The 115,343-nt window shown below is 41.8% G+C and carries 88 protein-coding genes and 1 riboswitch (1 of these 89 running past the window's edge); of the genes, 49 read left to right on the top strand and 39 right to left on the bottom strand.

The window, feature by feature from the left end; genetic code table 11:
• The 7 genes from MLE17_RS14710 to MLE17_RS14680 all read left to right on the top strand — a co-directional run.
• Positions 1–98: the final stretch of a hypothetical protein gene (locus MLE17_RS14710; protein WP_243349475.1), read on the top strand. Its footprint begins 595 nt before the window's first position; 98 of the gene's 693 nt are visible here — the last part of the coding sequence; its start codon lies beyond the left edge, outside the window; the stop codon is at positions 96–98.
• 359 nt (positions 99–457) lie between these two features.
• Positions 458–1,195 (top strand): DUF6261 family protein, encoded by a 738-nt coding sequence (locus MLE17_RS14705; protein WP_243349474.1) that lies wholly within the window; start codon positions 458–460, stop codon positions 1,193–1,195.
• 59 nt (positions 1,196–1,254) lie between these two features.
• Positions 1,255–1,419: a hypothetical protein gene (locus MLE17_RS14700; protein ID WP_243349473.1), complete on the top strand. Its 165-nt coding sequence runs from the start codon at positions 1,255–1,257 to the stop codon at positions 1,417–1,419.
• A 4-nt stretch (positions 1,420–1,423) separates the two neighbouring features.
• Positions 1,424–1,897 (top strand): DUF6141 family protein, encoded by a 474-nt coding sequence (locus tag MLE17_RS14695; protein ID WP_243349472.1) that lies wholly within the window; start codon positions 1,424–1,426, stop codon positions 1,895–1,897.
• A gap of 246 nt (positions 1,898–2,143) precedes the next feature.
• On the top strand, positions 2,144–4,603 hold the full coding sequence (locus MLE17_RS14690) for an SLBB domain-containing protein (RefSeq protein WP_243349471.1): 2,460 nt from the start codon (positions 2,144–2,146) through the stop codon (positions 4,601–4,603).
• A 40-nt stretch (positions 4,604–4,643) separates the two neighbouring features.
• On the top strand, positions 4,644–5,720 hold the full coding sequence (locus MLE17_RS14685) for a Wzz/FepE/Etk N-terminal domain-containing protein (RefSeq protein WP_243349470.1): 1,077 nt from the start codon (positions 4,644–4,646) through the stop codon (positions 5,718–5,720).
• A 240-nt stretch (positions 5,721–5,960) separates the two neighbouring features.
• Positions 5,961–7,592: an OmpA family protein gene (locus MLE17_RS14680; RefSeq protein WP_243349469.1), complete on the top strand. Its 1,632-nt coding sequence runs from the start codon at positions 5,961–5,963 to the stop codon at positions 7,590–7,592.
• 46 nt (positions 7,593–7,638) lie between these two features.
• On the opposite strand, the gene MLE17_RS14675 is transcribed toward MLE17_RS14680, so the two are convergent.
• The 4 genes from MLE17_RS14675 to MLE17_RS14660 form a co-directional block, all read right to left on the bottom strand.
• Positions 7,639–8,367 (bottom strand): nucleotidyltransferase family protein, encoded by a 729-nt coding sequence (locus MLE17_RS14675; RefSeq protein WP_243349468.1) that lies wholly within the window; start codon positions 8,365–8,367, stop codon positions 7,639–7,641.
• A 103-nt stretch (positions 8,368–8,470) separates the two neighbouring features.
• Positions 8,471–9,454 carry an aminoglycoside phosphotransferase family protein gene (locus MLE17_RS14670; RefSeq protein WP_243349467.1) on the bottom strand — a complete coding sequence of 328 codons (984 nt, stop codon included), beginning with the start codon at positions 9,452–9,454 and terminating at the stop codon, positions 8,471–8,473.
• Positions 9,455–9,560: 106 nt separating this feature from the next.
• Positions 9,561–10,835: an MFS transporter gene (locus MLE17_RS14665; RefSeq protein ID WP_243349466.1), complete on the bottom strand. Its 1,275-nt coding sequence runs from the start codon at positions 10,833–10,835 to the stop codon at positions 9,561–9,563.
• Between the two features lie 110 nt (positions 10,836–10,945).
• Complete coding sequence (locus MLE17_RS14660) at positions 10,946–12,268, bottom strand: SpoIID/LytB domain-containing protein (protein ID WP_243349465.1); 1,323 nt, start codon at positions 12,266–12,268, stop codon at positions 10,946–10,948.
• A 621-nt stretch (positions 12,269–12,889) separates the two neighbouring features.
• Positions 12,890–13,086: riboswitch (cobalamin riboswitch) on the top strand.
• A 126-nt stretch (positions 13,087–13,212) separates the two neighbouring features.
• Here MLE17_RS14660 and MLE17_RS14655 point away from each other — a divergent pair.
• From MLE17_RS14655 to MLE17_RS14620, 8 genes are all read left to right on the top strand, one after another.
• The gene (locus tag MLE17_RS14655; RefSeq protein ID WP_243349464.1) at positions 13,213–15,252 is read left to right on the top strand and encodes a TonB-dependent receptor plug domain-containing protein; all 2,040 of its coding nucleotides are present in this window, start codon (positions 13,213–13,215) and stop codon (positions 15,250–15,252) included.
• Between the two features lie 27 nt (positions 15,253–15,279).
• Entirely contained in the window at positions 15,280–16,386 is a 1,107-nt protein-coding gene (locus MLE17_RS14650; RefSeq protein WP_243349463.1) for a YncE family protein, read from the top strand.
• A gap of 101 nt (positions 16,387–16,487) precedes the next feature.
• Entirely contained in the window at positions 16,488–17,966 is a 1,479-nt protein-coding gene (locus MLE17_RS14645) for a cobyric acid synthase (RefSeq protein WP_243349462.1), read from the top strand.
• A gap of 264 nt (positions 17,967–18,230) precedes the next feature.
• A complete protein-coding gene (locus MLE17_RS14640; protein ID WP_243349461.1) occupies positions 18,231–19,256 on the top strand; it encodes an aminotransferase class I/II-fold pyridoxal phosphate-dependent enzyme in 1,026 nt (341 codons plus the stop codon).
• The gene (gene cbiB, locus MLE17_RS14635) at positions 19,235–20,173 is read left to right on the top strand and encodes an adenosylcobinamide-phosphate synthase CbiB (RefSeq protein ID WP_243349460.1); all 939 of its coding nucleotides are present in this window, start codon (positions 19,235–19,237) and stop codon (positions 20,171–20,173) included. Before MLE17_RS14640 ends, cbiB begins: the two co-directional genes overlap by 22 nt.
• 87 nt (positions 20,174–20,260) lie before the next feature.
• Positions 20,261–21,001 carry a DUF6882 domain-containing protein gene (locus MLE17_RS14630; RefSeq protein ID WP_243349459.1) on the top strand — a complete coding sequence of 247 codons (741 nt, stop codon included), beginning with the start codon at positions 20,261–20,263 and terminating at the stop codon, positions 20,999–21,001.
• A gap of 69 nt (positions 21,002–21,070) precedes the next feature.
• A complete protein-coding gene (locus MLE17_RS14625; protein WP_243349458.1) occupies positions 21,071–22,210 on the top strand; it encodes an ABC transporter substrate-binding protein in 1,140 nt (379 codons plus the stop codon).
• A 60-nt stretch (positions 22,211–22,270) separates the two neighbouring features.
• On the top strand, positions 22,271–22,780 hold the full coding sequence (locus tag MLE17_RS14620) for a bifunctional adenosylcobinamide kinase/adenosylcobinamide-phosphate guanylyltransferase (protein ID WP_243349457.1): 510 nt from the start codon (positions 22,271–22,273) through the stop codon (positions 22,778–22,780).
• A 7-nt stretch (positions 22,781–22,787) separates the two neighbouring features.
• On the opposite strand, the gene MLE17_RS14615 is transcribed toward MLE17_RS14620, so the two are convergent.
• Complete coding sequence (locus MLE17_RS14615; RefSeq protein WP_243349456.1) at positions 22,788–23,147, bottom strand: hypothetical protein; 360 nt, start codon at positions 23,145–23,147, stop codon at positions 22,788–22,790.
• A 7-nt stretch (positions 23,148–23,154) separates the two neighbouring features.
• On the opposite strand from MLE17_RS14615, the gene cobT reads away from it, so the two are divergent.
• Genes cobT through MLE17_RS14600 form a run of 3 tightly spaced genes read left to right on the top strand, consistent with a single transcriptional unit; the run spans position 23,155 to position 26,226 of the window.
• A complete protein-coding gene (cobT, locus tag MLE17_RS14610) occupies positions 23,155–24,198 on the top strand; it encodes a nicotinate-nucleotide--dimethylbenzimidazole phosphoribosyltransferase (protein WP_243349455.1) in 1,044 nt (347 codons plus the stop codon).
• Positions 24,199–24,256: 58 nt separating this feature from the next.
• On the top strand, positions 24,257–25,465 hold the full coding sequence (locus tag MLE17_RS14605) for a hypothetical protein (RefSeq protein ID WP_243349454.1): 1,209 nt from the start codon (positions 24,257–24,259) through the stop codon (positions 25,463–25,465).
• A gap of 5 nt (positions 25,466–25,470) precedes the next feature.
• Positions 25,471–26,226 (top strand): adenosylcobinamide-GDP ribazoletransferase, encoded by a 756-nt coding sequence (locus MLE17_RS14600; protein ID WP_243349453.1) that lies wholly within the window; start codon positions 25,471–25,473, stop codon positions 26,224–26,226.
• On the opposite strand, the gene lipB is transcribed toward MLE17_RS14600, so the two are convergent.
• The 4 genes from lipB to MLE17_RS14580 all read right to left on the bottom strand — a co-directional run bounded on the left by lipB (position 26,221) and on the right by MLE17_RS14580 (position 29,221).
• Positions 26,221–26,916: a lipoyl(octanoyl) transferase LipB gene (gene lipB / locus MLE17_RS14595; RefSeq protein ID WP_243349452.1), complete on the bottom strand. Its 696-nt coding sequence runs from the start codon at positions 26,914–26,916 to the stop codon at positions 26,221–26,223. The two genes, MLE17_RS14600 and lipB, sit on opposite strands and share 6 nt — an antisense overlap.
• Positions 26,917–26,930: 14 nt before the next feature.
• Positions 26,931–27,635 carry a monofunctional biosynthetic peptidoglycan transglycosylase gene (gene mtgA / locus MLE17_RS14590; RefSeq protein WP_243349451.1) on the bottom strand — a complete coding sequence of 235 codons (705 nt, stop codon included), beginning with the start codon at positions 27,633–27,635 and terminating at the stop codon, positions 26,931–26,933.
• A 90-nt stretch (positions 27,636–27,725) separates the two neighbouring features.
• Positions 27,726–28,292, bottom strand: coding sequence for a guanylate kinase (gene gmk, locus MLE17_RS14585; RefSeq protein ID WP_243349450.1), 567 nt, complete (start codon positions 28,290–28,292; stop codon positions 27,726–27,728).
• Between the two features lie 56 nt (positions 28,293–28,348).
• Complete coding sequence (locus MLE17_RS14580; protein WP_243349449.1) at positions 28,349–29,221, bottom strand: YicC/YloC family endoribonuclease; 873 nt, start codon at positions 29,219–29,221, stop codon at positions 28,349–28,351.
• A 183-nt stretch (positions 29,222–29,404) separates the two neighbouring features.
• On the opposite strand from MLE17_RS14580, the gene tsaB reads away from it, so the two are divergent.
• The 3 genes from tsaB to murA all read left to right on the top strand — a co-directional run bounded on the left by tsaB (position 29,405) and on the right by murA (position 32,140).
• Complete coding sequence (gene tsaB / locus MLE17_RS14575) at positions 29,405–30,097, top strand: tRNA (adenosine(37)-N6)-threonylcarbamoyltransferase complex dimerization subunit type 1 TsaB (protein ID WP_243349448.1); 693 nt, start codon at positions 29,405–29,407, stop codon at positions 30,095–30,097.
• A gap of 48 nt (positions 30,098–30,145) precedes the next feature.
• Positions 30,146–30,742 carry a DUF4290 domain-containing protein gene (locus MLE17_RS14570; protein ID WP_243349447.1) on the top strand — a complete coding sequence of 199 codons (597 nt, stop codon included), beginning with the start codon at positions 30,146–30,148 and terminating at the stop codon, positions 30,740–30,742.
• A 93-nt stretch (positions 30,743–30,835) separates the two neighbouring features.
• Positions 30,836–32,140 carry a UDP-N-acetylglucosamine 1-carboxyvinyltransferase gene (gene murA, locus MLE17_RS14565; RefSeq protein ID WP_243349446.1) on the top strand — a complete coding sequence of 435 codons (1,305 nt, stop codon included), beginning with the start codon at positions 30,836–30,838 and terminating at the stop codon, positions 32,138–32,140.
• 439 nt (positions 32,141–32,579) lie between these two features.
• Here murA and MLE17_RS14560 read toward each other — a convergent pair whose 3' ends face one another.
• The 14 genes from MLE17_RS14560 to MLE17_RS14495 all read right to left on the bottom strand — a co-directional run bounded on the left by MLE17_RS14560 (position 32,580) and on the right by MLE17_RS14495 (position 68,552).
• The gene (locus MLE17_RS14560) at positions 32,580–34,544 is read right to left on the bottom strand and encodes an alpha-L-arabinofuranosidase C-terminal domain-containing protein (protein WP_243349445.1); all 1,965 of its coding nucleotides are present in this window, start codon (positions 34,542–34,544) and stop codon (positions 32,580–32,582) included.
• A 110-nt stretch (positions 34,545–34,654) separates the two neighbouring features.
• The gene (locus MLE17_RS14555) at positions 34,655–38,962 is read right to left on the bottom strand and encodes a two-component regulator propeller domain-containing protein (protein WP_243349444.1); all 4,308 of its coding nucleotides are present in this window, start codon (positions 38,960–38,962) and stop codon (positions 34,655–34,657) included.
• A 257-nt stretch (positions 38,963–39,219) separates the two neighbouring features.
• Positions 39,220–40,881: a glycoside hydrolase family 43 protein gene (locus MLE17_RS14550; protein ID WP_243349443.1), complete on the bottom strand. Its 1,662-nt coding sequence runs from the start codon at positions 40,879–40,881 to the stop codon at positions 39,220–39,222.
• A 98-nt stretch (positions 40,882–40,979) separates the two neighbouring features.
• The gene (locus tag MLE17_RS14545) at positions 40,980–42,734 is read right to left on the bottom strand and encodes a RagB/SusD family nutrient uptake outer membrane protein (protein ID WP_243349442.1); all 1,755 of its coding nucleotides are present in this window, start codon (positions 42,732–42,734) and stop codon (positions 40,980–40,982) included.
• A gap of 27 nt (positions 42,735–42,761) precedes the next feature.
• Positions 42,762–45,980, bottom strand: a complete 3,219-nt coding sequence (locus MLE17_RS14540) for a SusC/RagA family TonB-linked outer membrane protein (RefSeq protein ID WP_243349441.1) — start codon at positions 45,978–45,980, stop codon at positions 42,762–42,764.
• 24 nt (positions 45,981–46,004) lie between these two features.
• The gene (locus MLE17_RS14535) at positions 46,005–47,708 is read right to left on the bottom strand and encodes a hypothetical protein (RefSeq protein WP_243349440.1); all 1,704 of its coding nucleotides are present in this window, start codon (positions 47,706–47,708) and stop codon (positions 46,005–46,007) included.
• A 796-nt stretch (positions 47,709–48,504) separates the two neighbouring features.
• Entirely contained in the window at positions 48,505–50,181 is a 1,677-nt protein-coding gene (locus tag MLE17_RS14530; protein WP_243349439.1) for a RagB/SusD family nutrient uptake outer membrane protein, read from the bottom strand.
• A gap of 43 nt (positions 50,182–50,224) precedes the next feature.
• Positions 50,225–53,416 carry a SusC/RagA family TonB-linked outer membrane protein gene (locus MLE17_RS14525; protein ID WP_243349438.1) on the bottom strand — a complete coding sequence of 1,064 codons (3,192 nt, stop codon included), beginning with the start codon at positions 53,414–53,416 and terminating at the stop codon, positions 50,225–50,227.
• 25 nt (positions 53,417–53,441) lie between these two features.
• Complete coding sequence (locus MLE17_RS14520; protein WP_243349437.1) at positions 53,442–54,995, bottom strand: fasciclin domain-containing protein; 1,554 nt, start codon at positions 54,993–54,995, stop codon at positions 53,442–53,444.
• Positions 54,996–55,033: 38 nt separating this feature from the next.
• On the bottom strand, positions 55,034–56,944 hold the full coding sequence (locus tag MLE17_RS14515; protein ID WP_243349436.1) for a fasciclin domain-containing protein: 1,911 nt from the start codon (positions 56,942–56,944) through the stop codon (positions 55,034–55,036).
• 241 nt (positions 56,945–57,185) lie between these two features.
• Positions 57,186–58,754 carry a RagB/SusD family nutrient uptake outer membrane protein gene (locus MLE17_RS14510; protein WP_243349435.1) on the bottom strand — a complete coding sequence of 523 codons (1,569 nt, stop codon included), beginning with the start codon at positions 58,752–58,754 and terminating at the stop codon, positions 57,186–57,188.
• An 11-nt stretch (positions 58,755–58,765) separates the two neighbouring features.
• Positions 58,766–62,104, bottom strand: a complete 3,339-nt coding sequence (locus MLE17_RS14505) for a SusC/RagA family TonB-linked outer membrane protein (protein WP_243349434.1) — start codon at positions 62,102–62,104, stop codon at positions 58,766–58,768.
• Positions 62,105–62,175: 71 nt separating this feature from the next.
• Complete coding sequence (locus tag MLE17_RS14500; RefSeq protein ID WP_243349433.1) at positions 62,176–64,698, bottom strand: fasciclin domain-containing protein; 2,523 nt, start codon at positions 64,696–64,698, stop codon at positions 62,176–62,178.
• Between the two features lie 857 nt (positions 64,699–65,555).
• On the bottom strand, positions 65,556–68,552 hold the full coding sequence (locus MLE17_RS14495; RefSeq protein ID WP_243349432.1) for a LamG-like jellyroll fold domain-containing protein: 2,997 nt from the start codon (positions 68,550–68,552) through the stop codon (positions 65,556–65,558).
• Positions 68,553–69,393: 841 nt separating this feature from the next.
• Here MLE17_RS14495 and MLE17_RS14490 point away from each other — a divergent pair.
• Both MLE17_RS14490 and MLE17_RS14485 read left to right on the top strand, forming a co-directional pair.
• On the top strand, positions 69,394–69,879 hold the full coding sequence (locus MLE17_RS14490) for a T9SS type A sorting domain-containing protein (RefSeq protein WP_243349431.1): 486 nt from the start codon (positions 69,394–69,396) through the stop codon (positions 69,877–69,879).
• Positions 69,876–71,615, top strand: coding sequence for an arabinan endo-1,5-alpha-L-arabinosidase (locus MLE17_RS14485; RefSeq protein WP_243349430.1), 1,740 nt, complete (start codon positions 69,876–69,878; stop codon positions 71,613–71,615). The genes MLE17_RS14490 and MLE17_RS14485 overlap by 4 nt, the downstream gene beginning before the upstream one ends.
• A gap of 127 nt (positions 71,616–71,742) precedes the next feature.
• On the opposite strand, the gene MLE17_RS14480 is transcribed toward MLE17_RS14485, so the two are convergent.
• The 4 genes from MLE17_RS14480 to MLE17_RS14465 all read right to left on the bottom strand — a co-directional run bounded on the left by MLE17_RS14480 (position 71,743) and on the right by MLE17_RS14465 (position 77,362).
• Positions 71,743–73,209 (bottom strand): tryptophanase, encoded by a 1,467-nt coding sequence (locus MLE17_RS14480; RefSeq protein ID WP_243349429.1) that lies wholly within the window; start codon positions 73,207–73,209, stop codon positions 71,743–71,745.
• 191 nt (positions 73,210–73,400) lie between these two features.
• On the bottom strand, positions 73,401–74,684 hold the full coding sequence (locus MLE17_RS14475; RefSeq protein WP_243349428.1) for a UDP-N-acetylmuramoyl-tripeptide--D-alanyl-D-alanine ligase: 1,284 nt from the start codon (positions 74,682–74,684) through the stop codon (positions 73,401–73,403).
• Positions 74,685–74,745: 61 nt separating this feature from the next.
• The gene (locus MLE17_RS14470; protein ID WP_243349427.1) at positions 74,746–75,534 is read right to left on the bottom strand and encodes a M48 family metallopeptidase; all 789 of its coding nucleotides are present in this window, start codon (positions 75,532–75,534) and stop codon (positions 74,746–74,748) included.
• Between the two features lie 34 nt (positions 75,535–75,568).
• A complete protein-coding gene (locus MLE17_RS14465; protein WP_243349426.1) occupies positions 75,569–77,362 on the bottom strand; it encodes a DNA polymerase III subunit gamma/tau in 1,794 nt (597 codons plus the stop codon).
• A 197-nt stretch (positions 77,363–77,559) separates the two neighbouring features.
• On the opposite strand from MLE17_RS14465, the gene MLE17_RS14460 reads away from it, so the two are divergent.
• On the top strand, positions 77,560–77,880 hold the full coding sequence (locus MLE17_RS14460) for an FtsB family cell division protein (RefSeq protein ID WP_243349425.1): 321 nt from the start codon (positions 77,560–77,562) through the stop codon (positions 77,878–77,880).
• Positions 77,877–78,227, top strand: a complete 351-nt coding sequence (locus MLE17_RS14455; RefSeq protein ID WP_243349424.1) for a hypothetical protein — start codon at positions 77,877–77,879, stop codon at positions 78,225–78,227. The genes MLE17_RS14460 and MLE17_RS14455 overlap by 4 nt, the downstream gene beginning before the upstream one ends.
• 75 nt (positions 78,228–78,302) lie before the next feature.
• Here the strand turns inward: MLE17_RS14455 and MLE17_RS14450 are convergent, their stop codons facing one another.
• Positions 78,303–79,184 (bottom strand): 1,4-dihydroxy-2-naphthoate polyprenyltransferase, encoded by an 882-nt coding sequence (locus MLE17_RS14450; protein WP_243349423.1) that lies wholly within the window; start codon positions 79,182–79,184, stop codon positions 78,303–78,305.
• A gap of 252 nt (positions 79,185–79,436) precedes the next feature.
• Here MLE17_RS14450 and MLE17_RS14445 point away from each other — a divergent pair, with 252 nt between their 5' ends.
• Positions 79,437–79,676, top strand: coding sequence for a CDGSH iron-sulfur domain-containing protein (locus MLE17_RS14445; protein ID WP_243349422.1), 240 nt, complete (start codon positions 79,437–79,439; stop codon positions 79,674–79,676).
• A 189-nt stretch (positions 79,677–79,865) separates the two neighbouring features.
• Here MLE17_RS14445 and MLE17_RS14440 read toward each other — a convergent pair whose 3' ends face one another.
• The 3 genes from MLE17_RS14440 to panC form a co-directional block, all read right to left on the bottom strand.
• Entirely contained in the window at positions 79,866–81,188 is a 1,323-nt protein-coding gene (locus MLE17_RS14440; protein ID WP_243349421.1) for an MATE family efflux transporter, read from the bottom strand.
• 144 nt (positions 81,189–81,332) lie between these two features.
• Positions 81,333–81,683: an aspartate 1-decarboxylase gene (panD, locus tag MLE17_RS14435; protein WP_243349420.1), complete on the bottom strand. Its 351-nt coding sequence runs from the start codon at positions 81,681–81,683 to the stop codon at positions 81,333–81,335.
• A gap of 26 nt (positions 81,684–81,709) precedes the next feature.
• Entirely contained in the window at positions 81,710–82,564 is an 855-nt protein-coding gene (gene panC / locus MLE17_RS14430) for a pantoate--beta-alanine ligase (protein ID WP_243349419.1), read from the bottom strand.
• Between the two features lie 296 nt (positions 82,565–82,860).
• Between panC and MLE17_RS14425 the strand changes: the two genes are divergently transcribed.
• The 3 genes from MLE17_RS14425 to MLE17_RS14415 all read left to right on the top strand — a co-directional run bounded on the left by MLE17_RS14425 (position 82,861) and on the right by MLE17_RS14415 (position 85,290).
• Complete coding sequence (locus MLE17_RS14425) at positions 82,861–83,829, top strand: diacylglycerol/lipid kinase family protein (protein ID WP_243349418.1); 969 nt, start codon at positions 82,861–82,863, stop codon at positions 83,827–83,829.
• A gap of 89 nt (positions 83,830–83,918) precedes the next feature.
• Positions 83,919–84,221 (top strand): chorismate mutase, encoded by a 303-nt coding sequence (locus MLE17_RS14420; protein WP_243349417.1) that lies wholly within the window; start codon positions 83,919–83,921, stop codon positions 84,219–84,221.
• 100 nt (positions 84,222–84,321) lie between these two features.
• Positions 84,322–85,290: an aldolase catalytic domain-containing protein gene (locus MLE17_RS14415; protein ID WP_243349416.1), complete on the top strand. Its 969-nt coding sequence runs from the start codon at positions 84,322–84,324 to the stop codon at positions 85,288–85,290.
• Between the two features lie 55 nt (positions 85,291–85,345).
• On the opposite strand, the gene MLE17_RS14410 is transcribed toward MLE17_RS14415, so the two are convergent.
• Together MLE17_RS14410 and MLE17_RS14405 are read right to left on the bottom strand one after the other, a co-directional pair.
• On the bottom strand, positions 85,346–86,038 hold the full coding sequence (locus MLE17_RS14410; protein ID WP_243349415.1) for a hypothetical protein: 693 nt from the start codon (positions 86,036–86,038) through the stop codon (positions 85,346–85,348).
• Positions 86,039–86,169: 131 nt separating this feature from the next.
• Positions 86,170–86,874, bottom strand: coding sequence for a tRNA1(Val) (adenine(37)-N6)-methyltransferase (locus tag MLE17_RS14405; protein ID WP_243349414.1), 705 nt, complete (start codon positions 86,872–86,874; stop codon positions 86,170–86,172).
• A gap of 1,011 nt (positions 86,875–87,885) precedes the next feature.
• Here MLE17_RS14405 and MLE17_RS14400 point away from each other — a divergent pair.
• From MLE17_RS14400 to MLE17_RS14390, 3 genes are all read left to right on the top strand, one after another.
• A complete protein-coding gene (locus MLE17_RS14400) occupies positions 87,886–88,503 on the top strand; it encodes a fibronectin type III domain-containing protein (protein WP_243349413.1) in 618 nt (205 codons plus the stop codon).
• A gap of 266 nt (positions 88,504–88,769) precedes the next feature.
• Positions 88,770–89,381 carry a hypothetical protein gene (locus MLE17_RS14395; protein WP_243349412.1) on the top strand — a complete coding sequence of 204 codons (612 nt, stop codon included), beginning with the start codon at positions 88,770–88,772 and terminating at the stop codon, positions 89,379–89,381.
• A 178-nt stretch (positions 89,382–89,559) separates the two neighbouring features.
• Entirely contained in the window at positions 89,560–90,324 is a 765-nt protein-coding gene (locus MLE17_RS14390) for a hypothetical protein (protein ID WP_243349411.1), read from the top strand.
• A gap of 193 nt (positions 90,325–90,517) precedes the next feature.
• On the opposite strand, the gene MLE17_RS14385 is transcribed toward MLE17_RS14390, so the two are convergent.
• Positions 90,518–91,177, bottom strand: coding sequence for an HAD family hydrolase (locus MLE17_RS14385; RefSeq protein ID WP_243349410.1), 660 nt, complete (start codon positions 91,175–91,177; stop codon positions 90,518–90,520).
• 315 nt (positions 91,178–91,492) lie between these two features.
• Between MLE17_RS14385 and recJ the strand changes: the two genes are divergently transcribed.
• The 6 genes from recJ (at position 91,493) to MLE17_RS14355 (ending at position 100,192) form a co-directional block, all read left to right on the top strand.
• Positions 91,493–93,217 carry a single-stranded-DNA-specific exonuclease RecJ gene (recJ, locus tag MLE17_RS14380; protein ID WP_243349409.1) on the top strand — a complete coding sequence of 575 codons (1,725 nt, stop codon included), beginning with the start codon at positions 91,493–91,495 and terminating at the stop codon, positions 93,215–93,217.
• A 30-nt stretch (positions 93,218–93,247) separates the two neighbouring features.
• Positions 93,248–94,348, top strand: coding sequence for an AccI family restriction endonuclease (locus MLE17_RS14375; RefSeq protein ID WP_243349408.1), 1,101 nt, complete (start codon positions 93,248–93,250; stop codon positions 94,346–94,348).
• Entirely contained in the window at positions 94,348–95,961 is a 1,614-nt protein-coding gene (locus tag MLE17_RS14370) for a class I SAM-dependent DNA methyltransferase (RefSeq protein WP_243349407.1), read from the top strand. Before MLE17_RS14375 ends, MLE17_RS14370 begins: the two co-directional genes overlap by 1 nt.
• Positions 95,962–96,020: 59 nt before the next feature.
• Positions 96,021–96,782, top strand: coding sequence for a Fic family protein (locus tag MLE17_RS14365; protein ID WP_243349406.1), 762 nt, complete (start codon positions 96,021–96,023; stop codon positions 96,780–96,782).
• Between the two features lie 9 nt (positions 96,783–96,791).
• Positions 96,792–98,156 carry an MFS transporter gene (locus MLE17_RS14360; protein WP_243349405.1) on the top strand — a complete coding sequence of 455 codons (1,365 nt, stop codon included), beginning with the start codon at positions 96,792–96,794 and terminating at the stop codon, positions 98,154–98,156.
• A gap of 137 nt (positions 98,157–98,293) precedes the next feature.
• Positions 98,294–100,192, top strand: coding sequence for an ATP-dependent DNA helicase RecQ (locus MLE17_RS14355; protein WP_243349404.1), 1,899 nt, complete (start codon positions 98,294–98,296; stop codon positions 100,190–100,192).
• Here the strand turns inward: MLE17_RS14355 and MLE17_RS14350 are convergent.
• The 4 genes from MLE17_RS14350 to MLE17_RS14335 form a co-directional block, all read right to left on the bottom strand.
• A complete protein-coding gene (locus MLE17_RS14350) occupies positions 100,189–100,878 on the bottom strand; it encodes an NUDIX hydrolase (protein ID WP_243349403.1) in 690 nt (229 codons plus the stop codon). The genes MLE17_RS14355 and MLE17_RS14350 overlap by 4 nt on opposite strands.
• A gap of 78 nt (positions 100,879–100,956) precedes the next feature.
• Complete coding sequence (locus MLE17_RS14345; protein ID WP_243349402.1) at positions 100,957–102,702, bottom strand: sodium:solute symporter; 1,746 nt, start codon at positions 102,700–102,702, stop codon at positions 100,957–100,959.
• Between the two features lie 39 nt (positions 102,703–102,741).
• Positions 102,742–103,878 (bottom strand): aldose epimerase family protein, encoded by a 1,137-nt coding sequence (locus MLE17_RS14340; RefSeq protein ID WP_243349401.1) that lies wholly within the window; start codon positions 103,876–103,878, stop codon positions 102,742–102,744.
• Between the two features lie 388 nt (positions 103,879–104,266).
• Entirely contained in the window at positions 104,267–104,773 is a 507-nt protein-coding gene (locus tag MLE17_RS14335) for a hypothetical protein (RefSeq protein ID WP_243349400.1), read from the bottom strand.
• A 278-nt stretch (positions 104,774–105,051) separates the two neighbouring features.
• On the opposite strand from MLE17_RS14335, the gene MLE17_RS14330 reads away from it, so the two are divergent.
• The 9 genes from MLE17_RS14330 (at position 105,052) to MLE17_RS14290 (ending at position 112,060) form a co-directional block, all read left to right on the top strand.
• Entirely contained in the window at positions 105,052–105,429 is a 378-nt protein-coding gene (locus tag MLE17_RS14330; RefSeq protein WP_243349399.1) for a DUF2784 domain-containing protein, read from the top strand.
• 15 nt (positions 105,430–105,444) lie between these two features.
• On the top strand, positions 105,445–105,858 hold the full coding sequence (locus MLE17_RS14325; protein WP_243349398.1) for a DUF2784 domain-containing protein: 414 nt from the start codon (positions 105,445–105,447) through the stop codon (positions 105,856–105,858).
• Positions 105,815–106,591: a Mut7-C ubiquitin/RNAse domain-containing protein gene (locus MLE17_RS14320; protein WP_243349397.1), complete on the top strand. Its 777-nt coding sequence runs from the start codon at positions 105,815–105,817 to the stop codon at positions 106,589–106,591. Before MLE17_RS14325 ends, MLE17_RS14320 begins: the two co-directional genes overlap by 44 nt.
• Before the next feature lie 79 nt (positions 106,592–106,670).
• A complete protein-coding gene (locus MLE17_RS14315; protein ID WP_262920330.1) occupies positions 106,671–107,564 on the top strand; it encodes a bile acid:sodium symporter family protein in 894 nt (297 codons plus the stop codon).
• A gap of 493 nt (positions 107,565–108,057) precedes the next feature.
• On the top strand, positions 108,058–108,492 hold the full coding sequence (locus tag MLE17_RS14310) for a VOC family protein (RefSeq protein ID WP_243349396.1): 435 nt from the start codon (positions 108,058–108,060) through the stop codon (positions 108,490–108,492).
• Between the two features lie 6 nt (positions 108,493–108,498).
• Positions 108,499–108,927 carry an SRPBCC domain-containing protein gene (locus MLE17_RS14305; RefSeq protein WP_243349395.1) on the top strand — a complete coding sequence of 143 codons (429 nt, stop codon included), beginning with the start codon at positions 108,499–108,501 and terminating at the stop codon, positions 108,925–108,927.
• A gap of 270 nt (positions 108,928–109,197) precedes the next feature.
• Positions 109,198–110,727, top strand: coding sequence for an acyl-CoA dehydrogenase family protein (locus MLE17_RS14300; RefSeq protein WP_243349394.1), 1,530 nt, complete (start codon positions 109,198–109,200; stop codon positions 110,725–110,727).
• 158 nt (positions 110,728–110,885) lie between these two features.
• Positions 110,886–111,278 carry an iron chaperone gene (locus MLE17_RS14295; protein WP_243349393.1) on the top strand — a complete coding sequence of 131 codons (393 nt, stop codon included), beginning with the start codon at positions 110,886–110,888 and terminating at the stop codon, positions 111,276–111,278.
• The gene (locus MLE17_RS14290; protein ID WP_243349392.1) at positions 111,278–112,060 is read left to right on the top strand and encodes a nitrilase-related carbon-nitrogen hydrolase; all 783 of its coding nucleotides are present in this window, start codon (positions 111,278–111,280) and stop codon (positions 112,058–112,060) included. Before MLE17_RS14295 ends, MLE17_RS14290 begins: the two co-directional genes overlap by 1 nt.
• A gap of 123 nt (positions 112,061–112,183) precedes the next feature.
• Here the strand turns inward: MLE17_RS14290 and MLE17_RS14285 are convergent, their stop codons facing one another.
• Positions 112,184–113,113, bottom strand: a complete 930-nt coding sequence (locus MLE17_RS14285; RefSeq protein ID WP_243349391.1) for a YeiH family protein — start codon at positions 113,111–113,113, stop codon at positions 112,184–112,186.
• 215 nt (positions 113,114–113,328) lie between these two features.
• Between MLE17_RS14285 and MLE17_RS14280 the strand changes: the two genes are divergently transcribed.
• Together MLE17_RS14280 and MLE17_RS14275 are read left to right on the top strand one after the other, a co-directional pair.
• Positions 113,329–114,822 carry a DUF3843 family protein gene (locus MLE17_RS14280; protein ID WP_243349390.1) on the top strand — a complete coding sequence of 498 codons (1,494 nt, stop codon included), beginning with the start codon at positions 113,329–113,331 and terminating at the stop codon, positions 114,820–114,822.
• A 427-nt stretch (positions 114,823–115,249) separates the two neighbouring features.
• The coding region (locus MLE17_RS14275) for a DUF4372 domain-containing protein (protein ID WP_243348999.1) at positions 115,250–115,343 on the top strand (94 nt) is incomplete at its 3' end.

The following is a 115,343-nucleotide window of genomic DNA, read 5'->3' as shown; positions in this document are numbered from 1 at the left end:
AATGGGAAAATGATTCTTGTCTTGTCATCAAACGAGCAAAAGTCGATAAAACTGAGAATTTGCAGTTTGATTATGTGAGATTGAGGTTAAAGATCTGACAAACTGGGATAGATTTGAGGAATTTTCCCGTAAATTTTGCCCCTGGGAAATTCCGAAGTCAAAATAAACCGTCAATTTCCACTCTGGCTGGATTCCGGGTCTCAAAAAACAGTTTTTTTTGAGGCTGGCGCGCGCCAGAGGCAAAAAAAACTCTTTTTTCCGACTTTGGAATTTCCCGGACACGAAAAAAAACGTTTGGGGAGACAACTGAATCAGCCAGGCACGAAAAAAACGAAAAATTCCGACATCCGGATTTGCCAGAGATAAATTTTACTGTTTCGATTTAGCCTAAACCCGTCCCAAGAGGATGATAATGATTGAAATTCTCATTTTTGTTTAACTGATAAAGAAAAAAACTATGATTGAGACATTTAATTATTCATTGTTGCCCAACGACGAATTATACACGTTGACGCAACGGGTTATGACTGCCTGCAACGGATTAAATCTGACAGATGCTTCGCCGGTGAAGCCTTTGATCAATGTAGCAGGACAGGCTTTTGAGAAATTCGACCTTGCTTTTAAGCGGGAAAGTAAAAACAGTGCCACCCCGATTCTTCGGAATCTGGATGAAATCCGGGACGAAGGTTTTCTGGCATTCCGATTCTGTACGGAGGCCTGGAGCCACCGAGCCAACGTTGAAAAACGGGAAGCTGCCCTGAAGATTCTATCCGTGATCCGACGCTATGACTGGAGTGCACACGCGTTGGGCGACAAAGCCGAAACAGCGGCTTTGGCTAATCTGATGAATGATCTCCGCAACAATTATGCTGCCGAAATGACGCTTCTGAATCTTTCGGAATGGTTCGGGGAGATGGAGGCTGCTCAGGTGGCGTATGAAAAGGGAGTTGCCGAAAGCGCTGCCAACGCGCCAACCGACTTGCCAACTCTGACGATTACCCGACCAGATCTGATCAAGGCATTGAAGAATCTCTTCTCTCTGATCTCCCTGCTCGAACCTTCGATGCCGGAATTCACACCTCTTATCGCCACCATCAACAATCTCATCACCCAATCCCTCTCTTCCGCCAAGGCCGCCGCTACCCGTGCTGCCAACCAGAAAGCGGAGGAGGCGAAAAAGAGTGAGGGGCAGTAAATTTATAATCCATTCAGAGGGTGACTTCGGGTCACCCTCTGAATAAAAGCATTCAAACCATGTCAAGAAGCATTCATATCACAATAAAGAATTTTAGAGGGTTAACAAAAAAAGAAATGGACGAACAAATGATCGACCCTAATTCAGATTTAGCCACTTGGGGCCAAAAACTGGGAATAAAAAAATCGGTTATAAAAGCCAGAAAACAAAAAAGACAATTATAATCCTATGCGCTACAAAGAAACTCAGGAAATCAAGTACGTCTGGCTTTGGATCGGACTGCTCGTCGCTTTCCTATTCGTTTTTATTGTCCTTATAGAGTTGGCTACAACTAAGGCATTACGTCCGGAAACCATCGCAATATTCTCATCCCTCTCCGCGCTGATGACCCTCTTCTTCAAAACCATGAAGCTGACGACCATCATTGACGAATTCAACATCTCGTACAAACTCTTTCCGTTTCATCTGACTTTCCGCAAAATCCCGTGGATGCTGATTGAGCGTTGCGAAGTCCGCACCTACAACCCAATGGGTGAATACAGCGGCTGGGGACTCAAATACGGACGCAAAAGCGGCAAGGCCATCAACCTCTCCGGCAACAAAGGTCTGCAACTCTATCTCAAAACGGGAAAGAAAATCCTTATCGGCACGCAACAGCCGGAAAGACTGGAGCAATATCTGAAGATGATGGGGAAAGTTTGAATAAAAAATTGACATTTCATTCAACGATAAATCTCAGGCAACTGTCTGTTATCTTTCAGATTAAAAAACCATTGGAAACTAATCTCATCAATTCATAGAACTAAGAGACTCAACTTCCCGTTCCTTTTTGGAATAATTGTATTAATTTTGACGTGGAAAAATTACCACAATAGATTATTTTCATCAAAACACAATTAGATCAGTAGTTTTACCGTTCTAATATCTCAAAAGTTTATAATAGTTCCTATGAAGAAAATCGTATGTTTACTCTTTGCTCTGATTTGTTTTAATGTCATACAAGCGCAATCCTTAGATCTTTTAAAGAATTTGAACACCGACGATTTGAGTGAGCAACAGGTTCAGGATATTGTCTCTAAAATGCAATCGGAAGGTGTCTCTATGAATCAACTGGACCAATATGCCACTGCTAAAGGTGCATCCAAAGAAGAGATCGCCAAACTCAAAAAAAGAATCGTCAAATACAATGACAAATTAGGCGGAGCAAAAAAACGAATTTCTACATCTGACGAAAACCAAATGCCGGAAGAATTCCGGTTCGATCCTGAAAAAGCAAAATATTACGAAGCTTATTTAGCAAAACAGGATTCCATCAAAGCTGCTAAACCCAAAATCTTCGGAGCCTCTATCTTCAAAGACGTTAATCTATCATTTGAGCCCAACCTGAGATTAGCGACTCCTCAAAACTACATATTAGGTCCTGATGACGAATTACTCATTGATGTCTATGGGGTATCGGAAGTCAGTCATAAAGTAAATGTCAGCCCGGAAGGAAATATCAGAATCCCCAATGTCGGTGTAATCTCTGTTGGAGGATTAACTATTGAAGAGGCTAAGAAAATAATTAAATCACGACTTGCCAGAGTTTATGGAGGAATTTCTGCAGGAAATACATTTGTTAGTATCGCATTAGGAGATATCCGCAGTATCACGGTAAATGTTATTGGTGAAATTGTTTATCCCGGCTCATATACAATACCATCATTAGCTACTGTATTCAATGCTCTTTATCAGTCGGGCGGTCCCAAGGAAAGTGGGTCATTCCGTGACATCCAGGTGATTCGTAACAGTAAAGTGATTGCAACCATTGACTTATATGATTTCCTGGTTTACGGCAAACAAAGTAATCTTCGCCTTCATGATCAGGACGCTATCAAAGTACTCCCTTATCGCAATCGTGTAACAATCACCGGTGAGGTTAAAAATCCGGCTATTTTTGAAATGAAACCCGGAGAAACGCTCAAAGAACTTATCGAATTTGCCGGTGGATTTACAGAAAAAGCTTACCGCGAACGCATTACAGCTAACAGAAACACATTGAAAGAAAAGTCTGTTATTGATATCGCTTATGATGAATTCAAGATATTTAAAACCGAACCCGGAGATGAATACAAGGTAGGTGAGATTTTGAATCGTTACACCAACCGTGTTCAAATAGCCGGAGCTGTTTATCGTCCGGGAGCCTATGCTCTTACCAAAGACATGAATCTTAGAACTCTGCTTGAAAAGGCTGACGGACTGAAAGAAGATGCATTCGTAAATAGTGCCACCATCTTCAGAAAGAATGCAACCGGACTACCCGAAATGACCACTTTCTGTCCTAAAGATATATTAGAAGGAAAAAGTACAATTCTTCTACAAAGAGAAGATAGTATATTCATCTCTTCTGTTCTTGATCTGAAAGAAAAAGAGTTTGTTTATATTTCAGGGGAAGTGATGAACCCTGGAAGATTTCCTTTTGCTGAAGGTATGAGCCTAAAGGATATTATCCTGATGTCAAATGGATTTAAGAATACGGCTAACGTAGGTGAAATTGAAATATATCGCCAAATTACGGATGAAAATATTCTGAATAAAAATATCAACAAAGCGGAATCATTTAAAATCCGGATGGACAAAAACCTGTCACTTGAGCAGACTGCTTCTTTCAAATTAAAAAGAGAAGACCGCGTCATGATTCGTCCAATTTTTGGATTTGAGAATATGAAAGATGTTAAGATCGAGGGTGAAGTCAGATCTGCAGGTAGTTATGTAATAACCTCAAAGAACCAGCGAATTTCAGATCTGATTAAATTAGCCGGAGGTTTAACAAACTACGCTTACCCAGAAGGCGCTTTCTTAATTCGCAAGTTAGAGAGTAATGAATCCCAGAAGAAATTACTGGAAGACATCTCCGGTAGTATATCTTCAAAAGTGATAAAAAAAGGAAATGAAATTGACAGCCTAAGAGTTAAGAAAGAAATTCTCAATGAAACTCAAACCGTTGCGATTAACCTTGAAAAGATATTGAAAAAACCGGGTTCGGACTACGATCTTAAACTTGAAGCCGGTGATGTATTATCTATTCCTAAATCCCTTGAAACAGTCACAATAAACGGAGAAGTGCTGCGTCCAAATACCGTTCGTTATCAAAAAGGAAAATCTTTTGGCTTTTATGTCAACAATGCAGGTGGGTATAGTACAAATGCTAAAACGAGTAAATCTTACATTATACATGCCAATGGTTCAGTAGAGGTTACGACCTGCTTTTTAGGACTTAAATTTTACCCGAAAGTAAAACCGGGATCACGCATTATTGTACCAGAGAAACCAGTTAGAAAATCAATGACTACTGCAGAGACAGTTGCTATTTCAACAAGTTTGGTTTCTGTATTAGCTATATTATTAAGCGTAATAAAATCGTTTTAAACGCCTCTAAAAGATTAATACAAAAGAGATACTGGAATATATGGAAGAAAATATTATAAACGAAGACGGCGAAATATCCATTAAGGATTTAATCAAACACTTTAAAGACGTAAAAAGGTTGATTCGAAAGAAATCAATCACAATTTCAATAATAATAGCGCTGTCTGCAGCAATTGGACTTACAATCTCTTTAACCACTAAGCCCAAATACACAGCTTCTCTCTCTTTTGCAGTTGAAGATGATGAAAAAGCAAGTGGAATATCAAATCTGGCCAGTCAGTTTGGATTCTCATTAGGAGGTTCTTCAAGTGGAGCCTTTGGAGGAGATAATCTTTTTGAACTATTTACCTCTCATTACCTCATTGAAAAAACACTTTTATCTCCAATTACGATTGACAACCAAAAAACCAATCTTCTCAATCTATATATTAAGACGTATGAGTTGGATGAAAAATGGAAAAAAAGCAAATTCAAAGAGATAAGAGAATTAAACTTTCCAATTGATCAAAAACAGGAAACGTTTAGCAGACCTCAGGATAGCATTATCAAATTAATCTACGGACAGATCTTAAAAAAGCCATTGCTAACTGTTAGTAGAAGAAGTAAAAAGCTAAGCATCGGAGATATTTCTTTTGTTTCTGAGAATGAAGCTTTATCAAAATATTTCGTAGAGAACTTAACTCAAGTAACAACACAATTTTACGTTGATACAAAAACAAAAATTACCCGTCAAAACTACGAAACGTTAAAGCACCAAACTGATTCTATCAAAGCTGAACTTGACAGAGCCGTTTCTCAACGAGCATTTATGGCAGACAATCTACTTAATGCAGTTAAGCCTTCTGCAGGCATAGGTCTTGCAAAAAAACAAACAGATATACAGGTTTCCGCTAATGCTTATATTGAAATGAAGAAAAACCTGGAAATGCTAAAAATCAGCTTAGGAAGAGAAACCCCTCTCATACAAATAATTGATGCCCCTATTTTCCCATTAGAAAAAATACGAATTGGTAAAATAAAAGGCACTGCAATAGGGTTTACAGTTGGGTGTTTCATCTCATTTATATATATAATAGGACTCTTAATAATAGAAAAGTTACGTAGTCAAATAGTATAAGCTATTCTGCTACAAATAAGCTACCCTATAAGTCGCCTTCTTTCTATATTGTTTTAGAATGAATCGATTTATAGGGTAGCTTTTATTCAAACTTTTAATAAAACAGCAATGTTGTATCTTATAAACCGACTATCCCTTTGCAGCATATTATAACTTAGCAAACATACTCTTCAAATTTTTAGAGATTTGTTAGCTGACAGATGTGAAATCTTTTATATTTGCAATATTAAAGTCTGGATTATGAAGAAACAACATTTTCTCTTTCTTCTTTTTACTGTTTGTCTACCATTTACCCAAGCACAAGTAAGTGATTCAAACAATTTCCCAAAGCTTACCACAAGTAAATCGTCAGATAACTGGTTCATCGGGGCTGGGATTGGAGCTGGGATCAGTAACCACTCCCTTGAAAAAGGATTCGGTAGCTCGGGTAACTCTTCTATAAAACTTGCCCCCCCGGTAATAAATATCTTTGGAGGAAAATGGCTGACACCAGGAGTGGGTCTGCGACTAGAAACCGGAATATGGGATATCAATACATGGATTCCTCACACCACTATTTCTGGAAGTATTATTCCTCCCGGAATAATATCGGTAAACACGACTACCACAAAAATCAAACAGGATATTCTTGGATTTGACTTACACGGAGAAGCACTTTTTAATTTGAATAATCTCATAGCCGGATACAATCCTGAAAGAAAAAATTCATTCTCGATTTATCTAGGACCTGGATTTACAGCCATGAAGATCAAAGATTCATCTGAAGTGTATAAAAACCTCATCGTTAATTCGGGATTGATTTTCGAGCATAAATTCAACAGTTCACTCGCATTCTTTGCAGATGTCAAAGAATCAATAATTCCGTTGTATTTCAAATTCAATTCCAGTTTCAATTCGTCAAATATCAAATATGAAGGCTTTGCATCGTTGACCCTCGGTGTAACTTATACATTTCCAGGAACATACCGAGGTTTCCGTACTGCATTTTTACAGGAAGAGAAGGATAAACTCAACAAAAAAATCAACGAACTAACCGATGACAAGAGCAAACTCAATGCTGAAAATGAAAAACTCGTAAAAGCCTATGATGAACTGAAATCAGACTATGAGAAAGCGGCTCAGAGCGCCACTGAGCTCAAGCAGTTGATCAAAAAATATGACTTACCGGAGCGTAGTAAAATTTTACTTTGTGACTTCGTAAGTTTTGACATAGACAAGAGCGTGTATCAACCCAATGAAGAAGATAATATCCGTAAAGCGGCTGATGAGTTTGCCAAAAGTAAAGACTGTGTTATTGAGATCTACGGGTATGCAGATCCAAGCACGGGAACCCGCTCTTACAACCTCAACTTAAGTAAACGAAGAGCCGAATATGTAGCAAACATATTGAAAACGAAATATAATATTCCGGCAAACAGAATTGTGATCAAACATTTTGGTGGCAATCAGGCTCCGATCGAAAATCGTGCTACGAATAAGATTGCCTTGTTCTTCTTATCTAAATCACCATCGACAGACACTCTGGCAGAGTCGACAACAGAGCCAAAGACTGAAGCTGCAACCAACAACCAGGAAACCGCCAAACCGAAAATTGAAGCAGAACAGCCTACTCAAGCAAATTCGACTGATACCATTGCAACAGAAGTCATGCAACCCGGTTCCAGACTGACGTTACTGGCATTAAAATATTATGACGATAAGATTTTCTGGGTCTATATCTACGAATATAATAAGAAGAAAATCCGAAATCCGAATACTGTTCCTGTAGGAACCGTGATTGATATTCCTTCTAAAGAGAAATACGGAATTGATTCCTCCAATCCCGAGTCAATCGCTAAAGCCAAAAGGCTATTCGGAAAAATAATGTATTAACCAAAAAGACCCGCTGTCAAATGATTCTGACAGCGGGTCTTTTTTATTATCGAAGAAAGGCTTCTGCCTTTTCTATCGCTTCCGGTTTTCCCACATCGAGCAAATAACAATCGTTCTGCAAATAAGCCTGTAATTTGGCTTTCTCGGCAATAGAAAGATAATAGTCAATAATAGAGAACTTTCCCTCCCATTTATCCATATCGTTCAATACTGAAGGCGAAAGAATATGAATTCCTCCAAAGGAATATTTCCGGTAATCAGCCGGATTAAAGCCCGCAATAGGTGATTTCACCTCGCCGGTGACACTGTTGGTCCAGCCTTTCATCATTCCGGCATCATCGAACAACAATGAGCGGTCAGCATCGACCTCTTTTACCAAAAGCGTTGCATCGGATTCTGAGTCAAGATGGTACTGATACATCCTTGCCAAATCCACATCGGAAAGAATATCGACATTATGTACCAGAAAAGGCTTTCCGTCATCGAAAAACCAGGAGGCTTTTTTGATGCCCCCACCGGTTTCAAGGAGCAAGTCCTGTTCGTCCGAAATCTCGACACGAATACCAAAACGGTCGTTTTCATCTAAAAAACGAATTACCTGATTGGCAAAATGATGAACATTGACAATGATTTCATCAAATCCAGCTGCTTTGAGCTTTTCAATAGAGATTTGGAGCAGCGGTTTACCATTGACCGGAATCAAGGCCTTTGGCATCGAGTGTGTAAAAGGCTTCATGCGGGTACCGAGTCCCGCGGCAAATATGAGGGCTTTCATAATTCAAAGTGACCTCCCCAAACCCCTCCGAAGGAGGGGAGAAAGACGCAATCGCAGTTTCTTCCTACCTTCCCTAGCGAGAATTGGAGTGAGATCGTTATGTTTAGTTTAGTTCTTTCAATAGGTTAGTCAGGTAAGGATATTCCTTGAAACCCTCCTCACCCAGCAGCGAATTAATATTGCGGATGGCTTTCGGAATCATGTCGATGAAATATTGCTTCTTCTCAATCAAGCCACGGAAGCCACCGGCACCCAACACCTGCAACAGGCGAAACAGGGCAAAGTGTCTCAATCGCTCACGGAAAGCAGCATCATCCACCGGACGATATTTGCGTAAAGAAGTCAGATAAGAATCAATCAGCAAATCAGTCATTTCAGCTGAATAGTGAGCCTCAACCTGCCAAATAAATGACGCCACATCGTAATAGACCTGTCCACGGCGACCGCCTTGAAAATCGATAAACCACGGTTTTCCGTCTTTAACAATCACATTGCGCGATTGGAAATCACGATACAGGAAAACATCGTTTTCTTCAGCTTCAAGCAGATCCGCCATGATTTCGAACTCATCTTCCAGGGCATTTTCACTAAATGCGACACCGTAAGGGCGCAGGAAACAATATTTGAAATAATTCAAATCCCAGAAGATGCAACGACGGTCAAACTCCGCCCGGGGAAAACAAACTGAATAATCGAGTCCTTCGGCTCCTTTCACCTGAACATCTGCAAGAGCAGCCATTGTTTTGCAGAGAATATCTTTTTCATTTGCCGAATAATGATTTGTATCACGACCTTTAGCGACGTAATCAAACAAGGCAAGGTCACCTAAATCTTGCTGAATGTAGTGCATCTGGTCTTCCGACACAGCATACAATTGAGGTATAGGCAGCCCTTTCCCATTGAAATGCTGAGCCAGATAAATAAAGGCTTCGTTTTCTGCACTCGATTCGCCACGGGTACCAATGCAAGAATTGTGCTCTCCAATCAGACGAATATAGAAGCGATTCGAACCAGAACCGGGTATTGCTTCAGTTGTTTTTAGTGGTTCGCCAAAGTAATCTTCAAATAGTTTTTTCAACGTCTCCATTCTGTTTTATTTTTTGCACACAGATGACTCAGATGCTTCGCAACACGGATTCTCACAGATTACCAGTGTCAATCGATTTAAATCAGTGTCATCTGTGTACTATTTCTTAAATCTTTTTCTTTCCAAAATCCTTATCCACTTTAACCACAGCCACCCCAATAAAGGTGAACACAGTACAAAACATTACCCAAAGGAAGAAATGAGGATAACCCAACCATTTCTGCACTTTTCCGGCGACCATAGTCGGCAGCATCATACCCAATGCCATAATTCCGGTACAAATGGCGTAATGCGCCGTTTTGTATTTACCTTCGGAAAAATACATCAGATAAACCATAAACGCGACAAATCCGAATCCGTATCCGAATTGCTCAATAGCCACACAAGTCGAAACCGCCCACAGACTGGTTGGATAAAACTGCGATAGATAGACATAGGTCAGATGCGGAACGTTGATCATCAATCCCATTGGCCACAACCAATATTTCAGTCCGTTTCGGGATATAAAAACACCGCCGAGAATCCCGCCTAAAAGCAGAAAAACAACAGATACGACTCCATACAGGAAGCCAACCTCTTCCGTACTCAGACCAAGTCCGCCTGCCGATCTCTGGTCCAGCATAAACAGCTTACTGATCACCGTGATCTGAGCTTCTCCGAAACGGTAAAACAAAATAAACAGCAGAGTTCCCCATACTTGTTTTTTCTGGAAAAAACTAACGAATGTTCCTCCGAACTCTCTCAGGATATGGCTTACCGAATTTGCCTCAAGAGAGTGATCGCCGTCCGGTCTTGGCAAGGAAAACTTATGCAAAGCCAGCAGCAGTATAAAAAGTGCGGTAAAAATACCATACACAATCATCCACGCCACTTTGAGATTTTGTGTCATTTGCTCAATGTATCCGGCCAACATCACCAACAATCCCTGTCCGGTGATCATCGCAATGCGGTAAGAGGTATTTCGAATGCCCATAAAAGCGGCCTGATTATGCGCCGGAAGCGCCAGCATATAAAAGCCATCACAGGCGATGTCATGTGTGGCCGAAGAAAAGGCCACCAAAAACAGGAAGGCAAAAGTCAATTGCACCCAATGTGTAGCATGTAAAGAGAAGGCAACTCCGGCCAATCCTACGCCAAGCACAAGCTGCATCAGAACAATCCACCAGCGCTTGGTTTTGAATATTTCCACAAAAGGACTCCACAAAGGTTTGATCACCCAGGGTAGATTGAGCCAACCGGTGTACATTGCGATTGTATCGTTGGCGAGTCCCAGACGTTTGTACATGATTCCGGCTACGACCATTACCGCCACATAAGGCAACCCTTCGGCAAAGTAGAGCGAAGGAATCCAACTCCACGGATTTTTAGATTTTTGTTCCATTTCTTGTTTTAATGGCACACAGATGACACAGATGCAGGCAACACAGATTTACACGGATTTTCTTATCTGTGAAAACCGATTTAAATCTGTGTCATCTGTGTGCTTTGTATTCAATATTTTTTTTCCAAAGTCACATCTCGGTAATAGTGCAATAAAATATCACGGTACGAATAACCCTTATCCCCCATCACGGCAGCTCCAATCTGGCAAAGGCCTACGCCATGCCCCCACCCTGCTCCGGTGAGGGTAAAAGTGGCTGGAATATTGTTTTCGCCCATCACTTTATCCACAACAAATGCGGAACTGTATAAGTGAGACTCAGAAAGTGATTTGCGAATGAGTAATTCTTTGCCGATTACTAATGTCTTTTTCATACCGACAATGCGTAGTTTTATTAATCGGCCTGAAACGCCCCGCTCCATCGGTTGCAAATCTATAATTTCTCCGAAATCAATACCCGTGCGACGACGAATCAAATCGGATATTTCTGCTTGGCTATAGGTCACTTTCCAACGGTAAAAATCAGCAGTCTCCTGGTCATAGTTATTTAGCACCTGGCTCAGTACATTTGCATCTTCAGTGTTACAGAAAGCTTCGGGAGAAGTTCGAATCCATTTCTCCGCCTCAGCTTCGATAGTCAGGTCGGGTGTTTCAGAGATGGAATTTTCGGCACGGTCAAACACCTTTTGCAGATAGGGATGTGAAGCCGGTTCCCAGCAATTATCAAATTTCTCAAGTACTCCGCCGCAACATTTCGAGAAACGTGCATCGCAAATATTTTCATCATACATCAAAAGTTCTCCACGTGTTGCCTCCACGGCCTCCACTACCTTTTCAGTCGAAGCACGGGTAATGCCCTGATAGCGTTGGCAATGGTCGTCGGCACAGACATCGTACAGCAGATGATCCTCGCGGTCCCACCACTTGATCCATTCGGTTTCTGTCTGCGTATCCGAAACATACGTGACTGATTTTGCCGCCAGATCATTCTTCTTAGCCAATTGCGACAGCAGCCAACTACGCGAAATGACGGCATGAGCCTTCAACAATTCAGGTGAACTGGTCGCACTCATTTCCGACGAAATCACGCTTTTCAGGTATTCTTCTACCGGAATCAGGTTGACCGCCGTAATTTTATGATTTTCCTGAATCAGTTTTAGTGAGCCAAGAAACGATTGCACTTCCTTCCGTTCCCAATGGAAACCGATACCAATCACCACCTCTTTTAGCGTAAAAGAAGCATCATCGGAAGCGGGCTGAAAAGCCACTTCATCGTAAAATTTACCATTGAAAATGATTTTGGCATCAATCAAATAGGCAGTATAATCACCGGGATGAAGCTCTTCAGCTCCATTCAGCAGGTATTTTCCCTGAAAAGAAAACGGAATCTCAAGGTCGGATACAATTCCGACGGAAAGTATGGGTTCTTGCATGGATTAATGTTATATCGGCAATGGGCAAAACGGATAGTAAATTCACATTTCCATAATCCATCTATTGCTTATACCTAATTTAGGATGCAAAGATAGCTAAACAAGGGGTGATTTTAAGATTAAAAACAGGAAGTTGAAGGAATAATGCGGCTCTAAATAATTGGAATGTAATTTTCAACCATCGAATGGCAGTCTGTAAATTCTGAGAGATAAACTTTGCGGTTAAAAACCATCTTATAAAATTATAGAGCCATTTTCTGTCGTTTGAAGGGCCTCTATAATTTTCCAGACTCAAAATATACCGTCAGAAAGTCGCCTATAAAATTACAGGAGCATTTCCAACGGAATTATTTAAGCCTATAAAATTATAGCGTTAAATTCAACGGTCAATTTTAACGCTATAATTTTATAGGACAAATTTCAATCGCCGAAATCCGGTCTATAATTTTATAGGATGATTTTCGACGGTCAAAAATCACTTTCTAAAGGATAAAAACCTGTTTCAACCCAGTCATTTCACTAAAATCATTTGCTGCTAATGATTTAGAAGCCAAATAATACTTCACAATCCGATTCATTTCCAAATTAAAACCATCAAATTTGATTTCCGAAAATAATCCTTACCTTTGCAACCGCTTTGGTTCCGAAGCCGCATTCGCGGTCGAGGATGAAAAGGGAATCAGGTGAGAATCCTGAACAGTCCCGCTGCTGTAAGCTTCACCAAACGTTTGGGCAAAACTTTCGCCACTGTCATGCGACGGGAAGGCCGCCCCAAACGGAAGTAAGTCAGAAGACCTGCCACGGCAACGTTAGTTCAAAAGCTTTCGAGGATAAAGCTGAGAAACATCTGCAAACTGATTTACCTCTTTTGCCCTTGTTGCAATCATTTATTCCGAAAGCTGTCATTGTGACTAGTCATTACTTGTTACCAAAACACAGCTATTTTGAATCAGAAACGCCCATATTACATTTCATGCCGCAACCTGACACTTGCGTTGTTTAGCGTCATCCCTTTTTCTGCCTTTTGTGCGACAGAAAAGGATTCCGTGAAGACTCAGGTTAAGTTGCAGGAGGTACTTGTAAATGGGCACAATTCGCAGGTTGTCAGAGCTGCCATGCCTGTGCAGGTATTTGCTAAGGAAGATATCAACCGACTCAATGCTGCTTCCGTTTCAGACGTGGCCAAGCATTTTGCCGGAGTGACCGTGAAAGATTACGGCGGCATCGGCGGATTGAAAACGGTTTCATTGCGGGGACTCGGGGCGCAACATACAGGGGTAAGCTACGACGGAATTATGCTGAGCGATATTCAATCAGGACAGATTGACCTGAGCCGCTTTTCACTGGATAACATCTCTGATATTTCTTTGAATAACGGTCAGCCCAACGATATTTTCCAGACTGCACGCATGTTTGCTTCAGCCGGAGTGCTTTGCCTCAATACGAAATTGCCGGAGTATGATGGTAAGAATCAACTGAAAGGAAATGCAACTGTAAAAACGGGGTCGTTCGGGTTATTTAATCCGTCATTGTTCATGAATCGGACATTTGGTAAGAAATGGGCGATGAATGTATCGGCTGATGGAATTTTAGCGGATGGGAAATACAAGTTTATCCAATATTACGGTTCCAGTTCCAATGTTGGCGAAATTCTTTCCCGTAAAAACAGTGATGTCAAAAGTATCAGAACAGAACTCAATACACGTTTTGCTCTACACTCCAACGAAAACATTTTACTAAAGCTCAATTATTACAATTCAGAAAGAGGATTGCCCGGCCCTGTTGTATTTTATAATTCATATAGTGCCAAAAGACTTTCCGAAAATAATTTCATCTCACAACTTCATTACGAAAACAGGGAATCGAATAAAATACAATACCAGGCATCGGCCAAATACAATCGTAACTTTAATTCCTTCCTGGATAAAGATTCAACGTATAAAGATCCGGGGGTACATGCAGGAGAACGGCATGAAAAATATACTCAGAACGAGATATATCTGACCTCAACTGTAAAATACATCTATAATGATAATTTAGCTTCAGCTCTTGCTGTTGACTGGTGGTATAATAACCTCTTCAAATATGCCAGCAATCCTTTTGCTAAGTTTAATTACCCAACCAGACATAACGGACAGGCTAACTTTTCGACTAAATACGTTACGGAATTCTGGAGTATTAACGGGAATCTTCTTTATACTTTAACCCGTGAGCAGGTTAAAACCGGCGTAGCGGCTAAAAATCAAAACAAATTAAGTCCTACTATCGGGCTTTCATACAAACCATTTAAAAGCAAAGAGTTCAGAATCAGATCATATTACAAGGAGGAGTTTAGAGTCCCTACATTTAATGACCTCTATTATCAGGACTTTGGAAATACATCTTTACGGCCGGAACAAACCCGACAGTACGATGCTGGAGTTACCTTCTCTTCAAACACATTGTTAAGGGAATCTGAGTTGTCCATCACATCAGACTTTTATTACAATAATATCACTGACAAAATCATTGCCATCCCCAAAGATCTGTTTCACTGGACAATGATCAATAAAGGAAAAGTTGATATCCTTGGCTGTGACGTAACGCTAGATTTCAGGAAAAAGGTTAGTCAGAAGCAAGTATACATCATCTTTAAGGGGAATTATACCTTTCAGGATATAAAAGATGTGACTCCACGGAGCTCAACGTATGGCAAACAGCTGATATACTCGCCCAAACATACCGGAGGTTGCTCGCTAGCGTTGTCCGGACCGGGATATGAAGCAGGTTATAATCTCTGTGTTGTAAGTAGTCGCCAAACTGACAACTATCCGTTTAACTCACTGAAAGGATATCAGGATCATTCCCTTTTTGCCCAAAAGAAATTCAACAAACTGAATATAAAATGTGAAGTAAATAATCTGTTAAACAAGCAATTTGAAGTAGTGCAATACTACCCAATGCCAAGACGAAATTACAGATTATTGCTCTCGTATTCTTTTTAAACTTCAAACACAAATCAAAAACAAGTTATGAAAAAACAAAAACTCTCATTGTTTTTATCGTTAATCGCTTTGAGCAGCATGGTTTTCACTTCATGTGAAAAGACAGACGATGCGGCATATACATTATCCAATGTTGAAAGCACTTCTACTATTAAGTCAATTTCTTCTATTTCGAATGGAGTCATGGTACTTAATAGTGGAAAGATGAATGGAAACAATGCTTCACTTACATTTTGCAATCTGACTACTAAAACCTCTTATAATGATTTCTTTAGTGGAATAAACGACCGGGGATTGGGTGATACCGGACAGGATATGATTCAGTATGGATCCAAAATTTATGTAGGTGTTTCAACATCGAGCCTTGTTGAAGTTCTAAATGCAACAACCGGAAAGTCAATCAAATCTATTTCTTTTGTCAATGACGCTAATGCGCCAAGGAAAGTAAGAAGTCTTGCTGCATATAACGGTAAAATTTATCTGTCACTTTATGACGGACATGTTGCACGCATTGACACAACATCTCTGAGTGTAGAGAAAATGATTGAAGTTGGATCAAGTCCCGAACAAATTATTGCAGCTAACAATAAGCTTTATGTGGTGAACTCGATGCCTGATAGTACTATATCAGTAATTGATCCGGTAACATTTACAGAAACTAAAAAAATCACTGTAGCATATAATCCAACGATGATTCAGGCTGACAGCTATGGCGATCTCTATGTCGTATCAATGGGAAATTACTATGATGTGCCAATTACATTACAAAGAGTAGCAACAATCACAGACAAAGTAACTACTATTTCCGGAGTAACCCCATTCAATATCAAACTGGATGGAGATAATCTATACATGTATTCCTACGAATACGACAGCAATTGGAGCATTGTAAATAAGAAGTACATGATTTACAACGTAAAAAGTGAATCGTTCAGTAACAGCAGTTTTATCAATACTGCAGACATAACAGGTGTTCCATATAGTTTGGATATCAATCCGACAACGAAAGAAATTTTCATTGGGGAAACAGATTATATCAATCCAGGTAAAATGTATTGCTTTGACGCAAACGGTAAACTGAAATACACATTCTCAACCGGAGTAAATCCGATGAAGACCCTGTTTATCAAGTAATAAATAAGATAAGTCCTTTTTCTGCCATAAACCAACCGGCAAACCCGAACCGATGCTGAAATAGCACCGGATTCGGGCAGCCGGTTAAGTTGTTTAAAGTCATGACACAGATGAAACTCCGCCCCCTCATGTTAGCCGGAACCGGCAGCGACGTTGGTAAAAGCGTGATAGCCGCAGCATTCTGCCGCATCTTCAAACAAGACGGATACACGCCCGCCCCCTTCAAAGCACAAAACATGGCGTTGAACTCCTTTGCCACGCCCGAAGGTCTCGAAATCGGTCGTGCCCAGGCAGTACAGGCTGAAGCGGCTGGCGTGCCTTGTCACACCGACATGAATCCGTTACTATTAAAGCCCGTAGCCGACAGTGTGGCGCAGGTAGTGCTGCACGGCAAAGCCATCGGCAACCAACAGGCGGTGGACTATTTCAAAGCCGACAACAAAGCCAGACTACGGGTAGAGGTCAACGCAGCCTTCGACCGTCTGACAACGAGGTTTCATCCCATCGTGATGGAAGGTGCGGGCAGTATCTCGGAGATTAACCTGCGCAACCTCGACCTGGTAAACATGCCAATGGCGATGCATGCCGGAGCATCTGTGATTCTGGTCGCAGATATTGACCGCGGCGGGGTGTTTGCATCGGTGTATGGCACCATCATGCTATTAACAGAGGAAGAACGCATGCATGTCAAAGGCATTCTGATCAATAAATTCCGCGGGGATATCCGCCTCTTTGAATCGGGAATCACGATGATTGAGGAACTTTGCGGCATACCTGTGGTGGGAGTTGTCCCTTACTACAAAGACATCTACATCGAAGAGGAAGATTCGGTGATGCTGCAAACCAAACAGCGGGAAGCGATGCACGGAAAGGTGAACGTCGCCGTGGTTTTGTTGCAACACCTCTCCAACTTTACCGACTTCAACGCACTGGAACGCGACCCGCGTGTGCATCTCTTTTATACAAACAATCCCAAAGAGCTTTCGAAAGCAGATATCATCATTCTGCCGGGCTCGAAAAGCACCATCCACGACCTCGCAGTACTGCGTAATGAAGGTCTGGCCAAAGCCATCGTGACCGAAGCGAAGAATGGCAAAACCATTCTCGGAATTTGTGGAGGTTACCAGATGATGGGCGAATCCATCGAAGACCCGCTCGGCGTAGAAAGCAACATGCGACGCATCCCGGGATTGGGGCTACTGCCTATTGCAACCACGATGGACGGCGATAAGATTACCCGTCAATCCAAATTCTATTTCGGAGAAAGCAAAGAGTTGTGCGAGGGTTATGAAATCCATAACGGTCGCTCAACGCTTACCGAACCGGATGCCGAAACCATTAACCGTTTCGAAAACGGAGAACCGGAAGGTTGCCGAAAAGGCAATTGCCAAGGGACTTATCTGCACGGTATTCTCGATAACCGCGAGTTTACCGATGCATTGATAGCGCCGTGGCTCTCGGAAAAAGAGCAGGAGACGGAATTTGACTATAAAGCTTTCAAGGAAAAGCAATACGACAAGCTGGCCGACCATGTGCGCAAGCATGTGAATATGGAGCTGGTGTATGAGATGATGAAATAGTTCTATTTTTAACGCTGACAGGTACAAGCACGCTGTCAGGTTGGATCAAATGTTAGTGATGTCATCCCGCACTTGATGCGGGATCTCTCAATCTGACAACATTTCAGGTTATACTTATCTGCAATTTGAGATCCCGTGTCAAGCACGGGATGACAATGCGAATTTTCGCTCACTCTTTAGCGATATAAAACACAGATATTTGCCTTGAACACTTAATTTTGAACCTTGATATATAAGGAGTCAATCAACAACACAATCGACACTATGATCTACGGACACGGAGACGACAATTACACATCAAATGAGGAGATAATCTCCAATTTCAGTTCCAACGTATGGTTTGGAGCAGATATGACAGAGCTGTACGAGCATCTGTCAAAGGCATTACCTACCACCGTCAGCTATCCTGAGCCTAATGCAGACTCGCTGGTGAAAGCGTTAAGCAAAAAACTCAACGTTGCGGCAAACCGGTTATTGGTGACCAACGGATCGACCGAAGCTTTTTATCTGATAGCACAGGCTTTCCGTTCGCATAATTCACTGATAGCCACACCTTCATTTTCGGAGTATGAAGATGCTTGCCGCATCCACTCGCACAGGCTTTATTTCACCTCCAGGCAAGACATTCAGGACGCATTGAGGCGATTCCAACCCGACTTGATGTGGCTATGTTTGCCTAATAATCCTGACGGGTACTTCTATTCGAAAAATAACATCTTAGACTGGGTAAATAAATATCCCAAAACCACCTTTGTCATTGATCAGGCTTATGCCAATTTCACATTGCAACGTACTCTTGCTCCTACAGCGGTCCATCAACACGATAATCTGATCCTTGTCCACTCATTGACTAAAAGCTATAAAATACCGGGGCTACGATTAGGTTATATGATCGGTTCTAAACGGCTCATTGATAAATTCACTTCTCTGAGAATGCCCTGGAGCGTCAATACCCTGGCTATCGAAGCTGGAAAGTTCATATTAGAACATGACGAAAAAAATATGCCAACAGCCCAATGGCTCGTTGATTCAAGAAACCTACAGAACCAGCTTTGTGAAATCGGGCAACTTGAAGTGCATGCTTCTATTACTCCGTTCTTTTTAGTCGGACTACGGCATGGGAAAGCCGCCGACCTGAAGAAATACCTCCTGGGTAAAGGCATACTGGTGCGTGACGCCACCAACTTCCGCGGTCTGGAGGGTGAATACATCCGTCTCTGCACCCAGACGCCCGAAGAAAACGAAACATTGATCCAATACATCAAAGCGTGGTACTCTCAACCGAACTGATTCTGCCCTTGCTGGCGGGAATTGTACTCGATGCCCTGATAGGCGACCCCGAGCACTGGCCACATCCGGTCATTGCTTTCGGGAAAGTGATCTCGTGGGGAGAAAAGTTTCTCAACAACGGCAAAAAACGATTTCTCAAAGGCGCAATCCTGACACTGCTTTGCGTGGGAAGCGTATTTGCCGGAAGTTATGCATTGTTACAGGGAATAGGGAACCTCAACCATACTGTTTATCTGATTGCAAACGCCATCATCGTCTTCTTCTGCCTCGCAGCACACACCTTAATCAAAGAGGTACGCAACGTCAACCGCGCATTGGCACAAAGTCTGGAGCAGGGACGCACACAGGTGGCACGGATAGTGGGGCGCAACACCTCAAACCTCAACGCCCACCAAATCCGGACCGCCGCCCTCGAAACATTGGCCGAAAACCTCAGCGATGGCGTGATTGCACCGCTGTTTTGGTTTGCGCTACTGGGAGCACCGGGCATGCTCGCCTACAAGATGGTGAACACGCTCGATTCGATGATTGGTTACAAGAACGAGCGATACCAGCTTTTCGGGAGATTCGCCGCTAAACTGGACGATGCCGCCAATTGGATTCCCGCAAGATTGACCGGCTGGATCATGTTGATGGTTTCGGGAAAATGGAAAGGATTTACCTTTGTGCAGAAATACGGGCGATGCCACAGCAGTCCCAATTCAGGCTACCCGGAAGCGGCGCTGGCAGCCATTCTCGATTGTCGTTTCGGCGGGCCGAATGTCTATTTCGGCAAAATCGTGGAGAAACCCTACATCGGCACCACGGCACGGGAACTGACCTACGATGATTTTGCCAAAGCGATTAAGGTAAATGTGTGGACGCAGGTTGCATTCGTGGGGATGGTGATGGCGGTGATGTTGTTGGCACACGGATAACGATGTAGAAACGTGATGCATCACTTCTTCCAGAATCAATTAAAAGTGACATATACGAATAAAGTGTAAGTGTAAAAAAGAAAAGTCATGAAATATACAGAGTTTCTATCCGATTGCTTTGATGAATTGACAAAGAAGCAAGATGAGTTCAAAAAAAGATTTGATTTGAATTCATACTCAAATTGGTTTTATGACCAAGCGAGTGGCCTCTTGACATTTTCAACTGAAACAACCGAAATAAACTTCAGATATATCGCTGTCGGAACATTCTCTACAAAATCAAATACATGGAAATGGTCATGGGATAATGATAACACATTACCTAAAGTAAAGAAGAAAATGGAACTTGTACTCGAATTTGGCAAACAACATGGTTTTGAAAAACTTACAACTGGGCTCATTGACAGCGAAGAGAATGAAGGCTGGGAGTTTACGGCAATTGCATGCAAATTGCTTAATGGTATAGGAGCATATAGACCTGTCAGTAATAACCTACAGATTTTTATGGTTATTTCTGAACTTGTTGACAATCTTCAAGCTAAGGAAGAAAAAGACAAGTATGTTGATTGTGAAAATCATGAACGAAAAAGGAGAGCATTCGTTTGCAAGCATTTGAATAAAAGAAAGAAAACTGGATTCCATGAATCATTTGAAACTCTCGAAAACATGGAATTTGAATACGAAGATGATGATTTTCAAGCTTGGTGTGATGCTTGTGAGAAAGTTAGACTAAAGAACGATGGCTGGAATGCTAAAGCCATGAAATTTGCAGGGATAAAAATCGTTTGTGAGAAGTGCTATTTTGAGATTAAAGAAGCAAATAGATAAACACTCGCCTCAATTGACTTAAAGCATTGCTTCCCTACAGATGGTAAAACAATTTTCATTTTCCTAAATATGAAAACAAAACACATATTCCCCCTCCTTCTCGCCCTATTGATTGCAACATTTACCTCCTGCAACCCGGCGAAAACAAATAAAACGGCTGATAAAAGCGAAAAAACGCGCACTCACCTGCGCTATGCCCGCGGTTTCACGGTGCAATATTTCGATAACTATACCGAGGTGAAGGTGCGCAACCCGTGGGATACCACGAAAATCCTCCAAACCTACATTCTGGTGGACAGGGATGCAGAGAAACCCGCCCATCTGCCCGAAGGCGTGGTGGTAAAGACCCCGATCCAGACCATAGCTGTATGTACCGCCGTGCATGCGGGCATTCTTAAGCAACTGGGCAAGGTGGATAACATCGTGGCAGTGTGCGAACCGGAATTTATCGACCTGCAAGAGATCAAAGACGGTCTTGCTAAAGGAAGTATCATTAACCTCGGACTGGCTACGGCCATTGACCTGGAACAATTGATCGCGGCATCGCCCGAAGCGCTGATTGTTTCACCGTTTGAAAACAGCAGCTACGGACGGTTTGAGAAGACGGGCGTGCCGGTGGTGATTGATGCGTCATATATGGAGGAATCGCCGCTCGGTCGCGCGGAATGGATTAAGTTTGAAGCCCTTTTCACCGGTGAAGAGAAGCGTGCGGAAGAGATTTTCTCCAAAATAGAGGCCAAATACAACAAACTTGCGGCGTTGGCCCGACAGGAAAAAGACAAACCGACGGTATTCACCGAAAAGAAATACGGTCAGGTGTGGTATGTACCGGGAGGAAACAGCTACATGGGACGCTTCCTTGCGGATGCAGGGGCTGATTACCTCTGGGCGGATTCTCGTAACGCGGGTTCGACACCCCTCTCCTTCGAAACAGTCTATGCCAAAGCGGAAAAAGCGCAATACTGGCTCATCAAATACAACGATGCGAAGGGTGAACTCACCTACCCGCTCCTGCAAAAGGATTACGAACTGTACAAACAGTTTGATGCATTCAGAAATAAAAATGTCTTTGCCTGCAACAGTGCCAAAACACCTTTCTACGAAGAGGGACCGATGGAACCGGACGTGATACTGGCAGATCTGGTGAAGATATTCCACCCGGAACTGTTGCCGGATTACCAACCGAAATATTATTTCAAAATAAAATAACGATTATCCCAAAACCTCCAAGGTTTTAAAAACCTTGGAGGTTTAACCGAATAACAACCAATGAAAAAAATCATCCTCGTCACAGGCGGACAGCGTTCCGGTAAAAGCAGTTACGCGCAAAACCTGGCCCTGTCTTTATCGGAAAATCCCGTCTATCTCGCGACCTCGGCCATCTGGGACGACGAACACCGCGAACGCATCGAGCGTCATAAGCGCGACCGCGGCCCCGAATGGACCAACATCGAAGAAGAGAAAGAGCTGCAAAACATCAATGTAACCGGCCGCGTGGTCGTGATAGACTGCGTAACGCTCTGGTGTACCAACTTCTTCACAGAGACAAATGGCGACGTGGAACAATCTTTATCTTCCGTCAAAAAAAACTTCGAAGCCTTTATCAATCAGGAAGCTGTCTTTATCTTTGTAACCAACGAAATCGGGCTGGGAGGCACTTCTCCTAATGATTTGCAACGTCGCTTTACAGATTTAATCGGTTGGACCAACCAGTTTATAGCCAAACATTGTGATGAAGTGGTGATGCTGGTATCTGGGATTCCATTAATGGTAAAATAGAGAGCTTTCACCACACCTGATTAAAGACTGCAACACCTCGGACGACGACTGCATGAGTAAGGACGACGACTGCAAGAGCAAGAATGACGACTGCAAGAGCAAGGATGACGACTGCAAGAGCAAGGACGACGACTGCAAGAGCAAGGATGACGACTGCAAGAGCAAGGATGACAACTGCAAGAGCAAGGATGACGACTGCAAGAGCAAGGATGACGACTGCAAGAGCAAGGACGACGACTGCAAGAGCAAGGACGACGACTGCAAGAGCAAGAATGACGACTGCAAGAGCAAGGATGACGACTGAAGGAAATATCTTCAGAATAAAACAACACCGAAACAACGCATTGCCAGAAAGCAATAAAAACATAACGCGTATGAACAAGCATTCATTCAAAATCGAAAAACCCTGCAAAGAGATTGCGACTCAGTTGCAGGACAAAATTGACAACCTAACCAAACCGAAAGGTTCGCTGGGTCGTCTGGAAGAGATGGCCGTACAGATCGGAACCATCCAGCAAACCCTCACTCCCACCATTACCAACCCGCAAAATATCATCTACGGGGGTGACCACGGCATCGCCGCCGAAGGAATCAGCTTCTCCCCGCCCGAAATCACACCGCAAATGGTCTTCAACTTCATCGAAGGGGGCGCGGGAATCAACTTCTTTGCCCGTCAGCACGGCATCGGAATGAAAGTGGTGGACTCGGGGATTAATTACGATTTTGAACCCATGTCTGAACTGATTGACCTCAAGGTACGAAAAGGTACGCGCAACTATTTGCACGAAGCGGCCATGACCGAAGAGGAGTTTAATCTCTGCCTGGAACGGGGTGCCAGCGTCATAGAGATGTGTCACCGCGAAGGGACGAACCTCGTCAGCTTCGGGGAGATGGGTATCGGCAACACATCATCATCTTCCATGTGGATGGCTTGCCTGACAGGTATCGAACTGGAGAAATGCGTGGGCGCGGGAAGCGGCTTCGACAGCGAAGGGGTGAAACGCAAATACCGCATCCTCAAAGCAGCGCTCGATAACTACAAAGGTGATGGTTCAGACCTCGACTACATCCGCTATTTCGGCGGTTACGAGATGGTGATGGCGGTGGGCGGCATGCTCAAAGCGGCTGAACTAAAAATGGTGATCCTCATCGACGGATTTATCATGACCAACTGCATCCTGGCGGCATCGCGCATCTGTCCGGAGGTGCTGGAATACGCTATCTTCACCCACCAGGGCGACGAAGCGGGCCACAAAATGCTTCTGGACTTCCTCGGTGCCAAACCGTTGATTAACTTCGGCCTCCGACTGGGTGAAGGTTCGGGTGCGCTCTGCGCCTATCCGTTGATAGAATCGGCTGTGCGCATGATTAACGAGATGAGCTCGTGGCAAAAGGCTAGTGTGACTAAGTATTTTTAAGGGGAGGCCTTCCTTCAATATATATGCATTTAAATCAATAACTTATCATTACACAAAAATGGCATCAGTTAAAATAAGAATCGATTATTATGACCAAGAACAAAAAGGTCTAATACAAAACAATTTCCCAAAAGACTTTGATGTCATTGAAAAAATAGCTGGGAAAACAATTAGCATTCCACTTGAAGACTTTAAAACATATGCTTTCTTTAGACATAAGCACTCTTTAAATGGGAAAGAAAGCTCTTTTATTGATTTGAAAGAAATGGCCCAGAATTGGGGACATTATGATCTATATTTGGAACTTGATGAAAGAGGTGCTTTAATAAACAAATTTCCTGGTGAAATCATTGAAGCAAACGATGTATCTGAAATGATAGGAATTGCAGGTGGCTTATCTGTAGCAAGTACACTGTATGGCTTCACGCAAGCAGATTGGACCAAAATACCAATTAGTAAACACAAAGATTTTGACTTTAATAGAATCTCTTCATTAGAAGAACGCTTCATTAATATTGAAACAAAGGGAAGTATAATTCCTGACAACTCAAAAAAAAGTAGTTCAGTTTCAAATCACAAGAATAGTATTATTGGAAAAAAACTAGATCCCAAATTCATCAATAGACGTCCTATCTCAAATAATACCAATATTGGTATTATAACTGTTGCTGACAGAAATCATAACTTACAAGCATGGTTAGTTGATCCTCCTATCAGAAGTTTTGATATTTCTCCTAAAAAAACGAGGTTATTGAAAAGACTATATTTCTATCATTCAATAATTCGATATATTACAGAAAGATCTCATTTAACCATTGCGTTAGCTGATAGAATAAAAGCGATTGAAAATACGAATGACTATATGCATTTAAATAAAGTACCTCTTGTCAATGGGGGGTTTAATAAAATTGAATTATCGGAAAGCTTTGTCAACTTTAAAGCGTATAATCTCGAAAAAGAAATATTAGGTAACACATACTCCTATGATTCTCATATATTCTTTTTGGGAATATCAAAAGATATTGTAGATATAATCATCAGTCAAGATTTTAATAGAATCTTGGAAATTAAAACCGTACCATTTACTCAGAGTTTGATCTTGGACTGCAAAAAATCAAAAAATGAATGGAGAAAGTCTGATATGAAGGATTCTTTAAACATTACATTATCTTCAAACTTAAAAGACACTCAGTATATTCATTTTAAAATGAAAACTGACATACTTCAAAGTACTTCTGGATTATGCATTGGAAGACAAAAATTATAAATCGCATGTATCCCTTCTCTCTCCTCGCCGCCATCACCTTCTTTACCCGCATTCCCTTATGGAAACTCGTGGAAATCCCCGGAGAAGCCTTCCGCAAAATCATCGGATACTGGCCATTGACCGGATGGATTACAGGAGGAATCACGGGACTGACATTGTGGGGATCCTCTTTTCTGGTCCCACCGGTGGTAGCCGTGATACTGGCATTCGTTGTTCGACTGTTACTGACGGGAGCTTTCCACGAAGACGGACTGGGAGATTTCTTCGATGGTTTCGGTGGCGGGCGGACCAAAGACGACATCCTGCGCATCATGAAAGATTCGCACGTGGGCAGCTACGCCCTGATCGGGATTGTGGTCTATTACCTGTTGCTGGTCAATCTGCTGGCCTCCGTCCCGGCAAAGACTGCCATGCTATTAATCTTCTCCGCCGATCCATTATCCAAGATGCTCACGGCACTGATGATCAACTACCTCCCCTACGCCCGCAAAGAGAGCGAAAGCAAGGCAAAAACCATTTACGATAAACTGACATTTATCGGGATAATTGGAGTATTGGTATTCGGATTATTACCGATGGTATTGTTTCTACCGGTGAAGCTTTGGTGTGCCGGAATATTGTCACTGGCGATGATGGCATTTATCTATCTCTACATCAAAAAGAAGATACAGGGTTATACGGGAGACATCTGCGGAGCAACAACGCTGCTTTGCGAGGTGATGTTTTATCTGGGGGCGGTAGGATTGCTGAATAGCTTATAAAGGAATCACAAACAACTCCTGCATAATTGCGAGAAGCTGCGTTTTTACCATCTCCATATCGAGGGGGAGCCCCAGTTCGTTTTGCAGGGAGGTCACCCCTTTATCGATAAAGCCACAAGGATGAATGAGAGAGAAATAGGAAAGGTCGGTATTGACATTCAACGCAAAACCATGCATGGTCACATAACGGCTACTGCGTACTCCAATGGCACAAATCTTGCGCGTGCGTTGGGGATTGTCGGTGTCAAGCCAGACTCCGGTAGCCGACTCCAACCGCTCGCCTTTTAATCCGTACAGAGCAAGCAGACGGATAATAGACTCTTCAAGTAACATGATGTATTGTTTCAGCCCGAGATGGAACTGTTCGAGGTCGAAGATGGGATAACCGACTATCTGGCCGGGACCGTGGAAGGTCACATCGCCTCCCCGATCAATCTCGTAGAAAGCGACACCCCGTTGCGCCAACCGTTCACCGGTAAAGAGCAGATTGGCTTTGTCCCCGCTTTTACCGATAGTAATCACCGGAGGATGTTCGCAAAATATCAGAGTGTTCTGTGCTTTTCCAGCCGCAAGTTTAGCTGAGACGGCAGCATCGAAGATCTCTTTCTGCCTGTCCCACGCTTCCCGGTAATCGGTCGTTCTCCAATCCCGGAAGTCGAATGCTTCACTATGCTGAATATCTGATGACACGGTTAAATATCGGATTAATCGTTTTTCTTCCTTTTGTGTTTATCCAGAAAATCAATCTTACCCATGTGCGGCATCTGGCGAACAATCTGTTCCCGACGCTTCCGGATATAAGCAGAAGGATGTGCTGAATTGAATCGAATAGGATTAGGTAAAGTGGCGGCAATAGTAGCAGCTTCTGATGAGGTTAAATCCTTAGCTGACTTATCAAAATGAAGTTGGGCCACGCTCTCTGCACCATAGATTCCATCCCCCATCTCGATAGAGTTGAGATAAACCTCCATGATGCGCTCTTTCCCCCACACAAATTCAATCAATACGGTAAAATATACCTCAAAGCCTTTGCGGATAAAGGAGCTGGTCGGCCAAAGGAAGACGTTTTTAGCTGTCTGTTGGGAAATGGTACTGGCTCCACGAGCTTTCTTGCGACGTTTATTCTCAGCAACGGCTTTCTCAATCTGGTTGAAGTCAAAACCGTGGTGTTTCATAAAAAGATTATCTTCGGATGCAATCACTGCACGGGGCAGTTTCGGAGAAATATCTTCGAGCGGCACCCATTTGTGATGCAGTTTCGGAGCCTCACCATCGGCCATCTGCTGAAATACACGGATAAACATCAACGGTGTAAAATATACCGGCACCACCCGATAGACCAAAACCATCAGGATTGATGAAGCGAAGAAAAGGATAATCAGATTTCTGATCCAACGAAAAATAAACATAGCAGTTAAAGGAACCACGCCCTATTTTCAAGGGAAAACGTGTTTATTTATAAGGTTATACATAAATAGCCTTTGAAAGAAAAGGCTATCTTATTTTTCAAAAAAGTTTTTCAAAACCGTCAACGTTTCGGCTTTTGCCTTTTCCAGATCGTCATTGACAATCACCACATCAAACTGAGAAGCAAAACCCAGCTCAAACTCAGCGCGGTCAATACGTGAATCAATCACCTCTGCGGCATCAGTGTTACGAAATACCAACCGATTACGCAGCTCCTCAATGCTTGGAGGTTGAATGAATACAGATAAAGCACGCTCACCGTAATACTTCTTGATATTGACTCCACCCAATACATCCACATCGAAAACGACATGATGTCCGTCATTCAGGATGCGATCCACTTCTGACTTTAACGTACCGTAATAGCGGTCGGTATATACCTCTTCATATTCGAGAAATTCACCGGCAGCAATCTTTGTACGAAACTCTTCGGGAGAAAGGAAATAGTATTCTACGCCGTGCTGCTCCGTACCCCGCGGCTCACGGCTGGTTGCCGAAATGGAGAACGCAAGATTCAGGTTCTGCGTGAGTAGATAGTTGATTATGGTTGATTTCCCGGAACCGGATGGTGCGGAAAAGATGACGATTTTTGAATTCATATTATATTACCACTAAGACACTAAGGGCACAAAGTTTCACTAAGAAATGAAGATCATTAAAGCACATTCAATACTTGTTCCTTGATTTGTTCCAATTCATCCTTCATACGAACAACAATCTTCTGCATCTCAGCATGATTGGATTTGGAACCCAAGGTATTAATCTCGCGGCCAATCTCCTGGCTGATAAAGCCCAGTTTCTTACCCTGACCGTGAGTGTGATCCATAGTCTCGAGGAAATATTTCAGGTGATGAGCAAGACGGTGCTTCTCTTCGTTGACATCCAGCTTTTCGATGTAGAAAATCAGCTCCTGCTCAAAACGGTTGCGGTCATAATCTACATTCTCCAACTTGGCAAGACCTTCTGCAAGACGGGTTTTAACGCGTTCGATGCGCTCCCCTTCGTAGTTATCCACCTCTTTGAGCAAAGAAGAGATAGCTTCGATCTTTTGTCCCAACAAGGTTTGGAGTCCAGCTCCTTCTTGCTTGCGGAAATCAATCAACTGCTTCGCGGCTCTGACAATTGCATCATGCACGCCTTTCCATTCCTCTTCATCCAGCTCCTGAATCTCGGTCTTAAGCGCTTCAGGCAGGCGAAGTACCACTGAAAACCAATCAGCAGGCAGGGCAACACCGCTGTTTTCAGCAATATTCGATATCTGTTTGATATAGCTATCCACAACCGACGCATTGATTTGAGTCGAACTCTCTTTGCCCAGATTTTCAATGTAAATGGAGAAATCTACCTTTCCCCGCTCGATCAACTGCGAAAGCTCGTTGCGGATTTCCATCTCTTTCTCCCGATAGAGACCGGGAATACGGGTTGACAAATCCAATTGTTTACTGTTTAAAGACTTAACCTCAACGGTAACACGTTTTGTGGGAAACTCGGCAACCGCTTTGCCGAAACCAGTCATGGATAGAATCATTGTGCTATCATAATTTGTTTAAAAGTAGGTGCAAAAGTAGTTTTTATAGTTCACTAAACCGATACTAACGGCAAAAAAATATATCTTTGCAATCCGTTCGACTAAAGAATGCCGGACAATAACTTCCCGTCATCCCTTTTGGGAACAAAACTAAAGTAACTTATCACGTTGTAAGAAAGCCCCATGGCAGTTATATTGAATATTGAAACTTCTACGCCAGTCTGCTCGGTAGCATTATCCAAAGACGGCGCCGTTATTTTCAACCAACAGGACAACGAAGGTCCTTCACATACCGAAAAGTTGGGCGTATTTGTACAGGAAGCCCTTGATTTTGCCAAAGCTCACGAGCTGAAGCTCGATGCAGTGGCAGTCAGTTGCGGACCGGGTTCCTATACCGGATTGCGCATCGGTGTTTCCACCGCTAAAGGTCTTTGCTACGGGCTGAACATCCCGCTGATTGCCATTCCTACGCTGAAGGTGATGGCTTGTGCATTGTTGTTTGACCCGTCAACCGATGAAGAAGCCTTGCTTTGCCCGATGATTGACGCCCGCCGGATGGAAGTATTTGCAACCATCTATGACCGTTCTTTGGCCGAAGTTAAACCAACTTCAGCAGATATCATTGATGAAAATTCATACCTTGAATATCTTGAAAAGGGAAAAGTAATTTTCTTCGGAAATGGCGCTGATAAATGCCGTTCGACCATTACGCATCCGAATGCCATCTTTGTCAGCGGCATCGATCCATTAGCTAGCAACATGATGGCACTGGCCGAGATTGATTTTCGGAAAGAAAACTTTGTAGATGTCGCCTATTTCGAGCCATTTTACCTGAAAGAATTTGTGGCTACAACTCCAAAGAATAAAGTGTTTTAAAAAGGGAAACATATCCCTCAATCCTTCACCCCCTCATTCCCTAATAAAATGGAATACTTCACTCAACTCAAAAAACTGGTATTGCCCGAATACGGACGTAATATCCAAAACATGGTGGATCATGCCCTGACTATCGAAGACAGAGCAGAACGCACCCGTTGTGCCAATACCATCATTAACCTGATGGGAAATATGTTTCCACACCTGCGCAATGTTGAGGACTTCAAATACAAACTCTGGGACCACCTTGCCATTATGGCCGATTTCAAACTGGACATTGACTATCCGTACGAAATCGTAAAAAAGGAAAACCTTTATACACACCCTGATAACGCTCCATACAAAACCAGCCGCATCAGATACCGCCATTACGGATTGGTTATTGAAACCATGATCAAAAAGATTGATGATTATCCGGAAGGTTCACGCGAGCGCGAGGAGCTGATCAAACTAATCGTCAACCACATGAAGAAATCTTTCATTGCCTGGAATAAAGACAATGTGGAAGACCAGAAAATTCTGGAGGATTTCTGCGATTATACCGGTGGAAAAATACAGGTTACTCCTGAACTCATGAAATTGATGGAATCGAAAGAAGCTTTCGTACGCCGTAACAAAGTCAACATCAAACGTCAGGGAAAATAGATTTGAAAATGTGAGGATTTGAGAATCTGAAATTAAATTCCCCACCTTAAGCAAAATACAAGCTAATAACATAATAGTCACTCAACGATAAACATGGGATCATTTATTATTGAAGGCGGACACCGTCTGCACGGCTCCATTACTCCTCAGGGAGCTAAAAACGAAGCATTACAGATTATTTGTGCAACCCTTCTGACACCGGAAGAGGTGATCGTCCATAACATTCCGAACATTCTCGATATCAACAATCTGATTCAGCTGTTACGCGAAATGGGGGTCAAAGTCTCCAAAATGGGAGAAAACACCTACAGTTTCAAAGCAGACAACGTTGACCTCAACTACCTGAAATCAGATGAATTCCTAAAAAAAAGTGCCTCATTGCGCGGTTCGGTCATGATTATCGGACCATTGGTTGCCCGCTTCGGCTCAGCACTTATCCCCAAACCGGGTGGTGACAAGATTGGCCGTCGCCGTCTGGACACCCACTTCATTGGTATCCAGAAACTGGGAGCTGATTTTAACTACGATTCTACCCGCCAGATATACGAAATCAAAGCCGATAAGCTGAAAGGAACTTACATGTTGCTCGATGAGGCTTCTGTAACCGGTACTGCCAACATCGTGATGGCAGCTGTATTGGCCGAAGGTAAAACCACTATCTACAATGCAGCCTGTGAGCCTTACCTGCAACAGCTTTGCAAAATGCTGAATGCTATGGGTGCCAATATCGAAGGTATCGGCTCAAATCTGCTGACCATCGAAGGTGTAGAATCGTTGTGGGGATGTGAACATACGATTCTTCCTGATATGATTGAGATCGGTAGCTTCATCGGTATGGCTGCCATGACCGGCTCTGAACTGACTATCAAAAACGTCTCCTACCCTGATTTGGGCATGATTCCGGACAGCTTCCGCCGTCTGGGTATTCAAATGGAACTGCAAGGTGACGATATCCATATTCCTCAGCAGGACTGTTATACGATTGATACCTTTATCGACGGTTCTATCCTGACGGTTGCCGATGCACCCTGGCCGGGATTAACACCGGACTTGTTGAGCGTATTTCTGGTCGTAGCTACCCAGGCTAAAGGCAGCGTGCTGATTCACCAGAAGATGTTCGAAAGCCGTCTCTTCTTCGTAGATAAATTAATCGACATGGGCGCTCAGATTATCCTTTGCGATCCGCACCGTGCTACCGTAATCGGAAATGCTAAAACGAATCCTCTTCGTGCAGCCACCATGTCCTCACCGGATATCCGTGCAGGAATTGCACTGTTGATTGCTGCCATGTCTGCTGAAGGCATCAGCACCATCCATAACATTGACCAGATTGACCGTGGTTACCAGGATATTGACAAACGATTAAATGCATTGGGTGCTAAGATTACCCGATTGTAATACTCAAGTGCCACATAAAAAAGAAACCGCCTATCGGACTTGCTTGTCTGATAGGCGGTTTTTCTTTTATATAATCACATTCACATGCGAAACTTAAACAATGGACTGCGTAACCTGTACAATGCATTCCGACAGTCGCACAGTGACTAAAGTCATCGATACAGTCCCATGCAACGGTTGCACATTGACCTCCGTCACTGACACAATGGCAAAAATCAATTACACAGTGGGCTTCGCACATGACACAATGGCATACGACACCTAAACAATAGCATCCGACGGTCAAACAATGACTTCCGTCAGTGAAACATTGGCATCCGTCACTCAAACAATGACTTCCGTCAGGCAAACAATGACATCCGAAGGTTAAGCAATGGGAGTGAAAAAAGCCCGACTGCATTCACAAATCGGGCAAAAATATTGATAGCTACCTATTGAATTAAAGCTTGATTGTATAAAGGTTGAATGACTGAGGAGCCAATTCCACCTGCAAAGCATTTCCTGAAACAGAAATCTCTTTGGTAGCCGGAACTACAGTGTTTGGTTTATCCAAAGTATTCTCAGCATCTATATTATCAGATGTAAGAATGGTGTGCGTACCTTTTCTTTCAGCTGCTTTCAGACCATTAAGCGTGAATTTCACTTTACGAACCTCTTTCGACGTATTGGCTATTTTCACAATGATCTCCATTTTGTTTTTATCCAAAGCTGTAGAAGCGTAAAGACCGTCCTGACCAGCCAAAGGTCCATTGTTGTATGTAGTGGTCAATACGTTGGTACCAACATTCATACCGTAAAGCTGCTGTACGTAGTAGTTTACACTCTTAACGCTCTTCAGGTTATCGAACCAGATAAGGTCCGGGCGCCATTGCCATGCATCAACATGAGCAAACAACGGTGCATAAGTACACATTTTTACCACATCAGCATTACGCTCAAATCCGGTCATGAAAGCTGATTCGCACAAAGCTCCCTCGAAGTCGTTCTTTTTGTTTTTCGGATGGCAAGCGTATTCTCCTGCAAAAACTTTTGGAGCTTTGCGATCGTAATTATCATAGCGTTTAGCATTATCGAGGAACCACTGCGGATCTTTGTAGTAATGTTCATCTACCAAATCAGCTTTCAGTCGTTTCATCTCTTTCCAGCCAAAATCAAAGTCTTTACCGTCAGGACTTGGACCGGCAGTTCCGATGACATTGATGTTCGGGTATTTAGCACGAATCGCTTTGAGGAATGGCTCCAGACGTTCCGGATAAAGTGGCCCCCACTGTTCGTTACCGATTGCGATGAATTTCAGGTTAAATGGCGCCGGGTGTCCCATATCGGTACGCACTTTTCCCCATTTAGAAGTTGAAGGACCATTAGCAAACTCGATCAAATCCAATGCATCCTGGATGAAAGGTTGCAGCTTATCTACTGCACAGTTTTCGTTAGGATCGTGGTTTTCAAACTGGCAGGAAAGTCCGCAGCTCAAAACCGGAAGCGGTTCTGCACCAATATCTTCACTTAACTGGAAATATTCGTAGAAACCAAGACCGTATGACTGATAGTAATCGAAGTATTTTTTATCTCCGAAAGTATAATTCCAACGGTTGATGTTGGTTGGGCGATTTTCAACGGCTCCGATGGTGTTTTTCCACTGATAACGGGTAGCCAAGTTAGTGCCCTCTACGATACAACCGCCAGGGAAACGGAAGATTCCGGGATGCAGGTCAGCCAACGCCTGAGCAAGGTCTTCACGCATACCATTTTCACGTCCTTTGAATGTTTTGGAAGGGAAAAGCGAGATATGATCCAAATCAACCACTCCTTTGTTCACCAAAGTCAAACGCAGTTTGCTGTGCGCATCAGTTGATCTTGATTTCAGCTCTACAGAATACTTTTTCCATTCCTTACCGGAAAATTCCACCTCTGTAGATGCCATTATGTCACTATGCGAATTAACCAATTGAACTCTCAGCTTAACCGGCGCTTCGACACAACGGGCATATACAGAGAATTTGTAAGTCTCATCGGCTTTAATCCCCATACCTTTGGCAAAGCCTTCATTTTCCAAGCCACTTCCGGTAAGCTCTTTGTCGTAGCTGATCTGTACATAGTTCGGATTTTTGTCAAAGCAAGGATTGGTATTCATCACTTTTACGTTTCCGAAAGGCAACCAACCGACCAGGTTGTGATCGAATTCAAACGAACGGTTTTTCACCAACTCGGCGTACAAACCACCATCAGCTCCGAAGTTGATGTCTTCGAAGAAGATACCGTACATTGTTTTCTGAATCGGCGAACCCACTTTTTTGGTATCGACCTGTACATTGTACTCCTGAGCATTTACCTGCTGGAAACCCAGCAATGTAGAGAATGCAAGCGATGCCGTGAGGCACGTCTTTTTGAGATTGTGTTTCATGTGTGTCTATTTTAAATCAGATTTATCTGTAAAACGTGTTCGCAAATTTAACATAAAAGATTTTACCCTGAACAACTATTCGTTCAGATTGCATTGAAAATCATTCAACATTAGGCTTCCGCACCCTCATCAAGGAAGGAACTTGGCGTAACGCCAAAGTGCTTGGTAAAGCAACGTGTAAAATATTTGGGGTCGTTGAATCCTACTTCATAGGCAATTTCCGAAATATTAAGCGTATGATTAATCCGGTTTTTCACGATCAATTCACGAGCGACATTCAAACGATATGTCCGGATAAAACGACTGGCTGACTGTCCGGCAAGATTCTGGAGTTTCTTATGCAACAGGCTTCGGCTGATTCCCATTGCTTCGATAAACTCGCTTACATCAAAATTTGAGTCAGTGTAATTCTCTTTAATTACTTTCAGCGCTTTATCCATAAACTTCTTATCCTGCGACTCCTCGGCGATATTCAACGCTCCGGTGTCCATGCTGTCGGCAAATCGCATCTGCACCCGTTGGCGACGATCATTCAGATTCTGAATCATTGCCTTAAGCAGGTCTTCATTGAAAGGTTTCACCAAAAAAGCGTCTGCACCCTGATTAAAACTTTCTATTTGCGTATCTGTTGCTGATTTAGCCGTAAGCAATATCACAGGAATATGTGAAGTCACAAAGTTGGATTTTACCTTTTTGCAAAATTCAAGCCCGTCCATGACCGGCATCATGATATCACTGATAATCAAATCAGGTTGATAACGGTTTGTTAGTTCCAGGCCAATAGCTCCGTTGGCAGCCTCAAGCACATTGTAATCAGCGTCGAGAATAGATTTCACGTATTGTCGCATATCGGCGTTATCCTCAACAATGAGCAATACCGGCTTCCCTTTGGAAATCTCAAATTGCGGTTGCTCTTTTTCTATATTGGGGTTGGCCACTAACATTTGCATTGGCTTCCCATCGGCTGAAACTACGGTTGTTAGTCCTCGTTCGATCGGGATAAAGAAACGGAAACAGGCTCCTCCGTTACGATTGTTTCGAGCTTCAATCTTACCGTTGTGAAGTTGTACCAATCGTTTACATAGGTAAAGCCCGATACCGGTACCGCTTTGTCCGTAACCGGCATACGCTTCACTTTGTTTGGACTGGTAAAAACGGTCGAAAACCTTCTCTATGTCTTCTTCCGGAATCCCTTTTCCATTATCTTTAATCGCCACATACAGGCGTTCTTTCTTGTCCAGTTTATCCAGATAGGTGCTGGCGATCACCGTTATTATTCCCTTGTCCGGAGTAAACTTAATCGCATTTGACAGCAGATTACCTATCACCTTTTGCATATTATTGGGATCAAAAGGGAATTCCGGTTGTTCAATCCGATACTGTTTGCGAATCACAATTCCCCTGTCTTTTACCAATTCTTCAAAAGGCAAAATCAGATTATCGAGAAAATCAAGAAAATTATTCTGGGTCTTGACAATCTCCATTTTGCCGGAATCCACTTTCCGGAAATCCATCAACTGGTTAATCAGCGACAACAACAACTTTGAATTGCGTTGTACAATCTGGAGTTGTTCCTGTACTGCCGGATTCTGGCTCAATTTCAGAGCACGTTCTACCGGTCCCATGATCAGGGTGATCGGAGTACGAAACTCATGGGTGATATTGGTAAAAAAGGCAATTTTATCCAAGGTTGCCTCTTGTACCTTTTTAGCCATATCCACAAGTTGTTCTTTCTGACGGGTAATCTTCTCATTTTGCTGAGTCAGCACCTCATTCTGACGCGAAATTTCATCCTGATGTTCAATCAACTCTTTGAGTGTAAACTGCAACTCTTTGGCCTGATTCTCAAGCACCTCTTTTTGATACTCAATCTCACGGGTACGTTCATCGATCATCTGTTTCAGGTGAATCTTTTGTTTTTTCAGCTGTTGAATACGATATACGTAATATTTATAGGCTGAATAGATGAGGAGTCCAAACACGAATATCAGGAACCACCAGGTTTTATAAAACGGAGGAACAACACTAATCTTTAGAGAAGTGATATCCGTTGACCAGGTTCCGTCAGGATTGGTGCATTTAACTTCAAAAGAATATTTTCCGGCCTTTAAGTTTGTATAACTGGCAAAACGGCGATCCGAAGAGACCTCAGTCCATTCGTTATCAAACCCTTTGAGTCGATAGGCATATTTGATTTTCTCAGGAAAAATATAAGACAAGGCTGAAAACTCGAAGCTAAAAGCCTTATCCGCTTCTCTAAGCTCGATGTGTGATAAAAAGTTGCCTTCAAAAAAGAGATGCTCTCCCGATTGTTTCAGATTGGCAGGGAAGATATCGTCATTCAAAACCTTAATACGGGTAATAGAAGCTCTATTCTGGGCTGCAACCGGAGTCGTCTTAAGCGGATCAAACTCAGTCAATCCACTCACATGTCCGAAATACATTTTACCATCATGCCCCTTGCAATAAGCATTCCAGTAAAACTGGTTTGAACGCAATCCATCCGAAGTATTGAAACTACGGAAACTGTTTTTATCAGGATTGTATGCACACAATCCTTTATCAGTACTTAACCAGAAAGTCCCGGTTTCATCTTCCAGGATTCCATAAATCACATTATCAGATAAGCCCATTAGCTCATCTATATTATGAAAAGTGAGCCGACCCTCTGATTCATCCAAACGGTACAAACCATTACCGTTACTACCAAACCACAGCTCTCCGTTTTTACATTGATGAATGCAGTTGATCTTTTCAATACGATGGGAGGACGGATTCGATAAAAGATAGTGGAAATGACGGTAAGTTATTTTATTGTGCTTAATATCTGTCTTATTCAGGTAAATGCAAAACAATCCGTTTCCGGTACCAATCCACAACCGGTTTTTGCTATCAATAAACATTCCAGTACTATAGCGAATCTTTTTACTGTCAGGCAGATAACTCAGTACATGAACAAACCGATTCGATTCAATATCCATAAAGTCGAGACCTTCACGCGTACCGACCCAAAGTCCCCGATTCTTAGAATCAGAGATCATTGTAGCAACAAAATCATTCTGAATTCCGGTCTTAATAGCCGGATTGTACATAAATCGTTGAAATCTGGGATTTTCCTTATCAGACAACTTCATACGGTTAATCCCCCCACCCCATGTAGCAAACCAATAATCGCCTTTGAAGTCCCGGCAAATATAACTGACAGTGTTATGACTCAACGTACCCGGATTTCCGGCCTGTGCAGAATAGTGAATAAAACCAGTCGACCCTTTTTTTCTCACATTTAAACCACCTTCCACGGTTCCTACCCATAGGGTTCCGGCTTCATCTTCATAAATGGCATTCACCGGATTTTTGGAAACGCTTCCCGGGTCTGATGGGGAATGAACGTAATTGGTGAATATCTTTTGATCCGGTACCAGAAGATTTATTCCTCCTTTTTCCGTACCAACCCATACGGCCTGATGGTCAAGAAAAATGCAATTGACGAAGTTGTTATTAAGCGAGACACCATCCTGATTACTTTCAGAAAGAATATGAGAGAAAGAATCTGTCCTGTAATCATAAATATTCAACCCTATGAGGGTACCGATTAATAATTGGCCATCTTTATTTTTCTTGATATCGGTTATAAAATTGGAGGATAATGAATTCGAGTCACCTGATTTAGCTACGTAAGCAATGAGGTTTTCAGTTGTCGGATCATATTTGTAAAGACCTAAAGTGGTACCGATCCAGATCACTCCATTATCATAAAAAAAAGTATTTACAATGCGTTGAAGCTGCCGGAGTGACTCACCTGCATTCACCCGGTTATATTTACCGTTGGAGCCTTTGACTAATCGGAATACTCCATTGTTGTATCCGATGTATAGACTACCGTTTTGAATTAGCAATGCATTGATTGAGGATTCACTCCTATAAACTTCTTCTGCATTAATTTTTCCGTCTTTGGTAAAATGAATACAAGCTAGTCCGGAATCATATCCAATCCATAAATCACCATTCTCATCTTTCTGGATAAAAGTAACTGACTTATTGTCAAAAGGCATTTTCTTACCTAACTTCTGCTCTGAATGGATAATCTTACCGGAATGATATTCAAGAAAATCAACCCCGGTTTCTGTAGCAATCCAAAGATTTCCCTGAGGGTCTTCTTCCACACAATGCACATTATCATTTCGTAATGAGTTTATTGCATTCCGGCTGTTAAAATGGACAAATTCATAACCGTCATACCGATCCAGTCCATTCCAGGTTGATACCCACATAAAACCACGGCTATCCCTGAAGATATGGTCAATCATATTCTGGGACAATCCATTGTCGGCTGTTATATAATTTATCTTGTAGGGGAGCGCTTTTACCGATAGCAAACCGGTAATGGCGAAAAGGATTAAAATTATTCTGAACTTCATCTTCATATCATCAGACCTAAGGTAGATACAAATTTAGACAAATAAATGCGCAATATAGTGGATTTATAGTTATTTGGTGAGGATATTTTTGTAACAGATTATGATACCTGACTTATGTATAGCACCAATTGCTTCTGATTTGAAACAACCTACATATAAAAAGGAAAAGAGAGCGTCCCAATCCTCTCATGGACACCCTCTTTAACCCTTCTTATCAGCTTAATGATCGTCGTTTTGATAAAAGTTGGGGGTTAGAATTATCTATTCTTTTTGCCCCAATAAGTCGCATTCAGATTCTTTTCAGTTCCGGCATACACAAATGTTACCCGGCGTGGAGTAGCTTCCCAATCCACCTCTCGTTCAACGCAAACAATCACATTTCCCAATGTTAGTTGTTTTTTTGTCGCATCATAACTCCAGCTACCGGTCAGTGCTCCCGACATAGTCCCGTCGGCATTAAGGGTTAAAGCAGTGGCAACATCCTGTGTGGCATAGCTGTATTTGAGGTTTATGTGTTGCCAGGTTCCTACCAGTGAGTCTTTGGTTATCGTACCGTAATCGGGTACAGCAGCGTAACGCTCGGGCAATGCGATTGGCCAAAGGTTATTAGGTTCAGTGGTAGAAGCCGGACACCACACCAGACGACGAACATGTCCCATCATAAGAGCATTGGAGTATGCATTGCCATTAACGCCGGCAGGCAATCGTCCTTGCGACATGTAGAACCATTCGTTGGTATTATTCTTTTGAAATACGCAACAATGCGATATCCCCACCCAACCGTTACTGAGGTTAAATTTGTAAGGATGTGTTACGATCGGGTAACAGTCACCTTCTCCGGCGGTAAAGTTGCGTCCGGTAATGTCGTAGTACGGACCCTCAATATTGGTACTTCTCACCACGCGTGTGTTGTAAGGTACATCGAGGCCATCGTAGGCCATAAACAAATAGTAATAACCATCTTTGTAGATTACTTCGGGAGCTTCGCTGCCCTGCCAGCGCGAAGAAGCTGTTCGTGTACCAACCCTGACGCCATATCGGCTTGTAAGCTCAGTGGTACTACTTGCCCATGGGTTACCTAGTATATTGAGGGGCTTTCCTGTTGTTGAATTAAGTTGCAACAATGCAAAGCCGCTATGCCATGAACCATGTATCAGGTAATGTTTACCTTCCGGTGTTACTATATAGGTTGGGTCGATGGCATTGTAGTAGAAATACGCACTCCAATCCGATGTACTGGCCCGACTGTAATTTAAGCCACGATCGGATGACGAACAGGTAACAAAACCCTTATCAGTCCACACAGCTCCTGCAGGATCAGTCGATTCGCACATGCCTATAAAAGCACGCTCAGTCCAGCTACCATCAAAACTGGCTGAACTGGAGTTCCCGGTTTTAATATAGTTAAAGATAACTATGCTGTAGTACATCCGCAAGATGACTTTTCCTCCGACGGTGACCTTGCGTACCACCGGTGCCCAGTAGCCGTATTCTATTTTATCTTTAGCAATGGCAGCCAGTCCCATACGCGAACGAATAGCGTTGAGCGAATCAGCTACCCAGGAGGGCGGGTTATAAAAAGGCCCGCCTACCCAATCCCAGTTAACTAAATCTTTTGAACGTTTGCCTTGAAAATGTCCGTGTCCATCAGCAGCATTACCATATGAAGCATCAGTGCCATACATATAGTAATAGCCATTATAATAGGCTACTGATGGATCATGAACATTAGCCAGATTCCACTTGTTCCGGTTTGACCAAGAGGATATGGAGGAATAATCATCAGCGTAGGTAGGAATGCTGAATACGGTATCGGTTCCGTCTGTACCACCGTTTGTCGTTGGTTCTTCTTTTTTGCATCCTACAAATAATAGAGCTGATATACCGACTAATAAAATCGGGAAATACTTTAGTTTCATGATAAGAAAATAATAAGTAAATGACAGATACCAGAACTTCCTTATCAACATATAAAGAATACGTTGATAAGGTAGCCTCTATTTATAGAAAATGATTCCTATTTTACAACAGGGTGAACAGTCCATTTAGCTAAGAATGCAGGTCCGTTATCTTCATTCTTGTTTGCCGAGTTTCCTACAAGATTCGGATCTCCATCTAGTGTTGCTTGTAATATTGGGAAATACTCATGTCCTTTGTTGAAGGACTGGAACGATGAAGCGCTGGCTGTTGCGGCTGTAAGCTCATCAGTATTGGCAGTACCATCGAGCTTATAATAACCATGTTCCACCAACTGATTCAACCGATCTGTAGTGTAGAAGAATCCCCAACGAAGTAAGTCGATACCACGTCCGTTTTCGCAACCAAATTCTTTCGGACGCTCCACATTTGCTATTTGTTCAAAAAGAGCATCTTTAGTTGGAAAGTCAGACAGTTTGAGGTCTGCCAGAGCAACACGACGACGTACGAGGTTGATATAATCGATCGCAGCCTGGGTTGGACCATTGATTTCATTTTCACACTCAGCAGCTCGCAACAACACATCACTATAACGCATCAGGCGCAGGTTGATTCCACAATGCAAACCGGTAGTAATCGCATTGTAAATATTAGTTCTGGCATTTGTGAACTTAGCAATGGATATACCACCTTGTGAGGTGTTCGAAAGTGGAGTTGTGGTGATGTCTTGTTGATAAACGGTGTTGCAACGAGGGTCACCATTCGGATAGGCCGCAGTTTTTGCACCTTTGTAATTGTTATAATCACTTTCGTAGGTAACCAATGTCCAATATAAACGAGGATCGAGACGGCCATCCGTACAATTTTCTTTTTTGAACAGATTATATAACCAGGGGGATCCTGCAAGGTCGCCCCAGCTGCCCAATTGTTGCGAAGCGTAGTTGCTCTCTACTGCATGCCCCTGAGTAGCTTGCGAACTGATGTTTACCGGAGTCCATTCCTGGTCGGTACCACCTGTTCCATAGTCCATAAATTGTACTTCGAAAAGGCTCTCTTTGTTGTTTTCGTAAGCCGCACCTTCTTTGAAGTTGTCACCATAGTCAGCCATCAGTCCATAAGATCCGTATTTACCGGCAATGATGTCTTTCAGTACGGCATAAGCTTCGGTATATTTGTGACGGAACATCATTGCCCGGGCCAGATATCCGGCTGCAGAACCACATGTAGCACGACCTTTAGCCCATTCGCCACCTTTACTGCGCGATGGCAAGATTTGCATTGCTGTTGTCAGATCTTTTTCGATTTGGTCAAACACTTCATCTTGTGTATTACTCGCAGCATACATGGTATTAATGTTCGAATAAGAGGCATAGTCTGTGATCAATGGAACTGTCTGGTAATAGGTTGCCAGTTCATAATATGCCAATGAACGTAAGAAAAGAGCCTGACCTTTTATCTGATTATAAGAGTCAGTTGACATCTTAACAACATCTATTTTAGACAATACATAATTTGTGCGGTTTACCACATGATAGCAGTCGCGCCAAGGCCATAAATTACCAATCTCATCAGTAGCCGCTGCACTTAGGTTGTCATATCCAATGTACCACTGCTGAGATGAGTTCCAGACTTCATCACCACGTACAGCATCCAATGTATAACCAACGCGTGCAAATGTACCTTCTAGACGAATACGGTTATAACATGCAATAACCGCATCCTGAAGATCCGCCTCTGTTTTACCAAAATCTGCAGTTGTCTGACTATTCGGATTCGTAATATCCAGGTTTTCGTTACAAGCAGTCAAGCTTGCAGCCAACACCAATATAGTAAGAATTTTATTTATATTTTTCATAAGATACTTTCATTTAAGATGATATAATTAGAAAGAAGCACGTAGTCCAAACATCACTGTTCGAGGTGTCGGGTACGAACAATAGTTGAAACCCGGAGTGAATGTTCCACCAGCGAAGTCCACATTGTAACCTTTATACTTAGTCAAAGTAGTCAGGTTTTGACCTGATGCGTAAACACGAACCCCGTGAATGTAATTACCAAACAATTTGTCAGAGAAATTGTAGCCCAATTCAACATTAGCGATTTTCAGATATGATGCGTTCTGAAGGAATCGCTGGCTGAATGCATCGTTGGTGATCGAAGCTCCAGGAGTCACTTTGTATGCTACACGGGGAATGTTTGTATTTGTATTATCAGGTGTCCAGGCATTTAACATATCGACGCTTTTATTGAGTGCGCCATATGAGCTATGTAGAGTCATATCAACAAAATCTAACGCTTTGAAACCGGCAGCACCATAAGTCGAGATGCTCAGATCGAAACCTCGCCATTCTCCACGGAAATTTAAACCGAAATTTACCTTTGGCATACCACTACCCAGATATGTACGGTCAGCATCTGAGATTGTTCCATCATTATTGAGATCGGCGTATTTTATATCACCTGCCACTGCTCCATTTTGAGTAATATGCGCACCTTTCGAGTTAACCCGGTTGTCAACTTCCGATTGAGACTGATAAATACCTTCTGAAACATAACCATAGAATGACCCCACTTCCCGACCTACCTCTGTACGGCAGTATCCATCAGTTTGAGGTTCATTTAAAACCCCAAGACTTGTCACTTTATTTTTAAGGGTAGAGAAGTTTGCCGAGATGTCATATTTAAAATCATTCTTGTGATTATGGTATGCTAACGCGAATTCAAGACCCGAATTTATCATAGTTGCTGCGTTCATATTAACAGTTGTATTATCAACACCTGCACTTGGTGGAACTCTAACTCCATAATGAAGATCTTCCGAAGTTGACTTATAATAGTCAAAATTAAATTCCAATTGACTGTTGAAGAAAGAAATATCACTACCAAAATCCATTGTTTTCTTCTTTTCCCATCTGATAGCTGTGTTAGCATATGTAGAAATGGAAGAACCGGTAACTTTATTATTTCCAAAACTATAAGTATAGTTATTTCTCAACATCGTTAGCATGTAATCATAGTTACCAAGGTTAGTTGTATTCCCCAATACCCCATAGCTACCCCTGATTTTGAAGAGATTGATAGATGATTTCGCAAATTCCGGGAAAAAGTTTTCGCGTTCAAAGCGCCAACCTCCTGATATAGCCGGGAACCATTCCCAACGTCTTTCAGAAAGACGGCTATCACCATCGCGACGTGCCGATAACGAAATCAGGTATTTTTCATTGAAATCATAATTGACTCGACCGATATAAGAGGACATTTTATGTTCCCATTCAGAACTAGAGGCATCCCTCGACTCAGCATTGCCTACCTGCAGATAATAAGGTTCTGACAAACTTTTACCCCAACCAGCGAGTGTGTGACCGAGATCGTGCTCAAATGTATGACCAATCACTGCATTAACGTGATGAAGCCCCATTTTACCATCATAGGTTAACGTATTCTCGACCAGAGCATCACTACTGCTGTTATAATATTCATTCAGTGCTTCATCGCCTTTTGCCAGATAATTGGTTGTACTCTGTATAAACGAAGGAACGAATGATAGTCCTTTAACATAAGTTCGGCTATAAGACAAATTCAAATTATAATCCAATTTGTGATTTTTATTTTTACGACCAACCATGTCAAAAAGGTCAACATCAGCCGATCCTGTAGCTACAATACGGTCAACTGTTGTATTTCTCTTAATCAGATTATTTTCCAGTAGTACATTAGTTACACGTAAGTCACCATGTACATCGTCATAATAAGTACCATATCCATACGAGTCGTATGTATAATTGGATGCAGCCGAAAGCTTTCCATCAAGCACCCAGGTCGAAGGATCGTAAGCCTTAATAGTTGGGGGTAAAAGCAGAACAGAAGCCATTACCGGATATTGTGCACCATATAGCCCCTGCACATATTCGTTAGCATTACTGAGTGCCATATTATCCTGTTTACTATGACTATACACAAGATTCGATTTCAGTTTTACAAACTTAATATCCATAGCATTGGTAATACGGGCAGTGTAACGGTCAAAGTTAGGACCGGCGCCTTCCATAGTACCCTTTTGGCTAAAATAGTCAAGCCCAATGTTGTAAGTATTGTTGTTTCCGCCACCTGACAAGTTAATATTATGATCCTGACGAATACCTGTTTTGAATGCTTCTTTGAACCAGTCTGTATTCACTTTTGCACTGCCATCAGCATTGTACAAATAGTTCGCATTAGTAGGATCGTATCCACCGGGAACACTCATGTTACTGTTAGCGTAAGACATGTCTATATACTGACCATACTGTTTCGAATCCATTACATCGTACACACCTTTTTGAACATTGTCAAAACCAGTGTAACCACTATAATCGATTCTCATAGGTTGGTTCTTTTTACCTTGCTTGGTCGTGATAATTATCACCCCATTAGCCGCACGCGAACCGTAAATTGCAGCAGCAGATGCATCTTTTAAAACCTGTACAGTTTCAACATCATTTGGAGAGAAGTCACGTATAGTTGTACCCATAGGCACTCCATCTATAACATATAGCGGTGAAGTTGAACCAAAAGTTCCAAGACCACGAATACGCACAGAAGGGTCTGCCCCCGGTTGTCCGTCAGATGTAATTTGTACACCTGCAACTTTTCCTTCGAGCATGGTAGAAATATTAGAATGAGATACTTTTTTCATCTCTTCCGTATTGACAATGGCAACCGAGCCGGTAAGATCCACCTTACGCTGTGTACCGTAACCTATAACTACCAATTGGTTTAGCTCTTTCGAATCAGAAATCAGGGTAATGCTTCCGAGTTTAGTCTTACTACCAATGTTTACTTCCTGTTTTTTGCATCCTACGTATGATACTACCAGCGTAGCACCTGAAGGTACAGCAAGAGAAAACTCTCCATCCAGATCGGTGATAACACCGGTAGTTGTGCCTTTTTGCTGCACAGTAGCTCCAATAAGCGGTTCTCCTTTATCGTCAACGACTTTTCCTTTTACGGTGATCTTACTTTGTTGAGTCATTGACATCTGGCCGGCATTACCTGCACTTTCTGCGTATGTCGCAGGTGAGAACGCCAGCAATCCTAAGAGGAATAAATATGAATATTTCATTGTATATAGATTTTATCTTAGTGATTATTGAGTAATTACGAGATATGACTCCTCTGTTACGAGAGCACAATTCAAATCAGAACTGTCTACAGTGATACCGGCATACTTCTGGGTATGAGTTTCGCCGTTGGCATATGTAACATTGTAAAGTACATCTGCTGTATTGTTACCATTGTTTGTAACTGTAATCACTACTTTTGATCCACTGATGTTTGATGTGAATGTACTCCAATTCCAGTCAGATGTAAGAGTGGCTGTACTATAACCTCTGCTGCCCCATCCATAATTGTCCATGCGAACTACTGCATCAAACGTAGCATTAACAGGATCTCCAACAGCTTTGGTATCGGTAGATTTGCGCAAAACGACACATGGGCTGTGCCAGTTTGAAACATTGTCAGAATAGCAGTACATTGTAATTGTCTTGCTCGAACCTGAAGCAACATTATAATCAGAGGAGAATGCCGTCCACCAGGCAGAAGAGAAATCTGTATTTCCTACCTGACTTGCACCTTTCACAAGAGTTAACGGACAAGTTGTAGTAACTGTTTTCGATGCACCCGCATAAGAAATGTCAGCCGATTGAGAACCTGCAGCAGCAGTTATCTTTCCAAAAGTAAGCGTTGAGTTTGGAATAACGGCTTTTGAACCGTCGGAATAGGTGGCTGTGACAACAAGACCTGCTGTATTGAAAATAATAGGGTCGCTGTTGTAGAAATAATATTTCGTAATGGTAGGAGCTGTTGTAACCTCCAGAGCTGTAACTGATAGAGTTACATCCAGTGAGTAAAAGGTTGAAACAGCCTGAGTGTACGCCCCTTGTTTGGTTTTACTATATGCTACAATAACTGTTTTCTTACCAACAGTAGTCATATCAGGAACAACATTAAAGGATATATCTTTAGAATCCACCACCTTAGAAGATCCATCAGAGAATGTAACAGTTGCAGTTGCACTGCCCCAGTAGTCTTTATTACCTAATTCAACAAATGTAGGAGTTCCCGAAACAGAGATTGAAACCGGAGTAGCATCTACGACCGTTGTAACTTTCGAAGGTATTAGGTATGCTTTTTTCATCACGAAATGGCTACCGTCACAAACTAAGAAAGCATTTATGGCATCTGTGGCAGAAACCGGTTGTTGATATGTTTCGACCAGCGTAGTACCATTAGTCCCAACGGCAGTGGCTGTTACATATACATTGCCGGTAGCAGAATGGTCAATATCGATAGAAACACGGGCGCCTTGCATAGTTTTACGGAAGTCATTCCAGATATCACCGTCTCCATCTGTGTCAGGATAGTTTTGGGTAATCATTTTCAAATTAAAATCACTGTTACCCCAGCCGTAAGCATCAGAGCGGAGCAGGAAGTATTCCTTATAGTCTGTGGAAGATCGATCTGCTATATTATTAGTAACAGCGAGATTCCAGTTGTTCCAGTTATTAGCACCTGAACCGTAGTTGATAAACTCCAAATGTAACAACTTGTTAGATGGGATGGCGAAATAATCAGAGAATGCAGTCCACCAACCGGAACTGTTATCCTCGTTTCCAACGATTGCGTTATTGATGGTGACGTAGGTTGTGTCACCTGTGTTCGGTTTAGAATTTGCAATTGAATCGATCTTGCTTAGCAAGTCAGCAGGGGAGTCAATTGAAAAACTACCCAATTGATCGCACCCAACTAAGCTAAATGATGCGAAAAGTACGTATAAAACGCACCTCATTAGTTTAGTGATTTTCATAGAATTAATTTTAAGTGTTATTTGTACTAATATATCCGGGATGTCAGGCATACAACCAACATTCCGTTATTTCTTGATTTGGAAAGTTGTCTTCTTTTCAATGGTTTCTGACAGAATAACCGAATATTCCTACCCATTATTGGGAGATAATCCATATAAGAGAATAAATGAAGTTTCAATAGAGAGAAATCGTTTCAATTTAGACTCAACGTTTGATTAATCCGGGGTCAAAATATCAGAATTGCGTCTTCAGGAAGAAAATACTAGGCACAGCTTTTCATAAGCAATCACTTTTAAGGTTAACTATCAGATGTGTTTTTCGGTATTGCAAATTACTACTATATCCAACCAATCGGGGTGGATAAATGTTTTTTTGTGGTGTAAAAAATTCACGATCTCATTTTTATAGCTCTTCGAACTTCCTGTTCGTTATTTTACCCTAACCGAAGTTCATTTTTTCGTCTGGAATTTCTTCGAAATGGATATTTGTACTCTTCTTCTCAACCGCACCAGGCAATGCGATTCATTCACCACGAGCGAAGTGAACGTTCCACCACGAGAATATTGATTGGGACACTACACTCGTGGTGGAAACTCAATATAAAAAGGGACAATCCTATTCGTTTTTGGATTAATCGAATCTTTTTATGGATTACCCTTCACATAGGTATAAAAAAAAGGGACCCGAAAGTCCCTCTTTTTCTGTTTACACAGGTCCCCATTAAGTGTCTCACTCAATGGAAAATTCTCACCACGAATCAAAAAACAGAAATCTCCTCTATTTGATAAACCAGTTAGCTGTATTCATTAGTTTACTTCTAATAGCTTCCTTGTTTTGTGTATATTTTGCAGCCACCTTATTTGCAAGATATGCAGGTTCATTCCGACGGTAAGCAAAACGCATGAGATCCTGGAAACGGTTACCTTCAAATGCGGTCTCCAAAGCAAGTTCCTTCTGGATCAAATCCTCAACATACAGGACCGAATCTGACAAGGTTGGTTTTGCTGGAATTACATAGCTGGAATCCAGATTTACCGGGCCAAGACCGCGTGATCTGATACCGACATTCCGTTCAAACCTTACATCAGCGAAATTCATGTAATTAGGTAGCGGTGTCGGTTTTTCCCATTTTGGAACAACTTTCGAACTACTAATATTAGAGTTAGTCAACCCAAACCGTAAAACGGCAAATGCAAGGTTTGGTTTTCCCAATCGGTTTACCGCCTCTGCATAACGTAGGTAAAGTAATGCCGAACGATAGATTAATACGTTTTTGGTATAATCATCGTATTGAAAGTCCATGTAGCTAAACTTATTAATAAAATACGAAGAGGGCGATGCTGTTGTTATTCTGGTTGACAAACTGTACGTGTCATTATACGAACTCAGCATTCTGATATCAGTCAATGAATCGGAGGTAACACCATAGTTCGCTGACAGATATTTACGGAACGTGGTATTCCAGGCGGCATGAGGGTAATATTGCTGCGACAACCAATTATTTATGGCTGCTGCTGACGGCTTGAACATATGCTTATAGTTCAGACTGTCTAAATCAAATTTGACACCATACTGTGTAGAAACAGCGATCGAAGTAATATTTTCGGATGAAGAACGAGCAAAAATATCCGTCCATTTAAAACTTTCCCAACTATCAAGCACATTATTTGCAATTTTGGCTCTATCATTGAAATCCGGTGAAATGATATAACTTCCGTTATACATCAGATCGCGGTATTCATTTGCAGCATTCAAGTAATCACCTTTCCAGAGATAAAGATCCCCCAACAGGAAACGAATCGGGAAATAAGAGTATCGCGTGTCTGTATTCGAACCAATACTTCCGATCTGAGGATTCCGGATATCCTTCCAAGGCAACAGGTCTTCAATCAAAAGATCAGCCAGTTCGGTTATGGAATACTCCGGATAACTCTTATTGGCGTCTGCCATCGTGACGATAGGATTTGTATAATATTTCGCCTTGCCATAATTCAGGGCAATCTGCATATAAGTCCAGGCGCGAATCGCCTTAGCCGCAGCGAATGTCTTATACATCACCTTCTGTCCTTTGCTTACATAAGCCGTATCGATATTATGAATCACATAGTTACAGTTGTTGATGATAGAATAATAATCCTTAATGTTATTCACATAGGGATTATTCTGTGAAATCTCAAAGTTATTGATCTCTTTCAGATACTGGTTCGATGATCCGGTAACATCCAGTAAATCACCTCTTAACTCACCTAACAACACATAACTCTGTGAAATTTTCTGTAGTTGGGAAAATATACCCACCATCGAATAGAGTGTATCTGTGGGAGATTTCATCTGATATTCCTCATCAAACAGCAAACGTTCGGAATCCACATCGTGAAAATCTTTACATCCCGTTGCCAGCAGAAATGCTGATGCAATAAATGAGAATATCAATATCTTACATAGTCGTTTCATGTCTCTTGTATTTGATTTTATACACTATTTTGTTCAACTCGGATTAGAGATTTATTTTCACTCCCAGATAGTAACTTTTGCTCTGAGGAACTAATCCGTTGTCTATACCCTGATAATAAACCGAGTTACGGGCTGAGAATTCAGGATCCGAACCCAGGTATTTCGTGAAGGTCAACAAGTTATTAGCAGAAGCCCAAATTGTCAATCCATCCAGGAATTTAATTTTCAAAGGCACATTGTATGAAAGTGAAACGGTCTTCAAACGGAAATATGAGCCATCCTCAATCCATCGGTCAGAAAAGCGTGCATTGCCCTCCGGATCACCATAAACAGCTTTTGGCTGTAACGTATGCTGTCCATCGCCGGTCCATCTTGAAAGCATAGTGGTTGATTGATTGTAAAAATTACTGCCAGACTCTAACTGGCTCCGTTGATAATTATAGATATCATTACCGAAGGAGTAAGTAAACAGTGTATTTAAGGTTAATCTCCTATAGGTCAATTTGCTCGACACTGTACCGTAAACATCCGGATTGGGATTTCCAATTACCTGTTTATCTTTAGCATCAATCATACCATCTTTATTCACATCTACAAAGTGAATATCTCCAGCTGTAAAGCTACGATATGTTCCGCTCTGATCCAGTGTTTTGAGATTAGCCGCTGCTGCCGCTTGTTGTGTTGCAAAAACACCATCTGTTTTATATCCGTAGAATGTACCAACCGGGTGGCCAACAGCAGTTAGCACTTCTCCGCCATATATTGACGTTGTGTAATCTCCCTCTGGCAAAGCCAAAATCTCATTTTTGTAATGACCTACATTTAATCCTAATTCCCAGGTCAGGTTCTTCAGATTCAAAGCTTTTACATCAAGAGATAACTCATAGCCCTTATTTGACATTTTACCGCCATTGCCCCAATAAGTACCCAAACCGGTAACGTCAGGATAGGTTCTGAGATTGAGCATATTGTCAGTCACATTAGAGAAGAGATCAAATGAAAGGGAGAGTCTGTCATTGAAAAGCCCCATATCCACTCCAAGATTTGCCTTACGGGTTGTTTCCCATTGCAGCCCGGGATTTGCGATATTGCGAAGAATCAGGCCATTGGCTCTATCCATATAGCGAATTGAGGAAAAATAAGTTCTGGTCCGATAATCCTCAATATCATCGTTTCCGGTCAATCCATACCCTGCTCTGATTTTACAGAAGTTCAGGAACTCAATATGTTTCATGAATTTTTCAGACGACATCAACCAGGCTGCATTGATTGAAGGAAAAAGTCCCCAACTTTGTCCCAGAAAATCAAATCCCCCCTTGACGTCGTTTCCAAAACGGGAAGAGCCATCCATCGAAGCCACACCGGTAAGAAAATAACGACGATCATAGTTATACTCCAGATTTACATAATTCGAAACAGTATGCACTAAGTTATTGGCTCCTGTTACATTCAAATGCTCATAACTGTTTGAGAGAGGTACTTTGTCATTATTATAACCGCCGGCAAGATCACTTTCATAGTTGCTTCCGGTATATCGGCATCCCAGTATAGCCTTAAGGTTATGGAACCCATCAAATTTATTCTGATAAGTCAGTTTCGTTTCGTCAAACACAGCGACATCATGTACCATTAAACTGTATCTGAAGTTTTCTACATTTCCTATACCGTCTAAATATCTCGTAGGAATACCAGTCGAGTGAATGAAATACTCTTCATTGTTTTTGTACAAACTGAAATCAAACTGAGAGCTCAATGACAGATTCGGTGTAAAATTAAAGGTTGGTGTAACACCGAGGTTGAAACGGAATTGTTTTAATGCGTTATTAGAATTGGCAATGATAGCAGAAGGATTACCAAGACCAAAAATATCGCTGTCATCGTAGTCGATTGTTTGCTTACCCAATGAAGTAAAAGTATTGGGACTCAAAAATGGTGACTTAATCCGGCTAAGCCAAGTGGAAGAAGTATAATCGTTCACTCCATCATCCAGCAATGTGCGGCTGATGTGTGTAAATCCGATATTCAGACCTAATTTCATCCCTTTAAACACATTGACATCAGCATTAAACCGGGCGTTCATTCTCTCAAAATCCGTCGATTTTACAACCCCTGTATTTCCGGTATAACCCAAAGAGAAATAGTATAACGCTTTTTCATCACCACCATTTGCGCTGATCGAATAGCTGTTGGTTGCCCCCTGACGGTATACCTGATCATTCCAGTTTGTATTGTTGTGGTAGGTGTTATAAATTGGTTTTGAAGGATCTTCAAGTAAATAAGGCAAACTGGAAATCGTATTGTTATCGAATCCGGTTGTTCCCAAAATATCACTCACATACACCCTGTACTGGTCAGCATTCATTACCGGTATCGTTTTAGGCTGATCGGTAATTCCGGTCATAATATTCAGATTTATTTTGGTAACCGTACTTTTACCTCTTTTGGTTTTAATCAGGATAACCCCATTGGCAGCTTTACTGCCGTAAATAGAAGTACCATCCTTCAAAACGGACACACTTTCGACATCATTCACATCGATATTATCCAACGGATTAGAGTAATACCCATCGAATAAAGAACCGTCGCTATAATAGTTATTCCAAATGATACCATCCACAATGTACAATGGCTGCGCATTTGCATTCAGCGAGTTAATGCCACGAATAAAAGCAGAAGCTCCTATTCCAGTCAGGCCCGAACGGGAGGTTGCTTTTACACTACCGCCCAACTCTGTTTGCAGCAGGTCATCGACCGAGATAGCTGTTGATTGGCTAAAGTCACTGGCCTGCTTAGATGCCGGCACCTGAAACGAATTATAATTGCTTCCGGTTAATCCCTCGACCTCTTTAAAATAGCTACCAAAAGCATCCGGATACAGATCAATCACAACAGAATCTTTCCCCTGAACAGGAATTTCGCGCGAACCGTAATCAAAGGCCGAAACAAAGAGAACTTCTTTCGCTGATGAAATTTTTATCCGAAACACCCCATTTTTATCGGTTGTTGCTGATACACTTTTTTTGAAGTCGGTGATCTGTGCTGCCGTAATAGGTAGTTTAGTATGCGCATCACGTACTACCCCGGCAATGGATAACATTTTTTGTTGTCCTTTTTCTGTACCCGCTGATTTTACATTCATAACGCCAATGCAAAACAGAAAAGCTGATACTACGCTACAATATTTCATGATGAAACAAGACCGGGTCATTGTCAATATATTATTTATATTTTTCATTCTGATACTTTTTAAATTAGCCGCCCTATTCTACCGGTTCCAGGAGTATACAATCCAGACGCATTGTCCGGTTATACTTAGTTGTCTCTGATGTTTTTGCTGCATTTTCTACTCTGAGCGCTACAGTAATATCTGTTATTGCAAAACTTTCAGGATCAATCAGGTTACAATATGGAAACTGATAATTCGAAGCCACCAGTAACTTTGTCGTCTGGGTTCCAGTTGTCTCTTTATTGGTTACGAGCGGTACTTCTGTCGGTGTTGTTTTTCCCGAAGCAATATAAGACAGATAAACGTTTACCTTGCAAGGTCTGGTGTCAGTAATATCAGTTATAATAGTCGGTACGAAAACACAATAAATATTGTATTTGGTGGATAACGTATTCGGTATCGGGAACTTAACAAAGACTTTCGAAATAGAGCTGGTTGTATTAGGCTCCGCTATAAGATATTTATCACCTGAAACATTAAAAGCCGAACCAAGTCCGCTACGCACATAAAGATCACAATTTGATTTGGATCTTCCATACCCCTCATCTTCAGCTTCAATGCGAATGGTTTTATTCCATGACTCTTTTGCTTTAAAATTCAGCGAATTAGTCACAAAAGCCAATCCATTACTTGCTTCATAAGATTGAGTGTTACGGAAAAGGGTATCCGGATTCTGGAAAATGTTACTGTTGGTCGAAATCAAAGAATCTGCGGCTGAAGGATTGCTTATTAATCCTTTGAAGACCAAATCCTGTACGAGAGTCGCTTGTGTACGCTGACGCTGAAGCGCCCCACCATTCTTCTCTACCAGACTGGATTTGTAGTACTCTTTTATCTTTTGGTAGGAACTTGTCCAGGCTTCGTTATTAGGCAGAAGTACGGTATAAATACTGTCTTCGTTATTTAATGCACCCCGCTGGGTAAGGAATTTATTAGTCAGGGTAAATACCGAGTCATACACCATTTTTCCACCTACATAACCGAGTTGTGTACTTGCATCTTTATCAAACTCTAACTTGCTTTGAGAGTATAAATAGGTTTTCAAAGAATCAAGACCGGGTTTCTGCCCAATGGATTCCCATAGATTGCTCAGGTAAGGCACATAACCGTTGAGGGTATGTAAGATACCGTTTGTGGTTGCAACATTTGAACTGGTTAAAGATTTGCCACCAAAAGTATAAGCAGAACCGACCCCTTTGGCGAAAGTAATCAGTTTGTTGTCTAACATTCTCAGCTGAACGGTATCGATTGCGGCTGTCGGGTGAGAAAAACGGGTGATATGATTTTCCACCAGATTACGGATAATAGCCGTATCCGTCAGGGCAAAGCCGGCAAGAGCACTGTTATCCGGAGCCCAGACCGTATAGGTCTGATGCTTGGCTAAAATGGTATCATAACCGCTTATAGCAAGCATCTGAGCGAATTTACTTAAATCCCCTTGAGCCTTAATGTATTCAGTCAGATTCAGATCGCTTTTCTCCGTTGACTTGAAGTTATAGTGATCACCCCAGTCGTCTTTACAGGATGATGTAAAGACGATCAATATCAGAGTGATTATAGCTGTCAGATTAAATTTCTTTTTCCTCATGGTACTTTTATTTTTTTCGATCATGATTAATCGGGTTATCAATGAGTATCTTCACTCTCCAATGTTTCCACAGGAACAAACTCCAGGTAGTCAAACATAAACTGTCCCTCCCTTACCGCTTTGACCGTAAAGACGTGCTTTTGGGCTTTATCAAAGGTGTATATTCCCAATATTCTTCGTAATACCGACGGACTGTTACGGGCAATTTGACCTCCATACCATACAGGAGCATAATCCCAATAGGTATCCGGACCTTTCATATATCCACGGTTGCGCATCATTTTGTCATTTTCATATCCGAAAGGATCCTGAGTGTCTGTTCCCGGTCTTACGAATCCGATAAGCGGGTCGCTGGCCAGAATACGTAAGTCGAGTGGAATTCCACAAGGAATGCTATCCCAATATAACTGAGCTGCACCACGACCTCCTGTCGGCTGATAACCGAAACGAACCTCGTAAGTACCGGCTGGGATCGGTGGAGTGACTACGGAGAAATTATACATTCCATTCAGGTAAACCTCATCACCCTGATAATCCAGATATCCGCCAAATGCATTCAGATAACAGAAACGGGTTTCGTCAGAACAAGTCAATCCTTCGATATATTTAAACTTTTTATTATGTGGGAAGACCCAGGATTGCACTTTGCCATTACCACGCATATTGTTGTTTGTTAATTCTGGGAAGAAACTTGCAGCATCCATTCTCAAACGCTTACTTGCCAGTTCGCTGGCCACACTCAAATCGTAAACCAATACTTTATCGATCTCATGATATACACCATTTGTTGCGTCATTATCAAAGTTTGTCGAAACAATTTTGACAGCATTCCCGGTTTGTGAGTTCTTATTAATCAGGTTTGCTCCACCGCTCGCTCTTTCTACTTTAACCTCCATAAGGGTATTCGGACACATCGTTTCGATATACTCATACATATCATATGTTTTGAGCATGTGCTTTGTATCATAATCATTGATAAACTTCGAGTAGCTTAACTGTTTATTAATCAAGTGATATGCAATAAACCGATTCAGGCTGTTCTTAGGATTGGTTATATCGGAAATACCGGCATCTTCGGGATATACGGTGTTATACACCTTTGCTGCATAAGTTTTCATAGAAGCTAAATCCGTAATGCCGTTTAATGCCAATGTAGAATCACTCTCCATCAATGCCGTAAATCCAAATTTTTTAGACTTTGGCAATTCGTCAATAGAACCACTACCCTGCACGTAAGGTGAAGCTACCAACGATTTGTAATCATCCGGATCATAACTTTCATCAATAGTTGGCATTAGTTTATTGGCCAAGCCGGTTTTCTGGAGAGCATCATAGAACAGCGTGAACTTTTTATCATTCGCGATAGCCTCAACCAAAGTAAATTCAGTAGGATTGATCACCTGATTAATGATGTGTAAAACGCCGTTACTGACCGTATCATCTCTTTCTACAATTTTCGCGGTTTTATTGACATAAATGGCCTGATTACCACCTTCAGTTCCATAAGAAATCGATATGAAGCGATCACTCATTGTCATGTTAGGTAACCGTCCTTCTATAAAATCATCTTTCAAGAGTTTTTCACCTTTAATGATATGATCATAGGCGATCTTTTTCAATGAATCCAGGGAAAATTCTGTCAGGGATGATTTTCCACGGGCTTTATAAAAAGCAAACATCGCATCATTTGTTGGTGCAAAACAGGTAAATTCACCATACCCGTTAAGTAATCCCATCACCTTTGTGGTATCCAATAAACGGGTAAATTCCGAAAATTCGTCTGGGCGATCTTTCAGGAACTGGCCCATCATCTTATTGGTAAACGTATAATAGTTTCCCCCGATTTTATCCGAATCAAGGCAAGATGATAAGAGGAATGATATTCCAACTAATATCAAACCGAGCCGATAAAAGCGACTTAAAGTTGCTATTGATTTATCGTTTTTCATGTGACATAATTATTTTTTGTTTGACTTCACTGGGACTCGCAGAAAGGGTTATTCTTATTGACACAAACCTTATATATCTGTTCGTCCCAGGTGCCTTGGTTATTTTTATTCTTCGACTTCAATAACAGGCTGTAACAACTTATATCCAATATGTTACCTACTGTATCATCAGTCTCAATACAATATAGATATGAAAAAATATTTCCTACAGAGGCTTTAGCTGAATAAGAAACAGTCCATATCATTTACTGTTTGTCTTTTTATTACTTGATGTTTCGGCATAGAATGGATTTTGTTTCAGACTTGGATTGGCTTCCAATTCGTATTTATAAATCGGCATATACAATGCATTCATTACCGAAAGATTGCTGAACTGCTCCTCTCCGGAAAGTTTCGGAGACAGATAGGAAAGCAACTCTGTAGTTGTATTAGATCGTCTGGCCAATCGGACCAAATCGAACCACCGTTTGCCTTCAAACATCAACTCTCTTTGTCGCTCACGCAAAACGAGTTTCTCCATCACTTTTCGTTCACTGTAATTCACAATATTGAGGGAATCACTACCTGGGTTAGAGCGTAAGTAAGTAGCATTTACCATATTCAGTGCTTCTTGTAAATCTCCTTCGCCACGGTTCAACTGGGTTAATGCTTCAGCTTTCATAAGCATTACATCAGACAAACGATAGACAATCCAGTTTGATGTCGTATTTCTGTAGAAATAGGTACTATTTCCGTTTACATCCTCTTCCCGTTTGATACCTGCATATTTGAAAATATTATAGAATCCTGTTGCTGCAGGTGTGTAGAAGTCTTTCTCGCGAATATCCTTCGTACTTTCAGTGGTTGATCCGACTTTATAATTGAAAGGACAATATTCGCTTTTTTCACTCCCAAGAACCGGAGAGAAGCTCACAACCCCATTAGGCAAACCTGCATATCCATACAAGAAGCGGACTGGATTGTTTAACTGTACATTATCATCAAAGTTCAATTCGAAAATACTTTCTGTCGAATTCCCTTCATAAAATACCTTTTTGTACATTTCATCAGATTTTACAAGCTTGAGATTATTATCTGATAAAACAGCATTACATGCTTCAACACATTTGGTATATTGCTGATCCCACAAATAGACATCAGCCAATAATGCATTTACAGCATTCAGTGTTATACGGGCTTTGTCATAAATGCTGTTTCCGAAATTGACACGTGCATATTTTTGCGCTGTTTTCAGATCACGAATTATGTTCTGTATCACCACTGTGTCAGAAGACTGCGCGATATCATAATTCTGGGTATCATCTATACTTGGTGATTCTATCCATGGTACATTTTTGAAAGTTCTTACGAGATAGAAATAGCAGAGAGCCCTGATCGACAACGCTTCTGACTCCATGGCATGAAGATCACTTGATGTAAAGTTCTTATCCTTGTCAACGACTCCCGGAGCATAATGCAATACTGTATTACAATAATTAATCACCTGATACATAGATGCCCAGTTACAGTATTCGTTTGTTGGAGTGATATCAACATCCATGATTTTTTGAACCGAATAGGATGAGTTCTGACCAGAAACCACATTATCAGATCTCAACTCTCCCCACACAATCATCCGGAACACATTATTATCAAGGATAAGTCCCCGGTAACATGCTGAAAGCACCTCATCGGCCTGGGATTCGGTCTGCCAGTAATCATCCAAAACAGTCTCTCCCTCAGGCTTAATATCTAACCAATCGGTACATCCTACTGACATAAATGCCAGCAAAACCGATAAAACTATGAGTGATATTTTATTTTTAATCATTTCTGTATATATTATAATCCAATTGAAACTCCCAGGGTAAAGTCTTTTGTTCTCGGGGTCTTGGCATCATCGTAACTTGTACCTAAGCTGCCATAACCGACCTCCGGATCAACTCCAGAATATTTCGTCCACACCCACAAGTTGTTGAAAGTGAGATATAGACTCATCTTACTAATATGGTACTTTTTCAGGTCCTTAGATGGTATGGCATAATTGAATGTCATGTACTTAAAGCGTAAGAATGACCCGTCTTCGACATAGCGGTCACTTCCCAACCAGTTGTAGCCATACAGAAACAGAGCTCTCGGCATATCTGTTACGTCACCGTCTTTTACCCAACGCCAGTCAACTGATTTGCTCTGATTGTCATTACCATACATATTCTCAGCATTCATGCGGGCACGGTTAATAATCTTATTGCCATATCTGAAGTTGAAGAACATATTGCAGGACAGATTTTTATATCGGAAAGTTGGACCAAAACCTCCACTGAATTTTGGGTTCGTGTTTCCAAGATATACTATATCTAGCTTGTCAATATTACCGTCGTGGTTTATATCTTCATAGATAGCATCGCCACCTCTGAATTTGTATGGAAGAGCTCCGGTTTCACCATAATAGTTGAAATACATCGGCATTGGCTCTCCTTTTTCATCCATATTCACGTTACCATTAACATCGCGTGACACAGGTGCATTCTCTTGGGTACCGGCTTTGTATTTATCATACCGATAAACACCCTTGTAGCGGAATCCATAAATTGAACCAAAAGAGTTTCCTTCCTGCACACGCTGCAGGTAAGAGCCGTTTAAGTAGTTAAAGCTACTATTGAACCCAGCCAATATCTTTGGATCAAGACTAACCAGCGTATTTACATAGTTCGCAATATTGAACTTGAAGTCCATGCTGAAGTTTTTAGTCTTGACGATCTTATTTGCATAGAAGTTAATCTCCCAACCGTCGTTATCCATGATACCGGCATTTACATAAGATAAATCGGTAAATCCGGATGTAGATGAGACTGCTTTATTCTCAAACAACAAGTCTTTAGTCCGTTTTTTATAATAGTTAAGGTCAAAGACATAGGTATCATCCTTAAAACCAAGATCGCAACCGTGATTCCACGATGATGTGGTTTCCCATTTCAGATTATTCAAACGTAACGATGTCGGTCTGGTCGCAGGCATATCGACATAACTATTAAAGCTTCCGTAACGGCTGTAATGCAGGTACTCATATTTGGGCTGGTTACCGCTAATACCCCATCCCGGACGAAAAGCCAGAGTACTTAACCATTTCTTTGTACCTTTCATGAACAGTTCATCTGAAATGATCCATTTAGCGGAAACTCCGGGAAAATTTCCGAATTTATTTCCGTCTCCGAATTTTGTACTACCATCACGACGGATTGTTCCTGAAAGAATATATCTCTCTTTATAAGCATAGTGAAAACGTCCCATTATACCGAGAGATCTCCAGTAAGAACGTGCTGTAGATGCTCCTTCCAGGTACGCTTCGGTAGAAGCGTCAGGAATATCACTGGAAGGTAATCCATACGACGTAAATCCCTGAGCCGATGAACGTCCCATTGTATTCTGAACAGATCCGTATAATAGCAAGCTGTGATCTTTGTTTGTAAAATTGGGTTGCCAGGAAATGTTGTTATCGGTCTGAATAACTAAACCTTCCGTATAACCATAATCTGAGCGATTAACTAACCGGCTATCCCAGGTAAAGTTTGAAACTTCCTGAGGCAAGAACTTCTGGGTTTTGTTATTATTCAGGTCGAATGACACATACATGTTATATCTCAACATTTGTTTGTTGGGATCAAGCAGGTCATACTGTAAGCGGAAAATTGGTGTGATCCGGTATGTTTTAAGATCATTTGTGGCAAGTCTGGCCAAAGCTACCGGATTGAAGAGTTCCTTTTGGTCCGTGTACAGATTTGATGTTCTAGGTATGGTATAATAGACATTTGTATTATTCCCATTAGCATCCTGAGCATAAACACTAACGTTAGGCATTTTCTTGTAAGCTAATGCCAAAATTGATTGATCTTCATTCGGATCCCCTGAAACGCCATTTGATCCTCCATAAATATCCTGGACATAATTCATATGGTTATCTGATTTTGTAAAAGAAAATTCAGAAATGAATTTTAGGCGGTCAGAAACAGAATATTCCAGATTTGCCCGCGATGAAATACGATCCAAATGTTGTCCAATCACCGTTCCATCCTGACTAAACATACCTCCGGAGATTCTAAACTGTGCACGCTCTCCTCCACCAGAAATAGTCAGATAATGGTCGTTAATCTGACCTATTTGGGAAACTTCTTTTACCCAATCAGTATTGTTATTAAAGTTTTCGTATTCAGAAAAAGTCGGGTCATAGTTAAACTCCCGCATATTTCTTGTTGCATTTCTATCCTGACGCGGATTGAAATAGGACTGCTTCATCAGCATGGTGTACTCGTCCCCGTTGAGCATTCTCATCCCCTGAGGCTGCTGAGTGTGTGTATAACGGTAAGTGTAATCAATACGGGTAGGCCCCATTGCTCCTTTTTTGGTCGTAATCATCAATACACCATTAGCTCCTTTCGAACCCCAAATAGCAGAAGCCGCGGCATCTTTTAATACCGTAATAGACTCTATATCGTCCGGGTTAATACTCAACATATTGGCATATTGCTCCTGATTGGAGTTGGCAAAGTCAAAGTTGGCATCAATTTGCACTTCATAAGGTACTCCATTCACTACGATCAAAGGCTCAGCATTTCCGTTAATGGATGATGTACCACGAATACGCATAGAGGTACCACTTCCCGGGTCTCCCGAGTTAGAAACAATATCAAGACCGGCAATTCGTCCCTGCAAAGCTTCATCTACAGAAGAAACCTGAAGACCTTCAAATTCTTTGGCATCAATGGTCTGCAAAGCGGTTGCAATCTGACGTTGCGGAATACTGAAACCGCCCTCGGCATGCTTACGCTGGCCTCTGATTTCAACAGTTGCAAACGTGCGGACATTTTCTTCCATCGAAATATTCATTGTCCTGTTTCCGTCAATCTTTCTGGTTATTTTATTGAATCCTATGTAACTGAAAGAAAGACGATTCTCTGTATTCTTGATTTTGAGGACATAATGTCCGTTGACATCTGTCAAAGTTGCTCCAACCACACGATTGGTTGCATCGATTTCCGATACTGTCACTCCTATCAACGGATTTTTATCATCTTTGGAAATGACATTACCTTGTATAATTGCACCACTTCCCGTTTGTCCGAAAGCCCTCCAGGGGAACATTAACAAAAAGAAAAGCAGTAATTTGGCTATTCTAGATTTCATGCGTCATTAGTATTTTTGATTATTCCACATTATGACCGAAAGTATTCGGTTTTCCAGTGAGTATTAGATCCTTATTTAAAGTTTAGCACATTATCAATCTGATGAATAACAGCTGTTGAAGAGGTTGAAATTGAGGACGATGTAAATACTGTACCCGTTCCTGTCCCTGTAATCTCTTTAAAGTTGGCCGGTAAATCATTGAAAATGTAGTCTCTTGCCATCAAATTGTACAATCCATTTGATGTCACAACATGAGCCGTACCGCCATTTTCTGTACTAATAGTCAAATTATCGCCACTACCCGACACTCCAATCCGGTAGAATTTATTCATGTAAGTTCCAAACTGACTTGTTAGATCATCCAACTTCAATGTTGCCGACTGGTAGATTCCATTTACAGCATTACCACTGATAAACACAGAATTATCCTGGAAGTGATAACGAAGGAAACGTTCCAGTTTGGTAATCGCAGCAGCTTTTGCCGTCGCATCCGTCATATCATTTATACCGATAATGCCTGTACGTGAATCCCAGGGAATGATAACCCCGCTGTTTATCGCACTTTCTATAGCTGCGTTAGTTGGAACATAAACCGTATAATTAAAAGTATTAAAGAACTTCACATTAAAGTCTAGTCCCGAATAGTTTTTCTTTTTGACAAAAATATTCGAAGTAGATGTAGATGGGAAACCATTCAACAGAGCAAAGAATGCACTGAATTCCGGCTGTTCACTCAGAATCTTATATACGGATTTCAACGGTGCCTGAATTGGTTTATCTATGAAGTATGTGTTACCATTAGTCTGTGCATAAATATTCTTCACACTTACTTTAGTACCTTGTTCGATATCGCCACCTCCTCTTATGGTCAGGTTGGTTCCTGTACCTGCAACCTGTAAAATGTTGGTTCCTTTAGTCTGATAATATTTTTTGCCGGTCTCCACACTTCCTACAACAATATGTGAATTCAGCATATCCAAAAGACGGTCCTTGATGAAGGATGAAGTGGTAATAATACCTATAGAGTCACCCATTTCTCCGGTTGATTTATTATACTTATACACAGTTGCATTAACTGATGAAGTCTTAGTGTTATACCAGAACTTCAAAGCAGCAGGAACATCTTTGTTATAGGCAATCGGATCAATATATTTGGTAAATCCATCATCGGTCGGAACAAAAAAGCTATACTTACTCACCAATGAGTTCAGGTAAAGCGTAAAATCATTCTGTGCGATCGCCCAATAAAACACTTTGGTCTTTTCACTGAATAATACCGGAGCATATACTGAAACATAATGGTCTGGTGGATAAACTTTGTTAGTCACATACACAGCACCATTTACACCTACATAACTACTTTGGATATCGGCTTTTTGGACCGGAACAGAAGAGTTCTCATCATCCATCATACTTCCGAAACGACTCGGAATCGATTCGAGGAAAGAGGTTCTCATGTGACGTTTTATCAACAATCGGACAATGTTATTGGGTATATTATCCCATGAACCGAATCTTTCTTTCAGGATTGTTCCAGCACCGGTGTTAAAATAAGCATCCATCGCAGCATCGTTAGGGACAAACATGGCAGCCATGTCTGATTCCAGCACATTACCGGATGTAGGGCGTACATAGCTATTCCATCCCGGATCAAGCGGTAACTGGTAATCGGTTCCGATCAGAGAATTATTTGGATAGTATGTTGTTCCGGTGGCATTACCATTGACAGGTCCTACTGTTGAAAAATAATGCTTTACAAAAATCGAATCAGTAAATTCCGGATGAAGACGTTTGTATTCATTCGTATAAGATTCATTATAATACGGTGCACTGTAACGATCTAGTAATAAAGAGAATATCCTAGTATTGCTGTTTCTGCGAATGTATTCTGCCATGTTGGCCGGCGGCATTAAAACCTCATCCAAAACATTCACATAACCATTCTTGCATCGGATATCACGATCAATGATTTTTTTGTCAAAAATGTAAGCATCACCCGTAGTCCGGGTTTTACCTGTAATAATGCTAAAGTCTTCATCTGTCATCAAGGCTTGTTCCATCTGATTCTGAAGAAAATAAACCGTTGGAGATGCGGTGTTATCTTTCATCAAATACAAGCCTTTTGCTTTATGGTTATCCCAGTAAGTCCCTATAGGTAAATTATCGCCTTTATCAAAAGCAATACTATCATAGATAGAGACAGCAGTCTCGCTACGCATGGCTGCATCTTCTTTCAGGACAGATCCATCATAATAATTGGATAATCGCTCAATCAGGTAAGCATTATTGATCATGCTAAAATTGAGCAACAGTTTCTTCTGAGACAGAGTTAACTGATTGTACCCCGAAATACCGTTTTTCTGATAAAACCGGTTGAAAGCATCATCATCTGCAACAAAGAGAGTGACGCTTCCCGTCTTTTTCATGACATCCGTTAGTTTGAGGTCATCAATCAGCTTAATGTAATTAGTGTACTTACCACTCTCCTGCAAATAATCATAGATGCTGGAGCGTAACCAGTCCGGTTCGTTTTCTTCGAAGAAATAACCGTCCTTACAGGAGATAAATAACGAAACGCTCAAGAGTAATCCCATGAACAGTTTAGTAGGCCGGAACAAGACCCTCCTAAAGTAATTTTTCATTTCAATATTATATTTAAAGTTCAGCTACAAATAACTCTTTGGTTGAGTTCAAAAAAAAACAGGTCTGTCAGACTACAGAATATTGTAGAATCAAAATTGATTACAAAAATATAGTCAGCTCTTCTTCAGAATAAGCTATAAAATCGTCAAATAGAAGCTCTAATTGAGCAAACGGAAAGTAATACAAATCAAGTCTGAGATAATTAGTCATGAACAACCCTCATTGCTCATTATCTCATTTTCATATTCTCATGCTGGGTATATATCTTCTGAAATTCATAATCAAACATGTTACGTAAAATCATTTATTCAGTTGGAGTATTCTCATGAATTAAAAGTCTTTTATCGTTCATTTTGTTCATTTGTGATGAGATAAACTTTGGTTTTGATAAGTCTGATGAATCGAATTTCATCCGTCCGATATTGTATTTTCAGCTAATAGCCTGAAATCATATTTCAAGCTAAGAATTTAAGAGCCTGTTAAATTTTATTGCTCGACTTTATTTCGGGCTATTTCGAGGTAGATCTTTTGCTTTTATCCCGCAGATTTAGCGGGCTAAATCAAGGAGGAAAAGTGAAAAACATACCCGAAAGAGGCTAAAAAAGGAGCAAAGAAAGGAGACTATTCTCCTTATATAAATATGTTTCGGTAGAATTTAAACAGGCTCTAAAAAACTATTCCAGAAAACGAATACATTGAAAGCTCACTTAAAAGAAAACAGGAGTAGAGAATGCGTCATTGAAGTAAATGGATTATGTAAATAATCAGGTAAGAATCATTCGATTCTTACCTGATTTGTATTCTAAAGTTATTTCACAATTACCTTGCGAACAATATCATTGATTTTCACAATATACATGCCCGGTGTTACTGTAATTGTTTCTGCATTTTTCACTGTGACTTTACGGCCCATAATATCATATACCGATACTTTGTCACTTTCTGTCAATCCACTGATACGAATCATACCTTGTTCGGTTATGACACGAATGTTTTCGATTGAAACCTTAGTTACAGCTGATGTTCCCGGATTAGCAATGTAAGCTTCATTAAGATCTGTTACCAGATTGGCTTTTGCTGCAATCTCAGTTTCGCTTAATGCAGAGCTATATAAATGGAATCCATATACTAATGTATTACGGAGATAAACATCAGCGCCATAAATCGGACGACCCATCCAGTTACAGATTGTACCTACGAATCCATCTTTTGGCATTACTTTAGCCGGAGTATTCTTCACAGTTCCGGAAGCAATCGGAGTACCGTTAATATAGATGGTTCCGATAGTATCTTTCTGAGTATATGCAAAGTAATTCCAGGTTCCTTTTGAGGCATTTGCACCAAAGCTAACCCCCTGTTCTCCATCTCCATACCAGGTACCGGTAATCTGAACGTTTTGGTTCTTCAAACCTGCATACATGGTTCCTTTGGGATCATTAACCGCATTTGTAGAGTTAGAGAAGTTCCACAACAGGTTACCCCAGCTATTGATTTCTGAATAAGAATCGTCAATACGGAAATAAGCTCCCATGGTATAATCATTCAGATGGTAAATAACTTTTCCCATATCAGTACCCATATCAAAGTAACCGGTACTGTTACCCAGATCAACAACATTGAACTGTTTGCCTGTGTTTCCGATAGTGTGGATTTTAGCCACATTTTTCACTTTACCTGTAAAGTGTTTTTCAGCAACATCTGTCACAACAGAATCGCTTACCTGGGAGAAATCATAATTAACCAATAAATTGCTGGCAAATTGGGTTCCATCTTTTACGACTACAGTTGCAGGAAATGACTTGGTCACTCTTTGATAACCTTTTGTCAAAGTAGCTGTTAAAGTAACATGGAAATTATAGAAGTCAGGACGGGTTACTACACCGGTATTGCTGATAATCTGAGGACAACTTGATTTCCACGAAATCATAATAGTCGGATCAAGTGTACCTTTAGTTGGTAAGGTAAGATTGGATTTCACTGCGCTCAGATCACCAAGGCTCAGATTATTCATTTCAGTATTAATCTCTGTCGGCTGGTTATTTGAATTTTCGGTATATGCTTTGTTCAAAGCTGCAATTGTATCCGGAACCATTAAAGTATTAATCATGTCATTTGCTGTCAAAGCTACATTATACATTTGCAGACCGTAAACGAGAGTTTTACGTAAATAAGAATCCGGAGCTCCATAAGGAGGACGACCAATCCAGTTAAAACGTGTACCTTTTACACCATCGATTCGCAAAGTATTGAAAGGATATGCTGCTACAGACCCTGATGTTACCACCGCACCATCAAAATAGATAGTGCCGACTGATCCGTTTTGGGTATAGGCATAGTGATGCCATGTTCCTGTCGTCGGAGTTTTATAAGGATTAAGATATGTTTCACCTCCACTATTCCATGCCCCGGAGGTAATCGCGTAATTCGTTTTTCCAAGACAAGCATACATGGTTCCTTTGGGATCACTCAAGTCATTTTCAGTATTAGAAAAACTAAATAAGTTATTTCCCCAGTCAGCATTACCGGTATAAGTGGAGTCCATACGGAAATATCCTCCTATCGTGAAATCACTTAAGGAATATACTGCCTCTCCAATCTGACTGCCCATATCGAAGTATCCCTGATTGTTTCCCAGATCGAGCACATTATATTTCGTTGTATTACCAATGGTTCTGATTCGTGCCACATCCATCAGTTTCCCAACCAAACCGGTTCCGGAAGCATCCGTCACTTTAATCGTATCACCATCCAATGTAATGTTTCCTGATGCAAAATCCCAGTTAGCCAACAATTCAGATGTTGCTACAGGGTTCAGGGCAGAGACTGTTGCTGTAAATTGTTTGGTCAAAGTATAAACCTTACCTCCCAGTGTTTGAGATAAAGTCGCAGTCAGAAGAACCGGAGTATCGTATTTATCGGGACGAGACACCAGTACTCCAAATGTATCAATCATTGAAGCATTTGAAGTAGCCCATTTTACTGTAACCCCTTTAGTTCCCATTGTTGTAGGCAGGGTAAGATTAGAGCTAACGGCTGAAATAGTTCCCAGATCCAGAGCTGACTGTTGCTTTTTTAATTCATCAAGACCAGTGAGCGCAACAATATCTGAATTGGTTAATGCTCTGTTATAAATGCGGAATTCATCCACACTACCGACAAGTGCAGGATCGTTAAACTGAGATTTTGCAATATAGTTCTGTGTGGTTGATCCCAAAGAAGACGGAGTCAGAGTCATGTTGGTATTGGTACCAACAGCTACACCATTAATATACATAGTACCCGTATTTCCTTGTACGGTTACTGCAACATGTGCCCATGTTCCGGTAGTAATTGCAGTAGTACTATTGATTTGTTGTTCATTTACAGTAGCTGTTCTTATTGCAAAGCGAAGATACCCACTTCCAACCTGAGAAAGAAACATGTAATTGGTTGTTCCTGTTCCAAAATCAAAAATGCGTGGCCACCATTGCAGCTTATCCACGTTTACCCAGGTTGCTATTGTAAAATCAGTCAATGACGTTGTGATATCGTTCGGCAACTGTACATAATCAGACTGAGTGGCAAAATACAATGCATTTCCGTTATTTCCGGCTACGACTGTAGGTGATCCCATCTCTGATCCGATCAAACCTTTTCCAGAATCATCAGGGACTGAACCTCCGGATACATTATCAAACGAGTAATACAATTGCAGCCCGGTGGTCACATCCTGAGCATACAGTGAGGAAGAGGTAACTAACGCTGCCGTTAAGAGACAGAATTTCCCAATCTCTTTTACTTTCAAAAAGTAATTCTTTTTTTTCATGATTAATTGTGATTTAGTTAACGAATAAAATGCAGAAAGAGCAATCAATATTTTTTTCAGGCTAAATGGAGAAAACAACGATAAGAGAATATCTAGATTTCTTTGGTATAAGTTTTGTCTTTTCTTTGCTTCATGGTTAATTTGAAATAATGTATCAGACTTGTCTAAAAAACAGTTCAACAAAAGTATTAACAGCACGCCCTTACGCCAGTGGACAAACAGCCAAAAGAAGTGGACAAAATATCCAGAATAAATTTATCATTTTACGTTCATATCCGACGCGTCAGTAACTTAGAACGCAAATCATCATTAAACCAATTACTTGTTGTTGAGAGGCAGAGTAAAATCCAGCACCGGCACGTTTAATCAGACTGACAATGCTTGAGTCCACTCCGAAAACGAAGTTTTCCGGATATTCGTGATATTTTAATTTTGCAAATCGCTGTACTTTAGAATTATACAAATACAATATTCGTGGATTCGTGGCAAAAATAACTTTTCGGAGCAGACTCAATGCTTTGAAATTTCTTTTAACAGACGCTTCCGGATACCACAAAAGACTACTTAATCTATGATCCATATAAAAAACGGAATACAGACAGCTTCACTCTTCCTCCGATACTCCTCCGATTTTGCTCCGATAACGTTCTGGGAGAACATTGCAATATTTAGCTCGGTGCTTACCTACCGATGTATAGATATAAAAACTCAACAGATACGACTATATCAGACAAAAAATCCACTTACTTTCTCTTTTTGTCCACTCTGACATCCTGAATCAGAAGTAATTTTGTAAGAACCAATAATATGTAATCGTCACTCAAATCATTTCTAACTAACAATGAAAAACAAATTACTCATTTCGGGAATGCTTTTGCTGCTAACTTGTCCAATACTTCAACAGGTCAGGGCTCAAAACGCTATTTTCATCAGGCTAAACAATGGTAATCAAAACAATGTAGCCCTGAATTCACTAAACAAAATCACATTTTCAAGTACGAATCTGTTCCTGAATCTAACGGATGCATCGACAAGTACATTTGCAATAAGCGATATCAGCAAGATCACTTTTGGAACATCTTCCGGAGTTTCAGATATAAAGGATGAAACTGTTCTTTCAGTTTATCCTAACCCGGCATCTGATTTTATCAAAATCAAGAACCTGGCTGGAAGTGAATCTCTAATCACCATATACAGAATAGATGGAGCTATTGCTCTTCAAAAAACAATAAATAACGAAAATCAAACCATAGATATCAGCGGATTATCCAACGGCTTATATCTGCTACAAACAAGCAATAAAACTTTAAAATTCACGAAACGATGAAGAAAACGGCTTTTATATTGATGATTATTGCGTGTTTTGTTGCTTTACATGCTGAAAACAAACTTTTTATTTTCAGACCAAACGGTTCACTCGTTGGAAACTTTGTTTCTACAATTGACAGTATCAAATTTGCCACAAACAATACCATTTTACAGCTTTATAAAAATGACAATACTGTATCTTCAGTAACAGTATCCACCATTGACAGCATAAAAATTACGGACGAAACGACACCGTCATACACGGCACCCGCTTATGCGGACGACTACTCTGCAATATCTTCCTGGAACTATGTATTTAGCTGGAACTTAGCGAATGTCCACGACCCTTCTGTGGCCAGGTACGGAGACTATTATTATATGTATCAGACTGATGCTTCTTACGGTAATGCAACCAGTGGTCGGGGACACTACTTTGGCAGACGCTCAAAAGATCTGGTAAACTGGACCTATTGTGGGTTTCCAATGGCAAACACCCCTCCTACCTGGGTTAAAGATTCACTAAACGCTATCCGGGCACGTATGGGATTAGCAGCAATCACCAGTCCTTCATTTGGTTATTGGGCTCCTTGTGTCAGAAAAGTCGGCAATATTTTCAGAATGTATTACTGCGTTATTGTTGATAATTATATCGCTACCGGAGCTCAGAATACAACGGCTAATTTTGATAATTCATGGACTGAACGCGCATTCATCGGAATGATGGAATCAACCAATCCAGCTGCAAATCAATGGGTGGACAAAGGATATGTAATCAGTTCTGTGACTGATAAAACCACCTATTATCGTTCGAGTTTGTCTGACTGGAGTGCTTATTTTAAATGGAATGCGATTGACCCAACCTACATAGTTACCCCGGCCGGAGAGCACTGGTTAATTTATGGTTCATGGCATAGTGGAATTCCGGCTGTAAAGCTTGACCCGACTACAGGTAAGCCTTATCAATTAAACACACTGGCCGACTATGGAGCAAGAGTGGCAAGACGTGTAAATAGCGACGCAAACCGTTGGCAGGCACAGGAAGGCCCGGAGGTAATTTACAATCCTAAAACCGGATATTACTATTTGTTTCTTGCTTATGATGAGTTGTCGGTTGCATACAATACCCGTGTTTGTCGTTCGACCAGTATCAACGGTCCATTTTATGGGATCAACGGATCAAACGTAACACAAGGAGCTGATTGTTATCCGATTATCACTCACCCATATAAATTCAACAACCATTCGGGCTGGGTGGGAATTTCTCACTGTTGTGCATTTCAGGACACAGTATCAGGACAGTGGTATTTCAGCTCTCAGGCCCGACTACCGGCCAATACAAATGGTAATGCTTATAGCAATGCTCTCATGATGGGACATATTCGCAAAATGATGTGGACAGATGATGGATGGCCCGTTGTACTTCCTGAACGTTACGGTAATGTACCTCAAACAACGATTTGTGACAATGATCTGGTAGGTAATTGGGAGCATATCACTTTGAGTTACACGTATCAGACACAGAAAACCTCAACATCTCTGGTACTATCGTACGACTATAAAGTGTCAGGTACATTTACCGGAACCTGGTCTTTTAACTCAAAAACAAACACCCTTACCATCGTAAGTACCAGTGGCTTATTTAAGCTAAAGGTACAACGGGAGCTTGACTGGGAAGCTTCACCCCGCGTTCCAACGATCGTTTATACGGGATTAAATTCGAGCGGATATGCGCTTTGGGGCAAGAAAGTACAATAACACTGTTTACTTCATAAAAGAGAGCGGCTGATTCAGAAAAATCAGCCGCTCTCTTTTTTTAATATTTGGAGTTCTCTACAAACTGGTATTCAAATATAGAAATCTCAGCGATTTCAGTTTACTCACATCATAAACTATCACCAAAATCAACACGGAACTTAGCCATAAGCTTCTCTGCCCAATCGCTGGTCGGAGTGAGTTTCCCCATAAAGAAACGAAGCACTGCCGGTTCATAGGTAAATTTCAGGCCGCCAATCATTTCCCGGTTGTGATACAGCCATTCCAGGCGATCAAGCACATATTTGATTTGTGATAAGGTAAATACACGACGCGGGACAGCCAAACGAAGCAATTCCATATCGGCATAAGTCTCATTACCCTCTTCATCCCGTTGGTTGGAAATAGAACCGCGCTCCATGCCCCGCACTCCGGAAATCAGGAAGAATGCCGCCGCCAGGGCTCCTGCCGGATATTCTGTCTGGGGAATGTGGGAACAGAAGCTCATCGCATCGACGTGAGCACCCAACACTCCGGGAGGTGTGATCATTGGAATACCTTTTTTCTTAGCTTCATATACCAGGAACTTGATAAAAGATGGGCTTTGTGAAATCATGGTATCATCAAGCGTCTCATAAAGGCCAACTGCCATCGCTTCAATTTCCCGAACAGAAATACCTCCGTAAGTGAGGAATCCTTCATATAAAGGCACCAGTGTTTCAAGTTCGTGATAAATCGACTTTTCATTGGTACAAATACCTCCTCCGCGTGATGAACTGAGCTTCCGGGCTGAAAAATAGACAATATCAGCCAAAGCTGTCATCGCAAGCATAATTTCAGTCATCGACTTGCCGACGAATTCAGCTTCGCGTTGTTTCACCAAATAAGCATTCTCTCCTAACAAGCTGGCATCCAGAATAAGTTTTAGCCGGTACTTATCTGCAATAGCACGCACATCACGAAGATTCTGTACAGAGAAAGGCTGACCGCCGATCAGGTTCGTTGATGCTTCCATGCGGATATACGGGATATTATCCCTACCCTCTTTCTGAATCAACTCTTCTAGTCTCTCGAGGTTCATATTTCCCTTGAATGGATGCTCCGAGTCAATTTTATATGCTTCATCATAAAGAAGCTCTGCTATTTGGCCGCCATTTACGGTAATGTGAGCCATTGCAGTCGTGAAGTGATAGTTCATTGGAACCACATTTCCCCTTTTCACATACACCTGGCTCAATATATTCTCTGCAGCTCGTCCCTGGTGAACGGGAAGGAAGAACTTCTTACCCAACACATCTTCAACGGCTTTTTGTAGCTTCATAAAACTTTGCGAACCGGCATAAGCGTCATCAGCCTGCATCATCGCTGCCAGTTGGTTGTCGCTCATTGCATTTGTACCACTATCGGTAAGCATATCAAGGAAAACATCTTTTGTATTTAGCTGAAAGGTGTTGAATCCACCTTCATAAAGCGCATGAAGGCGCCTTTCAATAGGAACAAGGTGCAGTTTCTGAACAATGCGTACTTTGTGTAGTTCAAGAGGAATTTCTTCGCCGCTGTAGAATTTTACGGCTGTTGGAGAGGTCTGCTCGCTCATGATAATTGTATTTTAAGGTGATAAAATGTCATTCAGAAGTTTGAGCTAAGATAACCAGTTTTTTCTCAACAAATTACCTTTCATCCAAAATACTTTTAACACATATTTACAACACTGCTATTCAGCATAAAAAATGCGGATTTTGTAGTATATACCACAGAATCCGCATTTTTTCAAATAAAGTAGCAGACTTACAACCACTCTATCGTTTGCTCCAGCTTCATTCCACGCGAGCCTTTTATCAAGACTGTTGCTTCATTAATCGGGTATTCCTGAAGATAGTGCAACAAATCTGCAGTAGAAAGGTAGGATTTAAAATTGTGTTTTGATGTCGCAAAATTCTCGCCGCATAACAACACCACATCAAATTTGTATTGGCTAATAAGATCAACGACCTTCTGATGCTCTTCGGCGCTATTTTCGCCCAGCTCAAACATATCGCCCAGAATCAGGACTTTAGCAGCCGCTTCCATTTGTCCAAAATTGGTTACAGCGGCCTGCATACTCGATGGATTAGCATTGTAGGCATCAATAATCAGCTGATTTCGCTCAGTCTGCTTCAATTGTGAACGGTTGTTTTGTGGTTGATATTCGGTTAATGCTTCCGAAATATTCTCTTCAGATACACCGAAGTAAATTCCGACAGCAGCCGCAGCAAGAGCATTTGTCAGGTTATATCCACCGATCAATTGCGTTGTAACCTGATGCTTTTTGTCACTATGGCTCCATTCCAGAGCAAGGTAAGGAGAGCATCCGGTCATTTTTCCCCGGATATACAATCCCTCAGCCTCACCGTAAGTGATTTTATCGATGCCGTCTGCAATCTTTTGTAGATATTCGTTTTCGTTATGAATAAATATTTTTCCACCCTTAGCGCGCAGATAATCGTACATCTCTCCCTTTGTACGGATAACTCCTTCAAACGAGCCAAAGCCCTCAAGGTGAGCTTTCCCTACATTGGTAATCAGGCCGCAATCCGGCTCAGCAATCTCAACCAATGTCTTGATTTCTCCGGGATGGTTTGCCCCCATCTCGATAACGGCAATCTCATGAGACGAATTGATCTTCAACAATGTCAATGGAACTCCGATATGATTATTCAGGTTACCCTGGGTGAAAAGGACATTATACTTCTTACCCAACACTGCCGAAGTCAGCTCTTTGGTTGTTGTTTTCCCATTCGTTCCGGTTATTCCGATAACGGGAATCGTGAGTTGACGACGATGGTAATTGGCCAGCTGCTGTAAAGTTTCCAGACAATCATCGACCAATATGATATTTGAGTCATTGGCATATTCCACTTCATCCACAATCGCATAGGCGCAACCTTTATCTATAGCCTGTTGTGCGTACTCATTTCCATTGAAAGTATCTCCTTTCAGGGCGATAAAAATGGAAGAATCCGGACAGTTCCGACTGTCTGTCGTCACTACCGGATGCTTCTTGTACAATTCGTAAAGGGATTTGATATTCACTATTTTGTACCTTTTGTAAGTTTATAAATCGGGACGAATTTTCCCTATTTGAATCAACTGATTATTTTTTATATTTCAAAGCTTCAGGAATAGCAGCTTTGATTCTAGCGATACGAGTTTCATCCGAAGGGTGAGTACTCATAAATTCCAATGGTTTCTGGCTGCTCATTTGCGACATTCTTTCCCAGAATGGAATTGCCTGGTTCACATCGTATCCGGCCATCGCCATAAAGATAAGTCCCATCTTGTCGGCTTCTAGCTCTTGTTTGCGGGAGAATGGCAACATCACCCCATACTGAGCTCCCAGTCCATATACAGTCTGAGCCAACTGAAGGCTTTTCTCCGATTTACCGGTCATTGCCGCACTCAGAATATTACCTCCGTATTGGGCAACCATCTGTTGGCTAATACGCTCATTACTGTGTTTGGCAATAGCGTGCGCTACTTCGTGAGAAAGCACAACCGCAAGTCCGGTCTCATTTTTAGTATAAGGTAAAATGCCTTCATTTACCACAATTTTTCCACCAGGCATACAAAAAGCATTGGGTACCGAGTCTTTTACCAAATGGAATTCCCAGGAAAAATTGGCGATTTCAGCCTCCATCCCATTGGATTTGAGGTATGATTCAACTGCTGCGGCAATATTTTTGCCCACTTTCACCACCAATGCAGTATTGGTTTTACTGGTTGATGCTTTTGCCGTTTTCATATAGTCGGTAAACGACTGACTACTTAAAGACAAAACTTCGGCATCTGATACCAGCAATAACTGTTTACGCCCAGTCAACGGCACGCTGCTACATGCAGTAAGCAACACCAGGGCTGCAATAAATGAAGCAAACTTTTTCATAATAACTTTTGATGTTAGGTTTATCTGAAAATAACTATGCTATTTCCAAGTCAAATATTTCTTTCAGTTTAATTAACTCAGGATTTATATTCATCATCGCTTTCAGCTTTTCCTGCATGCTGTAGGCTTTCTGACGTTCATTGACTTCATTCACCCGGATATGCATCTGAATAGATGTATTCTTAAGCTTATTCTTGAGGTAGGTCACCATCGTTGTGGCATCCTGCTCCAGAATTTCCACTTGCTGGGGACCATCCACTGCGACTTCAAATTGATAATTTCCCTTCAATAAAGGACGGGCTGTCTGCATTGTTTTCTGCACCAAAATATTTTCAACGGTAAGACTTTGTGCATATTCGTTCCAGGCCAGAATCAACGCTTCATTATCAAAGGGCGTGTTTAGTGAAACAGATGGACCGCTTTGTTGGTTCAGACCAGCTGAGTCATCTTTTTTATTAAATCCGTTTTTGATAGAAAGTCCCGGCATCCGCGTACTTTGTCCCGCCGGCTTTGGTGCGGGAGGTGCAGGTGTCTGTGTCTTGGCAAAAGCAGGTGGCGGTGGTGGTGGCGGTGCTGTCACTTGCGGAGGAGGAGCAACCGTCAACGTCTGAACCGGCGCTGCACTTTGAGGACGTGCCTGTGGATGCTGAGCTTGTGCCGCTTGCTGAACAGGCAGCGAAACCGGATTTGCAGCGATAGGTTGAATATCACGCTGTACCGGTTGTGGCTGTACGGGTTGCAATATCTGGCAAAGACGAATCAATGTCAACTCCACCAGCAATCTTTTATTCTTACTAAGTCGGTAATTCAGGTCGCACTCATTACTGATTTCCAATGCTTTGTAAAGGAAAGCATTCTGGCACTTCTGAGCTTGCTGGGTATATTTCACTCCAATGGCCTCTCCTACTTCAAGCAAAGGTAACGTCTGTGGGTCTTTTGCAACAAGCAGGTCACGCAAATGCGAACTCATTCCCGAAATAAAGTTCTGGCCTTCAAACCCGCGATTCAGCACCTCATTGAAAATCAGCATCGCATCAATTACATTTCCGCTTAGAAACGCTTCCACCAACCGGAAATAATAATCGTAATCAAGGACATTCAGGTTATCAATCGTTGCCCGGTAAGTTATATTTCCACCGGTGAAACTAACCACCTGGTCAAAAATCGAAAGTGCATCACGCATACCTCCATCAGCTTTCTGAGCAATAACATTGAGCGCTTCAGGTTCGGCTGTTACACTTTCCTGTGAAGCAACATATTGCAAATGCTCCACGATATCATTGATACTGATCCGGTTAAAGTCATAAATCTGACAACGGGAAAGGATAGTTGGAAGAATTTTATGCTTCTCTGTAGTTGCCAGTACGAAAATGGCATGCTTAGGTGGTTCTTCCAATGTCTTCAGAAAGGCATTGAAAGCCGACTGCGAAAGCATGTGCACCTCATCGATGATATAGACTTTGTATTGTCCGATTTGCGGCGGGATACGAACCTGCTCAATCAGCAAGCGGATATCATCCACCGAGTTGTTGGATGCCGCATCCAATTCGTGAATGTTATAGGAACGTTGCTCGTTAAACGACACACAGGACTCGCACTGATTACAGGCCTCACCTTCAGCCGTTGAAGTAAAGCAGTTAATCGTCTTGGCAAAAATACGGGCACAGGTAGTTTTACCCACACCACGCGGTCCGCAAAAGAGGAAAGCGTGAGCAAGTTTTTTAGTAATGACGGCATTTTTCAGCGTTGTGGTAAGCGCATATTGACCTACAACAGTGCGAAATGTGGCCGGGCGATATTTTCGGGCAGATACAATAAAATCTTCCATATTCGATTTGAGTCTTTAGCTGCAAAATTAAGAAAAAAACCCGACTCTATTTTTATAAGCGGTTCTTCGAAAATAATTTATCTTTGCAAAAAGTTCAGGTATGAAACGAGCATGAACAAAAGTTCATCAAAGAGCATGACATTATATGCGATACCGATAGCTATCGGCACCATATGTAGCCAAAACAAAGAATATAAATGACTATGAAATTCAAGGAGACGAAATTCTTTGCTTTTATCAAAAAATTCGGCAAATATCACATCACCATTGCGATATTCCTGTTTATTATTCTGGTCTGGGATGAGAATAATATTTTCAGCCGAATCATGCTGGACAGGAAAATCCACCAACTGAATGGTGAAATCGAGCATTACGAAGGAATTATTAAAGAAAGTTCAGACCGCCTGAACGAGCTGAAAACCAACAGCGATAATCTCGAGAAATTTGCCCGGGAAAATTACCTGATGAAAAAGCAAGACGAAGATATTTTTATTGTAGAAGAACAACCTAAAAAATGAACAAACCCATCAAAGTCTGGATGTTTTACATCGCAGCAGTTTTAGTGCTAATCTCAACAGCTCTGTTTATTACCAAATGGTTTTATGCCCCTTACCTTTTTGCTGTCGGGGCATCTGGAATGGCAGTTTACTACCTGTCCTCTCCTTATCAGGGAGAAAACACCCGACTGAAAAGATTGCATCGTTACGAAGTATTCACCGCAATCCTGTTAGTGGTTACCTCTTACCTGATGTTTAAGAATCAAAAGGGATGGATTGTAACGCTCTCCATCGGAGCTTTTCTCCAATTATATACGACATTTGTTTATAGTTGGGAAGAGAAAAAAGAGAAAGAATCAGACAAATAAAAAGGAAAGGCTGCCTCTGTTTAAAACAAGAATGCAGCCTTTTCTTTTTTCATACAATTGTCAATAATCAGCGTCTCAGACCAGCAACAATCCCAGCACGAAAAGCAATCCGAACAATAAGAAATTCCGGGACGACTGTCCAAGTATCTTATTCAGCTCCCGCCCGTGGTCAATACGCGCCATTTCCCGCAATGTCATAAAGTGAGGGTATAGAAAAGGAAAGGTTATAAGACCTATCCAGCTGTTGCCCATACTTTCATAACATATACCTGAAAGCAGACAAGCCGCTACGCCGGTAAATGCGTACAAAGACTTTCCGAAACCCTTTCCAAAAAGAACAATCGTAGTGTATTTATTCGTTTTACGGTCAGTGTCCACATCCCGGTAGTTATTACTGATAAGAATATTTATAGACAACAGCCCCATAATAGCCCCAAGCAACCAGGCCTCCGGGGTAAAATGTCCGGCTTGTACGTAATATGTAAACAACACTGGGACAAACCCAAAGAAAATCACCACAAAGATATCTCCCATTCCATAACGTGACAGTGGATACGGCCCGGTGCTGTACAAGCAGGCAAATACCACGCAGGCCAATCCCACCAACACCATGTTCCAACCACCATAACTAATCAGGCCAATCCCAAACAAACAAGCCAATCCCAAAGCGATAAAAGTAGCCCTCAACATAACCTTTGGTTTTACCCAACCCGAAGCCACAGCACGTGCCGGCCCGAGTCTCTCTTCGGTATCCACACCTCCTTTATAATCGAAATAATCGTTAGCAAAATTGGCCGCAATCTGCGCCAGCAAAGCAAACATGAGACAAAGGAAGGCTGCCAATGGGTTGAAATCACCCACTTTCCAGGCTAAAGCAGATGCTGTAAATACAGGCATCAGGGCTGCGGGTAACGTTTTTGGACGGGCTGCTAAAAGCCAGATTTGTAGTTTTGTCATAAATGTATAGAAGTTGTATTTGCACAAAAAAACCGGTAAATACCGGCGATCTTTATGAGACAAAGTTAAGACTTTTGTCCAACTTGTAGAAATATACTGCCATCTACCGTAATCCGAAATCACATCTAATCAACCACACTCAATCTTATGTTGGAACTCTCCGGTAAATTGAACAACCATTCCAGCTGACAACCAATCCCGATCTAATCTGTTAGATATAGAAATCATTGTTTCACCAATAATCAAAAGAAAATGGAACCCACAATTGCTAAGAAAGGCCCATACGCCGTAGATGTAGAAACTGGAAAGAACTATCATTGGTGCGCCTGCGGTAGGAGCCAAAACCAACCTTTTTGCGATGGTTCGCACAAAGAAACAGGCTTTACCCCTGTAGCCTTTGCTCCTACCGAAACTGGCAAAGCATTTTTATGCGGATGCAAACATTCAAACAACAAACCCTTCTGCGACGGCACGCACGCTAAGCTGGAATAAGTTACTAGGTAGATATCCTGACAAGAAGGTTAAAGACATTTTCCTGAGGAGTCATGATCAAAATCTTTGCTGTATTTGCCCAAAATGGGCAAATACAGCAAAACATATCAAGTTATCCAAAATGCAAGACGGATAGTATTGATAGAAAAGACGAACAATATCAGTGCATCCCCTGAACTGACGTTCTGTTTATATCATTTTCTTCTGCCACGTTCCCCTGCGCATATAGCCATAACAAAGTACCAGAAGAACAATCCAATACATATGTTCCGTCGTCCAGCACCAGGCAACCGAAGCCCGCTGAATCATAATCAGCCACCACATGTAGGAAACATACACAATGATACAAAGTACCTCCACCCACATCGCTACGCGTGTACTCCCCGTTCCGCTCATGGAATTAAAGAAGATGCTGCTGACTGCGGCCAGAAACAAAGAAGAGGTCAGCACCAGCAACGGGTAAACCGTATCGCTCATCAACGACAGGTTATCGGTATAAATCCGGATAAAGGGTTTCGGGAAAATAAGAATCGCAGCAACAACAGGCAGTAAGACATAGATTGCCAGACGGATTATCCGCCACGTCAGTTTCATCACCTTATCAGCCCCACCGGCCCCAATCTGATTACTGACCAGGGTATTGGCAGTCGTGCCGAAGGAAAGTATCGGCATCATCATTATCATATAAAGGCTACGGACAATATTTGACACCGCCAGCGAACGTTCTCCTAAATGTTCGATTCCGATAAAGAATATAAACCAGGTGGCGATTGCCAGAAAAGACTGAATCATGGTATATATCGATACCGATAGGATATGCCGGATTACATCGGAATGCAGACGGATTGTAAAGCGAAGATTGTATTTATCCACATCAACTTTCCTCAATGTATAAATCACTATAAAAAGCAACGCTACACCTTCTGCAATCACCGAAGCGAGGGCAGCTCCCCGGATTCCCATCTGTGGAAAACCGAAATGGCCGAACACCAGAGTGTAAGCGAGAATAATATTTACAATTGCCATGGTGACTGCATTCCAAATCAGAATCTTTGTCTGTGTAATGCCGATATACAAAGCACGGAAAAGACTATTGAGGAAAATAAAAAGTAACCCGAAGATACGGATATCCAGAAAAGCCGATGCAGCCTGATATACTTTAGGAGACTTCAGCACCACGTGCAATAAGGGCGAAGAAGCCGACTGTACCAACAAAATCATCGCAAGAGCCAACACAATCAGGAAAACCAGGCCGTGATTGAAAATCTCCCCGATTTTGTGAAACTGCTTTTCCCCGTTCCGGCGGGCAATCAATATCTGCGAGCCGATGCTGAATCCCAGTCCAATCATAAAAAGCGACATATAAAAGACGCCACCCAACGCCGAAGCGCCGAGCTCCACCTCTCCCACCCGTCCCAGAAAGGCGGTATCCGTCACGTTCACTACATTTTGCGCGACATAACTCAGGAAAATGGGATAAGCTACTTTTATTATCTCTTTATTGGAATACATGAAATGTGATTTTACAACTAAGGCACTGAGGACACAAAGATACACTAAGTAACCGTATATTTCTTAGTGTTTCTCCGTGCTCTTAGTGCCTTAGTGTTTAAAAAGTACGGGCATAAAAAAAGCCTGACAGTGCAGGCTTTGGAGTTATTTTACTAACTTGTTGTCAGAATCAGGGAAAATAATAGAAGGCTGGAAGCTCTTCGCCTCTTCAAAGTCCATCTGTGCGTAAGATACGATAATCACGATATCTCCCGGCTGGGCTTTGCGGGCAGCAGCGCCATTCAGACAAACGGTTCCGGTACCGCGTTCACCAGTGATGATGTAGGTTTCGAGGCGTTCCCCGTTGTTGTTGTTTACCACCTGAACTTTCTCTCCGGCAATCAGATTAGCAGCATCCATCAGGTCTTGGTCGATGGTGATGCTTCCGATATAGTTTAGGTTTGCATCCGTGATAGTTGCTCTGTGAATTTTTGATTTTAATACCTCAATTAACATGTCAAAATCGGGTTTTGTTACTCGGTTTAAGGACGAACCTTTCCATAGATTATATTATCAATCAGGCGAACCTCACCACAGAAAACCGCGATGCATCCTACAGCCTCTTCCGTATCGCTCCATTGAGAAATGGATTGCAACGTACGGGCATCCGCAATATCAAAATATTCTACCTGAAGTTCGGGAACCGTGTTCAGATAAGAAACCGTTTCGTCAATCACTTCCTGAACGCTTTTTCCGGCGGCAAAGTTACGACTTTTAAATAAAGCCTGCGAAATTTCCACTGCATTTTTTCGTTGCGTTGGAGTTAAACGCGTATTCCGGCTACTCATCGCCAATCCGTCAGCTTCGCGCACGATGGGACAGGCAATGATTTCGATATCATACTTCAACTGTTTCGCCATTTCGCGGATGATGGCCAGTTGCTGGAAATCTTTTTCGCCGAAATAGGCTTTGTGTGGAGCCACCGCATCAAAGAGCTTGCTTACAATCTGCGCCACTCCGTTGAAATGACCCGGACGGCAAGCACCTTCCATCACCGTTTCCAGGGATCCGAAAGCAAACTGACGGGTATCAGGCTCAGGATACATTTCCTCTTCCGTTGGAGTAAAAACGATATTGCAACCTGCTCCTTCCAGCAGTTTACAGTCAGCTTCCAGCGTGCGCGGATATTTTACAAGGTCATTCTTATCATTAAACTGGGTAGGATTCACAAAAATGCTTACTACCGCCACGTCATTCTCACTGACGCAACGTTTTACCAGTTGCAGGTGTCCGTTGTGTAACGCGCCCATTGTAGGAACAAAACCAACCGAACGCCCCTCTTTTTTCTGCAGGCCAATCTCCTGCTGCAATGCTGAGATGGATTGAATTATCTTCATGTTTGTATTCTTTATTCCCGGATTACTTATTTAATCAACAAATAGACTGACAATTAAGCATTAATCGCCTTAGAAATTCCGGTTTTGCGGGCACAAAATAAGTAATAATCTGTCAAAACGAGGGTATTTTAGTACACTAAATTTATTTCTAATTTCCCCCGACCGGTATATCCGTAGCGATGCCTGTTTACGCTTTTCTATCCCGATTGTGAATTGTAACGAGATTTTTACTCCATGCAAAAAGCGATTCGCCTAAAATATCTCTATCTTTGCGCACTTAAAACAAAGCAGTAAACATGGTAAAAAATGGCATTTTGGTTATTATAAATCCCCGCTCGGGAATCAGATTAAAACCTAACATCGCAAGACTTACCCGTTCTGTATTAGATAAAGAAAGATTTGACATCAATATAAGTATGACCGAATACGCGGGTCATGCTACCGAACTGGCAAAGCAGGCGATTGCAGATGGAATGAAATATGTAATTGTGGCGGGCGGCGACGGTACGATAAATGAGGTGGCAAAAGCATTGATTCACTCCGAAGTTGCTATGGGAATCATTCCTATCGGTTCGGGGAACGGTCTGGCGCGTCACATTGGAATACCGTTGGTGATTCGCGAAGCCCTTCAGATAGTCAATAATGAAAAGGTGGAGAATATTGACTACTGCGAAGCAAACGGTCACCTCTTTTTTACCACCTGTGGGGTCGGATTTGACGCCCGTGTCAGTTATAAATTTTCCAAAGGCAAACACCGGGGAGGCATCAATTACCTCCGCAGTATGATGACCGAATACCTGAACTACAAACCGGAAACATACGAGCTGGTCTTTGAAGATGAAAAGCGTAAAGAGAAAGCCTTCCTGATTACCTGTGCCAATGCGTCGCAATACGGCAACAATGCATTTATTGCACCGCAGGCCGACCTGAAAGACGGTATGATGGATGTGGCTATCCTGAAACCCTTTACTCCGCTCGATATTCTGCCTATTTCCCTGCAACTTTTCACAAAGAAAATTGACAGCAACAGCAAAATCGAGATTATCGAAACACCGCAACTGACCATCCATCGTGAAAAGGCCGGAGAGATACATCTGGATGGCGAGCCGATGTGGATGGACAAAACCATCGTTATCAAAACCATTCCCGCAGGGCTGAAAGTGCTCGTTCCCCAAAACCGGAAAGAGATGGACCACCCGCTTCAGGTATTGTTTGGTTTCATGTTCCAACAAATCAAAACGGTACGAAACTTCGTTGAAATCTGACATCAGAGAAGTAGATTGGACCGTATTATTAGAAAAACGATATTTTCAATTATCTTTGTTCGTAGTTTAAAACCCTAAAATATTTCGCTTTGAAATTAGATAAAACGCCTTCCGAATGCAGTAGCAAAGAAGATATCCGCGCTCACATTGACATCATTGACCGCGAAATCATCACACTCTTTTCCCAGAGATTCCAGTATGTAAAGGAAATCGTAAAATACAAAACCGATGCAGCCAGCGTCGTGGCCGAAGATCGCAAACAGGAGGTTATCCGCGTAAGAGGACAATGGGCCGAAGAGCTCGGTCTCGAAAAAGAGGCTTTTGAAAAAATATATGCTATCCTCATCGAGTACTTCATCAAGGAAGAGATGAAGATACTGGGACACAAGTAGGGAGTGAGGGAATGAAGGATTGAGGGATTGAAGGAATTTGAGAATCTCAATTCAAAATAAATCCGGCAGTTCTTTCAGCTTCTGCAAGAAATAATGAACAATGAAAAATTCACATAATATGTATCTGGAAAATATCAAAGTAATGGACTGCACCATCCGCGACGGCGGATTGATGAACAAGTGGCAGTTTAGCGACGACTTCGTCAGAGGCGTGTACAACGCGTGCGTGGAAGCAGGCATCGACTATATGGAAATCGGCTACCTGAGTAGCGAAAAGGCTTTTGACCGCAATGAAATGGGTCCGTGGAAATTCTGCCACGCCAAAGACCTGGAGCGTATCGTGGGTAAAAACGAGACTAAGCTTAAACTTTCAGCGATGGCTGATATCGGTCGCATCGAATTGACTGACATTCCTCCGGCTTCTGAAAGCGTGCTGGATATGATCCGCGTAGCATGTTACGCGCATCAGGTGGATAAAGCGGTTGAGCTTGCTCACCACTGCATGGACAAAGGCTACGAGACAACCATCAACCTGATGGCGGTATCGACTGTAGGCGAAGTGGAACTCAACGAAGCGTTGGCGGATATTGCCAAATCGCGCGTTCCGGTCTTCTATGCAGTAGATAGCTTCGGCAGCATGTACAACGATACTGTTTCACACCTGGTGAATAAATACAAAAACGCTCTTCCGGGCAAAGAAATCGGTATCCATGCGCACAACAACATGCAACTTGCGATGGCAAACACCATTACTGCCATCCAGGAAGGCTGTACCATGCTCGATGCTACATTAATGGGCTTGGGCCGTGGCGCGGGTAACTGTCCGATCGAAATCCTGATTGCATTCCTCAAAAATCCGAAATACCGTCTGTTGCCATTGCTTCAGGCCATTCAGGATCACATCCACCCAATGCAGAAATCCATCGACTGGGGTTATCACATCCCTTACCTTATCACCGGGGCGCTTAACCAACACCCACGCAGCGGTATGGCATGGATGGATTCGGATCAGAAAAATGATTTCGTGACTTTCATGCGTTCGATGCACGATAACGAACTCCTCGAATAGGAAACTCTCATAAAGGAAAAAGCTGCTATAAGTCATTGTAGCAGCTTTTTTATTCTCATCTTCTTGTTTTCAGAAAATAATATCCGGGACCAAGATTGAGGTGAAACGCCCAGTTATAGGTATCCACCGAAATCTCATTTTGATTGAGACGGGCATATCCGAAGGTCGTCTTTGCCTCCAGATTCACAAAGAAGCGTTCCGTGATTTTCAAATGTTGTGAATATCCCATCTGTATCGCCAATCCCGATGGCACGTATCCCTCTCCAAGCCAACCGCGATTTTCATCGAATTCTACCCCGCGAATGATAAATTCCGGATGTGCTACCACCATCCCTATCCCGGCACGAAGGATATTACCCCGCAGATCAATCCCCCGGTTTAGGATCAACATATTAAACCCGTGGGAGATCGCAAATCGTGTTATTTCACTATTCGGATTCTCGAGGTAAATCTTGTGATGAATAAGTTCAAGCTCCCATGAATAGTTTTCATGCCAGCGGCTCAGGCGGAAGTCATAGTAATAAGGAACCTCAAGGGGTTCTGTGCGATATTTGGCAATAAAGCTAAAGTCGGGTTGATTCGTTTGGTGTATGACAAGGGGTAAAGGGATATTTGCTACCACTCCGCTCTGTATCTCCAGAGAATATGAGGATTGGGAAAATGCAACCGGACAGAAACCGACTCCTATCAACGCAAGTAATGCAACTTTCAAATGAAAGTTATGATACGAAATGGATTCACTTTTCATGGCAGGTAGATTTAATGTTGGGACAAAATAAAGAGACCAACATTATTATAACACCTTTCTCTACATCAATGTTTCTGCCTGTCTATTCATGCTGATGAGCCTTGATAAGGCTAAATACATCAGCTCCCGCTCTACATCTTCAAATAAAACGCCTTCGTAAGAGAGATAAACTCTTCACTGTAATGATGGCGAGCCAACTCTACCAGTAACTCATCTTGTTGCAATTCGCGCTGCACATTAGAATAGGAAACCAGCAATCGTTTGGGCGCAGCGCCCGGCTTGGGGATGACAAAGGTCTTGCGGACAGGAAAAAGAGCCGCTGACTGAGCAATTGCGTCCAGCTTCTGTTCAACATCCACCGGCACCACCAGCGAAATCAATCCGCCATCATTGAGCAAACGTGCTGACACGGTGAGCAAATCATCATACGACAGGGAATCGGTATGACGGGCAAGAGTGCGTTGCTTATCCGGCGATTGCAGGGAGAGATCAAAATAGGGAGGATTGGAGACAATCAGATCAAAGCGCTGTTCCGGTTGAAAATGCAGGATATCGTTCTGCACCACCTCTACCCTATCGGCAAAGGGTGATTCCGCCACATTCTCCGCAGCTTGCGCTGCTGCATCTTCATCCAATTCTACGGCAATTACCGAAGCAGCATTTCGCTGTGCCAACATCAGGGCAATAAGTCCGCTCCCCGCACCAACATCCAGTACCCGCATTCCTTCTTCGACAGGCGCCCATGCCCCGAGCAATACCCCATCGGTGCCGACCTTCATCGCACATCGGTCATGATGGATTGTAAACTGCTTAAACTGGAAATAGGGATTGGCCATGATTGTTGCTTTATGGAGTTTGAGGTGCAAAAGTAGCAAAAAGAGGCCAGAATCACAGGACACACTCCATTTCGATCAAATTGCACCGATTTTCCTTCAAAAAAAGCACCATTCTTGGCATAAAAACACTATCACACTGATTTACTGCAAAATACTATATACCTAAAAGGGCTTAGACTTTTAGTCAAAGGCCTTCGACTAAAAAGAAATAGGCTTCAACTTAAAAGAAAAATGGTTCTTCTTTAAAGAAATATGCTTTGTCTTAAATGAAAAAGCCTTCGACTTAAAAGAATAGGGTTATGACTTAAAGGAAATACGTTCCATCTTTAAGGAAAAGAGTATCTTCTTAAAGAACCAAGCTTACATCTTCAGAGAAATCTGTATTTCTTTTAAGTCGAAGCTCATTTCCTATAAAGAAATGAGCTTCGACTTATAGATGAAAACCGTTGATTTAAAGAAGATGAACATTTCCCTGAAGGAAACAGGCATTTCTTTAAAGCTGAAAGCTATTTCCTTCAGGTAACTCACTATTAACTTTTGGGAAATAGGTATCGACTTAAAATCAATTACCATCATTTTAAAGGAAATCGACATTATATCGCGTCATATCTTTATCTCTTATATATAAGAATAATAACTTCAATAAAACAGCTATTCTTCTCTAAGAGAATGTGATTACAAATTATACAATATTCCCCTCCCTCTTCCAGGACTCATAACACACATAGAGTATCGGTATTGACTAATTTGCATACATCCTCCGCTTCTGAATCCTCTTCAAATATCTTATTATACATAAACAGTCAACTTATATCTTAAATAGATATATTACTCATTTACTGATATATAGAATTACAACAAAATAATTTTCACAATTTACCCACTCAACCTTAGTAATATATTCAAATTTATTCATTACTATTGCAAATGTTTATATACTACTATTATTAATCACAAATGACAACTATTAGACAATTCTAATCAGATTAATAAATTTCAAATTCAAAAAATATGAGTAGACCAAAGATTCTCAATAATCTTGAGAAATTAAATGATTCAGCGTTGAGCACAATGGCTCAACATATCATTAATTCTTTGACGGGAAATTCCTATTTCCCTGCGCTCACCCCATCTTTAGATGAGGTTACCACCGTAAAAAAGGAATTTGATGACAGCCTCATAGCCGCCCAAACGGGTGACAGAGTTAAGATAGCCATCAAAAACGAAAAACGGACTAATTTGATCGATATTCTTCATCGCCTGGCGCGATGTGTAGAGATGGTTGCTAATGGAAACCGTTCCATTTTGTTAAGTTCTGGTTTTGAGGTAAGCAAAGAACGTAGTTCTACAACCGAACTTGAGATTCCGGAAAACCTTAAAATCATGGACGGTAATGCAAGCGGCGAAATTTATGTATGTTGCGACAGCGTACAAGGAGCAAGGAGTTATGTCTTTGAATACACTCTCGATCCATTGGCGAACGAGAGCTCGTGGACAAGCCAGACGACTACAAAATCCGAATTTATCATCAAAGGACTGATTCCGGGAAAGAAATACTGGGTGAGAGTTATTGCCATCGGCAGCAACGATCAACGCACTGTTTCAGCACCGGTTTCACGCTATGCTTAGTAATTGTTCGGTAAGAGACATTCTACGGTTAATAATGAATTGATATAAACAGGATACGACCCGGTAATACAAGTTATCGGGTCGTTGATTTGATAATGAGGGAATAATTGATAACCTCGGGCAACTATCGTTCATAAATCATCTAACGCGACAAGCGGCTTTGAGCCGCTGTTCGCTTGCCGCAGAGCGATTCAAAGCCCACACCGAAGAGCGGCTTCAGGCCGCTTGTCGGATTTTGAGGAACGTGATAATACAAAAGAATAACTATGAAAATAAAATGCATATTATCATTTGCAATATTGCTATTAATATATGGATGTTCGAATAAAAAAGAGAACAAACTATTTTCAACTCAATCTGGTAAGTTAAGGTGTTATTACTTCCAGATGAATCAACAGAATCATCACAAGTATCAATATAAAACCTGCGTAAATTTCTTCTACACCTTATCAAATACTACAACAGAAAGCATATTCACATTATTCAATAATTACCGCGAGGTTTCAAATATAAATGCCACATATATTTTTCCCGAATCTAAAGAGAAACTATCCTTTCTTTTTGCACCTATTGGGGTTGGGCCATTAGCATACGACACTCTTGTAATGATAAATTCCTTCTCGAATAAAGAGATAAAACAATACTCTATTCAGAGTTATAAATTCAAGAGATTTGATAGAAATATATTCTATTGGGAAAAGAATTATGGCATTTTATTAGAACAGAATGGGCAATCTATCTATTTATTCGACAATCCTGGTACAAAAATAAACATCAAAAAGAAACTCATAAAGGCTGCAGTAGAAGATTTGTTTAAAACTAAGAAAATAGAATTGAATGGAAAGGAAAACGTCCCAAACAAGGAACTTTTTGATTAGCCTCTTCTGGTTCAAGTTTTCAGAACTTGGACCTAAAACAAGAGCAGTTTGCAACTGCTTAAGAAATATCAGTTTGAAAACTGTATTAATTTTGAGTCCAAGTTCCCGCTACGCTCAAACTTGAACTAGGCATTGAGTGCAAATAGAAAATATTTAGAAGAAAAAAAGAGAAATAACAATGAAAAGAAGAATCTTAATACTCTTATTGTTTATCTGGGGATGTATAATAGTGAAAGCTCAAAATTCAGAAACAAATGAATTCTATACATCGATCAAGAAATATAATTTATCTAAATTATGGAGTGCTGATAGCATCATAACACAAGATGATGGAGAAAGGATTGTTTTCCCTGAACCTCTTGGCTTTATCGGAGATAATTATCAACGATTCGAAATTCATTATACATCAGTAAAAAAGGACAAATCAAATCCATATCGATATAATGTTTTAGGAAAAACCAGAGTAAAAAACAACATCTGTTGCTTCTCTGGATCAATTACAGTTATTCGGGCTAAACAATACAAGAAATCGGATTCACCGGAATTTAAACAAGGTTTTGTAGATTGTAAAGTTGAATTATTTGAAGATAGTATTCATCTTTCCAGTGGTTATTTCAATGGCAATATGACTACTTATTTTTGCATTGATAAAAAAGGGACTTTAAGTTATGACGCATTAATGATAATGGGAGATGAATATTCAAATAATCAATGTAAAGCAACTTGGACTAGTTATAAAACAAAGATTACTAAGAAATGTAATTGGGGAGATTATCGCATACCCGATTCGGGTAATCTCGATACTGGAACTGGTGAATTTATGGTAAATGAAAAGTATAGAAATTCAGGTTGGGATAATTACATGAAAGCATGGCAATCTCTAAAGAAAACCACAGAGATAAAAGATGCCCAGAGAAAAGAAGATATAAAATGGTGGAAATAAACCGTCATAGTTTAAACGCGACAAGCGGCTTTGAGCCGCTGTTCGCTTACCTCAGAGCAATTCGAAACCCACACCGAACAGCGGTTTCATGCCGCTTGTCGGATTTACAAGAATTACCAGAAACACAAAACCCGATTTCAATTCAATCATTGAAACCGGGTTTTGTTATAATACAACGCGAAGCTTCGCGTTCCTATCGTAATTTCTCTACAATCTCCAAAATCTCTTCCGGTTTGTGAATGATGTATTTCGGGTTAAACTGCTGCAACTCTTCCAACGGACGGAATCCCCACGTTACCCCTACTCCGGTTACTTCGCTGTTGAGCACCGTCTCCATATCCACACCGGAATCTCCGACGTAAAGTGTTTCCTCTTTGGATACACCGGCAATTTCCAGCACATCTTTAACGATTTGCGGATGCGGTTTGGCGGGAATACCTTCGCGCTGTCCGAGTACCGCTGTAAAAGGAATTTCAGGAAAGAACTGCTCAATCATTTGCAATGTACCGGCGTGATATTTATTGGAAGCCACCGCCAGTTTGTAACCTTTCTCGTGAAGTGTTTTCAGCACTTCGGGAATTCCCGCGTAAGGCGCGCTGTAAACGGAATTATATTTCTCGTAATAAGGCAGGAAGAATCCGCGCACGCGCAGGATGTTCTCCTGCGTCTTCTCTCCTTCGGGCAAAGCGCGTTCGAAAAGCTTGTTGATGCCATTACCCACGAAAAAGTTGTACGCCGCGGTTTCATGTGTAGAAAATCCGCATTGCTCCAGAGCGAAGTTGGTACTGTTGGCCAGGTCGGCTACTGTATTGAGTAACGTTCCGTCAAGGTCGAATATGATTAATTTGATCATGATGCTGAATATTTTCCGACAAAGGTAGGGAATTTACGCCAATATGATGGTCCAGGAATTTTCCGGAAAGAATTGTTTGTCCACGAATTTTCACGAATTATCACGAAGAAGAGTATAGAAACAAAAATGAACAGCAGAAAGAGAATTTCCTCCTGATATTCTATTTTCCCTCTATTTCGGGATCAAAGTACACCGGTGAAGATTCACACTAATAAATAATTCGTGCGAATTAGTGTGCATTCGTGGACGAAAACATTTCCCCCTCCGCGAAACAATTCGTAAATTTACGCTCCCGAAATAGAAAATAATTGACTCATGATAAATAAATGGAACTTTCTAAGTCCTGCCCCTGAATTGTCGAGCGTACAGGAAGAGATGGCCAGAGAACTGGGCATCAACCCCGTACTTTCGCAATTACTACTTCAACGCAAAATTACCACCATCGAGGAAGCGAAGAAATTCTTCCGTCCGCAACTGCAAGACCTGCACGACCCTTTCCTGATGAAGGAGATGGACAAAGCGGTGGAACGCCTTAACCTCGCAATGGGCCGCAAGGAGAAGATTCTCGTTTACGGTGACTACGATGTGGATGGAACCACTTCGGTAGCCGTGGTCTATAAATTCCTGCGCAACTTCTATTCAAACCTCGACTTCTATATTCCCGACCGCACCGACGAAGGTTACGGCGTCTCCTACAAAGGGATTGATTTTGCCTGGGAAAATGATTTCAAACTGATTATCGTGCTTGACTGCGGTATAAAAGCGGTGGAAAAGATAGATTATGCCAAGCGAAAAGGCGTGGACTTCATCATCTGCGACCACCACAAGCCCGATGATGTGCTGCCCGATGCGTGCGCCATCCTCGACCCGAAGCGTCCGGACGAAACCTATCCCTACACACACCTTTCGGCCTGTGGCGTGGGATTTAAGTTTATGCAGGCCTTCGCCATCAGCAACGGGATTGACCTTTCGCTGCTGTATCAGCTGCTCGACCTCGTGGCGGTAAGTATCGCAGCAGATATTGTCCCCATCACAGGAGAAAACCGCATCCTCGCCTTCCACGGTCTGAAAATGCTCAATACCAATGCTTGTATCGGACTGAAAAGCATCATCGACATGTGCGGCATGAGCGAAAAAGAGATCACGCTGAGCGACATCGTTTTCAAAATCGGGCCACGCCTGAATGCTTCCGGACGTGTACAATCGGGCCGGGAATCGGTAGAATTGCTTATCTCGAAAGACCTGACTTTCGCCCGCGAAAAATCGGAAAGCATCAACTTGCAAAACGAAAAACGAAAGGAACTCGATAAAAGCATCACCGAAGAGGCCAACACCGTACTCGAAAACTGGAAAGACATGGCCGACCGCAAGTCGATCGTGATCTACAACGATCGTTGGCACAAGGGGGTAATCGGAATCGTGGCTTCCCGCCTGACGGAGCTTTATTATAAACCTGCGGTGGTGCTGACTTTGTCGAATGGACTTGCGACCGGTTCTGCCCGCTCCATCCAGGGATTTGATGTCTATAAGGCCATCGAAAATTGCCGCGACCTGCTCGAAAACTTCGGCGGACACCCATTTGCGGCAGGTCTCTCCATGAAGGAAGAAAATGTGGAAGCTTTCTCCAAACGCTTCGAAGCCTTCGTTGCCGAGAATATTCAGCCCAACCAGCTCGTGCCTCACATGGATGTAGATGCCACGATCAATTTCAGCGACATCACACCGAAATTCTTCCGCATCCTGAAGCAGTTTTCCCCCTTCGGCCCCGAAAACCAGAAGCCGGTCTTCTGCACCCGACGCGTCTATGACTACGGCACCAGCCGCCTCGTGGGTAAAGACCAGGAGCACCTCAAACTGGAGTTGATCGACAGTAACTCGGAAAGCATCATGAACGGAATCGCTTTCGGCATGTACGGGCACAACGACTACATCAAGAACCTCAATCCGTTTGATATCTGCTACACGATTGAAGAAAATACTTACGGGGGAAATATTTCGATACAGTTGCTGATTAAGGATATTAAGCCGTCGGAGGAGTGACGAATAATACTAACATGTAAAGAATTAAATATGAGTTATTATAATACCATAAAAGAACTAACAAAGATAGTACCACCATCTTTAGTTGATTTTAGTTTACCTAGAGATCAAGCTAGAATTCCTACTCAAGCTTCATCTAATTTTATTACAAACAAAGAACAAGGAGATTGGGCTGAAAATCTGATATTCCGAGCAATCAATGAAACATCAAAGAACTTTATTGCAATTAAATATGGAAAATCAGATGATTTAGTTGCTGGAGAAGATGGATTCGATACTTTTTACCAAGAGTTTCAGGAAGAACTTGACACTATTGGTAAAAGACCTGATATTTTAATCTTCAAAAAAGAGGATTTTAATCAAGAACTTGGATATGATATAAGTCATATTGCTCATCAAACTATCACTGAGTATGTAAAAAAAGCAATTGCTGGCATTGAAGTACGTTCAAGTGCATTCTTAATTGATCGTTATGAAGCAGCTATGCAAGAAAAGACAGAACGATTTACTCAACTTGCTTTACAAGCAAGAGATAAAATTCTTAATGAATTTATTGATCTTCTTGAACATCCAGTTAGAAAGAAATATATCCCTGTATTAGAAGCAATAACTCGTGAAACACTTAGTGTTGCTGATTTTAAAGTTCCTGGTTGGCGCTCATCAGAAAGATTATTGCAATTAAACGAACTCTTCAAAGAACTTAAAAAGTCAATTAAAGAAATTCAAAAAAGAGACTATCTTTCAATAACGCCAAAAGTTGAAGACATTAAAGTTGTATATAAATGGATTGAAACATTTAATGTACCTCATTTTTATTTTCAAGTTTTCTTCGATAAAGTATATGGTATTTCCTTTCAACAAATACTACAAATAATTGCTGATCCAGACAAAGAAGATATCATATTTTCTGTAGAAGCTGATACTAAAAATCAAAACAAAACAACTATAAAAATCAATTCAAAGAGTGGAATGCAGATTGCATACAGAATTGATGAACCTGAACATGAAAGTGTTAGAAAAGAAATGGATAGAGGTCGATTACTATTTTATGTGACTTTCAAAGGAGGCACCGCCTATTTAAATATTGACGAATTACGAAACATCTTAGGAATAGCAGAAGAAGAATTTTGATGATAGAATACAAAAACATATTTGCAGCAAATAAATCCATTGAGAAAGACTACTCAATACAAACATCGTTAGAACATCGGAAGAAATTTGCCCAATTTTTCACTCCATATCCGATTGCAGACTTAATGGCAAAATGGCTCTTAGGCAACAAAAGTCTGAAATCAGTATTGGATCCTGCTTTTGGCCTAGGTATATTTTCAAGAGCTTTATTAACTCACAAAACGAATATTGATATTAAAGGTTTTGAGATTGATGAATATATATATTCAAAAGCAGAACCGATATTTAATTTCATACCGTCTTTAAAAATTCATCTTGAAGATTACATGTATAATGATTGGGAGAATAAGTATGATGGAATAATCTGTAATCCACCTTACTTTAAATTCCATGACTATGACAATAAAGCTATTTTAAAGGAAATAGAATCTAAATTAAAGGTTAAGCTTACTGGATTCTCCAATTTATATACCCTTTTCCTTTTAAAGTCCATCTATCAGCTTGAATTTAATGGACGTGCTGCGTATATTATTCCTTCAGAGTTCTTAAACGCAGATTACGGGAAGCTTGTCAAGTCTTATTTATTAAATAGTAACACATTAAGGCATATTATTATTTTCGACTTTGAAGAGAATATATTTGATGATGCATTAACTACTGCTTGTATTATTCTTTGTTCAAATGATGAGCAAAGTAATAATATTAAGTTCTCAACTATCTGCAATTTATCAGAACTAAGTCAACTTGATAATTATATAGATAATTATCCTGATAATTTTGATAGTGAAAATTGCTATAAGATAACTCAGCTCGATCCAAATAAAAAATGGAGAAGATATTATCAAGAACAAAAATCATTGGGTTTTAAAAATCTTGTTCCGTTTTCCACTTTCGCAAAAGTAGTACGAGGTATTGCCACTGGTGCAAATGAATATTTTACTTTCTCAAAAGCAAAAGCACTTGAGTATGGTATTGATGAAAAATATCTTATGCCTTGTATCTGTAAAGCTGCTGACACTAAAGGCTCTTTTTTCACAACTGATGATTTTAAGAAATTAAAGGATAACAATAAGAGCATTTTCCTTTTTAACGCTGTTAACACAAATAGTGATAGTGTTAAGAAGTACATCAAGTTCGGAGAGCAACAAGGAATAGACAGAAAGTATTTAACTGCTTGTCGTAAACCTTGGTATTCTCTGGAAAAGAGACCTCCTGCACCAATATGGGTTTCAGTATTTAATAGAAACGGCTTGAGATTTATTAGAAATGAAGCTGAGATCTCAAACTTAACCACATTTCATTGTATATACCCTGTTAAGTCTGGATTATTTCCATCTATTAAAACAGATTTATTGTTTGCCTATCTATTAACAGATACAGCAAAAAGTATATTTGAAGATAACCGAAGAGAATATGGAAATGGACTTCAAAAATTCGAGCCTAATGACTTAAACAAAGGTGAAATTCTTGACCTGTCACTTATTAATAAAAGCTCTGAAAAAGAAATTCTTGAATTGTATAATGAATATCGAGATTCAGTTTTACAATCAAATCCAGATAACAGTTTCATAGATAGAATTAATGAGATATTCATTGAAGAATTCAGTATATGACAAACTATACACTTGAAATTAGACCGAATTCAATTTTTCAATAAATAGACTCTGATAATATGAATATCACCACCAAGAAGTACTTCACAACATTCACCGACCGAATCGGCAATCAGATCCCCGGATGGATTGCAGCATATGATTTTTCGGAAAAAAGGGGCGGATTTGACTTTCTGACCAAAGCTTCCGCAGTATATTCGTCTAATATCGAAGGAAACAGCATTGACCTCAATTCCTTTATGAATTATGAATTGAGCAAGGAGAAGTTTAAGGTAGGGAAAGAGATTGCTGAGATTGAGAACCTGATCACCACTTACGAATTCGCCCAACACAATCCCCTGACCGAGGCAAATCTGTTGCATTGTCATAAAGTCCTTTCCGAAACGCTGCTCATTAAAAGCAAACGGGGAAAATACCGGACTGAACAGGTGGGTGTTTTCAACAAAACCGGATTAGCCTATCTGGCGGTGGAGCCGGAGTTTGTCAAACAGGAAATGGCTACGCTTTTTGAGCAAATTACAGAACTGCTTAGCCACAATCTTTCGGAAGAAGAGGTATTCTATTATGCAGCCCTGATACATATGCGATTTGTCCACATCCATCCTTTTCGCGATGGGAATGGTCGTGCAGCCCGTTTGTTAGAGAAATGGTTCATTGCTGAGAAACTTGGAATGCAGTACTGGAAGCTACCGTCTGAAGAGCATTACAAAATCAATCAACAGCAGTATTACAACACATTAAATTTGGGCGTGAACTATTACGAACTAAACTACGATCGTTGCGTGGATTTTTTGTGTATGTTGCCGGAATGTTTGAAATAAGCTAAAACAATGCCCAACAAAAACCTCATACTCGCCCTGATGATGATCACCTCGTTCATCACGCCCTTTATGGGAGCATCTGTAAATATTGCACTGCCGCAAATTGGCGCGGAATTCTCTATCGGGGCGTTGACAATGAGCTGGGTGACGATGTCGTTTCTTTTATCAACAGCGGTATTTCCCGTTCCTTTCGGCAAACTGGCCGACCAGTATGGGCGGGTACGGATATTTATCATTGGAAGTCTGATACTGGCAGCAGCGACATTAGCTTGCGCGTTATCGACATCCATAGGATTGCTGATTACGGCACGATTCGTGCAGGGATTGGGCGGTGCGATGATGTTCAGTACCAATACCGCCATTGTTACTTCAGCTTTTCCTCCGCAGGAACGTGGAAAAGCAATCGGGCTTAATGTAACTGCGGTTTATCTCGGACTTTCTGCGGCACCGGTGTTGGGCGGCTTCCTCACACAGACATTCGGTTGGCGCAGTCTGTTCTACATCGTGCTGGCGCTGGCGCTCTTCGTTGCAATCACCACCAAACTCGTCATCCGCACCGACTGGAAGCAGGAGTACCCGCAACCTTTCGACCGCAAAGGTGCATTCCTCTATATCCTTTCGATGTTTGCCTTTGTCTATGGCTTTTCGGGATTGCCAGACTGGACCAATATCTTCCTGGCATTTGCAGGCATTCTGGGCATTGGTTATTTTGTAACGATTGAAAAAAGCAGCTCATTTCCGGTCCTGGATGTAAAGCTCTTATTCAATAACCGGCTCTTCGCCTTTTCCAATCTGGCTGCATTGATTAATTATGCAACCACCTATGCGATTACCTTCATTCTGAGCCTCTATTTGCAATACATCAAAGGATTATCTCCGGCAGACACCGGCATTATATTGGTTATCCAACCTATCCTGATGGCGATTACCGCTTCGCTGTCCGGCAGGCTCTCCGATAAATATTCACCCGGACTGATTGCATCGACAGGTTTGGGAGTTATCTGCCTCGGTTTGGGATTGCTGCTTTTTCTGGACTCTGGAACTTCGCACGCTTATCTGACCGTTTGTCTGGTTATTCTCGGGACGGGCTTCGGACTGTTTTCGTCTCCCAACACCTCTGCAATCATGGGTTCGGTGGAGAAGAAAGACCTGGGAATCGCTTCTGCCATGGTGGCCACCATGCGCAATACCGGCCAGATGATCAGCATGGGGATTGCCACTTTGCTGATTCACATCTTCATCGGTCAGGCGAAAATCAGCCCTGCCAATTACGACCGTTTCATGGAAACGTTGCCCATCACTTTCAGCATTTTCATCGCGCTGAGTATGGTGGGAATCTGGGCATCATTAACCCGAAACGGAAAGAAAATTTGAAAATGTGGAAATTTGAAGATTTGAAAAATGTCAGATAAGACAAAAAAACAAAGATATCAGACAAAAGACGTATGCAGAAAGTATAACCACAGATAATTCTCTTAATTCCTTCATTCTTTAATTTCTTAATTATTTCCATGGCTTCTTTCAAAGAAATCCTTCAACAATACTGGGGTTATCCCGACTTTCGCCCGCTGCAGGAAGATATTATCCGCTCGGTATGCGAAGGACGCGATACGCTCGGGCTGATGCCCACCGGAGGAGGGAAGTCCATCACTTTCCAGGTGCCGGGACTCTATCTGGAGGGGATTACCTTGGTAGTCACGCCACTGATTGCGTTGATGAAAGACCAGGTGGATAACCTGAAGAAACGGGGAATAAAAGCGGCTGCCGTCTATTCCGGCATGCCCTCCAGAGAGATTGAGATTACGCTCGACAATTGCATCTACGGTGGCTACAAGTTTCTGTATATTTCCCCCGAACGTCTCGGCACAGAACTATTTATGCAGAAAATGCAATGGATGAAAGTCTCTTTGCTTGTGATAGACGAAGCGCATTGTATCTCGCAATGGGGATATGATTTCCGTCCCTCTTACCTCAAAATTTCAGAAATCCGGCAAGTATTGTCCGGAATACCTGTTCTGGCACTGACTGCCACTGCAACTCCAGAAGTGGTCAAAGACATTCAGGACAAACTCGGATTTAAGGAGTACAATGTTTTCCAGAAGAGCTTCTACCGCCAGAATGTAGCGTATGTCGTGCGCCGTACCGATGACAAACTCAGCGAACTGCGCCATATACTGCAACGGGTAAAAGGTTCGACCATCGTCTATACCCGCAACCGCCGAAAAACGAAAGAGGTAGCTGTGGAGCTTCAAAAGCAGGGCATATCCGCTGACTTCTTCCACGCCGGTTTGGCTCCCGATATCAAAGAGCAAAAGCAAAACGACTGGATGAAGGGAACGTTTCAGGTGATGGTTTCGACAAACGCATTCGGCATGGGTATTGATAAACCCGATGTGCGATTAGTCGTGCATATTGACCTGCCCGATTCATTAGAAGAATATTATCAGGAAGCTGGCCGAGCAGGTCGGGACGGACTGAAATCCTATGCCGTTGCTCTCTTTGCCAAAAGCGATAAAACAACGCTAAAAAGACGTATTTCCGACAGCTTTCCCGACCGTGATTTCATCAAAAAGGTATATGACCATCTGGGAAGTTATCTGGTAATTGGAGTGGGGTATGGCTTCCAGGCTGCTTTCGATTTCCTGTTGCCTGACTTCTGTCACCGCTATAAACTCCCACTCCTACCCACCCATTACGCACTGAAACTGCTCGACCAATCCGGGTATATCGAATACACCGACGAAGTGGATGCTAAGTCCCGCGTGATGTTTTCCGTACATCGGGATGAACTCTACAAATTGAAGCAATTCGAAGAGGCGGACAAACTTATCCATGTATTATTGCGACTTCATACCGGTCTTTTTGCCGACTTTGTCTATATCCACGAAGAGGTTTTGGCACGCCATACTGAGATGACGAGGGACCAGGTGTATCAGCAATTGCTCTGGCTCAGCAAGCATCACATCATTAATTATGTACCGGGAAAGAAAACACCGTTCATCATTTACACCCAACGACGGGAAGAGAGCCAATACATCTCCATTCCACGCATGGTATATGAAGAACGAAAAGAGCGTCTGGAAAAACGCATCGAAGCGATGTTGCACTACGTCAGCTCTGAAACAGAGTGTCGCAGCCAGATGTTGTTAGGCTATTTCGGAGAAAAAGAGGCAGACCGGTGCGGTACCTGTGATATCTGTCTGAAAAAGAATGAAACCGGGCTTACACAAAACCGGTTTGCACAAATAGAAGAAGAAATAGAAAAAATAATGCAGAAGGATAAAATTGCCCTGAATGAATTGGTAAATCAGATTTCGGGTACACCTGACGAGATTATATCAGTCATTCGATACCTGACTGATCGCGGCAAAATTCTCCAGTTAGATAATATGCTACGCCTTGCCGATTAGAAGGCGTAGCTGGTGTTGAGCAGTTCGTTGCGATCTTCCTTGAACTGATAATAGAAAGCTCCTTTCTTCGAACCTGATTTGTCAATCTCATCGGTTTTTTGCAGGAATCCCATACTCAGCATTTTCTTACGGAAGTTACGTTTATCCATCGAATGATCATAGATAGCTTCGTAAAGCGCCTGCAATTGAGTCAGCGTAAATTTCTCCGGCAACAGATTAAATCCGATCGGTTGCATCGATGCTTTCCGGCGAAGGATTGTAATTGCATCGTCCACCATTTGCGGGTGGTCAAAAATCAATTCAGCTGCACTATTAATATTTACCCAAAACGCATTGTGTTTTTTGAGTAATGTATCGTCATAGGAACTCAGGTCAATCAGAGCGTAATAACAGACCGAGATTACGCGCTCACCCGGGTCACGATCAATCTCACCATACGTTCCCACCTGCTCCATAAAGATATTTTCCAGACCAGTCAGGTTAGTCAATACACGAGTAGCAGCCTGATTGAGTGATTCATCATTCTGAAGAAATCCCCCCATCAACGACATCCCTCCTTTGGCTGGTTCCATTTCACGTTTGTGGACCAAAAGACTGATCTCGTTTTCCTTGAATCCAAGAATTATACAGTCGACAGCGACCAGAAAGGAGTCCTGAGAACTATAGAAAGTAGAGCTTAAAGTCATAGTGCAAATTTAGGTTTACAAAAAAAGCTTTGCCAAAGAATATCTTTGGCAAAGCTGATATTTTAAAGATGATATTTCTTACCAGAAATACAAGTAGAACATAGCACACAGGAATACTACGCCAAGAGAAGCGATAACATCCCACTTAGTCCAGCTTTCACGGATAAGTTTTTTGTATTCTCCGGTGAAAGTGATATCCTCAATCTGTTGAGCACTTGGTTTCGGAGTGAAATAAGATACTACGTACATCATCACAATGATAAATACAAGTAACCAGATCTCAAAGATAAGCCAGTTTGTATGCCAGAACCAACGGGTTGATTCCCAGAACGGTCCTGTCATTACATCTTTACCTGTATTTGTGAAAATGTTGGTCAACAGACGCATCATACCAATAAAGAATCCCCCGATCATACCAAACTCACCAGCTTTAGGTGTGATTTTTCTGGAGAAAATACCCAGTACGAATACGGCTACCATCGCAGGAGCAAGAAGTGACTGAATACCTTGCAGATAGTCGTAAAGGCTACCCAGGCTCATCATAACAGGGATCCAGATCATACCAAGTACCACTACAACCATAGTTGCAATACGACCTACCAAAACGTATCTTGCTTCGCTCTTACCTTTAAACATCGGTTTATAGAAGTCTTCGGTAAACAGTGTAGCACATGAGTTGAAGAACGCAGCCAAAGAAGCAACAAGCGCTGAGATAAAACCAATGGTTACAATACCTTTCACGCCGGCTGGCAATACAAACTTAACCATGGATCCAAAAGCTGTATCCGGGTTTTCCAATGTAAAACCGCTATCAGGACGTGCAGCTAATGCCGCCGCGATCATACCTGGGATGAGGAACATGAATACAGGTAATATTTTGAAATAACCCGCAGCGATAGTACCTCTACGCGCACGTTTCATTACAACGTCGTTAGTTTCGTGTCTTGTTTGTCCGAGTACCCGCTGAACGATGTGCTGGTCAGTACACCAATACCAAAATCCGATAATTGAAGCTCCGATAAATACCCAGAAACCAGGATAAGAGTCATACAATGGGTCACCCGTTTCGAAGTGGAACATGTGGTTTGTACCGTATGCTTTACCGTCTGCTCCAAGCCCCATACTTCTGGCATGATCCATCATTGCATTCCAACCGTCAGTGATACAGCCGTGACCGAGTGCTGACAATCCAAGGAACAATACAAGGAATGAACCAATGATAAGAATAGGTGTTTGGATAGCAGACAGAGTCATTACCCCCTTCATACCACCAAAAACGGTAAAGATACCTGTCAAAACGATCAAACCGATAGCTCCGTACCAGAAAGGCAGTCCCAGAAGACTTTCCATAAAAATACCGCCGGTAAATGCTGTCACACTTACTTTGGTAAGTACGTATGCGATAAGCGTAATGATAGACAACCACGAACCGGTACGAGGAGTGTAGCGGTTTTTAAGGAAGTCAGGCATGGTAATGATTTTACCCAACTTACTATTCATAAGCTGATAAAAAGGAACAAAGAGCCAACCCAAAAGAAGGATCATCCAGCCTTGCATCTCCCAGTGAGCCATACCTACACCAGATTTTGCACCAGTACCAGCAAGACCTACAAGGTGCTCAGAGCCGATGTTTGCAGCAAAGATAGCAGCACCAATAATATACCAGGGTTCGCCTTTACCGAATAGATAAGCTTCACTATCGGCACCTTTATGCTTTTCTTTGTCTTTCTTTATCGAACGCCATACAGCCCAGGTTACAGCCAAAATACCCGTTACGATAATTACCCAGTCAAGCCAGATAAATTCATGTGATCTCCAATTCATGATTTTTAGTTAAGTTATTGATTGATTAGAATGTTGCTTTTACTTTTCAACAGAAAACTTGTAGATGCAAGTGTGTGCATATTTCTGTCCCGGACGCAATACAGTTGTAGGGAACTGTGGTTTATTAGGACTGTCTGGGAAATGCTGTGTTTCAAGACAGAATGCGCTGCGGAAAGGATATTTGTGACCGAATTTTCCCATGTCGTTATTCAGGAAGTTACCGCCATAGAACTGGATACCCGGCTCAGTTGTGTAAACCTCCATTACACGACCGCTTTTCGGTTCAACGATTTTAGCAGCAAAAGTCATTTCACCCTGTTTTTTCTGATTGATAATCCAGTTGTGGTCATAACCTTTACCCAGTTTCATTTGCTTATTGTTGATAGTATCGATACGTTGACCAATTACCATTGGTTTACGGAAATCGAAAGGAGTACCTGTTACATCTGCCAATTCGCCGGTTGGGATCAATACGCTGTCAACCGGATTAAATTTATCTGCATTGATAGTCAATACATGGTCATTGATAGTTGAAGCACCCTCACCAGCCAGGTTGAAGAATGAGTGGTGAGTCAGGTTCACAACAGTAGCTTTATCTGTAGTTGCCTCGTAATTGATTTTCAATTCATTATTTGAAGTCAGCGTGTAAACCACTTTACATTGCAGGTTACCCGGATAGCCTTCTTCACCATCTTTAGCTAGATAAGAAAGCTCAACCGCAGAGTCACCGATCTGTTTAGCATCCCACATTACAGCATGAAAGCCTTTAGGACCGCCGTGTAATGCCTGACCGTTGTTGTTGGCAGCCAGCGTATATTCAGTACTGTCGATTTTAAATTTTGCATTGGCGATACGGTTTCCGTAACGGCCGATTGTTGCGCCAAAGTATGGCTGAGTAGATTTCAACATGTTATCCATGTTGTCTTCGCATAAAACGACGTCCGCCATCTTTCCGTTTTTGTCCGGAGCCATGATCGAAACCACTTTACCTCCGAAGTTGGTGATACAGACTTCCATGCCGTTTTTGTTTTTCAACACATAGAGATCCGTCTTTTTACCTTGTACTTCTTTTTGAAATTGAGACTTGAGGAGTCCGGATAGTGTTTTCTCCTCTTTTTTAGAGCAACTGGCAAGAGTTAACGCTGCCAATGCGACGCAGAAAAGTGTCTTTTTCATGTGTTTTTCTAATAAGGTGTTATTATTGCAGGTGTCAAAAGTAGACGAATTTTTCAATTCAACAAAATATTTCAGGGGAAAAGTGTATCATGTACACTAATTTTCAACATAGGTACTCCCCTACGCATATTTTACAGCATAGTTACATAAAACACAATGGAATAAAGCAACCTGATTAGTGAGATTTAAATGAAAGAAAAAGCATAGAAATGAGAAACAAACTCAATCGGGAAGTAAGGAGTAAATTAGTAAGGAGAGTATATAAACCAAAAGAAATGGCCTTTTGTTTTCGCAAAGGCCATTTCTTTTGGAATTTTCAATTGAGTACCGGTTGCTTTCAGCTTTAACTAATACAACCTCTGAGAGCAAATCTCTTTGATATATATTGCTATGAAGATTTTCTATGTTTATGAGACATCTCATGCTGCATAAAGTAGTTTTCCACCCACCTTAACATCTGATTATCCGACATCATATCTGCCGTTTCAACAGTCATTAAATGGGCGTGGAGATGCGGATCTTTACGCATCTGGCATTCCAACTCTTTCTTAGTTGTAGAGGGACCGAATAACACAAACTCATCCACATCCCTGATTTCCTGCATAATAGTCCTGAAATAGTGTTTTTTCTCGTTATACAATTTATGTTCATGCTTCAGTTCCGTGCTAAAGTGGTGGCTGCCGGATCTGGCGAATTCTTTGGTATCACCCGGTAATCTGAGCCGGTGATCGATCATCGAAGTGACGATGCTGTGAAAGGCTTGGGGTGATTTGGGCATTTTCGGCATTCGTTTACCCGGTTGCGGGTGAACCACATTCATGTGGTGTTCTTTTTCTTCTTCTAATGAGATGATGACGGCTTTATCGACATCAACCCAAATTCCTGCTCGTTTCATATCCTTGATTTTATTAGGGTTATTACGAATGATACCGATGACAACAACATTCACTCATATCTTCGTTATTTATTTCAAATCGAGCTATCAGGTGTAAATTCTGACAATCTGAAATTAAACAGCTATCAGAACAATAATTACTATACAAACAACAAGAGATTCGCTTTAAACTGTAACAAATCCATATCATTAAATGTTTCTTATTCAGAGGCTGTTTAGGGTTATTTTAACCCGATAACGAGTTGTTATGAAGCCATGTTATTAAATAACTAAACACCATGTTTTACAAAGCTTTAGCTGATCTGACAATTATCTTCCATATAAGCTTCATTGCTTTCGTGGCGCTGGGAGGATTACTTGTCATCAAGCATCCACATGCCGTATATTTCCATATTCCGGCAATGACATGGGGAGCATTAGTCGAATTTTATAATATCCCCTGCCCTCTTACCGGCATTGAAAACTATCTGAGAATGTTATCCGGTGAGCAGGGTTATCAATCGGGATTTCTCCAACACTATTTACTCAAACTGGTCTATCCGGGATTTACAGTGAATACAGAATTCCTGATGGGATGTCTGGTAATCATTGTGAATGCAATCATTTATTCTTTTGTGATTCATTACAAGAGAAAGAATCAACGCATGAGAAAGTAACGAAAAAAAGGAATTATGCTTTACCGTTTACTGGCCGACTTTATAGTGCTTATCCACTTTTCGTTTATCCTGTTTGTCGTATTGGGCGGACTTCTTGTACTCCGATGGCGAAAAGTGATTTACTTTCACATCCCGGCAATGTTTTGGGGTGCGATAGTGGAATTCTATAATATCATCTGCCCGTTGACACCGTGGGAAAATCACTTCAGGGAAGTGGGTGGGGCTGAAAGGTACGAATCTGATTTTATCGAAAACTATCTGATTCCCGTCATGTATCCGGCAGGACTGACGGTCAGCATTCAATTCATACTGGGATGCTTAGTCGTGGTAACTAATCTGATTATCTATTCCATCGTAATCTGGAAATACCGTAAAAACAGAAAACATGAAGCAGGACACTCCGGAAATAACCGGCAGTCTGAAAACTAAAGTGAGCTTCAGATTTTACGCCGAACTGAACGACTTCCTACGAAAGGACCGCCGGCAGGTTATTTTTACCTATTATTACCATGGACCTGTTACGGTCAAAGAGGCTATTGAGAATCTGGGAGTCCCCCATTCTGCTGTTGACCTGATTTTGGTCAATGGTGATCCTGTTGGCTTTGACCAGCATTTGACAGAGAATGACTTTATCTCCGTATATCCGGTTTTTGAGTTACTTGATATCAGTTCCATTTCAAAGGTCAGAAAAGGCTCTTTGCGCCAAATCCGGTTTATCGTGGATTGCCATTTGGGCCGGTTGGCAAAGAACCTTCGTATCATGGGCTTTGACACCCTTTATAGAAACAATTACGAAGATGAAGAAATCCGCTTCCTCAGCCGTCTCCAAAACCGTATTATCCTAACCAAAGACAAAGGTCTGTTGATGGCGCGGAATGTAAATCGCGGTTATTATATCCGTGCCATCGACCCGCGTGAACAAACCAAAGAGGTGATTCGCAAATTTGACCTTTACGGGCAAATTAATCCGCTCAGCCGCTGTCTCATTTGCAACCACAAGCTAATTAAACTTCCTCCCGGAGCTATACCACCGGATGTAACGGACAATGATGGAAAGCCGTTTACTGAATTTTTCCGTTGTTACAATTGCGACAAATTCTTTTGGAAAGGCTCTCATTATAAACACATGATTGAGGAGATTATCAGGTACGTGCAACCTTAAACTTAATCAAAGATTGGCTCATTCGGGCATATTTGCTCTTTTCTTTTGTAGCTTTGCAGCCGGTTTTAACTGCACGCTTATGATACTCCGACTGATAAAATCCTATATGCTACCCATCGCGATGACCACGGGTATTCTCTTCGCCTCTTTCTTTGCTCAGTTTGCGCCAATTACCCCCTATCTTATCTTTGTAATGCTGTTTGTAACCTATTGTAAGGTTTCTATCCGGGAAATTGCCTTCGAACGTTTTCATTACTATCTGGCAGCCATCCAATTATTCGGTAGTTTACTGGTTTATGGTATCGTTTACTTGTACAATCCGGTCGTAGCGCAGGGTTCGATGATTTGCGTACTGGCTCCGACAGCAACAGCGGCGGCCGTTATTACCGGTATGCTGGGCGGAAATGTCGCCAGCCTGACAGCATACAGTTTTATCAGTAATCTGGTAGTAGCTTTATTTGCCCCGGCCATCTTCTCGTTAATAGGAAGTCGTGGAGATATTTCCTTTCTAAGCTCCCTTTTCCATATTCTCAAAGAGGTATTCCCCATGCTGATGTTACCCATCATCACTGCTGTTGCATTACAGAAGACCGCCCCCCGTATTCATCACTATATTCAAAACAGGCAAAGCATTTCCTTTTATCTGTGGGCTCTGGCTCTGACTATCATGGTAGGCAAAACAGTGATGTTTATCAAGCATCAATCGACCTCCAAATACGATGCTGAAATTGCGATTGCCGTGATTGCATTTCTTGTCTGTATCGCACAGTTTTATATTGGGCGGAAGATTGGCTCGCGTTATAAAAACACAATCACAGCCGGACAGGGACTGTTCCAAAAGAATACCGTACTGGCCATCTGGATGGCGCAGTCTTATCTTGACCCACTCTCCTCCATTGGGCCGGGAGCCTATATCCTGTGGCAAAACAGTGTGAATTCATACCAGTTGTGGCTAAAGCAAAGAAAAAAGTAGCTTCTGTCAATTCAATTGTTCACTCAAATTCAGGCCAACACCTCCAGTTCCATTGTTTACGACGCACTTAATCCTCTTTTTGCTTCGTTATAACCTCATTTCTGCCTTTTTTAGTCCATACGGTGCATACTTTTTCCGCATCAGTGTACACCGGAGAGAAAATAGTGTGCACTGTAGAAACTCCGGTGCGAACTTTTTCGGCTCCGGTGTGAACTGTAGGAGAAATAGTGTACACTTTTCCCGGAAAAGTGTACACCGGAGGTAGAAAAGTGTGCACCGGAGGCGGAAAAGTGTACACTGTTGTTGGAAAAGTGTGCACTGATGCGGAAAAAGTTCGCACCGTACGAGGATAAAGCACTGAGAATCGCCTTTTATTTACCCAATAAGGCTTGTCCTATACTCTAGTTATAAATGCTTAACGAGCATAAACCGCCAGAAACCAAACCCATCAGCCATTTGTTTAACTATTTCAACTCAATCAAAATCAGAACATATGGCACGAGTAAGCACCTACCTTAATTTCCCCCGTAACACAGAGGAAGCCTTTACTTTCTATAAATCCGTTTTTGGCGGAGAGTTTTCTTGTGAAATATCCCGTTTCGGTGATATTCCGGCACAGGAAGGAATGCCCCCTATCGCAGAAGAAGACAAAAACCTCATCATGCACATCGAACTGACGATTCTGGATTGCCACGTCCTTATGGGAACCGATGCGCCTGAATCAATGGGATTTGCGGTCAAAACGGGCGATAATATCTATATCAACCTGGAGCCTGACAGCCGGGCTGAAACCAAGCGGCTCTTTGACGCTCTTTCCGATGGAGGCGAAGTCGAATCACCATTGATAGATGCCTTCTGGGGGGCCTATTACGGCAGTTGCACCGATAAATTCGGAATACAATGGATGTTTAACTGTACAGCAAAATAGAGACTTATGGAAACAAAAGAGAAAACGTATATCACTGTTCATGCCAGCATCAATGCTCCGATTGAAAAGGTCTGGGAGCACTGGAATACTCCCGAAGATATCGTACATTGGAACTCGGCATCTCCGGAATGGCATACTCCAAGGGCAACAATTGACCTTCGCCCGGGTGGAAAATTCACATACCGGATGGAAGCAAAGGATGGAAGTATGGGATTTGACTTTTGGGGAACGTTTGACGATGTGGCAGTTAATAAGCACATTCACATGACCCTCGGGGATAACCGGACTGTAAACATATTCTTTAAAACTGTAGGAACTCATACCGAAGTCATCGAAACATTCGAAGCCGAAAGTGAAAATTCGATAGAAATGCAACAACAGGGTTGGCAGGCTATCCTGATGAACTTCAAACGGTTTGTGGAAAAGAAACATTAAAATAAGCTCAGGCAAATTTACAGGCCCATACTCTCCTGACCACAGGACTGTATGGGCTTTTTTCCTGCACATTCGCTATAATAAATGCAACAAACCTCATTCGTTTTGGTGAAATAAACATTAGAATATCAGGAAGTCAGAACATTTCATCCATTCCATTGTTTAGATATGTTCAAAATAGCGATTCATCAAAGAAGGTCTCTTGCATTTGCAACGAAACCCGACAGCTTTGCCATTAATTATTTTTCTAAATACTATTTCCTCTAAAGAATGCAAGAAACTATCTCTGAGCCCTCAAAGCGGCTTCAAAACCAAATCCCTTTCGAACAATTCATCGAACAATTCAAATCTATCCTTCAACAGCAGTTCCACCAGGAAGAAGACATCAACCAACTGAGTATCTCCCGCGGATTACCCCCCACTGTTTTAAACGAAATCATGGCCTGCAATCCTCTTTCAGTCGTAATCCCTTCCGAATACGGTGGACGAGGCACAAAAGTACATGAGTTACTGACCCTGCTATCAGCAGCTTCATACGAATCATTGGCCCTTTCGCTCACGTTGGGGATAAACAGTGCCCTTTTTCTGCAACCGGTGGCCAAATACGGTCAGGAAGAAGCCAAAGCTCAGGTATTTGATCGCTTTCTTAAACTGCGCAACATGGGGGGACTGATGATTACCGAACCGGACTTTGGTAGCGATGCCCTCAACATGCAGACTGCATTTACCGAAGATGAAAAGCATTATCACCTCAAAGGCACCAAACACTGGGCCGGTCTGACGGGACAAGCAGACTTCTGGCTGCTTACCGCAAGACGCAAGACTGCCGCAGGGACTTTACAACGGGACATTGACTTCTTTATCTGTGACAACACCCAACCGGGACAGAAAATCGTGGTAGAAGAGTATTTCGAGAATCTCGGTCTCTATCAGATTCCGTATGGCAGAAACATTCTGGATGTAAGTATTCCCAAAGCTCAACGACTGATTCCCCATACCAATGGCGTACAGATGATGCTCGACCTGCTTCACCGCAGCCGTTTGCAATTTCCGGGCATGGCGCTTGGTTTTATCCAACGAATGCTGGATGAGGCAATCGCGCACAGTCGTCAGCGACAGGTCAGCGGACGCTCTCTGTTTGCCTACGACCAGGTGCAGCAACGGTTAGCCCAATTACAGGCCAACTTCACCATCGTTTCGGCCATGAGTGTCAAAAGTACTCAAATGGCCGGCATTGAAAATGACCTGACTCTCCTTGGGCTGGAGGCCAATATCATTAAAACGGTTACCACCGACCTGATGCAGGAATCGGCACAATCCCTGCTGACACTCGTCGGGGCTGCGGCTTACAAACTCAACCACATTGCCGGCCGGGGCATCGTGGATAGCCGTCCGTTTCAGATATTCGAAGGCTCGAATGACATTCTCTATAACCAGATTGGAGAGGCTATCCTTAAACAGATGAAAATCTCAGGAGAAACGAATCTTAAGTCATTTACGGGGAATCATCCGTTGATGTCTCTTGCGGCTGAAAGAATCCGGAAACTGACTGATGTGACCATTAATGCTCCGGTTCAGCAGCGTAAGACGGTGGAGCTCGGACGGATTATCAGTCGTATTGTCTCCCTCAACTGGGTACTGGAGCTGGGGGCAAAAGGTTTCCGGGAAGAGCTGATTAGCGGGACTGTTGCATTGCTTAGTCAGGAAATAGCGACATTGATGAGTCATTATTCTTTTGAACAAAATAGCATTGTTCTGGAAGATTATCAGGAAAACAGCGCCTGGATTCACTTTGCATAAATTCATTAACGCACTTCATATTCAAAACCGACAAACGCCCCGAATTTTCTAATCCGGGGCGTTTGTCGTATATACTATCGTCCAAACGAAAACATTTAGTGGATGAAAAGAGTTAGATTTACAAAATCAAAGCCCCAAGACATAATCTGACGTTTAAAATGAAACCTGAAAACAATATTCCGACAACGATCGACGAATATATCGCAACCTTTCCCGATGCCATTCAGGAACTGCTTAACCAAATGCGGGCTGCCATTCGTGAAGCGGCACCCGAAGCCACAGAGAAAATTAGCTACCAGATGCCGGCATTTGCGCAACAGGGAATATTGGTCTATTTCGCCGCCTTCAGCAAACATATCGGGTTCTATCCGACCTCCTCGGCGATGGAAGCATTCAGCGAAGAGCTCTCCGTTTACAAAAACGGGAAAGGTTCGGTGCAATTCCCCATCCATCAACCGCTACCTTTAGACCTGGTCAAACAGATGGTTCAGTTTAGGGTGGCTGAGAATCTGGAAAAAGCGGCAGTAAAATCAATAAAGAAAAACAAGTGATGAAAATCGGTTACATACAAACTGCTCCCGGTTTCGGTGAAAAAGAGCAGAATTTCGGACAAATACGTTCCCTGACAGAAGGAGTCAAAGCCGACCTATTGGTGCTACCGGAACTCTTTGCCACCGGCTATACCTTTACATCCAAAGAGGAAGCCGAAGCTCTCTCTGAAACAACAGATGGAGAAACCGCCCGTTTTCTCAAAGAGCTTTCAGTAAAGACATCAGCAACTATCGTGGGTGGCTTCATCGAACGGGAAAGCGACAGAATTTACAATGCATTACTTATCGTATCAGAGGGCAAGGTTATTGACACCTACCGGAAGATTCATCTTTTCAATAAAGAAAAGTTGTGGTTCTCACCCGGAGATAAGCAGTTAAAAGTTTATGAAATCAACGGAGTAAAGATTGGTGCCATGATTTGCTTTGACTGGATATTTCCTGAAGTATGCCGGACACTGGCATTACAAGGCCTGCAAGTCTTAGCTCACCCCTCCAATCTGGTAATGCCCTATTGCCAGAAAGCGATGGTGACACGATGTCTGGAGAATCGCATCTTTGCCGTAACGGCCAATCGCATTGGAACAGAACATCGCGGCGAAGACCATTTTACCTTTACCGGAGCCAGTCAGATTACGGCAAATGACGGCACTATCCTCTCCTCCGCTCCTACCGATCAACCCACTATTGCAATCATGGACATTGACGAAAGACAGGCAGACAACAAGTGGATAAATTACTACAACAATGTGATAGAAGATAGACGGACGGAGTTTTATCATTAGAGAGTCGAAAGTTTCGCTCATAGAGAACCCTTCGATAACCGGGAAATTTACTATTTACATTTTCAAAGGAAAGAAAAGAATGGTACCGACCGGCTCTCTATGAGCGAGCCGGTCGGGCAGGGTCTAACAGGTAAACATCACCACCATCAATCCCACGACTCCAATCACAATCCACAAACCGATTCCCATAATTAAAGGGCGTAATCCAACAGAACGAATGGCCGGACGTGTCAATCCGGAACCAATCAGGAAGAGCGTCAAAGAAAGCATACGCTTTGCACCAAAGGTAATGCCACTCTTCACCGTTTCCGGTATCGGCAGATAGGTGGCAGCTGCCATTGCCACGACAAACCAGAGGATAAACCAGGGAACTGTAATCTTTTTGGTTTTATTCCGAAAGACAAAGGTAGATGCAAATGCCAGGGGGATAATCCATAAGGCACGGGTCAGTTTTACAGTGGTGGCCGTCTGCAACGCCTCGGCTCCGTATGTAGCCCCGGCTCCTACTACAGAACTGGTATCGTGTATCGCAATGGCCGCCCACATACCAAACTGATGTTGGGTCAGGTGTAGCGAATGTCCGAGAAAAGGAAATAAAAGCAGCGCTATTGCATTCAGCATAAATACAATCACGAGAGAAACAGAGATTTCCACCTCATTGGCCCTTACGACCGGAGAAACAGCCGCGATAGCACTACCTCCACAAATAGCGGTTCCGGCAGAAATCAGGTAAGCCGTACGCGTTGAGATACGGAACCATCGCCCCATCATAAATCCCAACACCATTACCAGTACCACGGTAAAGAGCGTCATCTGCACTCCGGTGCGGCCAGCTTCCAATGCGGTGTGCAGATTCTGACCGAAACCCAGCAGAACTACCGCCACTTGCAATAAATATTTGGAACCTTTACGGGTGAATGCAGGAAATGGATTTCCAAAACAGAAGGCAAATACCAATCCGGAAAAGAGTGCCACGGCAGGAGATACCATAGGAAGGACAGAAACAAGGGCAAGCAACACAAACAGAAGAGCAGAAATTCGTTGACGTTCCATAACGCAAATAATTTGGAAATGAATTACGCTACAAAGGTATATACCACGATTTAGGGATAAAAATCAAAAATAACGATGGCTAATAACCGGTGATTATAGACTATATGGTATTTCACAGAACACGCAGACAAGTAAAATAAATTTGAATCACATTCTTCATCGGACTATCTTTGCACCTTTAATAAAAACCGCACATTGTCCCAAACCTCTATTTGATGAAAAAAGTAAAGATCTATCAAAACGACTGGCTGATGTTTCACCCTTATCCGAAACCGACATCTGTGGACGGATATTACGTTAAACTCGCCAATAAAGTACTCGACGTATTCAAGTCCGCAGAATTTGGATTTGACCTTCCGGAGGAAGATGTAAAAGAAATCGCCTGCGCCATTACAGCCTATTTTGAAGACGTAATCTCCGGTATCGGTATGTTTAAAGCCTTTACCCGTAAACATCGTGAACTTTACGGTACTCCACTCCCCTTCTACACTGTGGATGAAAACGAATATTACGAAGATGAAATCAATGAGGTTGATGTCCGTTTTCTGCTTTGGCACTATACGCAACAAACACATGGCAGATACAACCATTCGGTGCTGAACCCTGACAATCCGGGAATTAATATTGTAGCGCTGGCTGTATTAATGTTATTCGAAAAAGAGTACGAATCGGCTCCCGAAAACGAGCAGTTCAAAGCATACTATTTACCGGAATATCGTTACAACGAATACTACGGTTTGCGTTATGCCATGCAGTGGCTGCAATGGAACTCCTACCTCTTTTATCATCAGAACCGGGATTTAAGGGAGAAAGAGGAGGCTATAGAAAAAGACTTAACGAATGAAAACGCCAATGCTGAGATATACGATTTGCAAGACTCGTTCGTGCATAATCACCCATCCCCACTACTGGCAATATACACCAACGAATGGCTGAGCGAAATCCTCACGCCTGCCCACCCCGATTACGAGCTGGTTAAATCTATCGGCAGGAAAAAGAAGGGAGTCTATCTTTGTACAGGTGAAGAGCAAAACAACTTCTGCTTCCGCAACTTAGAGACACAAGAGGAGATCGTGGCAACTAAAGACTCAATTGCCGAAAATGCACCGCTGAAAGCCAATCAGACTCTTGCCGATACGGGGTTCATCCGGTTCAACAACGAATGGTGGATGACCGGATCTATGGCCACTTTCCCTTACAGTGAAGAGGTGGAGCAGGAGTTTTCAAAAAGCAATGATATTCCTGACGTGATTTACCAAAACATATTGAAAAAGTCAGAAAACAAGCACATTCACTTTTTTGGTAATAAGTCCGAGCTACACCAATTCTTCTATAAGGTATTAGAGACTGAAAATCACCCGGAAAATAAAGCTTTTGATAATGTCCGAAATCTGCTTGTTTTTATCACACCACATGGCATCAGTATCTATCCGGACATTTGCGATTATATCAAAGATGAACAAAATCCTTATTACGACGAGAAAATGGCTAAAGCGGAAGCCTTCTCCCTCTATGCCAATATGTATGACCATCCGGTAGAGCTGGTATATACGTTACACAACCAATATCTGCTTCCCGATGCTCAATTGAAAAGCCTCGTCGGTGAAGAAAGAGGAAAAGAGTTAATTCAGGGAAATGCCGGTTTTATCATGCGTTATTTCTACGGAGAGAAATACCGGGAGGCATTGGAAAAAGGAACAATTCAATAAGTCAAAATATATTCCCGAACCTCTGGTCGAGTAGGAATTTTAGTTACGACATAGCTATTTGGACAACCGTATCGACGGGCTCTCTATAAGTGAACCCGTCGACAATGACATAAAAAAGGGAACCCCGGATCTTTTCTGACCCGGGGTTCTCTTTTTATTATCTCTTAGGGTCTTTACACCTTCGCGTTCAAATGATAGCAAAACGTGTCAATCCTGAACCAATCAGAAATAATATCAAAGAAAACAACCGCTACACGATAAAAATCAATATCATTCTTTACTAAACCAATAAAACAAATAGGTCCATTACTGTCCCATTAAAATCTAAAAATGGTCTTTGAAGTATTTGAAATTTAGTTGGTTATAAGCATTTCGCGAGCGAACGGACTTGAATTTTTAGTTTTGCATCAGATTAATCTGATTGCATATGTATCAAGACAAATACGTTTTTGCTCAACTGGTTTCGTTTCTGAATCGAAGTAAATTCAATCGCATTGTCACCAAATTTGATGGAGACAAAT

The sequence above is a fragment of the Parabacteroides sp. FAFU027 genome (genome assembly GCF_022808675.1).
In the GTDB taxonomy this organism is placed as follows: Bacteria; Bacteroidota; Bacteroidia; order Bacteroidales; family UBA7332; genus CAXXIC01.
This window is presented reverse-complemented; position numbering and strand designations above follow the sequence as displayed.

Excerpts from the sequence above, each read along its gene's own strand:
- MLE17_RS14325 (WP_243349398.1), top strand. The coding sequence starts at position 105,445 with ATGCTTTACCGTTTACTGGCCGACTTTATAGTGCTTATCCACTTTTCG.
- MLE17_RS14535 (WP_243349440.1), bottom strand. The coding sequence starts at position 47,708 with ATGAGGTGCGTTTTATACGTACTTTTCGCATCATTTAGCTTAGTTGGG.
- MLE17_RS14315 (WP_262920330.1), top strand. The coding sequence starts at position 106,671 with ATGATACTCCGACTGATAAAATCCTATATGCTACCCATCGCGATGACC.
- MLE17_RS14500 (WP_243349433.1), bottom strand. The coding sequence starts at position 64,698 with ATGGGATTACTCTTGAGCGTTTCGTTATTTATCTCCTGTAAGGACGGT.
- MLE17_RS14410 (WP_243349415.1), bottom strand. The coding sequence starts at position 86,038 with ATGAAAAGTGAATCCATTTCGTATCATAACTTTCATTTGAAAGTTGCA.
- MLE17_RS14515 (WP_243349436.1), bottom strand. The coding sequence starts at position 56,944 with ATGAAAAACGATAAATCAATAGCAACTTTAAGTCGCTTTTATCGGCTC.
- MLE17_RS14625 (WP_243349458.1), top strand. The coding sequence starts at position 21,071 with ATGAAAACAAAACACATATTCCCCCTCCTTCTCGCCCTATTGATTGCA.
- MLE17_RS14525 (WP_243349438.1), bottom strand. The coding sequence starts at position 53,416 with ATGAAAAATATAAATAATATATTGACAATGACCCGGTCTTGTTTCATC.
- MLE17_RS14675 (WP_243349468.1), bottom strand. The coding sequence starts at position 8,367 with ATGAAAGCCCTCATATTTGCCGCGGGACTCGGTACCCGCATGAAGCCT.
- cobT (WP_243349455.1), top strand. The coding sequence starts at position 23,155 with ATGAACAAGCATTCATTCAAAATCGAAAAACCCTGCAAAGAGATTGCG.
- MLE17_RS14615 (WP_243349456.1), bottom strand. The coding sequence starts at position 23,147 with ATGTTTTTATTGCTTTCTGGCAATGCGTTGTTTCGGTGTTGTTTTATT.
- MLE17_RS14560 (WP_243349445.1), bottom strand. The coding sequence starts at position 34,544 with ATGAAACACAATCTCAAAAAGACGTGCCTCACGGCATCGCTTGCATTC.
- MLE17_RS14510 (WP_243349435.1), bottom strand. The coding sequence starts at position 58,754 with ATGATTAAAAATAAAATATCACTCATAGTTTTATCGGTTTTGCTGGCA.
- MLE17_RS14640 (WP_243349461.1), top strand. The coding sequence starts at position 18,231 with ATGATCTACGGACACGGAGACGACAATTACACATCAAATGAGGAGATA.
- MLE17_RS14285 (WP_243349391.1), bottom strand. The coding sequence starts at position 113,113 with ATGGAACGTCAACGAATTTCTGCTCTTCTGTTTGTGTTGCTTGCCCTT.
- MLE17_RS14375 (WP_243349408.1), top strand. The coding sequence starts at position 93,248 with ATGAGTTATTATAATACCATAAAAGAACTAACAAAGATAGTACCACCA.
- MLE17_RS14440 (WP_243349421.1), bottom strand. The coding sequence starts at position 81,188 with ATGTATTCCAATAAAGAGATAATAAAAGTAGCTTATCCCATTTTCCTG.
- MLE17_RS14480 (WP_243349429.1), bottom strand. The coding sequence starts at position 73,209 with ATGAGCGAGCAGACCTCTCCAACAGCCGTAAAATTCTACAGCGGCGAA.
- MLE17_RS14630 (WP_243349459.1), top strand. The coding sequence starts at position 20,261 with ATGAAATATACAGAGTTTCTATCCGATTGCTTTGATGAATTGACAAAG.
- MLE17_RS14605 (WP_243349454.1), top strand. The coding sequence starts at position 24,257 with ATGGCATCAGTTAAAATAAGAATCGATTATTATGACCAAGAACAAAAA.
- MLE17_RS14680 (WP_243349469.1), top strand. The coding sequence starts at position 5,961 with ATGAAGAAACAACATTTTCTCTTTCTTCTTTTTACTGTTTGTCTACCA.
- tsaB (WP_243349448.1), top strand. The coding sequence starts at position 29,405 with ATGGCAGTTATATTGAATATTGAAACTTCTACGCCAGTCTGCTCGGTA.
- MLE17_RS14645 (WP_243349462.1), top strand. The coding sequence starts at position 16,488 with ATGACACAGATGAAACTCCGCCCCCTCATGTTAGCCGGAACCGGCAGC.
- MLE17_RS14290 (WP_243349392.1), top strand. The coding sequence starts at position 111,278 with ATGAAAATCGGTTACATACAAACTGCTCCCGGTTTCGGTGAAAAAGAG.
- MLE17_RS14445 (WP_243349422.1), top strand. The coding sequence starts at position 79,437 with ATGGAACCCACAATTGCTAAGAAAGGCCCATACGCCGTAGATGTAGAA.
- MLE17_RS14450 (WP_243349423.1), bottom strand. The coding sequence starts at position 79,184 with ATGACAAAACTACAAATCTGGCTTTTAGCAGCCCGTCCAAAAACGTTA.
- panD (WP_243349420.1), bottom strand. The coding sequence starts at position 81,683 with ATGTTAATTGAGGTATTAAAATCAAAAATTCACAGAGCAACTATCACG.
- MLE17_RS14670 (WP_243349467.1), bottom strand. The coding sequence starts at position 9,454 with ATGGAGACGTTGAAAAAACTATTTGAAGATTACTTTGGCGAACCACTA.
- MLE17_RS14385 (WP_243349410.1), bottom strand. The coding sequence starts at position 91,177 with ATGATCAAATTAATCATATTCGACCTTGACGGAACGTTACTCAATACA.
- MLE17_RS14580 (WP_243349449.1), bottom strand. The coding sequence starts at position 29,221 with ATGATTCTATCCATGACTGGTTTCGGCAAAGCGGTTGCCGAGTTTCCC.
- recJ (WP_243349409.1), top strand. The coding sequence starts at position 91,493 with ATGATAAATAAATGGAACTTTCTAAGTCCTGCCCCTGAATTGTCGAGC.
- MLE17_RS14705 (WP_243349474.1), top strand. The coding sequence starts at position 458 with ATGATTGAGACATTTAATTATTCATTGTTGCCCAACGACGAATTATAC.
- MLE17_RS14665 (WP_243349466.1), bottom strand. The coding sequence starts at position 10,835 with ATGGAACAAAAATCTAAAAATCCGTGGAGTTGGATTCCTTCGCTCTAC.
- MLE17_RS14520 (WP_243349437.1), bottom strand. The coding sequence starts at position 54,995 with ATGAGGAAAAAGAAATTTAATCTGACAGCTATAATCACTCTGATATTG.
- panC (WP_243349419.1), bottom strand. The coding sequence starts at position 82,564 with ATGAAGATAATTCAATCCATCTCAGCATTGCAGCAGGAGATTGGCCTG.
- MLE17_RS14695 (WP_243349472.1), top strand. The coding sequence starts at position 1,424 with ATGCGCTACAAAGAAACTCAGGAAATCAAGTACGTCTGGCTTTGGATC.
- MLE17_RS14465 (WP_243349426.1), bottom strand. The coding sequence starts at position 77,362 with ATGGAAGATTTTATTGTATCTGCCCGAAAATATCGCCCGGCCACATTT.
- MLE17_RS14335 (WP_243349400.1), bottom strand. The coding sequence starts at position 104,773 with ATGAAACGAGCAGGAATTTGGGTTGATGTCGATAAAGCCGTCATCATC.
- MLE17_RS14280 (WP_243349390.1), top strand. The coding sequence starts at position 113,329 with ATGAAAAAAGTAAAGATCTATCAAAACGACTGGCTGATGTTTCACCCT.
- MLE17_RS14395 (WP_243349412.1), top strand. The coding sequence starts at position 88,770 with ATGAAAATAAAATGCATATTATCATTTGCAATATTGCTATTAATATAT.
- MLE17_RS14505 (WP_243349434.1), bottom strand. The coding sequence starts at position 62,104 with ATGAAATCTAGAATAGCCAAATTACTGCTTTTCTTTTTGTTAATGTTC.
- MLE17_RS14310 (WP_243349396.1), top strand. The coding sequence starts at position 108,058 with ATGGCACGAGTAAGCACCTACCTTAATTTCCCCCGTAACACAGAGGAA.
- MLE17_RS14570 (WP_243349447.1), top strand. The coding sequence starts at position 30,146 with ATGGAATACTTCACTCAACTCAAAAAACTGGTATTGCCCGAATACGGA.
- MLE17_RS14490 (WP_243349431.1), top strand. The coding sequence starts at position 69,394 with ATGAAAAACAAATTACTCATTTCGGGAATGCTTTTGCTGCTAACTTGT.
- MLE17_RS14300 (WP_243349394.1), top strand. The coding sequence starts at position 109,198 with ATGCAAGAAACTATCTCTGAGCCCTCAAAGCGGCTTCAAAACCAAATC.
- MLE17_RS14600 (WP_243349453.1), top strand. The coding sequence starts at position 25,471 with ATGTATCCCTTCTCTCTCCTCGCCGCCATCACCTTCTTTACCCGCATT.
- MLE17_RS14405 (WP_243349414.1), bottom strand. The coding sequence starts at position 86,874 with ATGGCCAATCCCTATTTCCAGTTTAAGCAGTTTACAATCCATCATGAC.
- MLE17_RS14425 (WP_243349418.1), top strand. The coding sequence starts at position 82,861 with ATGGTAAAAAATGGCATTTTGGTTATTATAAATCCCCGCTCGGGAATC.
- MLE17_RS14660 (WP_243349465.1), bottom strand. The coding sequence starts at position 12,268 with ATGCAAGAACCCATACTTTCCGTCGGAATTGTATCCGACCTTGAGATT.
- MLE17_RS14345 (WP_243349402.1), bottom strand. The coding sequence starts at position 102,702 with ATGAATTGGAGATCACATGAATTTATCTGGCTTGACTGGGTAATTATC.
- MLE17_RS14495 (WP_243349432.1), bottom strand. The coding sequence starts at position 68,552 with ATGAAAAAAAAGAATTACTTTTTGAAAGTAAAAGAGATTGGGAAATTC.
- MLE17_RS14365 (WP_243349406.1), top strand. The coding sequence starts at position 96,021 with ATGAATATCACCACCAAGAAGTACTTCACAACATTCACCGACCGAATC.
- MLE17_RS14455 (WP_243349424.1), top strand. The coding sequence starts at position 77,877 with ATGAACAAACCCATCAAAGTCTGGATGTTTTACATCGCAGCAGTTTTA.
- MLE17_RS14485 (WP_243349430.1), top strand. The coding sequence starts at position 69,876 with ATGAAGAAAACGGCTTTTATATTGATGATTATTGCGTGTTTTGTTGCT.
- MLE17_RS14330 (WP_243349399.1), top strand. The coding sequence starts at position 105,052 with ATGTTTTACAAAGCTTTAGCTGATCTGACAATTATCTTCCATATAAGC.
- MLE17_RS14415 (WP_243349416.1), top strand. The coding sequence starts at position 84,322 with ATGAAAAATTCACATAATATGTATCTGGAAAATATCAAAGTAATGGAC.
- MLE17_RS14700 (WP_243349473.1), top strand. The coding sequence starts at position 1,255 with ATGTCAAGAAGCATTCATATCACAATAAAGAATTTTAGAGGGTTAACA.
- MLE17_RS14320 (WP_243349397.1), top strand. The coding sequence starts at position 105,815 with ATGAAGCAGGACACTCCGGAAATAACCGGCAGTCTGAAAACTAAAGTG.
- MLE17_RS14360 (WP_243349405.1), top strand. The coding sequence starts at position 96,792 with ATGCCCAACAAAAACCTCATACTCGCCCTGATGATGATCACCTCGTTC.
- MLE17_RS14350 (WP_243349403.1), bottom strand. The coding sequence starts at position 100,878 with ATGACTTTAAGCTCTACTTTCTATAGTTCTCAGGACTCCTTTCTGGTC.
- murA (WP_243349446.1), top strand. The coding sequence starts at position 30,836 with ATGGGATCATTTATTATTGAAGGCGGACACCGTCTGCACGGCTCCATT.
- MLE17_RS14460 (WP_243349425.1), top strand. The coding sequence starts at position 77,560 with ATGACTATGAAATTCAAGGAGACGAAATTCTTTGCTTTTATCAAAAAA.
- MLE17_RS14305 (WP_243349395.1), top strand. The coding sequence starts at position 108,499 with ATGGAAACAAAAGAGAAAACGTATATCACTGTTCATGCCAGCATCAAT.
- MLE17_RS14400 (WP_243349413.1), top strand. The coding sequence starts at position 87,886 with ATGAGTAGACCAAAGATTCTCAATAATCTTGAGAAATTAAATGATTCA.
- MLE17_RS14620 (WP_243349457.1), top strand. The coding sequence starts at position 22,271 with ATGAAAAAAATCATCCTCGTCACAGGCGGACAGCGTTCCGGTAAAAGC.
- MLE17_RS14470 (WP_243349427.1), bottom strand. The coding sequence starts at position 75,534 with ATGAAAAAGTTTGCTTCATTTATTGCAGCCCTGGTGTTGCTTACTGCA.
- MLE17_RS14545 (WP_243349442.1), bottom strand. The coding sequence starts at position 42,734 with ATGAAAAATATAAATAAAATTCTTACTATATTGGTGTTGGCTGCAAGC.
- MLE17_RS14530 (WP_243349439.1), bottom strand. The coding sequence starts at position 50,181 with ATGAAACGACTATGTAAGATATTGATATTCTCATTTATTGCATCAGCA.
- MLE17_RS14650 (WP_243349463.1), top strand. The coding sequence starts at position 15,280 with ATGAAAAAACAAAAACTCTCATTGTTTTTATCGTTAATCGCTTTGAGC.
- MLE17_RS14295 (WP_243349393.1), top strand. The coding sequence starts at position 110,886 with ATGAAACCTGAAAACAATATTCCGACAACGATCGACGAATATATCGCA.
- MLE17_RS14370 (WP_243349407.1), top strand. The coding sequence starts at position 94,348 with ATGATAGAATACAAAAACATATTTGCAGCAAATAAATCCATTGAGAAA.
- gmk (WP_243349450.1), bottom strand. The coding sequence starts at position 28,292 with ATGAATTCAAAAATCGTCATCTTTTCCGCACCATCCGGTTCCGGGAAA.
- MLE17_RS14340 (WP_243349401.1), bottom strand. The coding sequence starts at position 103,878 with ATGAAAAAGACACTTTTCTGCGTCGCATTGGCAGCGTTAACTCTTGCC.
- MLE17_RS14540 (WP_243349441.1), bottom strand. The coding sequence starts at position 45,980 with ATGAAATATTCATATTTATTCCTCTTAGGATTGCTGGCGTTCTCACCT.
- MLE17_RS14390 (WP_243349411.1), top strand. The coding sequence starts at position 89,560 with ATGAAAAGAAGAATCTTAATACTCTTATTGTTTATCTGGGGATGTATA.
- mtgA (WP_243349451.1), bottom strand. The coding sequence starts at position 27,635 with ATGTTTATTTTTCGTTGGATCAGAAATCTGATTATCCTTTTCTTCGCT.
- MLE17_RS14355 (WP_243349404.1), top strand. The coding sequence starts at position 98,294 with ATGGCTTCTTTCAAAGAAATCCTTCAACAATACTGGGGTTATCCCGAC.
- MLE17_RS14690 (WP_243349471.1), top strand. The coding sequence starts at position 2,144 with ATGAAGAAAATCGTATGTTTACTCTTTGCTCTGATTTGTTTTAATGTC.
- MLE17_RS14550 (WP_243349443.1), bottom strand. The coding sequence starts at position 40,881 with ATGAAACTAAAGTATTTCCCGATTTTATTAGTCGGTATATCAGCTCTA.
- MLE17_RS14555 (WP_243349444.1), bottom strand. The coding sequence starts at position 38,962 with ATGAAGTTCAGAATAATTTTAATCCTTTTCGCCATTACCGGTTTGCTA.
- MLE17_RS14685 (WP_243349470.1), top strand. The coding sequence starts at position 4,644 with ATGGAAGAAAATATTATAAACGAAGACGGCGAAATATCCATTAAGGAT.